This is a genomic window from Polyangium sp. 15x6, from assembly GCF_029960785.1.
Lineage (GTDB): Bacteria > Myxococcota_A > Polyangia > Polyangiales > Polyangiaceae > Polyangium.
Window position 1 is genome coordinate 1 of record NZ_JASBQE010000021.1, and the last position, 115,343, is coordinate 115,343.

Sequence of the window (115,343 nt, forward strand, 5' to 3'; positions counted from 1 at the left end):
GAACTGCGCGAAGCGCAGTTCTTCCACAAAAGGTCCAGGGCTTGCCCTGGTCCGGGTCGAGGGGCGGATAGCCCCCGCGGGGCCCGGGGCAGCGCCCCGGCGCAACGCCGTGGAGCACCCACTCAGGCGTGCGCCCGTACGGATTTCCCGTTTCTGGCCTTCGCTTTGACCTGCTCGCGCTCGAAGATCTCCGCCAAAAACCGCCCCGTATGGGACTCCGGCACGCGCGCCACCGCTTCCGGCGCGCCTTCCGCGATCACGCGCCCGCCGCGCGCGCCGCCTTCGGGGCCGAGATCGAGCACCCAATCGGCGAATTTGATCACGTCGAGGTTGTGCTCGATCACCACGACCGTGTTCCCCGCGTCGACGAGCCTCGACAGCACGATGAGCAGGCGCCGGATGTCCTCGAAATGCAGGCCCGTCGTGGGCTCGTCGAGCACGTAGAGCGTGCGGCCGGTCTGGGTCTTTCCGAGCTCGCGGCTCAGCTTCACGCGTTGCGCTTCTCCGCCGGAGAGCGTCGTCGCGCGCTGACCGATCTTCATGTAACCGAGGCCCACGTCCACGAGCGTCGTCAGGATCCGCTTCAGCGCCACGTGGTGCTCGAACATCCCGAGGCATTCCTCCACGCTCGACTCGAGCACGTCGGTGATGTTTTTCCCTTTGAAACGCACGGAGAGCGTTTGCGCATTGTAGCGTTTTCCGCCGCAGACCTCGCAGGGCACGTACACGTCGGCGAGGAAATGCATCTCGACCTTCACGACGCCGTCGCCGTGGCAGCTCTCGCAGCGCCCGCCTTTCACGTTGAAGCTGAATCGCCCCGAATCCCAGCCGCGCGCCCGCGCCTCGGGCAAGAGCGCGAACACCTCGCGGATGTGGTCGAACGCTTTTGTATAGGTGCCCGGGTTCGAGCGCGGCGTGCGGCCGATCGGCTGCTGATCGATCGCGATCACCTTGTCGAGCGCGTCGAGCCCTTCGATCGAATCGTGCGCGCCCACCGGGCCCGTCGCGTCGTGCAGCGCGCGGCTCAGCGCCGGGAGCAGGATGCCATTGACGAGCGAGCTCTTGCCCGCGCCGGACACGCCCGTCACGGCCGAGAGGACGCCGAGCGGGAGGCGCGCGTCGACGTTCTTCAGGTTGTGCTCGCGTGCGCCCTTGATCTTGATCCAGCCATTCGGCTTCCGGCGCTCGCCGGGGATCTCGATGCGACGGCGGCCGGAGAGGTAATCGCCGGTCACGTTGCCTTTCGCCTCGGAGAGCGCCTCGGGCGTGCCGGCGAAGAGTACGCGCCCGCCCTCGTGGCCGGCGCCGGGGCCGAAGTCCACGACGTGATCGGCCGCGCGGATCGTCTCCTCGTCGTGCTCGACCACGACCACCGTATTGCCGAGGTCGCGCAGGCGCCGCAGCGTAGCGATCAGCCTTTCGTTGTCGCGCTGATGCAGGCCGATGCTCGGCTCGTCGAGCACGTACATGACGCCCGAAAGCTCGCTGCCGAGCTGGCTCGCGAGCCTGATGCGTTGCGCTTCGCCGCCGGAGAGCGTGGTCGCCGAGCGATTGAGCGTCAGGTAATCGAGCCCCACGTTCATCAAGAAGCCGAGCCGCGCCTCGATCTCGCGCTTCACGCCCTCCGTGATCCGGGCCTTCCCGCCGGGCAGCGTGAGTTTTTCCACGAAATCGATCGCGCCGCCCACCGTCATCGACGTCACGTCGGCGATGTTCTTTTCGGTCACGAGGACGGCGAGCGTCTCCGGGCGGAGGCGTTTTCCTTCGCAGGCATCGCAGGGCATTTCCCGGAAAAACTTCCGGTAGAGATCCCGCGCCATGTCGCTCGCCGTGTCGCGGAAGCGCCGCTCCAGGTTCGGGATCACGCCCTCGAACTTCATGCCGAAGGTCCCGTGGCTCTCCGAGCCCTCCTTGCCCCATTGCACCGCGATCTTCTTGCCTTCGAGCCCGTACAGAATCAGCTCGCGTTTTTTCGCCGGGAGCTTTCCGAACGGCATGTCGAGATCCACGCCCGTCGCTTTGGCCACGGCGTCCGCGATGCGGAACGTCCAGCCTTCGCCGCGCGACATCGCCGAGGCCCACGGCGCGATCGCGCCTTCCCGGAGCGAGAGCGCCGGGTTTGGCACGATGAGGTCCGGATCCGCTTCGAGCCGCGTGCCGAGGCCGCTGCATTTCGGGCACATGCCGAGAGGGCTATTGAACGAGAAGCTCTGCGGGCTGAGCTCGGGATAACTCTTGCCGCAGCACATGCGCGCCTGGCTGAAGGGTCGGGGTTTTTCGCCCTCGACGTCGACGATCATCTCGCCTTTGCCCTCGCGCAGCGCGAGCTCGATGCTCTCGGCGATGCGCGGCCGATCCTCGGCGCGCACCGTGATGCGATCCGCGACGAGCGAGATGTCGTGCCAGAGCTTCTTGTCGAGCTTCGGCAGCGGATCGAGCTTCTCCATTTTGCCGTCGACGATCACGCGGGAAAAGCCGCGCGTCGCGAGGTCCTCGAAGATCTCCTTGTGCTCGCCTTTCCTGTGCACGACGAGCGGCGCGAGCAGGGTGGCGCGGCTGCCCTCGGGCAGCTCGAGCAGCGTCTCGACGATCTCGTCGACGCTTTGCGAGGCCACGGCCTTGCCGCACGTCGTGCAGCGCTGCTCGCCGGCGCGGGCGTAGAGCACGCGCAGGTAATCGTAAATCTCGGTGATCGTTCCGACGGTGGAGCGCGGGTTCGAGGAGGCGCTCTTTTGCTCGATGGCGATCGTGGGCGAGAGGCCGGAGACGTGCTCGACCGACGGGCGATCGAGCTGGCCGAGGAATTGCCGGGCGTAGGCCGAGAGTGTCTCGACGTACCGGCGCTGGCCCTCGGCATACAGCGTATCGAACGCGAGGCTCGACTTGCCCGAGCCGCTCGGCCCGGTGAACACCACGAGCTTGCGTTTGGGGACCTCGAGCTGCTCGATACGGAGGTTGTGCTCGCGGGCGCCCTTCACGACGATGAAATCGGGTTCGCGGGCGGCGGGGATCTCGTTCTTCGTCCTGGTCTTGGGCATGGGCGGTGGTTTGTCCTCGGTGGATCGCGCGCGCGTTGCCCATAGCACGTTCGTCCGTCCGTGTCTTCCCGAAACGCCATGTCCGTTCCCATTCGAATATACGTTCGTGTATACCGCGTTACGAGAAACACGGTAGAATGGCACTTTCGTGACCACCCCGGAGACTTTGGGGACCAGGAAGCGCGGTGCGTCCTGACCCAGGGGGGGCTCTGAGGGACTTGGGGGTGTGGCATTGGGCGCGCTCGTTTGGCTCCTGCGTATCCTCGATCTGGTGATCGTCGGGTACGTAACCGTGTTTTTCCTGCTCAACCTTCGGTTTGTCTTGGTCAGTTATCGAAGGATACGACGCGAGCTCACGGCCGAGCTCGTCCGGCCCGCGGCGCTCTCCGAGCGCGACGCATTCTTGCCCGTCGTTTCCTTGCTCGTGCCCGCCTACAATGAGGAGGTCACGATCGTCGAGAGCCTCAAGTCGCAGCTCCGCCTGCGATATCCGGCCTACGAGATCGTGATCTGCAACGACGGATCGAAGGACCGGACGGTCGAGGTTCTGCTCGCGGCGTTCCCGTTCGTCCCGGCCGTGCTCGAGCGGGCGAGCGGGCTCGATACGGCCGAGGTGCGTGGAATGTGGGAGTGCCGGACGGGCCTGCCCGAGAACGTCAAGCGGATGGTCTTGATCGACAAGGAGAACGGCGGCAAGGCGGACGCCCTCAATGCGGCGACGAGCGTCGCCGCGGGCGAATTCGTGACCAGCATGGACGCCGATAGCCTGCTCGTCCCGGACGCGCTCCTGCTCGCCGTGCGCAAGGTGATGGAGTCGCCCGACGATACCGTCGCCGTCGGCGTGCAGGTCGGGCTCTCGAATGGATCGATCATCCGTGATGGCGAGGTGAAGGAGCTCGCGCTGCCCACGAACCTCATAGGAAAGCTGCAAATCGTGGAATACATGCGCTCCTTCGCGAAGGGGCGGACGGCCCTGTCCGAGGACAACGCGGTGCTCATCCTCTCCGGGGTTTTCGCGCTCATCCGGCGCGACGTGCTTTTCGAGGTCGGTGGCTTTCTCACGCGCCACGTTCGCTCCAGGATCTGCATCGAATACTGCACGGAAGGGGCGCACACGGTCTGCGAGGACATGGAAATCGTGGTGCGGCTCCACCGGTATCTGCTCGACAAGGGCAGGCCGGGGAGAATCGTCTGTTTGCCCTTCGCGGTCACGTGGACGGAGGCGCCCGAGAATTATCGGGACCTCGGAAAGCAACGAGCAAGGTGGTACCGAGGGCTCTGGGAGGTCATGAGTTATCACCGGGCGATGCTGTTCCGCCCGCAGTTCCGGCAGATCGGCATGTTCGCGATGCCGTATCAGCTCGTGTTCGAGGCCCTCGCGCCGCCGATCGAGTGCGTGGGATATTTGCTGCTCGTCTTGACGACGATCTTCGGCGCGCTCTCCGGAAAGGCATTGCTCGCGTTCCTGGGGCTCGCGATGGCCATGAATTTCTGTCTGTCGACGCTGTCGGTCGTGCTGTGCACGTTCTCGGCGCGGCCCGGGCGGGGGCTTCACGGCGCGGCGTCGCTCGTTCCGTATCCACGGGCCTGGGACGCGGTGGTGCTGGTTTTCGTGGGGTTCTTGTCGAACCTCGGATATCGCCAGTACCTCGTGTTCTGGCAGCTCCGGGGGCTCTACGATTTCTTGAAGGGGAAGAAGGGCTGGGACAAGTTCGGGCGCAAAGGGTTTGCGCCCGCGGCCCCCGCCGCGCAGCGTGCCTGACGTCGGTAATCGAAAGGGATCGAGGGAGACGGTGAGTGTCCTTGTCTTGGTCCTGTACGTGGGGCTCGGGATCGCGGTCCTCGCGCTCGTGCCAGGGATCTCGGTGATCGGGCGCGAGGCGCTGCGGAGGCGGCGCGAGCGGCGCGCGGTCGAGCGGCTCGCGGCCGCGCGGAAGGTGCTCTCGAGGCTACGCGCGGAGCCGGCCGCGCGTGTGGCGAGATCCCTCGCGCAAGGCTTCGATCGGAGCACGATTCAGGCCGTCCTGGAGCAGGCGCTCGACGAAGAGGCGCGGTGCGCGCTGGTATGCGAGGAGCTCGGGCTGCGCGCGGCCTGGGAGCGCACGCTGCGCGCGTCGAAATCGTGGAACGAGCGGGCTCACGCGGCGCGAATGCTCGGCAAGCTCGGCGTCGCGTCGGCGAGCCCCGTGCTCGCGTCGGCGCTCGCGGACCCGCACGAGGATACGACGGTGCGGCTCGCGGCGGCCGAGGCCATTGGATCCATCCCGGACATCGCGGTCCTGCCGCACCTCTGCGAGGCGCTCGCGTCGCAGGGCGAGGGGGGCGCGAAGGTCGTGGCCGAGGCGCTCATTTCGTTCGGATCGGACGCGGTGCGGCCGCTCGTGGGGATGCTCGACGACGAGCGCGCGCAGGCGCGGACCTGGGCCGCGCGGGTGCTCGGGAAAATCGGGGATCCAGGGGCGACATTGCCGCTCGTGGCGCAGCTCGGCGACGGCAATGCGGCGGCGAGGACGGCCGCGGCGGAGGCGCTCGGCCATATCGGAGATCTGCGGGCGACGCGGCCGCTCGTGAGCGCGGTCCTCGGCGATCCGTCGAGCGCGGTGCGCGCGCGGGCCGCGGCGGCGCTCGCGCGTGTGGGCGACGAGGAGGTCGTCGGGACGCTCGTGGCCACGCTCGGCGATCCGGATCCGGAGGTGCGATCGCGGGCGGTCGACGCGCTCGCGGCATTGTCGCCGAAGGATCGGTCGGCCATCGAGCGGGCGCTCTTCGATCCGTGCGACGACGTGCGGCGGAGCGCGGCGCTCGCGATGGATCGGCTCGGCACGGTATCGGCCTGGGCCGCGGCGCTCGGCGAGGGGACGGCCGAGGGGCGCGCGGCGGCGCGCGCGGCGCTCGTGGCGGTGGGGCGCGCGGGTTTGTCGGAGGCGATCGTTGCGGCGGCGCGGCACGAGTCGGGGGCGGTGCGCGCGGGCGTGTTCCGGATCCTCGGGGAGATCGGCTCGGCGCGGCACGCGGCGTCGCTCGGGCGAGCGCTCGACGACGCGGCCGTGGAGGCGCGCGCGTGCGCGGCGCTCGCGCTCGGGCGGATCGGCGGCGAGCAGGCGATCACGATGCTCGGAAGGGAAAAACCCGAGGGCATCACGCCGGCGGCGTGGATCGTGGCGCGCGCGCTCGCCGGCGTGGAGACGTGGGTCGCCGAGGCGAGGGCATTCATGGCGGATTCGACCTCCGCGGCGGCGGCGCGGGCCGTCTGCGAGGCGGAGGGCGAGGCGATCGCGCGGGCGTTCGAGGCGAAGGTGGGCGCGGTGTGTCCGGCCGAGAGTGGCCCGAGGACGGTGACGCTGTCGCGCTTCGCCATTGCGGCGCGGCGCGCGGCGCGGCTCGAGGATCGGCTGCGGGCCATTCTGGAGCTCTCGGAGCGGCGAGGGCCCGAGGCGACGGCGGCGCTCGCGGAGGTCGTGGTGAGCGATCCATCCGCGGAAGCGCGTGGGCTCGCGGCGCGGAGCCTCGCGCAGGCGGAGGAGCGGTGGCTCGCGGTGCCGGCGCTCGTGCGGGCGCTGTCGGATCCGTCGCCGGAGGTGGTCTTCGAGGCGTCCCAGGCGCTCGGGCTCGGGGGCGCGAGCGAGGACAAGAAGGGGCGGCGATCCTCGGAGGCGGCGCCGTCCGAGCGGAATGGTGCGTCCCGACGAACAACCGGAAAGCTGTTCCTGGAAGAGGCCGGCGAGACCGCTGCTTGACGGCGCCGTCCCGGCGCCGTCGGGACGTTCCTCCGCCGTTTTCCACCCGAGCTCCGGCGCGGCCGCTCTCGCGCGACGAAGAGCGTCCTTCCCATTCCGCGCATCGTCCGGCCGCGGCGGGCGCGCGCGAGCCGCGGACGAACCGTGATGGGGCCTCGTCCATGCCATCCGTGAGATCCTGGCTGAGGCAATTCCCGTCGTAATCGGGATCATCCTACCTTTACAGAACCCATTTTGCGGGCAATCCTCCCGCTGCGCTTTTTCTTCCTGTATCGATGGCGGCGTGTGCATGGCCGTCGCCACTGCCCTGGGAGGTCTCATGCGATCCGTGCTCCGTGGATTGAAAGGCTTGGTTTTCTTGGGGACCGCGCTCGGCGCGACGTTCTCGCAGAACGCGGAGGCGGCCGTGGCGGCGCCTGCCGCGTCACCTTATACGTTGTTCGAAAGCGGCCAGGTCCGTCCGGTCGCGATGTCCCCGAGCGGGCACCTCTTGTTCGTGGTCAATACACCCGACAATCGCCTCGAGATCTTCCGGCTCACATATAGCGGCATCCTCGAGCATACCGGCTCCGTGCCCGTCGGACTCGAGCCCGTCGCGGTCGCGGCGCGCAGCAACAGCGAGGTCTGGGTGGTCAACCACCTGTCCGACAGCGTGAGCATCGTCAACGTACACGGCGCGGGCAGGGGCTCCGTGGTGCGCACGCTCCACGTCGGCGACGAGCCGCGCGACATCGTCTTCGCCGGGCCGAGCAAGAGCCGCGCGTTCATCACGACGGCCCACCGCGGCCAGAATGCGCCCTTCGACCCTCAACTCACGACGCCCGGCGTGGGCCGCGCGGACGTCTGGGTCTTCGACGCCTACAACCTCGGCACGACGATGGGCGGCACGCCGCTCAAGATCCTGAACCTCTTCGGCGACACGCCCCGCGCCCTCGCGGCCACGCCCGACGGCTCGCGCGTCTATGCGGCCGTCTTTCATTCGGGCAATCGCACGACCATCGTCGACGAATCCCTGGTGCCGAACGGCGGCGAGGACGCAGGCGGCGTGCCCGGGCCGAACACCAATTTCCAGGGGATCCCCGCGCCCGAGGTCGGCGTCCTCGTGAAGCACGACGGCACGTCCTGGCGGGACGTGCTCGGCCGCCCCTGGGACGACGCGGTGAATTTCTCGCTGCCCGACAAGGACGTCTTCGTCATCGACGCCAACGCGAACCCGCCCAAGCAGCTCGCGGGCGCCGCGGGATCCTTCGCGGGCGTGGGGACGATCCTCTTCAACATGGCCGTCAATCCCGTCAATGGGAGGGTGTACGTCAGCAATACCGAGGCCCGCAACGACCTGCGCTTCGAGGGGGATGGGCTCTTCGCCGGCGAGACGCTGCAAGGCCACCTTCACGAGAGCCGGATCACGGTGCTCGGCCCCGGGGGCGTCGCCCCGCGGCACCTCAACAAGCACATCGATTACGATGTCCGGCCGGCGCCCCTTTCCGTGAACCAGAAGAGCCTCGCCCAGCCGCTCGGTATGGCCGTGTCGAACTCCGGCACGACCCTGTACGTGGCCGCGTTCGGGTCCTCGAAGATCGGCGTGTTCAATACGGCCGCGCTGGAGAACAACAGCTTCGTTCCCAGCGCGGCGAGCCACATCACGCTGAGCGGCGGCGGACCGACGGGCATGGTCCTCGACGAGGGCCGGGGGCGCATGTACGTCCTCACGCGCTTCGACAATGGGCTCTCCGTCGTGAATCTGTCGACGCAAAAGGAAATCGCCCACATCGAGATGTACAGCCCCGAGCCGGAGAGCATCGTGGAGGGGCGGGCTCTCCTTTACGACGCGCGGCTCTCCTCCAGCAATGGCGAGGCGGCCTGCGGGAGCTGCCACGTCTTCGGCGACATGGACGACCTCTCCTGGGATCTCGGCAATCCCGACGGAACGGTGCTGAACAACCCCGGCCCGTTCAAGGGGCCCTTGTTCGTCGATCCCGATTTCCATCCGATGAAGGGTCCGATGGCGACCCAGAGCCTGCGCGGAATGGCAAACCACGGCCCGATGCACTGGCGCGCCGACCGTACGGGCGGCAATGACGAGCCGAGCGCGCAGCCGGGCGAGGGAGCGTTCGACGAGGAGGCCGCCTTCAAGAACTTCAACCCCGCGTTCGTGGGTTTGCTCGGCCGGACGGCGCAGCTCAGCAACGAGGACATGCAGAAGTTCACGGACTTCATCCTCCAGGTCGCCTATCCGCCGAACCCGATCCGGAACCTCGACAATTCGCTGACGCCCGCGCAGCAGGCAGGTCGCGATTTCTTCTTCAACACGCCGGTCATCGGCCCGGCTGCCTGCGCGACGTGCCATCCGAGCAATCCCAATGCGAACCCGGATGATCGCTTCCCGGGGTTCTTCGGGGGCGATGGATTCTCGGGGTTCGGCGGCGCGACGCAGATCTTCAAGAACGTGCACCTGCGCAACGAGTACCAGAAGGTCGGCATGTTCGGCTCCGCCGTCGCTTTCGGCTCCGAGCAGCCCGATCCCTTCATGGGCGACCAGATCCGCGGCTTCGGCTTCACCCACGACGGGAGCACCCCGACGTTGTTCCACCGGAGCGGCGTCTTCGACGCGGGCACCCCCGTCCTCCCCGAGATCCTTCCCGACTTGATCACGGTCCAGCCTGGGATCCCCGTCGGCGCCGCGGGGGACCAGATCAAGCGCAACATGGAAGCGTATCAGCTCGCGTTCGACACGAACTTCGCGCCCATCGTCGGGCAACAGGTGACGCTCACCGTGGCGAACCAGGCGTCGGCCGCGGCGCGTATCGAGCTTCTGCTGCAGCGCGCGGACGCCCTCGAATGTGATCTCGTGGCGAAGGGGGCCTCGGGCGCCTATTCGGACGTGGAGGTCGGCTACCTCTACCTCCCGGAGATCCAGCGCTTCGCCGTCGATCGGCAGGCGATCGCGCCGGTCCCCGACGCGATCTTGCGTTCGGTCTACCTCGGGACCAACAAGTCGCTCACGTATACCTGCGTGCCGCCCGGCTCCGGCGTGCGCATCGGTATCGATCGGGATCTCGACGGATACCTCGACGGCGACGAGACAGCCGCGGGCAGCAATCCCGCCAATCCCCTGAGCACGCCCTGAAGCGCCGTTTTCGCCCGAGGGGGACGCCTCGCGTCCCCCTCTCGTCCGGGCACTGAGCATTGGTTTCATCTGGGGGCCGTTGCGCTGGGGCGTTGCCCCAGGCCCCAGCAGGGGCTGTCCGCCCCTGCACCCGGACCAGCGCAAGCGCTGGACTCGGGGTCGATGAACTGCGCGATGCGCAGTTCATCGAACGGGCCGGGTTGTACACGTGTCAGGTGGTGGTGCTGTGCCGGCGAGGGGTCTGACACGTGTGTCGATCGCGAGAGCCGTTCGGGTCGGGCGGATGACACGTGTGGCAGCGAGCGGATCCGTGCTCGTCGCTGCATGGGCACACGTGGCAGGCCGTCCCGGCGCTCGGAAAGGGCGGGGGACACACGTGGAGAGGTCCCGCGCGGGTGTGGCTCGGCGAGGTGACACGTGTGGAACATGGCGATCCCGGTCCGCAAGAGCGGGTGACACGCAGGACAGGTGCGCGGGGAGGCCAGGGAGACCGAGTGACCGGTCGGTCTCATGGCAAAGGCGCAGCGCTAGCCTTTCAACCGAGAAGTCCCGTTGGAAGAACTGCGCTCCGCGCAGTTCTTCCACCCTCGGTCCAGGCCGTGCCTGGTCCGGGTCGAGGGGCGGACAGCCCCCGCGGGGCCCGGGGCAGAGCCCCGGCGCGGCGGTCCGGCCCCCCGCGCCCGCATTCACCAGCGCACGAGCGCGCCGATCTCGAAGGTGTGCAGCGCGGCGCGCTCGGCGCCGGGAGGCCCACGGAACGTGAGGCTGTAGAGCGGCATCACGCGCAAAAAATCGTACGGCCAGAGGTCCGCGCCGACGTGCACGGTATCCGTGACGAGGTCGAGGATCTGGAACGCAGCCGGGAATCGCTCGGCCTCGGCGCCATGCGCATATCCGGCCCGGAGCGCGAACCACGGCAGAAACGTGCGGCCCGCCGAGAACGAGAATGCATGCACGAGCCGGCTTTCGCTCGCGCCCTGCGGATCCTCGACGCGGACGTGCGTGAGCCAGTACGTGGCGTCGAGCCGGAGTTGGTCGCCGATCGTGACGCCGAGCGTGGGGCTCGCCCCGTGCGTGGCGATGCCGCCCGTGTATCGACGGTACGTGTACGAAAGACCGCTCGTGAGCCACGGGCGGATCGGCGCCGTGCCGTGCGCGCGGAGGCGGAGCATCGGGACACTCTCGGCCGGCGCGCCGAACGCCGCTTCGCCGCCCAGGGAAAAACCATGCCCGAAGAGCCACGTGGCCCGGCCGCCCCAGGTCGCGCCGTAGGCCCAGCCGCCCGATGCGGTCGAGGGGCGGCCGCCATGCTCGGTCTCGACGCCGAGGATGAGCCTGCGCCACGCCTGCGAGACCTCGACCTCGACCTGCCCGAGCGTCGGCATGGGCGCGGGAAAAACGAGGACCCGTGTGGTGACCCGCGCATACCCCGTGGACAGACGCCGCGCGAGCGCGCGGAGTTCGGTGTTCCCCCCGGACGCGGCATACGCTCGCTCCGCGAGCCCGTGCGCCGTCGTGAGGTCGCCCCGCGCGTATTCGAGCCGCGCTCGGCAAGCGAGCAGGGTAGGGGAGTCCTTGCGTTTCGCCGCGTCGAGGACTGCCTCGGCCTCGTCCCAGAGGCCTTGCCAGGTGAGCACGTCGAAGAGGGCGGCGCGGACGTCGTCGTCGTCGGGGTGGCGCGAGAGGACGTCACGATAAGCGGCCGCCGCGCGCGCGTGATGCCCGTCCCACGCGTCGAGCCGCGCGAGCCCGGTTCGCGCCTCGTCGTCCTGCGGATCCCGCGCGAGGAGCACCTCGTAGCGTCGCCGCGCCGCGGGCCTATCCCCGCCCCACGCCGCGCGCCTTGCCTCGTCGAGCAGCGCGTCGCGATCGTCGCCGAACACCTCGCCGCCGTGGCGCGGAGGCGCTGCCGTGCAGGACGCAAGCACGAGCAGGAGGGTCGCCCAGAGAGGGCCCGCGAGCGCGCGGCGGCCCAGGCACAAAGCCCGTGCACGGTGGCTGCGCACGGACCGAGCCTCGCACATCCACATGCGACGCGCACGCCGCGGTCGTGCGCCTGCCGCGCGGGATCACGCGCACACGTGTCCAGGACGCGAACGACGCGCGAGACGGTATCACCCGCTCCCTTTGCATCGACCGCATCGCGGTCGATGCACCAAAGGTCCAGGGCTGCGCCCTGGTTCGGGTCCAGGGGCGAAGAGCCCCTGGTCGGGTCCGGGGTGAAACCCCGGCGAGACGCTGCTCAGTGGAAGCGATAACCCACGCCGATCGGCAGCGCGATGGCATACCCATCCCACGTCTTGAGGAACGTGGGCCACGCGCTCGCGACGAGCGATCCCGTGGTGATGCTCTTGCCCTTGCCGAACTCGGCGAGCGTGTACGAGACCTCGACCGCTGCGCCGAACGAGAAGCCGAAGCCGGTCTCGTTCTCCTCGGGGATCGTGCGGCTCAGCAGCAGCTCGACCTCGTCCCCTCCGTTGAGCTCGGCCCACTCGCTCGGCACCTCGCCGCGCGCTCCGTTGATGGTCGCGTTCTGCCCGCCGAACCCGACGGCGAGCGTGCCGCCGATCCAGAGCCGATCGTTCACGCGCACGGAGAGCGCTGGGCCGACGAGCAGCGAGTAGCCGCCCGTGACGAGGTAGCTGCCGAAGAAACGACCGCCGACGTGCAGCTTCTCGCTCAGCGCGTACCCGACGAACACCTGGCCGCCGACGGGCACGCCGATGGCCGGATCGACCGTGGCGTAACAAGCGCTCGCGTCGCAGGCCTTGTACTCGGCCGCCTCGCCGCCGAGGGGGTAGGTGATGCGATACTCGTACGTCAGGGCCGAGAGCGCGTCCACGCTGCCGCCGCCGAGGAAGAGCTGACCGCCGCCGAACGCGCCCACGTCGACGACGAGGCGTTTGGCCCGGTGGATCGGCCCCTTGCCGTCGTCGGGCTCCTCGGGTTTGTCCTTCGGCTTCGTATCAACCGCGGCGCCGCCGCCCGTGGTCGTGTCTGTCTTGGTCGTCCCGCCCGCTTGCGCCGTCGCCCCGCTCTCCCCGCCGGCGGGTTTGTCCGAGCTGGACGCTGCGTTCGCGTCCTCGGCGAGGGCCGGCACGACGACGGTCTTGCGCTCGGCCTGCTTGAGGCTGAGCGTGGTCTCCCAGGGTTTGCGGCCGGGCGCGGTGGCCACGATCTTGTGCTCGCCGGGATCCACGGGACGACCCTTGCCGAGCGCGCCGAGATCGATCTTCTGCCCGTCGATCGCGATCTCGATGCCGGGCGTGTTCGCCGCGACGGTGACGGTCACGCGCGGCAGCTTCGGCTCGAGCGCCTTGCTGTTCGCCCGCGCGCGCGTCTCGATGTCGGCGCGCGCGGCCTTGCGGGCTTCCGCCTCGGCATCGAGCATCTCGCCCCACGCGGTCGCGAGCTTGCCTTGCTTCTCGTGGCAGAGCGCGAGCTCGAGCAGCGTCGCGGGGCTCGGGGAGAGCTTGTACGCCTCGGCGATCTTGGGGCACGCCTCGTCGTACTTCTTGTCCGAGACGAGCTGTTTGCCCTCTTTGAGCAGCGCCTCGGCGTCGGCCGCGTGGGCGATCGCGAGGGGCGCGAGGCTCGCCGTGGCCAGGGCCGAAAGGAAGAGGCAGAGGCGCGCGCGCCGCGAAGCGCCGCGGCCGTCGTGGGGGGGCACGTGGTTCGGCTTGTCTGTCTGGGTCATCGCGTGGTCCAAGGCGGGGGCCCGGAAAAGGAAAGCTACGAGTGTGGGAGGCTGGAAATCAATTTTTTCCTTCGTCCGTGACGCAGTCGCCGGGGCCCCGGACGCGAACGTGCCGCCGGACGCCGGCCCCGGCGCCCGTCAGCTTCCTCATGTTCGCGGGAGATGGCCCCGTCTCAGCGGGAAATGAGGCCTCGCCACCAGGCGGTCGGCGCGCGGCCCTTGTCCTGCGTGCTGTTGTCCGGATCGGGACCCTCGAGCTCGTCGCTGAGGCCGGAGAATGTCTCGTCGAGATCCCCCGAATCGAGGGAGGAGGGGGAGACGGAGGGGTTCGCGCCCGTGAGCTTGAAAAGATCGGGCTGCAGGCTATTCGGCGCGCCCGCGTTGTCCTGCTGCGTGAGCGATTTGAACTCGAGCAGCATGAGGTCGAGCATTTCGCCGATCATCGCGAGCCCGTCCTTCCGGACAGCCGGCGCGCCCGCGGCGCCGAGGACGAGCTCGGCGACCTCGTACTCGCTGACGGGCCGGCCGAAGCGATAGAGGAAACGCGTGAGATCGCGGCCGAAATCACGCGCCGTCTGGTAGCGGACGTCGCGATCGCGCGCGAGCGCGGTGCGGATGATCTCCTCGAGCTCCGGGGGGACGTCGGGGTTGATGGGCTTGAGCGACGGGATGTGCGAGTCGCGCACGAGCTTGACGGTGCCGAGGTCGGTCTCGCCGAGGAAGAGGCGGCGGCCGGCGAGCATCTCCCAGAGAATGATGCCGGCGGCGAAGACATCGACGCGTTTGTCCACGCCGAGCTCCATGACCGTCTCGGGCGCGAGGTAGCCGAATTTGCCCTTGATCATGCCGGCGTCGCTGTTCGCGAGCTGGCTCGACGCCTTGGCGAGGCCGAAGTCCACGATCTTGCACTCGCCGTGGCGCGTGATGAGCACGTTCGCCGGCGTGACGTCGCGGTGGACGATGTTGAGGTGCTCGCCCTCGGGCGTGTGGAGATCATGGGCGTAAGCGAGGCCCTGGCAGATCTTCGTGGCGATGAAGCACGCGCTCTCGACCGGCATCGGCCTGCCGACCTTCTTCTGGTGCTCGATGACCTGCTTCAAGTCGGCGCCGTCGACGTACTCCATGACGATGAAGTACGTGCTGTCACCGACGCCGATGTCGAAGACGCTCACGACGTTGGAATGCGCGAGGCGGCCGGAGAGGCGGGCCTCGTCGAGGAACATGTCGATGAACTGCTCGTTCTTGCTGAGGTGCGGGAGGACGCGCTTGATAGCGACCTGCTTGCGGAAGCCCTCGATTCCTGCGCTCTCCGCAACGAACACCTCGGCCATACCGCCCGAGGCGAGCCGCTTGATGACCCGGTAACGCTGGTTCTCCGACATCGATGGTTCCTCGTACCCCCGCGCCTCCCAGAGTGTACCCGCTCGTCACGAGGATGTGATGTTTTTGTCCCTCGAAGCTCAGGGCACGACGTCCACCGCGAGGACGTAGGCCTCGAGCCCACCAGGCTGCACCCGCGGCGCCTCGGTGATCCAAGGGTCTCGCACGAGCCTCAGGCGCACGCAGCGCAGCGTGCCCTCTTCGTACGCGATCGCGGGGCCCGTCCAGGGAGAGCGCGAATCTTCCTGCGAGAACGCACCGTCGCCCGCGGTGTGCACGCGGACCCTCGTCTCGAGCTCCCGGCCTCGCATCGTCGTGACCTCCAGCACCGACCCCGCGTCCCGCACGACGTCGCGCGCCGTCCAGCGGATCGCCTTGCCATTCGCGCCCGCGCCCACGCAGTACGTGTCCTGATCCTCGATCCAACCGAGCGCGCCCGTCCGTGTCTCGCCGGGCTCGATCGGCGTGGCCGAGGGGAGCTCGTCGTTCGGCTCGATCTCGTGCGTGGAGCCCTCCTCGGCGAGCGCGACCGTGATGGCGTAGGTATCGGAGACGTTCTCGTGCACGAACGGGATCCTTCGATCGCCGCGCGGATCCAGGTCCTGCAGCACGGAGGCGTAGTACCGGCCGGGCTCGATGCTGAGCCGCGGGATCGAGAGATTCCGGCCGGATCGACCCACGCAATACTGCGCGATCGGCGCCTGGAACCCTTGCCGGTAGAGCAGCGTGCAGGTCTCCATGTTCGGGAGCGCCGTCACCACGAAGCGCGCGATCCGCGGCGCATCCGCCGCGCCCTTCGGGATCTCGAACGAATAGAAATCACGATCGCTGTGCTGCGCGTCGATGCGCTTGCCGACGAGCCCCGACACCGACTCGCCGAGCGGCAATGGCGTCGCGTTCGCCGCGGTGTCGTTCGGCTCGATCTCCGCGCCTGCGAAGCTCGGTGTCCAGCGTCGCCACATCACGAAGAGCCCCGCGCCCGCGCCGAGGACGAGCACGAGGATCGAGGCAAACCAGGCGAGGTGCCGGCGGCTGCGCAGCTTGCGCTCGTAGGCCTCGACCTCGTCGCGACTCGCGATCTCGCCGGGGCTCTGGGCCGTCCCCGCCAGCGCCGCGCGCGTGAGGTTTCGGAGGACGCTCGCGTCGAGCAGCGCCTCGACGTCCTCCGTCCCGAGCTTGCGTAGCTCCGCCGCGATCGCCGCCTGCAGCTCGCCCGCGCTTTGCCATCGCGCCGCCGGCTCCTTTTCGAGCGCGCGCAGCACGACGGCGTCGACCCCGGGCGGGATGCCGCGCGACGGCGCGCGGATCGACGGCGCGATCGCCTGCTCCGTGACGTGTTTGACCAGGATGCTCGCCGAGGTCTTCGCGTGGAACGGGTAATGGCCGGTGAGCGCGTGGTAGAGCAGCACGCCGACGGCGTAGAGATCGGCGCGGTGATCGACGGGATCGCCGCGGATGAGCTCGGGCGCGAGGAAGTACGGCGTGCCGATGAGCTGATCGCGGCGCGTCACCTCGCCGCCCGCGCTCGCGTCGGCCTCTTCACGCAGCTTCGCGATGCCGAAGTCGAGCACCTTGGCGATGTCGGTGCCGCTCTCCGTGGTCGTGATCATCACGTTCTGCGGCTTGACGTCGCGGTGCACGATGCCCTTGCCGTGCGCCTCGCCGAGCGAGCTCAGGATCTGGAGGACGATCTTGCCGAGCCGCGCGAACGGCATCGGGCCGGCGTCGGCGAGCATCGCGGCGAGATCGCGGCCCGTCACGAGCTCCATCACGATGTACGTGAGGCCCGCGTCCACGCCGTAATCGAAGACGTGCACGGTGCTCGGGCTCGACAGGCGCGAGACGGTGAGCGCCTCGCGCTTGAAGCGGCGCACGACCTCCGGGCTCATGCTGAGCTCGCCCGCGAGCAGCTTCATCGCGAGGAGTTTTCCCAGGTGGACGTGCTCGACCTTGTAGACGACGCCCATGCCGCCGCGGCCGATCGGCGTGAGGATGCGATAACGGCCCGCGACGACGAGGCCGATGAGCGGATCGGCGCGGTGCGTGATCGCCTCGTCGTCCAGGTCGAGTGAGAGCGCGAGGGCCGCGATGCGCGACGTCGGCTGCGGGGTCTCCGCGGACGTGGACGTGTCGACCTCCGGGGCGGGCGCCATGACCAGCGCCGTCGTTTCGGCATCGCTCGGAGCCGTGTCGCCTGGAACGTCCTCGCCGATCGACATGGAATCGCGCCGATTGTGCCCGAGCTGAACTCCCGCGGGAAGCAGACACGCTCAGATCCACGCGCCTCGCAGCCGCTCGGCGGCGGCGATCACGTGCGCGGCGGTGATCGGCTGCCGGAGCGGAGGACGTAGCTTCTCCACGATCTCGCGCGCGAGGACGTTCACGACCCACGGGTGCCCGCCCGAGATCGCGGCGATCTGCGCCACGGCCTCGTCCCGGAACGGCTGCCCCGTCTCCTCGGTGTGCTCCGCGCAGAGCGCGGCCACCTGCGAGGCCGTGAAATCGGGCAGGCGGAGCGACGTCGCCGCGGGGCCGAGCAGCTCCACGGCCGAGGCCTGCACCTCGTCCGAGCCCGAGAGCACGACCGACCACGGCGCCGCGCGGGGCCGGGCGTCGTAGGTCGCCCGGAGCTGCGCGAGCAGGCTCGCTCGCATCTCGCGTGGCAGGAGCTCCACGTCGTCGAGCAAGAGCACGAGCGGCCGCGGGCACGCCCGCGCCCACGCCGAGAGCACGACGCCCGCGAACCGCACGTCGTACGAAGGGGGCCAAGGCGGTGGCCGCAGCGGCGCCGGAAGCTGCTCCCCGGCCGCCTGCGCGATGGCTTCGAGCAGCGCACGCTCGCCCGACGCCTCCGCGCCGCGCCTCGGCCGGCACGACGCCCGCACCACGGCCCACGCGCCGCTCTCCGCGAGCCCCATCGAGAGCCCCCGCAGCCACGTCGTCCGCCCATGCATCCGCGGCGCGTGCACCACCACGTACGACCCGCGCGCCAGGAGGTCCGGCACCTCCGCGAGCCGCGTGCTCGCGGCCAGCATGTAATGCAGTTCGTCGTGGCAGGGCCCCACCACGTTGAACCGGCGGCGATGCCGGTGCGTGCCCAGGAACCATGCCCCGGAGGCCTTGTCGCGCCCCAGGCGCTCGCTGGAATCTCGGCCATGTTCGATGGCTGGCTCACCGAGCCAGCCTTGCCCATGTTGTTCCGTCGTCGTGCTCACGACGAGGAATGTCCGCAGGCCCCGCGGATTCGAAGTTTTTCTCGACCGGTCAGGCGACGCCGAGGGATCGGGCGATCGGCAGGAGCACCTCGTCGGTGAACTGCCGCGTCGAGCGCGGGACCCAGGCCACGCCGATGCGCTCGAGGAGACTTTTTCGCGCGCGCTCGATCTGCGGTGTGACCAGGAGGGAGCGCGGCCTTGGCCGCTGCGGCTCCTCGCCGCCCGTGCGCTCGACGCGCTCGAGCTCTTGCCAGAGGGGAGACTCGTCGAGCCGGGTCCCCACGAAGACGAACGGCAGGTCGCAGAAGTCGCGGACGAGCGCGGCGTAGTGGGGATCCTCGTCCGACGCGAGGCGCGCGCCGTACTGCGTCGTCGAGAACGTCACGCCGCGCGGGCCGTTCGTCACGTGCCCGTTCAGGTGGACGACCTCGAGCCGCGAGCCGTCGGGGGTCTCGTCCGGCGGCGGATCGTCGGCGAGCGCCGCGCGGATCACGACGGGCCGGGGCAGGTCGAACCGGGCCTCGGCGGCCGTCGCGAGATCGTCCACGTTCAGCGTGTAGATGCGGCGCCAGGGGAGGGCGAACCAGACCCGGTAAAACGCCGGCAGCCGCGCCGCGTCGACCGTGAGCCGACGCCGGAGCAGAACGTCGAGTTTGTCCGGGGCCTCGGACAGGGCGTGCTGGAAGAGGTCCTGGAGCGCGCTCTCGTCCCGGGTTTCGCCGGGGAAGCAGAGGTCCCAGAGCTCCTCGGAAAGCTCGGGCCCGCTCGGGATCGGGCTCCCGTCCTTGGCGCGCGCGTCGACGGAGAACCCCGCGCCCGTGAACAAGACCGCCCGCCCTGCGGCGAGCTCGCGGCCGAGATCGCTCGCGATGTCCGCGTCTGCCATGCGTCGATCCCTCGGGCCGCGCCGCGCGGCGTCGAGCCTGCCGCTCCTTCGCGTCCTGGCAGACGAGCTCGGCAGCGGGTTTGTCAGCGCGAACCTGGGAGCCGACCGAGGTGCATCCCGACGAACCCGGCGCAGAGGCAACCGACGAGCGTCGCCGTGCCGTACAGCGCGGCGAGGCGGGGCTGTCCGTTCTGTACGTACTGGACGATCTCCAGGTTGAACGTGGAGTACGTCGTGAAGCCGCCCAGAAAACCTGCGCCGAGCGCGACCTGGAGCGTCGGGCCGAGCCACGTGGCGTTCCGGGAGAGCTGGAAGAGGAGCGCGAGCAGGAAGGAGCCGACGACGTTGACGGCGAGGGTCCCGTAGGGAAACGCGGTGCCGTACCGCGAAAGGGACCAGGTCGTCACGAGAAACCGTGCTCCCGAGCCGATCGCCCCGCCGACGCAGACCCACAGGAGCTTCATCCCCATCCGCGCGTGCTCCGTGCCGGCATCCCTCTACACAAGTCCACACCGTCCTCGTGGTCAAGCCTCCCGGGGCGTCGGGCCTCGCCTCGCGTCTCTCTTCGGATGGGGTACCATCGGCGCTCCATGACGGAAGACCAAGCGGGCACGCTCGCCTCCACCGACGCATCCGCGGCGGACGAAAGCAGCGTGGTCCCAGACCCAAGGGCGGCCGAAGAGGCGCCACGACCCATCGCGCCGCCGCATGCCGCCGCGCCGCACTGCGAGACGGCGCACGGCGCGCGCTGGGCCTTGCTCCTCGGCGCCCTCGGCGTCGTCTTCGGCGACATCGGCACGAGCCCGCTCTACGCGATCAAGGAGTGCTTCAGCCCGGAGAGCCCGCATCACGTCGCGCCCACGCCGGCGAACATCCTCGGCATCCTCTCGCTCGTCTTCTGGTCGCTCTTGATGGTCGTGACGGTCAAGTACCTCACGTTCGTCCTCAAGGCCGACAACCAGGGCTCCGGCGGCATCATGGCCCTGCTCGCGCTCGTGCCCACACGCAAGGGCCCGGGCACGGGTCCGCTCGTCTTGCTCGTGCTCCTCGGCGCGTCGCTCCTTTATGGCGAGGGCGTCATCACGCCCGCCATCTCGGTGCTCTCGGCCATGGAGGGCCTCGAAGTCGCGTACGAGCCGCTCAAGCACGTCGTCGTGCCGCTCACGGTGGCCATCCTGCTCGCGCTCTTCCTCGTGCAAAAGCGCGGCACCGGGGGCATTGGCAATGTCTTCGGGACCGTCACGCTCGTCTGGTTCGTCACGATCGCCATCCTCGGGGGCCGGTGGATCCTGGCCAATCCGAGCGTGCTCGCCGCCGTCGATCCCCGGCACGGCGTGCGGTTTTTCCTCGCGCAGCGCGGCCACGGCTTTTTGCTCCTCGGCGCCGTGGTCCTCTGCATCACGGGTTGCGAGGCGCTTTATGCGGACATGGGCCATTTCGGGCGCGGCCCGATCCGTCGGGTCTGGTTCGCCGTCGTCTGGCCCGCGCTCCTGCTCAATTACTTCGGCCAGGGCGCGTATCTGCTCCAGAACCCCGGCGGCGCGACGAATCCATTTTATGGCCTCGTCCCCTCCTGGGCCCTCTACCCGACGGTCGCCATCGCCACGGGGGCCACGATCGTCGCCTCGCAGGCGCTCATCTCCGGGGCGTTCTCGCTGACGCAGCAGGCGGTGCAGCTCGGCTACTTCCCGCGCGTCACGATCGTCCACACCTCGAAGGACACCGAGGGGCAGATCTACATCCCCGAGATCAACCGCGCGCTGCTCGTCGCCTGCATCCTGCTCGTCTTCACGTTCCGCACCTCGACCTCGCTCGCGGCGGCCTACGGCATCGCGGTCACGGCCACGATGACGATCACCACGACGGTGTATTTCGTGGTCGTCACGAAGCGCTGGGGCTGGCCGCTCTGGAAGGCGCTGCCGCCCGTCGCGATCTTCCTCGCCATCGACCTCTCGTTTCTTTCGGCGAACGCCGCCAAGTTCCTCCAGGGCGGCTGGTTCCCCGTGGCCATGGCGCTCGTGATCTTCACGGTCATGACGACCTGGAAATCGGGCCGCCGGATCCTCTCCGAGTCCTTCAAGGATGGCATCCTGCCGCTCGAGCTGTTCCTCGAGGACGTCGAGCGCACGAGGCCCCACCGCGTCCGCGGCACGGCCGTCTTCATGGCCTCGAACCCGAACGGCACGCCGCCCGTCCTGCTCCACCATTTCAAGCACAACCAGGTCCTGCACGAGCAGGTCGTCCTGCTCTCCATCTCGAACGAGCGCGTCCCCGAGATCCCGCCCGATCAGCGCTTGACCGTCGAGCACAAGGGCCACGGGTTTTTCCGGGTCAATGCCCGCTACGGCTTCATGCAGACCCCGCACGTGCCGAGCGCGCTCGCCGCCTGCAAGGAGTACGGCCTCTCGATCGAGCTCCAGCGCACGAGTTATTACCTCGGCCGCGAGACGCTCCTGCCGACCGGCCGCTCGAAGATGTGGAAATGGCGCAAGGACCTCTTCGCCTTCATTTCCCGCAACGCGCGTCCCGCCACGGCGTATTTCGGCCTGCCTCCGGGTCGCGTCGTGGAGCTCGGCATGCAGATCGACCTCTGACGAGCCTGCGAACCGCTACCGCCTTTGGCCTCTCTGCCCGATGCCCGAGGGAGCACGGGGAGGGCGCAGATCATGGTGAACGAGCGAGCGGAGACCTCGCCGGTCTGCATGCCGGCGGACGGCGTGATGCTGAACGGCGATCTCGGGATGCCGGCAGGAGCGCGGGGCGTCGTGCTGTTCGCCCACGGCAGCGGTTCGAGCCGGTTCAGCCAGCGCAATCGTCACGTCGCGGCGAGCTTGCGGGCGCGCGGGTTCGCGACGTTGCTCGTGGATCTCTTGACGGCCGAGGAAGAGGCCGTGGACCTCAGGACGGCCGAGATCCGGTTCGACATCGACCTGCTCGCGCGGCGGGTCACGGGCGTCGTCGATTGGCTCGGCCGGGCGTCGTCGACGGCGGGCCTCGGGATCGGGCTCTTCGGAGCGAGCACGGGGGCCGCGGCGGCGCTCGTGGCCGCGGCGGAGCGGCCCGACACGGTGCTGGCGGTCGTCTCGCGCGGCGGGCGGCCCGATCTCGCGGGCCCAGCGCTGCCGCGGGTCCAGGCGCCGACGCTGCTCATCGTGGGCGGGGCGGATACGCTGGTGATCGATCTGAACCAGCAGGCGTTCGAGGATCTCCGGTGCGAGCGGGAGATCGTCATCGTCCCGCGGGCGACACACCTCTTCGAAGAGCCGGGGGCGCTCGATCAGGTCGCGGATCTCGCGGGGCACTGGTTCGAGGCGCACATCTCGCCGCAGGGGAGGCGGATGGCCCGCGCCTCATGACGCGATCGAGCGCGGGCGCAGGAGCGCGGGATCTTTGCGCTGTTCGAGGGCGTGGGCGATCCAGCCGGCGAGGCGGCCGATCGCGAAGAGGGTCGTCGCCGCGCCCGGCGGCAGGCCGAGCGCGAGGCAAAGGGCGACGAGGCCGACGTCCACGGACGGGGGCGGATGGCCGGCCTCTTTCGTCGCGTCGAGCAGCGCGAAGAGGGCGGCGACGCTGGTTTTTCGAGGCGCCTCCGCGCGCGCGGCCGCGAGCAGGGGCGGGGTGCGCGGATCTCCGTCGGGGTAGAACGGGTGCCCGAGCTCGAGGACCATGTCGCCGCGGCGGGCGCGGGCGGCGACCACGGCGCGGGCTTTTTCGGGGCGGCCGACCTCGGCGACCACGGCCTCGATGCGGTCGCAGGCGCCGCCGTGCTTCGGGCCGGAGACCGCGGCGAGCCCGGCGCTCACGCAGGCGTAGAGATCGGCCCCGGTCGAGGCGGTGACGCGGACGGCGAACGTCGAGGTGGCGAGCTCGTGATCCGCGAGCAGCACGAGCGCCTGTTCGAGGGCGGCCTCGGCGCGCTCGGACCTGCGGCCGCCGAGGGCGACGAGCAGCGCGCCGGTGATCGTGGGCTCGGCGAGCGCGGCCTTGGCGCGGCGTGCGCCCGAAGGCAGGGCCGAGAGCGCGGCGAGGCGATGGATCAAGGCGCGGGCGCGGGGCAGCTCGGCCTCCTCGGTGGCGGCGAAGCGCAGGGGATCGCGCGCGGCCAGGGCCGGGACGGCGAGGGCGAGCGTGGCGAGGGGCGGGGCGCCTTCGGGGACGAGGTCGGCGAGGCGGACGGCGGGGAGGGCGGGTTCCTGGGGCAAGGTCCAGGTGGGGCGCTCTTCGGGGAGCGTGCCGGTCCAGAGCAGCTCGGCGACGGATTCGAAGGGCACGCCGGCTTTGGCGAGGGCTGTCGCGGCCTGACCGCGGTAGCGCGGGCCTTCTTCGGCGCTGATCGTGGTGATCGTCGAGGTGAGGACGGGCTCGCCCCAGCGCAAGGCGGAAGCGGCGACCGGGCCGTGCCCGCGGCGCGCGTCGCTCCGGGCCTTCAGCCGTTCGAGGTCGTCGCGCATGTAGAGGCGGCTCCGTCCGCCCTCGCTGGGCACGCTGCGGACGAGGCCGCGGCTCGCGTACGCGTAGAGCGTCTCGCGCTTCACCCCGAGCAGCGCGGCGGCTTCGGCGCCGGACACGAGGTTCGAGGGTTGATTGTCGAATCCAGTAGATTGATTGATCAATCCACGTTGATCAACGTTGCTCACGACATCAAGGATACCATCAACGAAGGAGGAAACGATGGACCTTGCAAAGCAGAATGGGGCAAAGCACGCGGCGACGAAGGCGAGCGGGCTCGATGGCGTCGTCGTGGCGGATACGGCATTGAGCGAGGTCGACGGCGAGCGGGGGCGGCTCGTCGTGGGCGGGTACGACATCGAGGCGCTCGCGGGCCGGGTCGGCTTCGAGGAGCTCTGCGCGCTGCTCTGGACGGGCGCGCTGCCGGACGCGGCGACCCGCGGCGCGATCGCGGAGGCGCTCGCCGAGGGGCGGACGCTGGCCTTCGAGCAGATTCCGTCGCTCGGGGAGGCGCTCGTCGCGGAGGACGGAAGCGCGGGGCTCATGGCGTGCGTGGCGCACTTCGGCGCGCGCGCGGGGTGGCGGTCCGAGGGGCGGCCTGCGTGGGTCGAGCTCGCGCGGGTCACGGGCGCGGTCGCGACGTTCGCGGCGGCCTGGGCGCGACGTCGCGCGGGAGGCGCGCCGATCGCCCCGGACGCGAAGCTCGGTCACGCGGCGGATTTCCTGCGGATGGTGCGCGGCGCGGCCGCGCCCGAGGCGGCCGCGCGCGCGCTCGACGCCTACCTGGTGACGGTGGCCGATCACGGCATGAACGCGTCGACGTTCACCGCGCGGGTCGTGGCCTCGACGGGCTCGGATCTGGTGTCGGCGATCGTGGCGGCGATCGGCGCGCTCAAGGGCCCGCTGCACGGCGGCGCGCCGGGGCCCGTGCTCGACATGCTCGACGCGATCGGCGAGCCGTCGCAGGCCGCGGCGTGGATCGCGGCCGAACTCGCGGCGGGGAGGCGGATCATGGGCATGGGGCACCGGATCTACCGGGTGCGGGATCCGCGGGCGGCGGTGCTCGAGCGGGCCATCGGCGAGCTCGAGCGCGACGGGACCGCGGGGGCAGGGGCGCGCCTCGCGCTCGCGCGGGCAACCGAGCGCGCAGCCGAGACCCGGCTCGCCGAGCGCCACCCGGATCGGCCGCTCAAGGCCAACGTCGAGTTCTACACGGCCGTCCTGCTCGACGCCGTGGGCCTGCCGCGCGAGCTGTTCACGCCGACCTTCGCGGTGGGGCGGGCGGCCGGCTGGTGCGCGCACGTCGAGGAGCAGCGGCGAGCGGGGCGGCTCATCCGGCCGGCTTCGCGGTACGTCGGGGCCGTCCCGGCTTGAATGACCCGGCTCGCCATCGATCTGCCACTGTACATCTAGACAGCGGCCACGACCTGGGGTAGCGACCCGCCCGAGCGGATCGCGCAGGGTCCGGGCGCGCGCCCCGGCCCCGCAACGGCAAACGGAGACGACGATGGACGTGGCAGACCCCATTCCTCCCTCGGTCCAGGCCCTGATGGACCTGTTCGCGAACGAGCTCTCGCATGTGAGCTTTCCCGGCGTCGATCGGGCGACCCTCGAGCAGGTGGTGACGGAGGTCCGGACCCACACCGAGGCCGTCGCCAAGGCGGAGGCGGCCCTCGAAGCCGCGCGCGCGTCGCTACGGGACAGCGAGGAGACGCTGTCGAGCAAGACCACGAAGGCGCTCGCCTACGCGCGCGTCTACGCCGAGGATCACCCCGACATCCGGTCGAAGGTCGAGTCGGTCGCGCGGATCGCGGGCACGACGTCCTCGCCGCCCGCGCCCTCCCGGGAGGCGAACGGCGACTCGCCGAAGCGCCGCGGCCGCCCACCGAAGGCAAAGGCAGCGAGCGCCGAGCCGGCCGCCGAGCCGGCCGCCGAGCCGATGGACGCAACGCCGGCCGCGCCGCCGGTGATGGAGCTCGGGCCCTCGACGATGAGCACCGACGAGACCTCCGAGCCGTCCGAGCTCAACGGCGCCGCGCACCCGGCCTGAGCCGCGGGCGATTCACAGCGTAGCGCCGGGGTTTCACCCCGGACCCCGACCAGGGGTTGTCCACCCCTGGACCCGGACCAGCGCAAGCGCTGGACCCGGGGCGACAGCGCGCGATGCGCGCTGTCGACAGGGAAGACATTTCCAGCATGTAGGGCAGCGCTGCTGACTTGGTTGGCAACGCCGCTCGTGGTCTTGCCACGGGCCCGTCCGAGAAACCGCGCATCGCGCGGTTTCTCGGCCCTCGGTCCAGGCCGTGCCTGGTCCGGGTCGAGGGGCGGACAGCCCCTCGTCGGGTCCGGGGTGAAACCCCGGCGCCACGCTGCAGAACACCTTCTCAGCGAACGCGCGGGATGCGCGCTCCTTCGAGCGCCAGCAACCGTGCCTTGGTCTGCACGCCACCTGGCGCGGAAAAGCCCACGGCGGCACCGGCTGCGCCCAGGATCCGGTGGCAGGGCACCACGATCGGGATCGGGTTCTTCGCGAGCGCTTGCCCCACGGCGCGGGCGGCTGCCCGGGACTTGCCGAGGCGCGCGGCGAGCTCGCCGTACGTCACGGTTTGGCCGGGCGGAATGTCCTGCGCGGCCTCGTAGACGGCCCGGTAAAACGGCGATATCCGTTCGAGGTCGAGCGGCACCTGCGAAAAATCTTGCGGCGCGCCGCCGAGGTGCGCTGCGACGAGGCGCATCACGTCCTTGACCCAGCCTGGCGGATCTCCGCGCACGGCGCCGGGCGCGCTCGCTGCGATCCATGCGAGCGTCTCTTCCTCTCGTTCGCTTGGCAGCGCCAGCGCGAAGATGCCTCTCGGACTCCAGGCCACGACCACGCGACCGAGCGGCGTGTCGAAGGGCTCGAACCCCAATCCGTCCATAATGGTGCTTCCTACCAAACCCTGACCGGCTCGTCCACGACGGTTTTACGCTGGCGCCTGGTCACTGGCGAATGCAAGGCGTCGCCCCACCGGCTCGCTGGTTCGTCCCGGTCATGGCCGTGCGTGTGCGTACGGGAGCCGCGCGGCGACCCTCTCGACGACGGCTCGTCTCTGCGCGTCCGTCGCCGCCACATTCCTCGGCGGGGATCTTTTTCTGCCCGGGCTTTTTCGGTGCTCCGTCCTGGATCCACCGGTTCGTCGGTATGGAACGTGCTTATGCATTCCCGTGATGTGGGGTATACCATCGGGCGTAGAGACGTCGGGTATTCCCGGAATTCCCTGATGGCGGGTAGCCACCGAATTCGTCAGCATTCGTGGTCCATGTCGGACTCATTTCGAGAGTCTCACGACGGCGCACGGGGCGCCGATCGAGCTTCCAAAGGAGGGCGCAGATGACGCGAGCCAGGGTTCGACTGGGTGCGAATCGTTTCGGGTCTGCAATCGGCGCGGCTGTGGCGGTCGCCCTGGTCCTCCAGACGCAGGCGCCCTCGGCCGCGCCCTCCCATTGTGATTTCCTCGCGCGTGTCGCGGAGACGCCCGGGTATCCGGACGGTATCACGTTCCGCAAGAGCCGCGTGTACGTCGCCGGTCCGGCGCTGGGCGTCGACGCGGGCGGTGCCCCCTCCGAGATCGCGGTGTTCCACGCGAAGAGCGGGGCGCAGCTCGACACGATCCTCATCCAGGGGGAGGACCTCGCCGCGCCCCACGCGCTGACGGGCCTCACCATCGACTTCCATGGGCGCCTTTATGCCGTGAGCTCGCAGCTCGGCGTCCTCCGGTTCTCGGAGAAGAAGCACGGGACGTGGCATCAATCGGTGTATGCCGGGCCTTTCCCCGACGTACCTCTCTGCGATCCGGTGAATCCCGCGGAGCTCTGCTCGTCCACCACCCTCGAATTGCCGCCGATGCCGAGCGACATCGCGCTCGCCAAGGACGGCTCCGCTTACGTGACCGACGCCGCGCAGGCCACGATTTATCGAATCCCGCCGGGCGGCGGCGCGCCCAAGATCTGGCTTCAGAGCGCGAAGCTCGCCGGGTTTTACGACCTCCAGGGCGCGCGGGGGATCCTCGTCAGCGCCGACGGCAAGAGCGTCTACGTGACCGTCGCATTCTCCGCCGACGCGCCGTGGGAGGGCCGTATTTACAGGATTCCGCGTGTCCCTGCCCCGAGCGAAAACGACATCACGCTCGTGCACGTCTTTCCGAATTTCGAGGCGCCTTGGGGCATGGGCCTCGGCGAGGACGGGGCGCTCTTCGTGGCGCTCTCCATCACGAACGAAATCGCGATCGTGAAGCCCACGGGCGGTGAGCTCGGTCGATTTTCCGCGGCCACGAACGACGAGATTCCCCTCGATGGGCCGGCGCACATGGCATTCGACGGCAGGGGAGGGCTTTACGTGACGAACCAGGCGGTCGCCAGCGGGGTGCTCGAGCATTTCGCGGTGGTCGAGGTCGACGTGAAGGATCGGGGCTCCAAGATCCCCCCGCCGATGCTCCCCTGAAGGCAGGACAAACCTTCCGCGGAAAAACGTTTTTCTTGGTCCGTCGGCGCACGCGTGGTAGGGGCATCGTGTGCCCCTTCCCCTGGGTCTGCGACCGTGCTAACCTCTCTCCATCATGGGCAGCGCGGCGTGGCGGCTCGGGGCGGAGGATCCGGACGATCCGACGTTTTATCCCGCATTCGACGACATGGGTGAAAGCGCTCTCCAGCGCCTCATGACCGAGCTGCTTCGCCCCTTGATCGCGCGGTTCCTCGCCGAACGAGGCATCCAGGCCTTCGTGGGCGCCGACCAGTTCATCTACTGGATCAAGGGCAATCCGAAGGCCGTGGTGGCGCCCGACGTGTACGTGATGTCGGGTCTCCCGCACGACGTGGCCCCCCGGTGCTGGAAGGTCTGGCAGACGGGCGTCGCGCCGAGCTTCGCGCTCGAGATCATGGCCGAGGAAGACGAGAGCAAGGACGCCTCCGAGTCCCCGCAGCGGCACGACGCGCTCGGCACGCGGGAGCTCGTCGTCTTCGACCCCTACGTCGACGTCCGCTCGGGTCGCACGCGTTTCCGCATCCATCGGCGCGACGAGCGCGGCAAACTCGTGATGGTCGAGGCGACGAACGCGGATCGGGTCCGGAGTGAAGTGCTCGACTGCGTGCTGCGCGCGGTCGGCGGCGGTGATGCCATGCGGCTTCGCCTGGCCGTGGACGCCGAGGGCGAGGTGCTGTTCCCGACGGAGGCGGAGGCGGCCGCACGGAAGGCGCAGGAAGCAGAGCGCAAGGCGCAGGAGGCGCGCGAGGCGGAGAGCGCGGCACGGGAGACGCTCGAGGCGGAGCGCGTGGCGCGGCGAAACCTGGAGCTCGAGCTCGCCCGGATGCGCGCAGAACTCGAGCGGCTGCGGCGCTGACGCCCGCGGATCGCTCGACCCAGGCCGCGACCTTTTGGTACCCTCGGCGCGTGATGCGCGCGCCGTTTTCCCCCACGACCCCGAGCGTCCTGCTCGTCGCGACGTCCCTGTTCGTCCTGTCCGCCTGCGCTCCCACGCAGGAGCGTTGCGCGGACGCGGCCACCGCTGCGCCCGCGGAAACGGCCGCCGCCGCGCCCGCGCTCCCGCATGCAGGCAAAGGGGAGTTTTTCCTGGGCAACGCCCGCGAGCTCGTCGAGAAAAACCCGATCGGGCCGGACGAGAAGACGAAGCTCGTCCCACTCTTCGAGAATGCCGATCACACGATCAACGTGATCCAGACCCGTGGAACCGTGCCACTGCATTACCATGCCGAGCACGACGAGTTCGTCGTGATTCTCGAGGGTAGCGGGACGTTCACCGTCGAGGGGCAGACGCGCATGGTGAAGGCGGGCGACGTGCAGGTCATTCCCCGCGGCGCCGTGCATTCTTACGTGCATGAAGGACCAGGCGTGACCGTGGTCGTTTCCACGTTCTCGCCGAAGTTCGATCCGAAGGATCGAATCATGGTCGACGCCAAGAAACCGTGACGAGCGCCGCAATCGGTTCGGCGTGAGTCAGCGCGGCTGTCTTGATTGGCGGGATCGTAGCTGGTCTTGACTCGGCCTGTTCGATGAACTGCGCATCGCGCAGTTCATCGACCCCGAGTCCAGCGCTTGCGCTGGTCCGGGTCCAGGGGCGGATAGCCCCTGGTGGGGCCTGGGGCAACGCCCCAGCGAAGCGCCCCCGAGGAGACCAATGCTCAGGCGCTCGGCGGGGGCATGGTTTCCTGCTGGCCCGAGAGCTCGGCGCGCGCCATGCGGTCGAGTGAGAGCGCGACTGCGGCCTGCGCCATCGCGCGCTCCTCGGGACGCAGCGTCGCTGCGCGTGCGGCGAGCCACGGCTTCACGTGGCGGCGCAGCACGTCTGGCAGGACCACCCGTTGCTGCCGGATGTGCGCCTCGGCGTCCGTGCTCGCGCTCGCGTAGCTGTAGCCGTGGAGCTCGCCGTCGTGCTCGCCCTCCGGTGCTGGCGAGGGCGTGAGGGCGAAGCTCGTCGCGAGCCGCAGCACGGTGACGGTCGCGCTGTAACGCTTCGGCTTCGGAAGGTCTGTCTCGACGTACGTGTTTTGCGTGCACGTCGCCACGAAGAGACGCTCGCCGCGCCGCGCCTGCTCGGCGAGCGCGCGCCATGGCGCGAGTTGCCAGTCGGCTGGCGGCAAATCTCCGTGCGTGCCGTCGATCGCGAGCACGCCCGAGGGATCACGGCCTGCGATGAGCTCGCGGCGCACGGCCTGGCAGCCCGCGGAAAAACCCGCGAGGATGACGTCCCCGACGGGAACGCCCGTCGTGGCTGCGACCCGCGCCACCGTCTGCGGCAATGGCTCGCCCGTGGCCTCGTCGTAGGCCACGATGCTCGGCTCGGGCCCGAGCGCGGCGCGCAGATCGGCGTCGACGTGCGCGCCCACCAGATAAAGAACGACGAGCGGCCGCTGTTCTCCCTCTCCACGCTGCACGAGGCGATAAGCCATTCCGATTCCTCCGCGCTGACCGGCGAGCGCCGGGCGTCCAGATCCTCCAGCATAGCATCGATATCGCCGGATGTGCCATTTCAGGTTCTTCCCGATCCTGGAATCATGGCATGCTCCTCCTCGATGTTCGGCTTCTTCAAGGAACGAAGGCGAAGCGCCGTCCGGGGCCGCCCCTTTCCGCCCGCGTGGGAGGCCATCCTCGCGGAGAATGTGCCTTACTTCTGTAGGCTCTCGTCCGAGGATCAGGACGAGCTCCGCGGCCTCGTGCAGATTTTCCTCGACGAGAAGCGCTTCGAAGGCTGCGGCGGGATCGACGTCGACGACGAGATCCGCGTCACGATCGCGGCCCAGGCCTGCGTCCTCCTCCTCAACCGCGAGAACGACGTTTACCCGGATCTCGAGGTTGTCCTCGTTTATCCGAGCACGTATGTCGACAAGCGCCCGCGCACCGTCGACGGCGGCATCGTCGTCGAGGACGGAGAGACGAGGCTCGGCGAGTCGTGGGGGAGGGGCATGGTCGTGCTGGCCTGGGACGCGGTCTTGCACGGCGCGGCCGACGTCCGCGACGGTCACAACGTGGTCCTGCACGAGTTCGCGCATCAGCTCGACACCGAGGACGGCGCGGCCGACGGCGCGCCCGTGCTCGAGCGACGCGCGGCGTACGGACCGTGGGCGCGGGTGCTCGGCGCGGCCTACGAGGGTCTCTTGCGGGACGTCGCGTCGGGGGACCGCACGCTCATCGATACGTACGGCGCGAAGAACCCGGCCGAGTTCTTCGCCGTCGTGACGGAGGTTTTTTTCGAGCGACCGCGCGCCCTCCGCGCCAAACATCCCGCGCTCTACGAGCAGATGCGCGCCTTCTACCAGCAGGATCCCGCCGAGCTCGGCCATCCTTCGCGCTGAATCGTCCCCGGCAAAGCTACGCGCGCCTGCCCTCGCCGTGCTAGGACGGCGCGAAAGCTCGCTCCTTCGATCGAAATCGTACCCTCTATGTCCAAGAACGGAACCGATCGCCCCGCCGCCGTCCTCGTCGCGGTCCAGCTCGCCACCGTCGCCGACGTCGACCACGCGGCCGACATGGCCGAGCTCGGGCGGCTCGTGAACACGCTCGGCTACGACGTCGTGGCGACGGTGTCGCAGCGACGCTCGCACGTCTCGAAGGGCGCCGTGCTCGGGGAAGGGAAGCTCCGCGTGCTCGCCGAGATCACGGGCGGGCCGGGCCCCGCCGGCATGCGCTTCAAGAAGCCCGGGCAAAAGCGCGACGACGACGACGAGGAGTACGAGGAGGCGCCGGAGAGCGCCCCGGGCGACGACGACGCAGACGACGCGGACGCGGGCGTCGTGCACGCGGCGAAGACGCCGACGCTCGTCGTCGTCGATCACGACCTCTCGCCGAGCCAGCTCCGCAACCTGGAGAAGTGCACGGGCGCCGAGGTGCTCGATCGGAGCGGCGTGATCATCGAGATCTTCCACCGCCACGCGCGGAGCCGCGAGGCGCGGCTCGAAGTGGAGATCGCGCGGCTCAACTACGTGGCGCCGCGGCTGCGCGAGTCGAGCGGCGGCGGCGATCGGCAACGCGGCCGCGGCGCGGGCGAGAGCCAGCTCGAGCTCGATCGGCGCAAGATCCGCGATCGCATCGCCGAGCTGCGCAGGGAGATCGATGGCATCCAGCGCGAGCAGGCCACGCGCCGCGCGCTGCGCCAGAACGCCCGCCGCGTCGCGCTCGTGGGCTACACGAACGCGGGCAAGTCGTCGCTCATGCGCGCGCTCACGGGCAGCGACGTGTACGTGATGGACAAGCTCTTCGCGACGCTCGACACCACGGTGCGCGCGTTGCATCCCGAGGTCAAACCGCGCGTCCTCGTCTCGGACACGGTCGGCTTCATCAAGAAGCTGCCGCACGACCTCGTGGCCTCGTTCCGATCGACGCTCGACGAGGCGCTCGAAGCCTCGCTCCTGCTCTACGTGGCCGACGCCTCGGACCCCACGTTCCGCAGCCAGCTCGAGGTGACGCGCTCGACGCTCGCGGAGATCGGCGCGGAAGGCGTGCCCTACAAGCTCGTGCTGAACAAGGTCGATCGGGTCGCCGAGGAGGATCGGACGATCCTCCTCGGCGAGTTCCCCGAGGCGATCCTGATGTCGGCCAAGGACCCGGCGGACATCACGCGCCTGCGGCAGATCCTCATCGATTTCTTCGACGCGCTCATGGTACCCGGCGAGCTCGTCGTGCCGTACACGAAGCAGGCCCTCGTGAGCGAGGTCTACGAGCACGCGAAGGTCCTGTCCGAGACGTACGACGAAGCCGGCGCGCACCTCGTGCTCCGCGCCGAGCCCGCGGCGCTCGCGCGGCTCCAGAGCCTCGTCCAGAAGTAGGCCTCGTCAGGCGCCGCTCGAATCGCGGGCGACGCCTCTCTGGCGGAGCGCGAGGGCTCCCACGGCGGCGACGAGCTCCATCGGCTCGATCGGCTTTTCGATGTGCGCCTGGTAGCCCGAGGCGAGCGCGCGGCGCCGATCCTCGGGGCGCACGAACGCGGTGAGCGCGACCGCGGGCAAGCGCGAAGGATCGAGCCTGCGGGCGCTCCGGAGCTCGCGGATCAACGCGAATCCATCCATCCCCGGCATGCCGAGGTCGCTCACGAGCACGTCGATGGATCGCGCCTCGACGAGCCCGAGCGCTTCCTCCGCGCTCGCCGCGGCGACGACCTCGGCGCCGTGCTCCTCGAGCAGGCGTTGCACGACGTCGCGCGTGTCCGGCTCGTCGTCGACCACGAGCACACGCGCGCCCGAGAGATCATGCCCGTTCGCGAGAGAGGGCCGCGTGCTCTCGCGGCTCCTCTGCTGCGTGGACGGCGCGTTCGTGAGGCTCTCGTCCGGGATGGGCGCGACGGGCAGCTCCACCACGAAGCGCGCCCCTTTGCCTGACCCTTCGCTCTCGGCGCGTACGCGCCCGCCGTGCAGCTCCGCGAGGTGCCGGACGATGGCGAGCCCGAGGCCGAGGCCCCCGTGCTGGCGCGCTGCCGAGGCGTCGGCCTGGCGGAAGCGCTCGAAGACGTGCGGCAAGAACTCCGGGGTGATCCCTTGCCCCGTGTCCTTCACCGCGATCTCCACGCGCGTGTCGTCGCTCGTGCACGAGACCTCGACGACCCCGCCGCGCGAGGTGAACTTGATCGCGTTCGACAGCAGGTTCCACGCGATCTGCTGGATGCGCCCCGGATCGCCGAGGATCGTCCGTCCGCGCGCGCTTTCGCATCGCGACAGCTCGATGCTCTTCGCGTCCGCCGCGTGGCGCACCGATTCGAGCGCGGCGTCGATCACGGCCTCGACGTCCACGGACGACACGTCGAGCTTGAGCTTGCCGCTCACGATGCGGCCGACGTCGAGCAGATCCGAGATGAGCTGCGTCAGCAGGCGCGCGTTGCGGTCGATCACCCCGAGGCCCCGCGCGATCGTCGCGGGCGCGAGGTCGGGCTTCTGCAGGATCTGGGACCAGCCCGCGATGGCCGTGAGCGGCGTGCGGAGCTCGTGCGAAACCGTGGCCAGGAACTCGTCCTTGAGCCGGCTCGCGCGCTGGGCCTCTTCGCGGGCGGCGCGCTCGCTCGCGAGCAGCGCCTCGCGCTCCTCCGCGGCGCAGAGCTCGCGGGTCACGTCGCGCATCGTCACGACGCCGAACTCCACCTTGCCTTCCGCGTCGCGCACGGCCCGGCCTGCGTAGCGGATGACGACCGCATCGCCTGTCGGGCGACGCATGCGCAGGTCGAGATCGCTGAACACCTCGCCTCGGATCGCCCTGGAGATGGGCCACTCTTCGAGGCGCAGCTCGCGCCCGTCGAGCGTCGACAGGACGAGGTTGCCCGCGAAGTCGCGCAGGTGCATGCCGACGATCGTGGACACGGGTTGGTCATGCTCGCGGATCCCGCCGTCGGAGGCGTCTCGCGCGGACGGGTTGAGCGAGACGAAGTTGCCCTCCGCGTCGCTCACGAGGACCGCCTCGGCCATGCTCCCGAGGATCGCCTCGAGCTTCGACAGGCTCTGCTCGGCGCGCGCGCGGGCGTCGCGGACCGCGAGCTCCATCCGATCGGCGCGCTTGCGCTCGGTGATGTCCACGATGAGGACGCCGACCGAGGCGACGGCACCGTCCGGCGCGAGCACGGGGAACAGGTGGAGACGCCAATCACGCAGCTCCTCGGAGCGATCCTTGCCCCCGGCCGTGATCTCGATGCCTTCCACGGCCTCGCCCGTCTCGAAGACCTTGCGCAGCAGCGGCTCCACGAGGGGGACGAACTCCGGGACGACCTCGTGGATCGTGCGGCCGTGATGATCGTTCGTGGACAAACCATTCATCCGCGCGAGCGCCGCGTTGACGAGGAGGTAACGGCATGCGCGGTCGAAGAAAGCGAAAGCGAACGGCACGTGGGCGAGGAGCGACTCGATCTCGGCCGTGCGCGCGCAGGCGATCCGTTCGAGCTCGCGTGTCCGCTCCGCGACGCGGCGCTCGAGCTCGGCGTTCTGGCTCTCCGCGCGGGCGAGGGCGCGCCGGAATGCCTCGTGGATCGCGACGACGAACGCGAAGGCCACGACGAGCTCGACGAGCCGCGCGCGAGCTCCGAGGCGCTCTTCGAAACCGAGCCGGATGCAAAGGAGGAGGGCCACGCCAACGAGGCCCACGCCGAGCCCGGCGAGCCATCGTCCGTGGCTCCGGACCGGCTGCCGTGCCTCGATCGAACCCATTCGTCCACGCCCCCACTGCGATCTACGCACGAGCCCGAGGGCCAAGGAAAGGCCGATGCGCACGCAAGAGGGATCAAAACGGCGCTACGGAAATGTACGTATCCAGGATTCAGGGCGCGCCCGACGGACCCAACGCGCCCGACCTTCCCAGGCCACGTTCGGCGCCGTAGGATACGCGCCCTTTCGGCCTCCACCTCACCCGCATTCCCGGTCTCCGACATGCGAAACGCCGATCCTGCCCGCCCGCGCCTCCACCTCGTGGACGCGACCTACGAGCTCTTCCGCGCTCACTTCGCGCAGCCGCCCCGCAAAGCGCCCGACGGCCGCGAGGTCGGCGCTGTCCGCGGGCTGCTCTCGACGCTCATGGTCCTCACGCGCGACGCCACGCATATCGCCTGCGCCACGGATCACGTCGTCCGTTCGTTCCGGAACGACCTTTACGCCGGATACAAGACCGGCGACGGCCTGCCCGAGGAGCTCACCTCGCAGTTCTTCCTGGCCGAGGACGCCATGCGCGCGCTCGGGCTCGTCGTCTGGCCCATGGTCGAATTCGAGGCCGACGACGCGATCGCCGCGGGCGCGGCCCGGTTTTCGGAGGACGCGGGGCAGGTCCTGATTGCCTCGGTCGACAAGGACCTCGCGCAGTGCGTCGACGGCACCCGCGTCGTCATGCTCGACCGGAAAAACGACAACGCCGTCCTCGACGCGGACGGGGTCACCCGGAAATTCGGCGTCAAACCCGCCTCCATCCCGGATTTCCTCGCCCTCGTGGGGGATTCGGCGGATGGATATCCCGGACTCCCGGGGTGGGGAGAGAAGTCGGCCGCCGCGGTGCTTTCCGTTTTCGGCACGATCGAGCGCATCCCGCGCGAGGCCTCGGCGTGGGGCATCAAGGTGCGGGGCGCCGAGAAGCTCGCCGCGACCCTCGCCGCGCGGAGCGACGAGGCCCGCCTCTTCAAGCAGCTCGCCACGCTCCGGACCGACGTCCCTCTGACCGAGGGGTTCGAGGACCTCGCGTACCGGGGGGCGAGGCCGGAGCTCCGGGCCCTCTGCGAGGAGCTCGGGATGCCCGATCTCGTCAAGCGCGTGACGCGCTGGCGCTCCTGAGCGCGCGGGGCGGGCGCGAAGCGGCGGTGGCAGTTCGTCGGACACGTGGGGTGCGTGACGCAGGCCGCTCGAATTTTGCGGGCCGTCCCGGCCGAGCCGTCGAGAAGGTGCCCGTCGCCCCGCTGCTGGTGTAGAAACGAGGCCGGTGACGTCCGGACTGGGGGGCACATACGACGGAAAGGCAGGGGGATTCCCCGATGCTGACGAGCCTCTTGCGGACGACGACCGGCAAACGCTGGTCATCGTCGGCAACGGGATGGTGAGCTACCGGCTCTGCCAGAAGCTCGTCGAGAACGGGGTCAACCAGTCGATTCGCATCGTGGTCTTCGGCGAGGAGCGCTTCCCCGCCTACGACCGCGTGCACCTCACGGACATCTTCGGTGGCCGTGACGGCGAGAGCCTGATCCTCGCGGAAGAGGACTGGTACGAGTCGCACGGCATCGACCTCTACCTCGACGATCCGATCATCCGCGTCGATCGCGACCACAGCTTCGTCGAGGCCTACTCGGGCCGCCGCGTCCCGTACAACCGCCTCGTCTTCGCCACGGGCTCCGAGCCGTTCGTGCCGCCCATCGAGGGCGTGCACGTCAAGGCCGAGGACGGCTCGAAGCGGCTGCGCAGGGGCATCTTCGTCTACCGGACCTTCGACGACGTCTACAGCATCGAGGCGCACATCGAGGGCTCGCTCCGCGTCGCCGTGATCGGCGGCGGCTTGCTCGGCCTCGAGGCGGCGAAGGCGATCTACGACCTCGGCCGGAGGCTGCATCCGATCGAGGTCCAGGTCATCGAGGTCGCGCAGGGCCTCATGCCGCGGCAGCTCGACGCGCAGGGCGCCGTGGTGCTCAAGGAGAAGATCGAGGAGCTCGGCGTCAAGGTCCAGGTCGGCAAGAAGATCAAGAGCGTGGTCTCCACGAAGGAGCACCTCGCCGCGAAGAAGAAGGCCGAGAGAGAAGCCGAGCGGCTCGCGAAGGAAGCGGAGAAGCAGGCGAAGAGGCAGGCGCGGCAGACCCTCATGTCGCTCACGCCCGGCGAGCTCGCTCCCGGCAGCGCTGGCCCGTACCGCTTCGCTCCGCCGCGTAGCGACGTCGTCGAAGACGATCCGCTGGAGGACGAGGAGCCGAAGGAAGCGGTCGTCGAGGACGAGGAGCCCGAGGAGACGCTCGAGGACGAGACCGAGCGCCTCGTGATGGAGTTCGACGACGGGAAGATCCTCGCCGTCGACATGATCATCGTCTCCACGGGCATCCGCCCGCGCGGCGAGCTCGCGAAGGCCGCGGGCATCACGTGCGCGCCGAACGGCGGGATCCTCGTCGACGATCGACTGCAGACCTCGGACGAGCAGATCTTCGCGATCGGCGAGTGCGCGAGCCACAGCGGCATCACGTACGGCCTCGTCGCGCCCGGCTACCAGATGGTCGACGTGCTGGTGGCGAACCTGCTCGGCGAGAACGCGGAGTTCAAGGGCGCCGATCAGTCCGCGAAGTTGAAGCTCCTCGGCGTCACCGTCGCCGCGCTCGGCGAGTACGACGGCGACACGAAGCCGCTCTCGTCGGCGCTGCGCTACACGACCGGCGGCGTCTACCGCAAGCTCGTGACGCGCCAGGGCAAGCTCATCGGGGCGGTCACCGTGGGCGACTGGGAGAACCTCGATCGCATCCGCGACGCGCTCACCTCGCCCGTGCCGATGTCGTTCTTCGACATGCGGCGCTTCCGCTCGACGGGCAACCTCTTCGCGAAGGAGGAGTCGAAGAAGGTCACCGAGTGGGCCGACGAGGCCGTCGTCTGCGGCTGCATGCGCGTCACGCGCGGCACGCTCAGCCTGGCGATCGTCGAGGGCTGCGGGAACGTCGAGGCGCTCTGCAGCAAGACGGGCGCGGGCACGGTCTGCGGCTCGTGCAAGCCGCTCATCGCGGAGCTGCTCGGCGTGGACGAGAGCGGCGCGGTCCCCGTCGCCGTGCCCCCGCCTTCCGTGCGGATGGGCGAGCGGCCCGCGCTGCGCAAGGATCGTCCGCCCACGTCGCGCCGCACGATGACGCCCGCGCCGGTCTCGCAGCGCAGGCCGACGTACCCGGGCGCGATGCCGCGCTCGTCGGCCGTCATGAACATCGTCATGCCGGGCAGCCCGCCGCCTTCGAGCAGCGGACGCGCGCGCCGGAAGACCTTGTCGCTCATGGATGTCCCGCCCGGGCTCTCCGACTTCGGCGCCGAGGCGGCGGCCGCGTTCGCGCCCGAGCCCGTGCTGCGCGAGACCTACGACAGCGGCGTGCCGAGCAGCCGGCGCATGCCGTCCTCGCGCCCGCCGAGCCTCAAGCCGCGGGTGTCGTCGCGTCCGCCCACGCCCTCGTACACCGAGGGCCTCGAAGCGGCGATCCGCGCGCTCGCGCCGCCTGCGTTGCCCGAGGACGAGGCCGAGGTCGGCCTCTCATCCGATCGAGCGCCTGCGCTGCTCGAAGAGCCCGCGCGCGCGGTCGAGGACCTGCAGATCACGCCGCTGCCGCCCTTGCCGTCGTTCTTCGAGGATCCCGCGATCAACGACGAGGTCGAGGACGAGGCGGAGGACGAGTACGCCGAGGAGGCGGAGGCCGCGTTCAAGGCGCTCGACGAGGGCGTCTACGACTACGGCTACGTGCAGGCGCGGCGGAGCTGGGTGCCGCCGAAGCGCGTCGGCATGCTCCCGCCCGACCATCCGCAGAAGGGTGCGGCCAGCAAGTCGGTCGCGCCGCGCAAGGAAGCGGTGCCGCCCGAGTCGGGGCTCAGGCCGCTGTTCGTGGCGTCGATCGGCGCGTTCCTCCTGTCGGCCGTGGCGGTCGCGTCGCGACCGATGCCGGTGCCGACGACGATCGCGGGCCGGCTCGGCCCTGCGCGCCTCTTCACGGACGACACGCTGAAGCAGATCTCCGGCTACGTGCTGCTCGGCCTCTGCGTGGTGAGCCTCGTGCTCTCGCTGCGCAAGCGCTGGAAGCGATTCACGTGGCTCGACGTGCCCATGTTCCGGGCGATCCACGGCATCATCGGCGCCTCGACGATCTTCGCGCTCGTGGTGCACACGGGCCTCAGGCTCGGCCACCACCTGAATTTCTGGCTATCGATCGATTTCCTCGCCGTGTGCGTGCTCGGCGCGATCGCGGGCGTCGTGACGGCGATCTCGAATCGATGGGGCGCGATGAAGGCGCGTGATCGGCGGCTCTTCACGTCGCGCGCGCACCTCGTGGTGTTCTGGCCGCTGCCCGTGCTCGTCGCGCTGCACGTGGTGCAGGTCTACTACTACTGACCGAGCGAGCACGAATCGCACGTAGGGACGCGCTGTTCGTGTCCCAACTGGTTTTCCGTTCGTGCGAGGCTCACGAATCCTTACGCAACCCGAGGAGATCGCATGCGTATCTGGTTTCGTGCTTCGCTCTTGCTTCTGCTCCTGGCCCCCGCCTGCTCGCCCGCGGCGCGCGACGAGGGCCCGACCCTGGCCACGCGTTCCGCGCTGACCGTCACCGAGACCCAGAAGCTCACGGAGGTGACGCCCGCGCAGGGGGGCCGCTTCGGGCACTTCGTGGCCGTGAGCGGCAACACGGCGCTCATCACCGCGCCTCATGACGGCGGCATGGGCGCCGCCCACGTCTTCACGGTTGCTGGCGGGGTGGCCACGCTCGAGGCCACGCTCACGCCGAGTGACGGCTGGGTGGGGGACGCGTTTGGTGAGGCCGCGGCGCTCGACGGCGACACGGCGGCGGTGATGGCCCGCGCCGACAACCTCCCGGGCCAGAACGGGGCGGTCTACGTATTCGTTCGGAGCGGCGGCGCCTGGACGCAGCAGGCCAAGCTCCTCGTCCCGAGGGTCTCTGCGGGAGACATCGCGCAGCTCGCCGTGGCGCTCGACGGCGACACGATCCTCGCCTCGAGCGTGAACGAGGCCGGCGGGGTGCTCTCCGGGGAGGCGCAGGTCTTCACGCGTTCGGGCGGGACGTGGTCGTCGCCCGTGAAGCTCTTGCCGGTCACGGCCACCCCTGGATTTGCGCGGTCCGTCACGGTCTCGGGGAACACCGCGCTCCTCGGCTCGCCGGACGCTTCGCTCCTAGCACCGGGCGACGGGGTGGTTCACAGGTTCCTTCGAGGCGAAGGCGGGAACTGGACCGAGGACGTCCATTTCGGCTTTTTCGGGGCGAACGCCCATATGGGCCGCACCGTGGCGCTCGACGGCGACATCATGGCATTCGGGGGCGATGGCGTGTGGAGGCTCTACAACCCCAAGGGCGATGACGCGACGCTCAAAGTGTTCGAGGGGGATAGTTGGCCGGCGCTCCGGGGCAACGTGGTGCTGGCCGGGACGGCCGCGGGCGAGAGTGGACACGCTCGGCTGTACCACGGCGTGGTCGACGTTTCCTGGTCGGCGGTGCGAACGTACCTGCCCTCCGATCCGCAGAGCTACGATCAATTCGGCAGGCGACTCGCGCTCGGGGATGGATTCGCGCTCGTCGGCGCGGAGGAGCACACCGAGGGGATGATGACGAGGGCCGGCGCCGCGTACCTGTACGTCGTGCCCAAGCAAGAGGGCGAGGCCTGCGCCGTGGACGCGGATTGCCTGAGCACCACTTGCATGTCGGGCACGTGCGGGTTGTTCGTCTACAACAGCGGCGAAGGCGGCGGCGGAGGCGCAGGCGCAGGCCCCAACACGGGCGGCTTCGGAGGCGTAGGCAGCGGCGAAGGCGGCTTCGGAGGCGTAGGCGCAGGCCCCAACACGGGCGGTTTCGGAGGGCTAGGCGCGGGCGGCGGCGGCGTTGCCGGCGACGGCGCTGCCGGCGGCGGCGTGGCCGGCGGCGGCGGCGGCGCGGGCGCGAGGAGGGCATGCACGCCCCAGGCGACGAGCGCGGTCCCGGCGCCGAGGCCGGCGCAGAGCGCGGCGGCCGGCAGCCACGAGATCCCTCCCGCCACGGCGGCGGCGGCGGCGTAACGCCCGAGGCGCGCGGTGGTGCGGGCGCGTTCGGCCTTCGTCATCGGGCGTGTCTTCGATCCGGCGCGGAGCAGCGCGCGCACGTCGTCGGGACCGTCGTCGCGAAGGCGGGTCGGCTCGCTCATTCGAGGCTCCCTCCGCGCGCCTTGTGGCGCGCCACGATCTTCTGGAACTGCTTGCGCGCGGCGCTGAGCCGCGACCACACCGTGCCAACGGGGACGCCGAGGATCGCCGCGATCTCCTCCGAAGGCAGCTCGTCCAGCTCGAACATCACGAAGACCGCGCGCTTGTCGAGGTCCATCTCGTCGAGCACGCGGTCGAGCGTCGCCCGCGCGCGGCGCGCCTCCAGCGCGACGTCGGGGGACTCGCCGGTAGGCGCCTCGAACGTCGCCGCGACGTCGTCGGTCGGCACCTCGCGGCGGAACCACGCGCGCCGCCGGTGCGCCGCCGCGACCCGGAGGCACACGCCGAAGAGCCATGTCGTCAGGGCCGAGCTCCCGTCGAAGGTGTGCAGGCGTTTGTGCACGACGACGAACACCTCCTGGAAGACGTCCTCCAGATCGGCCGGCCGGATGCCGAGCCGCTGGAGCGATCGCCACACGAAGTCGGCCTGCGCCTCGTGCACCGCGAGCACGTCGAGCTCGTTCGTGGTGGAGGAGGGCGCGGTGGCGGTGCGGGGGGCGAGGGCGGCGAAGATCACGCGGCTGGCCGTGAATGCGCGGAGGTGCGCCAAACCTTCACGGAAAATTCGCCCCCAACCCCACGAACGGCAGCCCGGTCACCGGGGCTTGCTCGAAGATGGGCGTTGTCCACCCCTTCACCTCGAACGGGCGCCGTGTGATCGGCACGAGCACGTGCACGCCCATCTCGGCGTGCAGGCGCGGCGCGAGACGCACGCGAAGCCGCGGCGTGATCGCCGCAGCCGCCCAGAACCAGTCCCCGGGCTCCGCCGGCTCCAGATCGTAGACGACGGCGTGGAGCGCCCCCGCCCAGAGCGACCCACAAGCGGCCAGATCCGCCGCGCCGGTCCGCGCCACGTCGACGCACGCCCCGAGCGCGAGCGTCGACAGTCCGAAGCCAAACTGCCCGCCTTCCGTCCGCGCCTCCGGCAGCCACAGCGCCTCGCCGGTGATCTGCACCCGCGGCGCGACCGCCACGTGCCCCGAAAGCCCGACGCCCGGCGCCGCCTTCGGCAAGAGCCCGAGGCCGAGCCCGCCCCGCAGCGCGATCCCCGAGGCTCCGAGCACCTCCGGCGGCGTGGGCGCGGCGGCGGGTACGGTCGGCGCGGTGGCGGGCACAGTCGGCGCGGCGGCGGCGGGCACGGCGGGTGTGACAGAGGGCAGCGGCTGCGGAGGCGCCGGTGGCGGTGGCGTGGCTGCGGGCGGCGGAGGAGGGGGCGGAGGAGGCGGGGACATGCCAGCCTCGGGATCGATGGCGAGAGCGACGGCGAGCACGCTCGCGGCCTCGATCGGGCCGCAGTCCGTCGCCTCGCTCGTCAGCTCGCGCACGCCGGCGAGCGCCCCGTCGCGGCCCCGCACGTAGATCTCGGCGCGGAAACCGCGCTCCGGGCGCGAGATGATGGCCTCGATCGAGCGTTCCGCGTCGGCTGCAAACGGGCTCCTCCCGAGCCGCGCCGTCACCAGGTCGGCGATCTGCTGCTGGCTCGAGCATGCGTCCGCGCCCTGCGCCCGCACCCAAGCGAAGCGCACCAGCTCGGGCTCCGCCCCCGCGCGCGGCGCGACGAGCGCGAGGGCAAGGGCGGTCGCGCCCGCGCAGAGGGAAAGGGAGGCGATGGGTCGGGGAGGGGAGCGCACGGCGGGGAGCATCGCTCAGCGCAGGCCGATCGACCAGGTGCCTAGCAGGCTGTTGATAAGCTTGCTGCGCGCCAAACCGGTGTTCCGTGCGTGGGACGGGCGGCCTGGGTCATGGCTCGCCGTCGGCGTCGCCGCAGTGAAGAATCACGCATTGATTGCGTTCGGACTCTCTCATCCGGCTGCACAGCTGGCCGATATCCGAATCCCTGTCGACCACGTCGCCTTCGTGCGGCTCGCTCCTGCCGGGCTTGTACTCGACATTTTCGAGCGCCACCCATCGCCCGCTGAACTCATTCGAGCGGCACAGCTCTGCCCACTTCGTGCGCGTACTGTGTTTGTCTCGCATGGCAAGGACACGGTACCGTCCTTTGCATCCCGAGGTCAATCTCGCTCGCAGTCGAGATAGTGCTGCTCCCAGCAGGATTGTCACGGCCGCATTGTACGGTGCTTCGCGTTCCCGAGGTGGTCAGGGCTCGAAGGCATCGCGAGGAATGGGTGGCGCTCGCGGCATTCAGCTCGGGCAACAACCACATTCCGACGTTCTCGAATCGGTACCGCAATGTCTCCCACAGATTCTGTTGCGCTCCATGGTCACGTGCTATGCCGAGAATCGGTTGTCCGCTGCGGGAGTGCCGTACCGCATACGCGCCCATCGCCGTCCCCGAGCGGGATCCCTGAATGCCGTCCCCCTCCGCTCGCGCTTGCGCTTCCGTTCCCGCCTCCACCCTGCCGAGCGCGCAGGGCGCGTGATGGCAGTTTGAATGTCGTCAAATATACGCACCCTCGTCGGAATCGTTGGTAGGCACGATTCCGGCTCGCGTATCGGGCGCCCATCCTTTACCTTCGGGGCCGAAACGGAGACGCGCGACGGCGGGCGCTTCCGCGCCATCGAGCCAGCCGCGGCTCCACGAATCTCCGCCCAACGAGAGGACGAAGCCATGAGCCGCACGAAACCCCGATACGCATTCGCCAACCGCCTCGCGCTCTCGCTATCCCTTTTGCTCGTCGCGCCCGCGCTCGCCATACCCGCGTGCGGCGGCGAAGGTGGCAACGCCGGCTCGGGCAACCAAGGAGGCAGCGGCAATGGTGGATCCGGCGGGACCGGCGGGACCGGCGGCATCGGCTTCCCTGGCGTCGGCGGGAGCGGGAACGGCGGCAGCTCGAGCTCCGGGATTGATGCGTGCGTCTCCACGAACAAGACCGCCGAACTGCGCCCGCTCGACATGTACGTGATGCTCGATCAGTCGGGATCCATGGTCGGCTACCACGACACGTCCAAGTACGACGATTGCACCTCCGCGGTGGAGGACGGCGGGCTCGTCTCCATCCCGCGGTGGAAGGACGTCACCACGGCGCTGAACGGGTTCATGAAGGACCCGAACTCCACCGGGATCAACGTCGGCCTCGGGTTCTTCCCGCCGTATCAGGCGCCCACGCCTGGCCAGACGAAATGCCAGGACAACATGTGCGACATCAACGAATACGCGACGCCCGAGGTGCCCATCGCCGCGCTGCCAGCCAACGCGACGCCGATTGCCGAAGCGCTCGATTTCACGCCGTGCCCGTGCAACGGCACGCCCATGTCGGCGGGGCTCCAGGGCGCCGTCGAGTACGCGAAGCAGCGGGCGGCGGAGAACCCGGATCACGTGGTCGTCGTCGTGCTCGCGACGGACGGCGAGCCGAAGGGCGATTGCTCGGGCGGGACCGACGACGACGAGGATTACACCCCGCCCACGCAGGTCGCAGAGGACGCGTTCACGGGCTCGCCGAGCATCCCCGTCTACGTCATCGGCGTGGGGGACCTGCTCTCGTCGCTCAACGCCATCGCAGCGGCGGGCGGGACGAATCAGGCGTTCCTGGTGGACGGCAATCAAGGGACGACGGACGCCTTCATCCAGGCCCTCAACGAGATCCGCGGCAAGGCGCTGTCCTGCGAAATCGCGATCCCGGCGCCGCCCCCGGGAGAGACGCTCGACCCGAACCTGGTCAACGTCGTGTACAAGCCGAGCGACGGCTCGCCGGAGGTCACCTTCACGAAGGCGGCCGATGCCGCGGTCTGCGCCGACGTCCCCGGGAGCTGGTATTACGACGACCCGGCCAAACCGACCCAGATCATCCTGTGCCCCGAGGCATGCTCGAAGATCAAGGGGGACAACAGCGCGCAGCTCAACGTGGCCTTCGGCTGCGAGTCGGTGATCGCGATCCCGAAGTGAGGCGTCACCTCGCCGCGATCCGATCCGCCACGCGCGCCGCCGCATACCGCGCGAGCCCTCGCGCCCATGCGCCGAGATCATCCCGCAGCGGCGTTTGTCCCACGACCCACCGCACGCCGAGCGCGGCCTTCGTGCGCGGCACCGGAAACCCACCGACGTCGTAAAACGGCACGAGCGCCGCGCGGCGGAGAAGTCCGGGATCGAAGGCCTGGACGAGCGCGGGATCGACGCTCGCAGCGCCGAGCGCTCGCAGCGTCGAGAGCACCACGAACATCACCGTCCCGAGTCGGAAGTCGCGCGCTCTCTCCACGAGGATCCCCGTGTCGAGCCCGGCTCGCAGCAAAAAAGAAAGGTCGAGCCACGCCATGTCGTGCCGGAACTCGTGCCCCGCCGCGTGCAGCGCCACGAGGAGCGCATGATCTTCCGCCGACGGCACGAAGAGCCCCGGCAGCGCCGGCGCGGGCTTCGCGCGTTCTTCCACCGCCGCGAGGTCGATCGGCCGCGGCACGATCTTGTCGAGTGTCCCGTGCACCTCCACGAGCAGGCGCATCTCCCCGGCGCGCGCGACGAGCTGCGTCTCGCCGAGCATCTCGCGACTCTTCGGGCGAAAGCGATTCTCGTGCAGCTCGAGCCCCGCGGCCGCGAGCGCTTCGATCACCGCGCGCTCGCGCCGCGGCGGCACGAGCAGATCCACGTCGCACATCGGTCGCGCGGCAGGCGAGGGGTACACCGTGAGCGCGAGCGCCGCGCCTTTCACGAGCATCGCGCGCTCCCCTCGCGCCACGAGCGCGCGCGAGATTTGCTCGAGCACGTGCGCCCGCAGCATCGCCTCGGCGTGCGCCTGCGGCGCGGGCGCGGGCATCACGGCGCGCGGATCACGCAAGAGGTCGAGGATGGGCGTCGGGAGCGGCGTCATGCGGAGAGCCGGAGCACGTGGTTTGCGAAGCCGAGCACGGCGGGATCGTGGATCGCGGCGATGACGCGGCGGCGCGCGGCGAGGCGTCGTAGCAGGCCGGCGAGCTCGGTGACGCTCGCCGCATCGAGGTGAGCCTCGGGTTCGTCGAGCACCACGAGATCGGCCTCCCGCACGAGCGCCCGCGCGAGCATCACGCGCCGCGCTTGCCCGCGCGAGAGCGAGCCGAGGCGAAGCGCGAGCGCCGCTGCATCCGAGCCGGCGCGGGCCCGGAGCGTGTCCCAGAGCCCCACCTCGTCGAGCGCGGCGGCGAGGCGAGCGTCGGGCGCGTCCGCGTCGAAGGCGCGCAGCGACGCGGCGATCGTCGCGTCCGGCGGCTCGAACGGCGCTTGCGAGACGAAGGCCACCCGATCCCCGAAGCGCGCATGTCCCGGCCCCGGCGGCTCCTTGCCGTCCACGAGGACACGCCCTTCGTCCGGACGAACCAGCCCGAGCAGGAGATAGAGCAGCGTCGTTTTCCCCGCGCCGTTCGGCCCGAGCACGGCGAGGCTTTCGCCGGCCGGGAGCACGAGCGAGACGTCCCGCAGCGCGGGCGTGTTCGACGCGGAGGCGCCTTGCCGCGGTGGATACGCGTATCCCACGCCGTCGAGCCGGATCTCCGCGCGAGGATCGAGCGCGCGAGCAGGCGCGTCCACGTTCCTCGGACGAACCTCCGCCTCGCCCTTCGCGAGCATGTCCCCGAGCGACGCGAGCTCGCCCCGCGCGTGGACGAAGTTCCCGAGCCCCGCGATCGTCATCTGCAACGTGGGGATCGCGGCGAGCACGAGGAGCAGCGACCGATGCACGTCGCGCCCAACGCCCGCCTCGAACGCCTTCACGCCGAAGAGCTCCGCCGCGCCGAGCGCCGCGGCGATCGTCGCGAGCAGCGCGCCCCAGCCCGCGATCGCGCTCGTGGCGCGGGCGCGTAGCTCCGCAGAGGACCACGCCGACACCTCCGCCCGGAGCTCGTCGGCGAAGGCCCGCGCGCGCCCATGGGCCACGAGTTCCGCCGCGCCGGCAAACCCCGCCGATGCCCGCGCGAAGAGCACGCGTGATCGCTCGAACACCACGTCCCACGCCGCCTCCACGCGCGACGCGCCGAGCATCGTGACGAGCCCGCCCGTCACGCCCGCTGCGAGGAGCGGCGCGAGCGCGGACGCGCCGAGCGCCGAGACGAGCAGCGCGGTCACCGCGGGCACGGCGATCGCGCCGGCGACCAGGATGGCCACGCCCTCCACGGCCCAGCTCACGAGCACGGGCAGCGCCGTCGAGAGCCGCGCGGACGTGACCTCCGGAGGCGGCATCGCCACGACCGCGCCACGTTCGAGCGGCGCAACGAACAAATCGACGAGGCGGAGGCGCACCTCACGCGCGAGGGCATCCGCGGCCCGCGCGCGAACGAAGCTCAGGGCGGCCGCGACCGCGAGCAGGACGAGCGCGTCGCGGGGCCCGCGGTCGCCGAGCCAGAGGGCCGCGAGGGGCAGGGCGACACGCTGCGCGCACGCCGCGGCCGCGACGACCCCGAGGCTCGGCCCGGCCCCGCGGAGCAGCATGCGCGCGGGGGCGAGGGAGGTTCGCGGGGAGGTCGGGGCCAGCTCGGGCACTTGGGTGGGGACGTTTGCGGGCGAGCTCGGCCATGAACTTCACCCGGGGGCGTCACGGCTTGATAGCATCGGCGCGGCCGCCGCGGGGATCCCGCGGGCGAGCCTTCACGCGAGCACCCCGATGTCGACCTTCCACTCCGCTCCCCGCTCGTCTCGGCTCCGCGGCCACGCGCGGGCGCTGTCGTTCTTCTCGGCGCTCGCGTTCGCGGGCCTCTCCTTCGCGGCGTGCAGCCGCACCGGTATCGGCACACCTCCGGAGGAGACCGGCCCGGGCGGCGCGGGCGGGCAAGGCGGCGTGGGAGGCGCGACCTCCACGAGCACGGGCGGCGGCGGGCAAGGCGGCGTGGGCGGCGCGCCTTCGTGCGTCGTGCCCCAGGATTGCGTCGACGCGGACCCTTGCACGACCGACACGTGCATCGACGGCGTCTGTCAGAACGGCCCGCGCGACGACGACGCGGATGGTTTTCCCCCGCTCGCGTGCGGCGGCACGGACTGCAATGATTTGAACCCCAAGGTCTTCCCGGGCAGCCCCGAGATCTGCACCGACGCGGCGGACAACGACTGCAACGGCGTCGCCGACTGCGCGGATCCCGCCTGCCTGCTCGCGCCGACCTGCGGTTGCGTGCCAAAGCCGGGCGGCGAGACGTGCGCGAACGGCGAGGACGACGACTGCGACACCATCGTCGACTGCTTCGACAGCGACTGCGTGGGCACGCCGGCCTGCGGCTGCAAGCCGAGCGAGGCGCTCGATTGCGACAACGGGTTCGACGACGATTGCGACGGCAGCATCGACTGCGACGATCCGGACTGCTTCGGCTCGACCGCGTGCTCCTGCCAGGCGCAGACCGAGTTTTGCAGCTCCGGGGCCGACGAGGATTGCGATCTCCTCGTCGACTGCGCCGATCCCGATTGCTTCGGCATCTTCCCGTGCGCCTGCCAGCCGCCGGGCACGCCCGAGGTGTGCACGGGCGGGGTCGACGAGGATTGCGACAAGCTCGTCGATTGCGCCGATCCGAGCTGCATCGTCTCGCCGGCCTGCCAGAACTGCACGGCCGAGATCTGCGACGACGGCAAGGACAACAACTGCGACAACAAGATCGACTGCGCCGACCCGGCGTGCTTCTTCTCGCCGAACTGCTCGCCCAAGCCCGAGGTCTGCAACAACGGGCTCGACGACGACAACGACACGCTCGTCGACTGCCAGGATCCCGACTGCGCGAACAACCCGATCTGCATCCTCCAGCAGGCGAACTGCCTCTCGCCGAAGCTCATCCCCGGCACGGGCCAGTACACGGGCGACACCACGGGCAACGTGAGCGAGACGAAGGGCGTCTGCGGCGGCGACGCCGGCGAAGCGGTCTTCTATTTCGTGCTGAATCAGCCCTCGCGCGTCCACCTCGACTCCATCGGGACGAGCTTCGACTCCACGCTCTACGTCCGCACCGGCAAATGCAACTCCGGCAAGGAGATCGGCTGCGACGACGACAGCGCGGGCGTCACCTGGTCGGCGAAGCTCGACTTCACGCTGCTCTATCCGGGCACGTATTACGTGTTCCTCGACGGGTACACCGTCGATCCGGAGCTCGGCGCGAACGAGGGGCCCTTCGTGCTCAACGTGGAGATCGAGCCGAACCCGAAGGAGAAGTGCGACGACGGCCTCGACAACGACGGCGACGTCTACGTCGACTGCGCCGATCCCGATTGCGCGAGCGTCGGCATCTGCGCGATCTGTCTCAATGGCGGCCCCGGCAAGCCCGAGTTCGGCGTCGCGGCTTGCAAGAACGGCGTCGACGACGACTGCGACGGCGCCACCGACTGCGCGGACGAGGACTGCAGCGCGAGCGATTATTACGTCACCGAGTGTTGCGACGGCCAGGACGAGAACGGGAACATGATCCCCGACGACTTCAACTGCCGCTGCGCCTCGGACGCCGACTGCTCGGGCGGGCAGATCTGCTACACGCACACCGCCTACGCCTGCGGCATTCCCTGCACGCAATACTTCGGCGACGTCTGCCCGTTCGTCGCCGCAGGATCGTATTGTAATCCTGCGACGAACCAATGCGAGTTCTGAGCCGGCCCGCCCGGGCGTAGGCGCGGCTCGTCTCGTGCCCGCGTGATCCCGAACACCTGCGTTTTCCGTGCCCGCCGCTGCCCGGCGGCGGGGCGCGCGTGATACCTTCACACGCGTAGCTTCAGGGAGGGGACGAGGAGCCCGGGGGCGGATGACCCTTCGTATCGTCTACGTGCCGATCGCTTGCAGCATGCCGCTCCTGTATGCGGCGTCGCGGGGGTTTTTCGAACAGAAGGGGCTCTCCGTCGAGCTCCGCAGGGCCCCGAGCTGGGACGCCGTGCGGCGGTTGCTCACCCACGACAAGGTCGACGCCGCGCACGTCCTCGCGCCCCTCGCCCTCGCCACGGGCCTCGGGATCGACGGCCGCGCCGCCCCCATCCGCGTCCGCGCCCTCCAGAACCAGAACGGCAGCACGCTCGTCATGAGCAAGAACCACGGCCGGATCACCGCGCCATACGAGCTCGTGGGCAAGGTCCTCGGCGTGCCGCACCGCTTCTCGATGCAGTATTACCTGCTCTGCGACTGGCTCGCGCGTGGAGGCGTCAATCCCTTGATCGACCTCACGATCCGCGAGGTCCCGCCGCCGCGCATGCCGCGCTGGCTCGCGCTCGGGCGCATCGACGGCGCGATGTTCCCCGAGCCGTTCGCGCAGCTCGTCGTGGATCGCGGGGGCGGCGTGGCCTGCATGCAGAGCCGCGAGGTTTGGCGCGGCCATCCCTGCTGCTCGCTCTCGTTCGGGGCGAGGTTCTGGCGAGAGACGCCCGAGCGCGCCGCCATGCTCCTCGAAGCCGTCGTCGAGGCCCAGGCCGAGCTCGATCACATGGATCCCGAAGGTCGCCGCGCCGCCGCCGGCCTCGTCGTCGCCCGCGGCTACCTGCCCGTGGAGGCGCGCTCCGCCCTCGAAAAAGCCCTCGCCGGCGAGCCCATGAGCCCGAGCGACGACCTCGGCCCCGATCGCCTCGGCTTCGCCCCCACGCCGTTCGTGGAGTACGGCGTGTGGATCCTCGCGCAGATGCAGCGCTGGGGGCAGCTCGCGGGCGACGTCGAGCACCTCGCCGCCGCGCGCGCGATCTTCGAGGCCGAACCGGTGCGCGGGATCGCAGCGCGCCTCGGCATGGCCGACACGGCCCCGCATCTCGACGGCGTGCGCGAGTTCTCCTTCGACGATCCGCTCGGCGCCGTGCGAGCGGCGCCCTTCTGCGCCCATCGCTCCGAGCGCCCGCCGGCGCCGCCGTACACCCTCTCCGAGCCCGCCCGCGAGCGCATCCACCGCATCCTCGACAGGCTCGCCGACATGGCGTGGGGCGCGCCCGATCTCGGGCTCTCGACCTTCGAGGACGACGAGCTCGGCGAGCTCGAACGCGCGCTCGACGAGTCGATCCGGGCCCGCGCGTTCGCCGAGGAGGCGCTCGTCGAGCACATGGAGCTCGAAGAGGCGCACGCGCGGCAGGACGCGCGGATCGAGGCACAACGCGCGCTCATCCGCGAGCTCGCCGCGCCCCTCGCGCCCGTGCTCCCGGGCGTCTTGCTCCTGCCGCTCGTGGGCCGCATCGATCGGGAGCGCGCGGCCGACATCGAGGAGCGCGCGCTGCGCGCGGCCTGGGAACGCTCGGCGCGCCGCGTGATCGTCGACGTGACCGGCGCGCGCCTGATCGACGAGGAGGCGCTCTCGCTCGTCCTGCGCCTCTCGCGCGCGCTCCGCCTGATCGGCGCCGAGTGCCTGCTCGTCGGGGTTTCCCCGGAGGCCGCGCGGATCCTCGCCGCGAGCCCGGATCCGGCCGGATTGCCGCGCTGCGTGCGGGATCTCTCGGCGGCCATCGGAGCGCCCGAGGCCGCATTTCCCCGGTGATTTCGCGCAGGAACGAGCCCATCCCGCTCCGGAATTCCCCGACGGAGTATCAGGATCTTCACGGGTTTCGCGGCTGGGCCAAGGCGGGGAAGATTTTCGACAAATCATGGATCGTGCTGGACATTGGGAGGGGGATTCTGGGAGCGATCTCTTCTTCACTTCGGACGCTCGATCCTCGGTTCTCCGCGAGGAGAGCAGAGCTCCCGCGCGATCCGACGAAACGCACGCGTGCGGCGCTCGCCGGCGCCTCGCTTGCCTCGAGGAGATCACGATCGCGCTCCTCACCGCGACGAGCGAAGAGGCCGTCGCGAAGGTGATCCTCGAGCTCGGCGCGGCAGCGCTCGGGGCGAGCGCGGCGCTCCTCGCGAGGGTCGAGGGCGATGCGCTCGTGATCCTCGACGGGAGAGGGATGCCCGAGGACACGCTCGCGCAGTGGCGAAGGCATTCACTCGACGTCTCGACCCCGCTCGCGATGGCCGTGCGAACGCGCGCGCCCGTGTTCATCGAGACCGAAGCGGAGTGGGCAGCCGCGCTTCCGGACGCCGTGCGGGCCATGATCGGTCCGCGCGGGCCACGCATCGCGCTTCCGCTCCTCGTGGGGGATCGGGTCCTCGGCGGGCTCGGCTTCATCTTCCCGGCGAGCGTGCGGTTCACCGAGGACGACCGGGCGCTCGCGGTGACGCTCGGTCGCCAGTGCGCGCTCGCCCTCGATCGGGCGCGCCTCGAAGACGCCGAGCGGAAGGCGCGCGCCGAGCTCTCGCTCCTCGCGCGGCGGCACGATCGCCTCCAGCACACGACGGCTGCGCTCGCCGCGGCCACGACGCCGCTCGAGGTCGCGCGCGCCGTGGTGGGGGACGCGCGCGCGGCCCTCGCGGCCGATCGCGCCGTCCTCGCGATCCCCACGCCGGACGGGCAGGGGCTCGTGGTGCTGGAGCACGAGGGCCTGGCGCCGTGGGCGAGCCGGACGCCGCACCCGTCGTTCCCGCTCGACGCGGACATCCCCCTCACGGTCACCTTCCGCACGGGCGAACGCCTGTGTCTCTCGTCGAAGGCCGCGATCGAGGCTCGCTTCGCGCCTGCGAGCTGGGGCGGCGCGGCCACGCCGGGCTCGCTTTTGTGTCATCCGCTCGTGGCGCGGGGCCGCACGATCGGCGTGCTCCTCTTCGGCTGGGGCGCCGAGGGCGCGCCGGACGCGGACGGCGCTGCGATCGCCGAGGAGCTCGTGCACCGGAGCGCGGTCGCGCTCGACCGGGCCATGCTCCACGCCGCCTTCGAGCACGAGAACCGCACGCTCACCGCGTTCATCGCGGCTTGCCCCGTGGCGGCCATGATCCTCGATCGCGACGGCACCGTGCGCGTCTGGAACCCCGCGGCCGAGCGCATGTTCGGCTGGTCCGCGGCCGAGGCCGTCGGGCACTTCTTGCCCATCACGGACAAACCTCACGAGACCGAGGCGTTCATCGCGCGGGTCGCGGGGGGCGAGATCCTCTCGGGCATCGAGGTCGAGCGCCGGCACAAGCTCGGCCACACCATCGACATGTCCCTCTACTCGGCGCCCATCGTGCACGGCGACGGCACGGTCCAGTGCCTGTCGATCTGCATGGACATCCGGGAGCGCAAGCAGGCCGAGGCCGAGCTGCGCCACGCCTACGAGATCGCCCGCGACGCCGATCGGCGCAAGGACGAGTTCCTCGCGCTGCTCGGGCACGAGCTCCGCAACCCGCTCTCCCCGATCCTCACGGCGCTCTACTTGATGCGCCTCAAGGGGCGCACCGCGGGCATCGAGCGCGAGCGCGATGTCATCGAACGCCAGGTCCAGCACCTCGTCTCGCTCGTCGACGACCTGCTCGACGTCTCGCGCATCATGCGCGGCAAGATCCAGCTCAGCACGCGCCCCATGGAGATCGCCCGCGTCTTCTCGCAGGCCATCGAGCTCGCGAGCCCCCTCTTCGAGCAGAAGCGGCACGAACTCCGCGTGGACGTGCCGGCCGAGGGGCTCCTCGTGGACGTGGACGAGACCCGCATGGCGCAGGTCCTCGCGAACCTGCTCACGAACGCGGCCCGGTACACGGACGCGGGCGGGCACATCGCGGTCGCGGCGCGGCGCGAGGGGGGCGAGGTCATCCTCTCGGTGCGGGACGACGGCAGCGGCATCCCCTCCGAGATGCTGTCCGTGATCTTCGACCTCTTCGTGCAGGGCGCGCGGGGCGCCGATCGCGCGGGGGGCGGGCTCGGGCTCGGGCTCGGGCTCGTGCGCAGCCTGGTCAAGCTGCACGGGGGCACGGTGAGCGCGCGCAGCGACGGCCCGGGCAGGGGCAGCGAGTTCGAGGTGCGCCTGCCTGCGCTTTCGCCGAGCCGCGCCTCCTCGCCGGACCTCCGTGAGCCTGTCTCGCCGCGGCTCAGCAAGGTGCGGCGGGTCCTCGTCGTCGACGACAACCGGGACGCGGCGCAGATGCTCGCCGAGGTCCTCGCGAGCTACGGCCACGAGGTCGAGATCGCGCACGACGGCCCGCAGGCGCTCTCCGTCGCCGCGTCGTTCCGGCCCGAGGTCGGCATCCTCGACATCGGCTTGCCGGTCATGGATGGCTACGAGCTCGCGCTCGAGCTACGCGCGGCCTACGGCGATCGCATCATGCTCGTCGCGGTGACCGGCTACGGCCAGGAGCACGACAAACGCCGCGCCTTCGAGGCGGGTTTTGCCCGGCATTACGTGAAGCCCGTCGCGGCCGACGCGCTCCTCCGTGAAGTGTTCCCTTGATGGCTCGTTGAACTGCGCTCGGGGTCGAGCGCGAAGGCGCGGGCGGGGGAGGGGTTTTCCCGCCCGCGCGGGCGATCCTCAGTGGATCTTGATGTGGACCTTCGGGCCGCGGCCCTTCCAGCCCCACTTGCCTTTGCCCTTGCCCTTGCCGTGGACGACGACGACGGGCGGGGTCGGGACGACGACGACCGGGGCCCAGTTCGCCACGACGAACAGACCCACCACGGGCGCGCTCGGGCCCACGATGACCACGGCGCCGGGGTGCCAGCCGCAGAGCACGACGACCGGCGTCGGCACGTCCTCCGGGTAGAGCACGACCGTCAGCTTGTGCGGGTTCGTCTTCACCACGACCTTGCCGGTGAAGAAGAGGCCCTTCGGCTCCGGTTCGAGCTCGACGAACTCGGGCCCGCTCGCCACCACGCCGAGCTTCACCTTCCGCTTGCCGACGGGGATCGGCTTGAGATCGTCGTCGAGCACGTAGACGCGCGACTCGCCCGTCTTCACGTCGGCGACGACCTCGATGAGATCGTCGCCGGCGACCTGCAGAACGCCGCCGTTCGGGCCCTTCTTGCCCTCGGGGATCTTCGCTTCGGCGCTCACCTTCGCGGTCGCGACGAGCTCGTGCGTGCCGCCCTTGGGCACGTACAGCGTGCTCTTCACGGGCTTGCCCTTCACCTGGACGTCGTACGTCACCTCGGTGAGGTCGTCTTCGAGCTTGGGGATGTCGGCCGTGTGGACGCCGGCCTTCGCGTCGAAGACGAGCTTCGCGGTCACGGGCTCGGCGCCCTTGCGCGCGGGCTTCACGATGACATTGCCCGTCACGCCGTCGTCGAGCGGCGCCCCGTCGGGCGACTTGAAGCGGGCCTTCACCTTGCCTTCCGGCGCGACGGCCCACGTCACGGTCGCAGCTTCGTGCTGCTCCGTGATCGCGTCTTCTGCCGCGATGTTCTCGGCCGTCACCTCGGCCTCGGCTTTGTCTTCCGTCTTCGAGCACGCGGGCAGCGCCGCGACCGCGGCGAGCGACAGCGCGACGAGCGTGGAGTGCAGGAGCTTTTCGAGTCGCATCCCGAACATCCTACCCAGAATCGCACCGCTCCGCGATATCCATCTCGCCGAAACCTTGCCTTTTCAGGCCTCCGGAGCGCGCGTGGGGTGGAAATGCCGCCTGGTAACTGGGATTGGCAGCGGCCCTTCGACGTGCGGGCGCGTCATATTTGTCGTTTGCGGACGGACCAAACGAAGCCGTCGTAGAAGAAATGCATCAGGGCCACGGTCTGGACGAGGCTCCAGAGCGCGCGGCTCCCGTCGGAGGTGATTTCAGCGAGGGCGCCGTAGCCGAGGGTCACGCAGGCGAACACGGCGGCGGCGATGGGCGCGCCGAGCCGAAATTGTTGGAGCCGCAACCTTTGGAGCAGCACGCGTCGCTCCGACCACCAGACGAGGCCGAAATATTGCACCGCGTGAAAGAGGTTCATGATGAGAAAGGCTTGCCCGAAGGGGTTCCAGCCCCACGCCCAGATCGAGCAGAGGCCCGTCGTGGCGAGCAGAAACACCTTGGGGAAGCTCACCGCGTGGCCGCGCCGCGCGAGGCGGACGTAGCTCCGCACGTAATACGCGAGGAAGAGGCCACCAAAGGCGATCACGGCCCAGGCGATGTGACGCTGGTGGGACAACATCGCGGTCGGGATCTCCGTGAGGAAGAGGACGTCGACGTCCTCGAAGAGCTCGAACTTCTGGAAATGCGCCAGCATCGTGGCGCCCGAGACGATGGGGCCGGCGTAAAGCAAGAGGTTCAGGCCGAGATCGAGCCGGCGGAGCGCGGTGGGATCGTTGCCCTGGTTTCGCTCGTAAATGCGCCCGAGGCCGAAGGTCTGGAGCGACGAATGGTAGACGTCCCAGAACGTGACGAGCACCGTGGCGATCACCACGGCCCACATCGAGGTCATCATCGCGGCGAACGCGGCGATCGGGACGACGAGGAAGCGGAACTTGTGGCGCGGGAACACGTCCGGGTTGAGGTGGCTGCGGACGAACACCGCGACGAGGTGGGCGTTCACCACGATCCCGAGCAGCAGCGTGCTCCAGGTGACGCGCTTGCCGGCGAGCCAGAATCGGTCCGTCGCGAGCCACGTGCCCGAGACGAGCGCGCCGACGATCACCGAGGCGATCGGCGGCAGCAGGAAAAACACCCAATCGTAGACGGGGCCTGCGATGTAGGCGGACCGGGCCTTCGTGGCGCGCTCGGCGGGCCTCGTCGCATCAAGCGTCGTCATGGCGCGTCCGCGGGCTCGGCTTCGGGCGCGGGCGTGGGCTCGGGCGCGGGGTTCGTGAAGCGCAGGGTGACGCCTTTCTCCGCGAGGTGATCGACGAGCCAGAGCACGAACAGGTTGAGCCCGAGCATTTCGAGCGACTCTTCCACCGCGTCGATGAGCCCGTATCCGAGGTTGTGCGTGCCATTCTGCTCGGTCCAGTACCCGAGCGGCAGCTCCATCCCCACCGCGCCGCCGACGTAAATGGCGCCCGCGACCAGGAATCGGATCCGCGTCTTCCGCGGGAGATGCCGCAGGAACGGGATGTACGCGAGGCCCACGAGCAGCACCACGACCGCGGCCGGAAGGACCCAGCTGAAGTAGAGGACGCCCGAGAGCTCCACGAACGTACCGGCCATTTCGTGGAACTCGAAGAGCTCGTCCACGGCGATGTACGCGAAGCCCGCGGAGAGCCCCCACCAGTGCGCGACGAACCGCTCGCCCGGTCGTTTCGTGGCCGCGGCGGCGAGCGCGAGCAGGAGCGACGTGAACCCGAGCAGCGCCGCCGTGTAGAACGTCGGCACGTTGCCCTCGTAACTCATCGAGAGGAAAGGCACGATCCCGGTGCGGCTCGGCAGCTTGTAGAGGGGCTTCAGCACCTCCACGAGCACGCCGCCGAGGACGACCAGGCCCATGGGCACGAAAAGCAGCGGCCGGAGCCTCGATTTCGACAGGACGACGTCCATCCCAGTGCCTCTACGCTCGCCCTTCGATCGGGCTCATCATGCACCCGCGCGGAGGCCACGCGCAAGCCTAACGTTCGTGGTATCAAGGGTCCGTGCACGACGGTCGTCCGAGCTTCACATCCATGGCCGTGGCCACGATCCGGGCGCTTTACACCGATCTTCCGGCGCCCTTCGCCGGCGCGCGTGATCCCATCGCGGCCGCGCTCGTCCCGCGGCCCCTCTCGCTCGCGGCGCGCCTCGCCTCGCGCGCGGCGGTCTCGGAGCGCGCGACGGAGCTCGTTCATCGCGGGCTCGGGCTCGCCTCGCTCGGCATGACGTACCACGTCGCGCTGCGCACACAGGCGATCGACGACGCGGTCCGCGAGAGCCTCGCGCGAGGCGTGCGGCAGATCGTCGTGCTCGGCGCCGGGCTCGACGGGCGGGCGTATCGCATGGACGAGCTCGCGGACGCGGCCGTCTTCGAGGTGGATCACCCGAGCACGCAGCGCGACAAACGGGAGCGCCTGCGGGCGGCGCGGATCGAGCCGAGGGCGCGCGAGGTGCGGCTCGTGCCCGTCGATTTCGAGCGTGACGACCTCGGCGCCTCGCTCGCGCGGGAGGGTTTTTCCGCGGACGATCCCTCGTTCTGGATATGGGAGGGCGTCACCATCTATCTGACGCGCGCGGCCATTGCGGGCACGCTCGGCTCCATCGGCGCGGCGAGCGCGCCGGGCAGCCGGGTCGCGCTCACGTACGTGCCTCCGCGCAAGCCCCGGATCGAGCGGGTGCTGCTCGCCGGCGGGCACGTGATCGCGCGCGCGCTCGGCGAGCCCATTCGTGGGTTCGTCGAGCCCGAGGATCTCGCGGCGCTCGGCCGGGATGCGGGGCTCGACGTGGTCCGCGACGAGGGCGCGGACGCGTGGGCGGAGCGGTACTGGTCGACCGATTACGAAGGCATTTTCGAGTGGGAGCGGCTCGCGATCCTGGAGCGACGCGCGGCGTAAACGAACGGTCCCGAGGCGGACGAGGGGCGCTTCGAATCGGCGCACGATTCGTGCTCGGCGCGGGAGGGGCGTGACGGCGCGCAGCGGTCATGGAATCGTGCCTGCGCTGACTTTCTTTTCGACCCTTCCAGGAGGCCTCGATGCGAAGGACGTTGTTCATCACGCCGCTTTTCCTGCTCGCGATCGCCTGTGGAGACGACGTCTCCCCGAAGCCCCCCGGCTGCGGCGACGGCGAGGTGAGCGAGGACGAGATCTGCGACGACGGGAACACCGAGGACGGCGACGGATGCAGCGCCGACTGCGTACCCGAGCAGGTGTCCGAAACATGCGGCAACGGCGTCGTGGATCCGCTCGAAAATTGCGATGACGGCAATACGACGAACGGCGACGGGTGCAGCGCGACCTGCGACCTGGAGAGCTGTGGCAATGGCGTGGTCGATCCGGGGGAGGATTGCGACGACGGGAACGACATCAACCTCGACGGGTGTCCGAACGACTGCAAGAAGGCGAAATGCGGCAACGGCGTGATCGAAGCGCCGTACGAGACCTGCGATCCGCCGAACACGGCCGTCTGCGACAGCCAGTGCCAGGGGCTCCCGTTCTGCGGCGACGGCGAGGTCGAAGGCGACGAGCAGTGCGACGACGGCAATTTCTTCGGCGGCGACGGCTGCATGGGCTGCCAGCTCGAGTTCTGCGGGGACGGCTTCAACAACAACAACAACCAGGAGCAGTGCGACGACGGCAACCAGACCAACGGTGACGGCTGCAGCGCCCTCTGCGTGTACGAAGGGTGCGGCGACGGGACCTTGCAAGCCGGGCTCGGCGAGGCCTGCGACGACGGCAATACTCTCGGCGGGGACGGATGCCGGTCGAATTGCACCCTGGAGGTCTGCGGCGACGGCATCCTGGATCCGGACGAGGCGTGCGACGACGGCAATGCGGTCGACGACGACGGCTGCGGGAGCGATTGCAAGACGGATGGCTGCCACGACGGCATGACGACCCCCGAGGAGCGCTGCTACACGGGTTTTGCCGCATTCACGGGGTCGGACGGCATGACGATCGTGGGCAAGGGGGATCTCGACGGCGATGGGCGGGTCGACGTCGTCGTGGACAACAGCGAGAAACTCGTGTGGATGCGGAACCGCGGCGACGGGAGCCTCACGCCGACGACGCTCTTCACGGGAGCCCCGCTCCGCGCGACGGCGCTCGGGGACGTGGACGCTGACGGAGACACGGACGTCGTGATGGCGTACGGTCAGGACCTCGGGCGTGAGCTGATCGTCCTGACGAACGACGGCGCCGGCACGTTCACCAAGAACTCGACACCCGACCAGCCGATCGGGGGCCTCACGCTTGCCGATTTCGACGGCGATGGGGACGCGGATCTCGCCGTCGTGCTCGACAGCCTCGACGGCCTCGCGGTGCGCGAGAACATGGGAGGCGGCGCGTTCGGCCCGCCGAAGACGCTCTCCATGGACCCGGAGGGGTATGGCATCGTGGCCGGCGATCTCGACGGGGATCTCGACCTCGACCTCGCCTCGTTTTCCCCGGCGACGAATTCGCTGCGATTCTACCCGAACCAGGGCAATTTCACGTTCGGCGCGCTCGTCGACGTCCCGATTCCGACGGGGAATGGCTCGTTCACCGCGAGCGTGCTTCTCGACGACGTCGACGGCGATGGCCTGCTCGACGCCATCACGAGGGATGGACTGCAGAAGGAGATCGTGATCGCGCGGAACCAGGGCGGGTTTTCATTTGCACTGCAACAAGTGCCGATCGGCGATAGTGCCTCCCCGGCTCTCGTCTTCGACGCCGATGGTGACGGTGACAAGGACATTTTCCTTTCGGCGGACGTCCAGGCAGCAGATCCGAAGGGGCTCAGCGTGCTCACGAACGATGGCACGGGCACGTTCTCGGTCGGCTTGGATCTCTGGGTCCCCGAGGGCGTATGGAGCGGGCCCATGGTCGCGCTCGATCTGGAGCAGGATGGCGACGAGGACATCGTCATCAACACGTCGTACGGCCTGAATGCGCTCGTGTACGACGCGTCGCAAGGGTTCTTCCCGCGCCAGGTCTTGCTGGCGAAGGGTACGTCGAGCTCGATTCTGATGGGGGACGTGGACGGAGACGGCGACAGCGACGCCGTGCTCCATTCAGGGGGCATCTTCGTCGCGCGGAACGATGGAACGGGGCATCTCCTTCCGCCCGTGCAGGTGCCGAATACCCAGTCGGCTTCGCGGTTCGCGCTCGGGGACATCAACGGCGACGGCGCGCCCGACCTCGTCTTCTGGTCCTCGGTCGGCACGCAGGCGGTGCACGTTCTTTCCAATGACGGCGCAGGCAACTTCGGCGCGCCCGTGCCCGTATCGAACGTCCTCGACGCGACGGTCGAGCTTTTCGTCGCGGATCTCGACGTCGACGGCGACGAGGACGTCCTCAGCGTCAGTTCTTACGGCGCCCAGGCAATCCTCAATGACGGAATGGGGGGCTTGTCGCCGAAGACCGCGTTCACGACCGCCGTCGGGTTCGCCGTCGATTCCGCCGCGCTCGCCGATTGCACGGGGGATGGTTTGCCCGAGCTCGTCCTCGGGATCAACTCGCGGATCGATACGTTCGAGAACAAGGGCAACGGAGCCTTCACGCAGCTCGCCACGACGCAGATCGATTTCAAGCTGGGCGCGCTCGCGGCCGGCGACGTGGATATGGATGGGCAGCCCGATGTCGTGGTCGCGCCGAATATCTCCGGGCAGCTGGTGAACGACCTCCGCCTCTACAAGGGAATGCCCGGCGGCGCGTTCTCCGGGCCCACGATCGTGCCTGCGGGCCCGCAGATCCGCGAGGTGTTCCTCGTCGACCTGAACCTCGACGGCAAGCTCGACATCGCCAGCCTGGATTCGTACGACGGGAAGATTCTGCTGCACTTCCAGAATGCGGCCGGGCAATTCGTCGCGGACGTCGAGTTCCCGGCCATCTACTCGGGGTATTCCCTCGCCGTCGGGCCGCTGAACGGCGACACGCTGCCGGATCTCCTGGTGTCGAGCTTCACGACCAAGTTCGTGAGCGCCATCCTGTCGAGTCCTTGACGGGTACGTCCGCGCCTCGCGGATCGGCTGGGCTCCTGGTACCATGAGCCCATGAGGTACCCTCTTTCCTTTCTTGTATTCTCGGCGTGGCTCGCGGGTTGTGGGCCCGTGGTGGATACGAATGACACCTCCACGTCCGGGAGCGGCGGCGCCGGCGGCTCGTCCGGCGTGGGCGGTTTCGGCCCGGGTCCGTCCGCGCGGTGCGTGCCGCTCACGAAGCCTTCGGTCGACATGCTGCCGCTTTGTGGCTCGGGAGACGCGCCTTGCCAGATCCTCGAAGAGGAGCTGCTCATGGTCCCGCCCGCATACCGGAACGACGCCCCGGCGCTCTCGCTCGACGCGTCTTGCCGGCCCCGGATGCTCTTTTCGTCGGCCGTCGGCGAATACAAAGGGTTTTACGCCGTGCGCAAGGCAGCGGGCGACTGGGAGGTGAATCCGACGCCGTTCGATTCGGCCACGGCGGGGCTCGTGTCGATCGCGCCCGATGTGCCGGTCGCGCTCGTGAACGACGGGGCCTTCGGGGCTTCGTTGTGGTCGTTCACCGCGGCGGGGTGGAGCCTCGTCGACGATGTCCCGGCGGAGGGCACGAACCTGGCCCGGGGATTCGCGATCGGACAAACCGGTGAGCTCTTCGCTGGATTTCGTGGTCCCGGGGACGAGCTGCTTTTCGGGAGGTATGGTTCGTCCTGGTCCGTCGAAAAGCTCGGCGGGACCCCCTTTCCGTTCCCGGTCGCGGTCTCGCCCGAGGGCGTGCCGCACCTGATCGCGTGGGAAGCCGTGAATGGCGCGTGGGAGCTCCACTGGCATGCGCCGCCGTTCGCGCACGAGGTCGTCATGCCGCTCGGCTCGGGGACGCTGCAAGCGGATTCGTATCGCCTCGTGCTGGCCGCCACCGCGGCGGACGCGGCGAACACCCAGGGCAAACCTCACGTCCTCGCGTTACGCCAGCTCTCGGATTTCACGTTCGAGCTCGTGTACGCGACGCGCGAGGGGGCGAATGCGTGGACCGTCACGCCCATCGAACAAGTGCCGCAAGGGGTCACGGTGTATCCGCTGGGAATCGTGACGGACGAGGCGGGCTCCGTGCGACTCTTTTATTCGCGGCTCGAGATCGGCTCGCCGACGGCGGGGCAGCTCGTCGTGGCCTCGCCGCATCCCGGCGGTATCGCTCAGGCCGTCGTGACAGAGGGTTTTTCCCCGTTCGGCGCCACGTTCGACCGCGACGGGGCCGGCCGGCTCCACGTCGCGCTCTACGAGCTCGGAATCACGAGTGACGTCGGGATCCGATATCTCCTGCTGAGCCCGTGATGGCTAGAATCCCCCCTCGACTCCGATGCTCGGGATCACGAGGGGTCCGATCTCCTCGGGCGCGCATCCGTCCTGGAACGAGCATTCGTATTGCGTCACCTCCTTGCCGGCGGTCGCGTTCAGCACCTCCACGGTGAACGAGAGCCATTTGCCATTCGGGAACGTCCACCGTTTTTCCAGACGCACGTCGAGCCGGAAGAACGCGGGCAGGCGGTCGGGCAAATTCAGGCTCGCCACGTAGTTCGCGAGCAGCTTCTGCAGCTCCTCGCGCTGCGCGTGTTCTTCGGGAGTGTCCGGGAGATCCGGGCCATCGTCGGGGTCGTCCGGCAGGCCGAGATCGCGGCGGCGGACCCGGTAATCGAGGATCATCGGGGAGCCCGTATAAAAGACGATGCGGCCGCCGATCTTCCAGTTCCTTCCGAGGTCGTAGGAGGCCGCGAGGTTCACGACGTGCCTCCGATCGTAGGCCGATTCGAACGTCGAGTTGCCGATGTGGCGGAGCGAGCGCGAGAGCGTATACGACAGAAACCCCCCGAGGCGCTTCGAAAGGCTGCGGCGCAGATGAAGCTCCATGCCGTACGTGCTGCCGATCCCCCGGAGCTCCGCTTGCCGAGCATACCCGAGCTCGGTCCCGGGCGGGCGATTGCCGATCGGATCACTCAGGTTGAAGAACGCGCCACGAAAGCCCGTCACGGTCGCGCTGATGTCGAAGGGCAGGCTCATCTCGACGCCCGCGCTCGACAGGAGCCCCGTCTGCACGCCGCCCTGCAATCCGCCGATCTGGAGGCCCGGGGCCGCGCCGAGGAAGCTCGGGGGCTGGTGCGTCACGCCAAACGCGCTGACGACCGTGAAGCGTTTTCCAAGCTCGAGGCGGCTCGAGAGCCTCGGATCGAAGGTCGCCTTGGCGACGCCGTCGGACGTGAAGATGTCGGAGCGCACGCCGGGGATGAGCTCGAGCGCGGGGTGGGGGCGGATCACGGCGTCGGCCCAGACGGCCGCGGTGAAATCGTCGCGGCTCGTGAGCTGGCGCATGAGCGCGAGGTCGTTCGGGCTCGGCGCGTCGTCGTCGTTTTCCTCGATGTCGATCTCGAAGCGCTCGACGTACGCGTCGGCGCCCGCGCGCACGGTCACGATCTCCGAGGGGCGCAAGGTGAGCTCGGTGCGCGAGCCGAGCAGCCACGTTGTGCCGGCGTTCTGGCCGTCGCGGGCCTGGCTCTCGTCGTAGCCGAGCGTGATCGCGTGGCGCAATTTGCCGTGCTCGCCGAGCTTTCGATCATAGCGGAAATCGACGCGATGAAACTGCCCGGCCACGACGGTCTCCTTCTCGCCGTCGTCGTCGTCGATTTGCGCGAGGTAGTCGTGCGAGCCGAAGGCGAATACGCCGATGCGGTCGGAGGGCGTGAGGTCGTAATGAAGCCGCGCCTGGTAATCCCAGTAGCCGAGCTCGACGCCCGGGGAGGCCAGCTTCAGGACGAGCTCGGGATACGCATACCGGCCGGCGACGAGCGCGGCGCCGCGGCCATTCGCGAATGGCGCCTCGACCATGGCGCCGGCGTCGAACAGGCGGATGTTGCCCTCGCCGTGCAGACGGTTTTCGGGCTCGCGGATGGTGCCGGTGACGATGCCGCCCGTGAAACGGCCATAACGTGAAGGGAAGCCGCCGGGATAGAGGTCCACGCGATCGACGAGCCCGGGATGAATGACGCTCGGCCCCGCGGCCACGTGGAAGAGGAGCGGGACGCGGATGCCATCGATGAAATACCCCACGTTCCCGGGAGGCGCACCGCGCACGAAGAAATAAGGGACGCCCGAGGCGATGGGCGTGACGCCGGGCATGGCCTCGATTGCGCGGAAGGGGTCGCCGAATGCGCCGGGGAGCTGGCGCACCTCGACGCGGGACATCGTGCGCGTCGTGGGGGCCTGGTGTTCGCCCTGGACGCGGACCTCGATGGCCTCCGGCGCCGGGGGTTTTGCCGGCGGCACGGCGGGGGCGGGCGCGCTCGGGTTTTGCGTGGGCGCGGGGGATGCTGCGGCGGGCGGCGCGGGCTCTTCGGGGGCGGGGGCGGGCGCGCGGAACGTGACGAGGAAGCGGATGCGGGCGCTGATGGGTTTTCCATTGCGGCGCGCGGGCTCGAACTCCCACGTCGAGGCGGCGGCGGCCGCGGCGCTGGCGAAGGGCTCGGGGCCTTCGATCACGCGGGCCTCGGTGACCTTGCCGTCCGAGCGCACCAGAATGGCGAGCATGACGTCGGCGTCGCCCGTCGCGCCCTCGGGATAAGGCGGGATCGTGGGCCCGCGCGGCGAGGGCATGGTCGTCTCGGGCGGCGGCTCGCTCGCGGGCTGTGCGTGAGAGGGGGCCGTCACGAGGCCGAGGGCGAGGGCCGCCGCGCCGGTCACGAAGCCGCGGGCGAGGAGCGATCCCGGGTTCGGCATGGTTTGACCACCAACATACCACGAAACCCCGGGAATGCAGGGCCTAGCCGCAGAGCATTTGCTGGAGAACGGCCGGGTCGAGGGCGAGGAGCAGCTCTTCGAGTTCCTTGGGCCGGACGGCGTCGCCGATCACCTCCACGCCGTCGGCCGTGGGCCGGATGCGGAGTTTTACCTTTCGGCCTTCGGGATCGGCCGCGTACTCCTCGGGCGTGATGAGATCCGGGAGAGACTCGACGAATTCGCGTTTCGTCATGCTGGCACCTCGTCCCATCGCCCGGGGATGGCTTGTGAGCAATGGGGGCATTTCCCATGGACGAGGGCGTTCTCCGCGAGCACCCACACGTCCCTTCGAATCACGGCCTGGCCACAGCCCGCGCAATGTGTATTGTGCCCCTCCTCGCCGAGCGCGCGCTCGACGTACACGTGCGCGAGGCCGACGTCTCTAGCGATACGGACGGCGCGGCGGAGGAGGTCGGGGTGCGTCGGGGGCGCATCCTGGAGGCGGTAATCGGGGTGGAAACGGACGAGGTGCCACGGGGTCTCGGCGCCGAAGGAAAAGACGAGCGCGGCGAGGGCACGGAGCGAGGCGTCGTCCGTGTTCAGGCCCGGGATGAGCGGGGTCGAGATTTCGAGCCAGACGCCGCATTCTTTCCAGATCGAGAGGGCCTCGAGCACGGGCGCGAGGGGCGCGGCCGTGAGCTTGCGGTGCGAGGCGTCGGCGGGCGTCTTGAGGTCGACGTTGGCCGCGAGAAGGGCCGGGGCGACGAGGCGGGCGGCGGTTGTCGTGACGAAACCGTTGGTCTTCCAAAGGATCGAGGGGCGAGGGTCGCCCCGGAGATCGGCGACGTCGAGCGTGAGCTCGGCGGCGAGGATGGGCTCGGTGTACGAAAAGGCGAGGAGCGCGTCTTTCTCCGCGCATGCCGCGACGAGCTCGCGCGCCGTCACGGGGCGCGCGGACCATGATGCCTCGTTCGTGCGGCCATATTGCGACACGGAAAAGTTCTGGCAATAGGTGCAGGCGAACGTGCAGCCCGGCGCGGCCACGGTGAGGACGGTTTTTCCGGGATGAACATGATAAAGCGGTTTCCGTTCGATGGGCTGGGCGTGGAGGACGGACGTCGCGTAGGTCGCCGTTTCCATCGTGTCGCCGCGCCTCTGTCGCACATGGCAGCGGCCGCGATCGCCGTCCGCGAGCGCGCACGCGAATGGGCAGAGGGTGCAGGTGAGGCGGACGCCGTCGGTCCGGTAAAACCGCGCGGGGCGCCATTCCGGAGAAGACGTCAAGCGAGCACCTGCCCGAGTGCGGCCCCGAGCAGGCCTTCGTCGTCGGGGCCGAGGCAGACGGCGCGCTTGCAGCGCCTTTGCCACGCGGGCTCCCGGGGGTGGCCGGGGTAATGGACGAAGAAGCCGGCCAGATCCTTCGGCGCGGGGACGTCGAGGTCCTCCTCGCCGAAGGAGGGATGCGAGAGGACGATGATCGTGGGCTCGAGCGGTCCGTGCATGGGCAAAGAAGCGCAGAGCTCGGCGGCGAGGGTGAGGGTTTTTCCGGTATGCACGGGCTCTCGCGCGCGGGCCGTGAGCAATTCGAAGAGGTCGGCGCGGTGCACGATCGCCCGCGCCTCGTTTTTCCCGCCCGCGGCGATGAAATAAGCGGGCAGGCCGACGTCGAGCAGGGACGCGGCGAGGGCGTGCGCGGCTTGCCGGAGCATGACCTCGACGGGGCCGAACGAGGTGGGCGAGACGTCGAGGACGAGCACGAGGGGGCGCAGGCGCGGCGGCTCGCGGCCGAAGCGGGCGCGGTAGAGCAGGCCGCCGTCGAGGGCGCGGTAATGCCGGAGATCGTCGGGCAAGGCCCATTGCGAGGGGACGAGGTGGAGGAGGTGGCCCGACGAGGAAAAACCCGAAGGTTCGAGCCACGGGCCCCGGGCCTCCGCGGCGCCGACGCTCTGCGCGGGGACACGCAAAGCGAGGAGCCGGCGATCGAGGGCAATCCGAGGCGTGAGCTGGGACAGCCGCCCGAGCATGACGAGCGGGAGCGTGGGATCGTCGGCGCACGCCTCGGGGCCGAGGGAGTCGAGCAAGGCGAGGAGGCGATCGTCGACGGTATCGAGGGCGCGCTCGAGGTACGCGAGGGGCAAGGGCGGCGCGTCGGGCTCGGAGGCGCTGCCGGCGAGCGCGTCGATGAGGGAAAAACGGATCTCGGCGGCGGAGGTGTCGTTTGGCGGGGCGAACGAGGTGTCCTCGTAGTCGCGGAGCAGGAGCAAGACGAGCGCAATGCGGGCCCGGGGCGGCCAGCGGAGCGCGGCGAGGGCGCTCGCGCCGGGGTGGCGCGAGAGGCGCAGCGTGTCGGGCGACGAGGCCTGCCCCGCGGTGAGGGCGAGCAAATCGCGGAGGAGCGAGAGCGGCGCCGATCGATTCACGCGGAGCAGGGCGACGAGCGCGCCGGGGAGCGGATCGAGATCGGCGGCGAGCGGGCCTGCGCTGAGGAGGCGCGGCGCGGGCGCCACGGCTTTCACGGTGGTGCGCGTGTTCCAGAGGCGCGCCGTGCAAGGGTGCGTCGACGCGAGCAGGACGCCGTCGGGCGAAAAGGCGAGGCGATAAGCGAATTCTTCGGGGAATTCGTAGCGGGCGAGCGGGAGGCCGGTGTTCGCGTCCCAGATACGAATGGTGCGATCGGCCGATCCGGAGGCGACGCGGCGGCCCTCGGGGGACCAGGCGACGCAAAAGACGAGGCTCGTGTGGCCGGTGAGGCGGAGGATGGGATCTTTTGGGTGGAGGCCGCAGATGACGACGTCCTTGTCCTCGGAGCCAGTGACGAGGCGTTTTCCGTCGGGCGACCAGGCGACGCCGTGAATGTCACCCCGATGATGTTCGTGGGTGGCGAAGAGGCCGCCCGGCACGTTCCAGAGGCGGAGTTTGCCGCCCGATGCACCCTCGGCGAGAAGCGGCGCCTCGGGGGCGAACGAGACGGAATAGGTCATCGACCAATGGCCCGGGGCGAGCTCGGTCTCGGCCGTCGTGCCGAGGTGCACGACCCGCGCCCCGCGCTGGCCGCCCATGGCGAGATACTGGCCGTCCTTCGAGAACGAGAGCTCGAAGACGGCATTGCTGCCCTTGATTTCGCGGAGCGTCCTGCCGGTCTCGGTCTCGGCGACGAGAACGGAGCCGGTCTTGCGCGCGTAGGCGATCTGCTTTCCGTCGCGGGACACGGCGACGCATAAAATGCCGCGCCCGTATTCGGATTCGCTCTGCTCCCAGACCAGCGTGCCCGTGGGCAGCGCGAGGCGCCGGAGCTTGCCGTCGTCGCGGCCGAAGTAGAGCGCGCGGCCGTCGGGGGCGAAGGTGACGGCGCCCGGGCCCTTGCCGAGGTAGCTCTCGGAGAAATCGTCGATGATGCCGAGCGAGGCCGCGCCCGTGGCGCCCTTGAAGGGGCCGACGGGGCCGATCGTCGTGATGTCCTCGGCCACGGGCGCGCGCCCCACCGTGGCGGCCTGGCGCGCCACGTACGCGTCGAGCGCGGCCTTGGGTGCGTGCTGCGCCTCGCTCATGCCCCGGAGCTCCCGACCTCCGGGTGTATCCGAATCCGCGGGGATTTGCTAAGGTTCTTTGCGGATGGCGAAGCGGGACACCGGGGAAGCGGCCCTCCACGAGGCGTTCGACCGAGGCCTCGGGAAGGGGCGGGATCCGTCACGCAAGGATCCCGAAGCGGACGGGGGCAGGACCACGATCCGCTCGCCGTGGCTGGGAAAACCCTGCGCGCGCTGCGGGCACACGTTCCGGCGCGGTGATGTCGTGGAGCAGGCGACGGCGATGACGGACGAGGTTCGTCACGGCGGGGTTTGTCCAGACGAGGAGACGGCGTTCACGGCGGCGTCGTCGCGGGAGCGCGAGGCGTTTTACGCGGGGGTCGCGTCCGCGCATCCGCCACCGCCGGGGCTTTCGCTCGTGCGGCTCTTGCCGGGGGATCCGCGGCTCGCGGCGCCGGGGTCGGCGGGGCGGCGGCCGTCGTGCGTGATCTGCGGGCACACGCTCAGGCCGTTCGACGAGGTCGTGGTTTGTCCGTGTAGCCCCGAGGCGCCGCTCTGCCGCGGGGCCGTGCATCGTGACGCGATCCGGACGATGTATTGCTTCGACGAGTGGCAGAAGAGCAAGATCGGGCAGCATTGCCCCGTGACCTCGCGGAAGCTCACGTGAGCGGTTTGCCCGAGCGGTTCGCGCGGCACGCGCTCGTGCCGGGATTCCGGCAGGATCGGCTCGCCGCGGCGACGGTGGTGATCGCGGGCGTGGGCGCGCTCGGGAACGTGGTCGCGGAGGCGCTCGCGCTCGCGGGCGTGGGGAAGCTCGTGCTCTGTGATCCGGACGTGGTCGCGACCTCGAATTTGAGCCGCGCGCCGCTGTTTCGCCCGGCGGACGTGGGGCGGCCGAAGGTGCTCGCGGCGAAGGAGACGCTCGCCGCGCTCGCGCCGGAGACGGTCGTTTCGGCGCGACGAGCTTCGCTCGTCTCGGGCGTGGGGCTCGCGGAGATGCGGGATGCGTCGCTCGTCGTGGGTTGTCTCGACAGCCGCGCGGCGCGGATGTCGCTCGCGGGGCGCGCGGGACTCGTGCGAGCGCGGTGGATCGACGCGGCGACGTCGGCGTGGGGCGGAGAGGTGCGGCCATTCGTGGATCCGGATGGGCCGTGTTACGCGTGCGCGCTCTCGCCCGAGGAGCGCGCGAAGAGCGACGTGCCGTGGAGCTGCATGGATCCACGCAGGCCCGCGGAGCTCGGGGCGAGCGCGCCCGTCGCGGGCCTCGTGGGCGCGTGGGCGAGCGCGCTCGCGATGCGGGTGATCATGGGCGAGCCCGCGGCGACGCACGCAGTGGTGATCGACGTGCTGCGTGGCGCGGCCGAGCCGCTCGTGATCGAGCGCGCGCCCGATTGCCCGCTGCACGCGCCGATCGGGGGAGCGACGCGGATTCCGCTCGGGAGCGATGCGACGGTGGGGGCGCTTCGCGCGGCGCTCGGACCCGAGGCGCGGCCGCTCGCGTGGAGCCCGCTTTTGCAGAGGCTCGAATGTCCACGCGGGGATCACGCCGAGGATGCGTGGGGCACACGGGGAACCCGGGACTGCCCGCGCTGTGGTACGTTGATGCGCGCGCGGACGACGCTCCTCTTCGAGGGCGCGCCCGAGGGGGCGGTGTTGTCGGATCTGGGGGTGGCGCCGCGCGAGATCCTCGCGGTGCTCGGTCGATTCGGAATCACGTACGTGGAGCTTTCCTGATGTCGAACGCGGGACTTCTTCTGGACAGGGCGGAGGCCGTAGACGAGCTCGGGCGCGTGGCAGAGACACGCGAAGACGCGCTCACGCTGCTCGGAGGCGCGATCCTCGCAGGCGTTCCGGGCCTCGAAGGCGCGCGCCTGCCGCGATTCGAAGGGCCGCCGCGCGATTACTTTCAGAAGGTCGCCGAGATCGTGGAGCAAGGCGGCGGGCGCGCCGGCGTCGCGGCGCTGCTCTCCGAGGCGTCGCGGCTCTTTCCCGGCAAGAGCGGCAAGGGCCGCGAGGCGGCGGCGCGTGATTCGGCGGCGCCCGCGCTGCCCATTTCGATCGCGCTCCAGGAGGACCTCGGCGACGAGCAGATCCTCGCGATCGTGAAGGCGTCGCGCGGCGTCGCGGCGTCGCTCGGGCTCCGGGCGGCGCTCGATCTCGTGAGCCGCGAGGAAGGGGGCCTGTGCGTGTCGTTCGAAGGCGCGAGCGAGGACGAAGCAGAGGCGATCGTGCGGTCGCTGCGCGCGTCGATCGCGCCCTCGATGCGCGTTTCGGTCGCGCGCGAGGGCCACGCGTTCCGCGATTATTTCCTCGATCCGCTCCAGGCCGAGGGGCCGGATGGGCAGCGGTTCGTGCTCGATCACGTGCGAGCCTCGACGCGGCTCGTGGACGTGGCGCAGGCGATCCTCGAGGCGTACGAGGAGGCGTTCTGGCCCATGGGCAAGGGCGAAAAGGCGCTGCCCGTCGTGGATTTGCGTCGGCCCGGCGAGCGCGGGGCGCGGCGGCTCTTCTCGCAGCAGACGTTGCACGACGCGGGCGTGCGGCCGTTCGATCTGCTCGAAGTGCACCCGGAGCGGCGCGCGGGCAGCGTGAATCCGTTTCTCTTGACCGAGAGCCTCGCGATGGTGAAGAACCAGATCCTCGAGTTTGCCGGGACGCACGCAGGCTTCGAGGTGCAGGCGAACGCGCTCGACGTGCCGACGGAGTACCTCGTGCGGTTTCGCGCGCCGGGGTTCGCCCCGGGATCGCCACCGCGGCGGATCGAGGAGCACGAGGTCTTGCTCGTGATGCCGCCCGATTTTCCGGTGAAGGCGCCGGAGGCGTATTTCCAGCGCGAGGTGTTCCACCCGAACGTGGACGCGAAGACGGGGCTCGTTTGTCTGGGCGTGCTCGCGGAGAGCTACCGGCCCGGGCTGCATTTCGGTACGGTTTGTCAGATGCTCGTCGACATGGCGTCGTACCGGAACTACGAGCTGCGCGAGTTCTACAACGCCGAGGCCCACGCCTGGGCGTCCTCGCCCGAAGGGCAGGCGGCGATCGTGGCGATCGGCGGGCGCTCGCGCGGCGAGCTCGAAGGCGGAGCGGCGCGGCGCGCGCGCAGCGTGAGGATCGAGCGGCTCTCGGCATGATCCGAGCGAAGAAGGCGTTCGGCGTGTCCCCGATCGAGGAGCCGCCGCCGCCCCTCGTGAAGAAAAGCGCGCTCGGTCCGCGCGCCCGCGCGTGGCCGGGAGCGGCGCGCGCGGAGGGGCCCGTGGGCGTGTTCGTCCGGGAAAACGTGCGCGAGGCGCTGGGGATTTCGTGGGCATTTTCGCGTGAGGTGGAGGAGGGCGGGTTCCTGTTCGGACAGGTGCATCGGGACGCGGATGAGCCTTCGCGGTGGCTCGTGGTGGTGACGGAGGTGATCCGGGCCGAGCACGCGGAGGAGGCGCGCGACGCGCTCGTGTTTTCGCCGGAGTCGTTCGCGTCGATGCGGCGTCACGCCGAGGCGACGCGGGACGAGGCCTCGATCCTCGGGTGGTTTCACACGCACATCGTCACGGGCCCGGAGGATCGGGGTTTGTCCGTCGTGGACCGGGATCTGCATTTCTCCACGTTCCGAAGGCCCTGGCAGGTGGCGGCGCTCGTCTGCGTGGAGCCGGCGCGGGATCCCGAGGGGCGCGAGGTCTCGTTTTTCGCGCGGCAGGGCGATTTCCTCGCGCCTTGCGCCGTGGAGGTGCTCGCGTGACCGAGCTCGAACGGGGTGCGTCGGGACGAACCGCGGGGCGGATCGCGCCGGCCACGGCGATCGCGGCGGAGGTGATCGCGTGGGCGAGCGCGCGTGGCGGAGCACGGCCGCGCGGGAAGGCGCCGCTCGGCGAGATGGGGTTTCCGTCGCTGCTCACGCCGCCCGAGGTCGTGCGATCCGCGGCGGCGGCGCTCGCCTCGATCCACGCGGCGAAGCTCGGCCTGCGCGCGCCGCCGCTCGGGGATGCGCGGCCGCTCGGGCCCGGGGGCGTCGTGCTCGCGGCGGCCGTGGGGCTCGCAGAGTCGCCCAGCGTGGCGGAGGCGCTCGCGGAGGCCTGTCCGGAGCTCTCGGGGGCTTGGGATCTCGTGCTGCGGGACGCGATCACGTCGCGCGCGCTCGCGACGTCGATCGACGCGGATCTCGCGGACATGCTGCGCGCGCGTTCGCCGCTCTCGGCCGCGCTCGGCAGGCCCGCGCCCGGAGGCGAGGACGAGACGATCGCCACGATCGCGGCGCTCGTTCGGCATCCGGACGGGAGAAGGTTGGTGGTCCAAACATTCGCGCGGCCGGGCGCTCCGCGGGATGTGCGGCGTTTTCGCGCGGCGGCGATGGAGCGGCTCCGCACGGGGGACGCGGGCTTGCTCGATCTGGTGATCGAGGTGTACGAGGCGGCGCTCGTGTTTCACCGGGAGCGCGTGATCGAGGAGATCGCGGCGGCGCGCGGGGTGATCACCGGGCGAGGGGATCCGGAGGCGAAGCTCGAGGACGCGCTCGCGGTGGCCGCTTTTTACGGCCCGCTCGGGCGGATCCGGAGGGCGCACGGCGAGCTCGTGCGAAAGCGCCACGGGCTCGATCTCGAAGGGATGCTCGAAGGGACGCGCCTGTTCCAGCTCGGCGCGCGCTTCTCCGGAGAGGAAACATGAGCCGGCCGCTCGTCTCGCTCGCGCCGCTCGGGGATGCCGAGGCGTTTCAGGATGCGCTGTTCAATGCGCAGGATCAGACGCTGCGGGTTTTGCTCGAAGCGTGGCCCGCGCTGTCCTTGGAGCCGCTCGCCGAGGTGCTCGATCGGCGCGTGTCGGATCTGCGGATCAAGGTGGTGGTGATCTCCGAGCGCACGCCGGTCTTCTGGCCGCCGGGGCTCCACCTGAAGGCAGCGCCCGCGCACCCGGAGCCGAAGGCGCCTGCGCCGGTCGCCGCAGCGCCGAAGCCGCCGCCCGTGCCCGCGCGAGCGCCCGCGGTCGAGGGGCATCCGCAGGCGATCTCGGAGGCGCAGGCCGTGGAGATCGCGTGTGGCGACGAGATCGAGCAGGTCGCGTCGTTCCTGCGCGCGGGCCTCTCGGCAATGGTCATTTGCGACAAACTCGTCGTGCGGCACCTCTGGCCGCGGATCGTGTCGGCCGCGCGGCTCGATCGGGTGGTGCTGGAGCTGCCGCCCGAGGACGCGGAAGCGGGGATCGTGCCGCGGGGGCTCCGGCAGATGCAGATCGCGCGGCTGCGGGAGCTGATCTTCGGGCTGAAGGAAGGGCAGGTGCTGGTGCTGCCGCACCTCGATCTGCTCGTGGCGGCGACCGAGCGCGGGATGTCGAGCGAGGCGCGGGAGATCACGGAGCTCTTGTACGAGGCGCCGGATCGGCCGCTGCTCGCGTTCGTCGATCGATCGCTCGTGGTGCCGGAGGTCGTGGCGGCGCGTTTTTCCGTGCGGATCTCGCTCTCGGGTTTGCCGCGGGAGGTCTCGGTGGACGGGCGGCGGGCGCCGGTGGGCGTGGCGCTCGTGACCCAGAAAGAAAGGGCGATGTTCGCCGATTACAGCCCGGCGGAGCTGTTCAAGCAGGTGGCGGGGCTCAATCCGATCCGCCTGCGGGACGCGATTGCGTACGCGGTGCAGATCGAGGCGCGGCGGGGGCATGGCGAGGCAAACCCCTCGCGCGTCGCGCGGCTCTACGAGTCGATCCGCGTGTTCAAGGCGCAGACATCCGAGGATTTCGTCATTCCCGACGTCACGATGGACGACATCGGGGGGTACGAGGACGTCAAAGCCTTGCTCTCGCGGGCGATCAAGCTGCTCGCCGGGGTTTTTCAGCTCCCGGATGACAAGCTGCGACGCGAGCTCATTCCGCGGGGTTTTCTGTTCCACGGGCCGCCGGGGACGGGCAAGACGCTGTTCGCGAAGGCGATCGCGAACCAGATGAACGCGACGATCCGCGTCGTGTCCGGGCCGGAGGTGACGGACATGTACGTGGGCGAGAGCGAGCGGAAGCTCCGCGCGATCTTCGCCGAGGCGCGGCGGAACGCGCCGAGCGTGGTGGTGTTCGACGAGTTCGATTCGATCGCGGCCAGGCGCAGCGGGCGGGACGACGGCGGGAGCCGCGCGGGCAACGCGCTCGTCGCGCAGATCCTGACGGAGATGGACGGGTTCCGGCCCGATGTGCCGATGCTGGTGATTGGCACGACGAACCGGCTGAACCTCATCGACGAGGCGCTGCTGCGGCCGAGCCGGTTTCAGCCGATCGCCATCGGTTTGCCGGACGAGGCGGCGAGGCGGCGCATCGCCGAGGTGCACGCGAAGCATTTCCGGATCGAGGTGAGCCCGGCGCTGCTCGACGTGATCGCAGAGGCGACGCACGGGATGAACGGCGATCAGATCCGGTCGATCTTCCGGGATGCGTGCGTGGGGCTGTTTTGCGAGACGCCGCCCGTCCCGGCGACGCCCGAGCGGATCGGGTTTCTGGTCGGCAGGATCCGCGCGGCGGCCGACGAGCAAAGGCTCGAAGGGGCCGCGCCGATCGTGGCGGTGGCCGCGCGCGCGCCGTCGGGGCCCGGGCCGCGGCGGCCGTCGGGCGCATTGTTCACGCTTTCGTCGGGGAATGGCCCCGGCGGCAATGGGATGTCCGGAGGAGGATCGACGTGAGTTATCCGGAGGCGACCCTTCGGACGGTGGACCGGTTGTCGCGGCTCGCGAAGGAGCTCAAGCGGCAGTTTTTCCTGCGGGACGAGGCCGTCGACATCCTCGTGCTCGGCGCGGTTTGTCAGGAGCACGTGCTCTTGCTCGGGCCGCCGGGGACGGCGAAGAGTGATTTGCTGACGCGGTTCGCCGAGCAGATCGACGCGCCGAGGTTCCATTACCTGCTCACGCGGTTCACGGAGCCGGCCGAGATCTTCGGGCCGCTGGATCTGCCGGCATTTCAGGAGGGGCGATACCACGTGCGCACGGAGGGGATGTTGCCTTCGGCGACGATCGCGTTCCTCGACGAGGTGTTCCAGGGCGGGAGCGCGATCTTGAACACGCTGCTCACGCTGGTGAACGAGCGCGTATTTCATAATGGTCCCGTCCGGCAGCGGGTGCCGCTCATGTCGCTCGTCGGCGCCTCGAACGAGCTGCCGGACGATCCGACGCTGAAGGCGTTCGCCGATCGATTCGCCCTCCGCGTGCTGGCCCCGCCGGCGCCGGACGAGGGGCTCGGCGAATTGCTCGATCGAGGCTGGGACCTGGAAGTCGAGCGGCTCGATGCGGCGAAGAGGAATGAGCGCGGGGAAGGGACGGCCGTTTTGCCGATGCTGAAGGAGTCGGCGGTGCGGGCGCTGCAATATCACCTCGCCGAGGTGAAGCTCTCCGAGGTGCGGCCGCTGTACGAGCAGATCCTGCGCGATACACGGGCCGAGGGGCTGGAGCTCTCGGATCGGCGGATCGTGAAGGGGCTCAGGCTCATGGCGGGCGCGGCGCTCCTCGCGGGGCGGGAGCAGGCGGCGGTCGAGGATCTGTGGCCGATCAAGCACGTGTGGTCGCGGCCGTCGGACGCGCCGATCCTGCGGCGCGTGGTGGAGACGCGGATGGCCGAGGCCGGAGGCGCGAAGGCGCCGCGGGCGCGCGGGCAAAGGCACATTCTCGCGGATCTCGAGACGCTGGAGGAGCGCGAGGGGAGCCTGCGCGGGGAGACGGCGATCTCCGCGCATTTGATGGCGCTGAATCGGCTGCGGCGCGAGGTCATTCTGGATCATCCGGACGGGCGGGAGCTCCGGGAGCGAATCGAGGGCGTCGTGCGCCGCGTGCTCGCGCGGCTCGAGGAGGCGTGATGTGCAATCCGCGTCGAGTGGAGGTGACGGCGACACGCGCGATCGTGGAGGCCTGGGAGCGTGAGGTGCGGCGCGCGGCGTCGCGGACGGGGACGGTGCGTGGCGAGGTGAGGATCCGGCAATCGCTGGCAGGAACGCTCGGTGCGCCGGCGCTGGCCGCGCTGGAGCGCGCGCTCGACGCGGGAGATCTCGCGTGGCGGGAGGTCCCGGAAGGGTATCGATACGAGATCCACGGGGGATGGGCGCTTTATTCGCCCGACGATCGGAGCTTGACGATCGTGGCCACGCAAAGCGAAGAGGTGGTCGGTCGGGGCGAGGCGGAGAGGTGTTTGTCGGGGCGCGTGGAGGAGCGGATCTCGGCGCGCGGGATGGGGGCGTATTACGACGACGGATACAACGGCCGGACGCGGGCGGCGGCAGACGCGGAGGCGCGGGCCTCGGCAGAGGTCGCGCTCGATGCGGAGGCGCGGGCGCGCGTCGCGCAGGTGGCGAGCGACGCGGAGGCGGTGGTGCGCGTGGAGCTGGAAGCGGAGGCGGCACGCGCGGCGGAGGCCGATTTCGAGGCGCGCGCGGCGACGCGGCAAGCGGAGCTCCAGCGGCAAGTGGAGGCGCGCGCGGATCGGGTGTTCGCAGAGGCGCGGCGGGCGTTTCATGCGCTGCTCGCGCGAGCCTATCGAGACGCGCTGCTCGCCATGGCGCGGCACCGGGGGGCGCAAGGGATTTCAGTGCACGAGGACGGCGATGTCCTCGAAATCGAGTTCGAGCTGCCGAGGTAGGAGGCGCGTCATGCCGACGCTCGTGCGATTTCGATTCAACAAGGTGACGGGGGAGGTCGAGGAGTTCCTGGTCGACGATCAGGATCACCACCTGCCCGAGGCCGAGCACGACCGGATCGCCGCCGAGGTCGGGCGGTTTGTCGCGGCATTTCCGCGGTTGCGCGAGGTGGGCCCGGGGGGCACCGTTTTGCGTGAGGTCGAGGGCGCGCGCGAGGAGCCGGCCGAGGAGGCGGAAGGCGGGCCGCTCGTGCCGGAGGTCGAATGACGTCGCCGCGGGAGCACTGGGCGTCGGCCGGGCGGTGCTGGCTGTCGATCGGGGACGAGGACGAGGCGCTCCGGTGCTTCGAGGCGGCCGCGGCGTGGGGGAGCCTCGGGGTGCTGCACGAGAGAAAAGGACGTTTTCTCGAAGCGGCCCGAGCTTACGAGCGCTCCCAACAATGGGTGGACGCGGCGCGCTGTTTTCACGCGGCGGGGAGATGGGAGCCGGCGGGGCGATGCCTCGCAAGGGCGGAGCTTCCGATGCGGCGGGCCTGGACGCTGGTGCACGAGATGGGGCTCGTGGCCGAGGCGGAGAAGGTGATCGACGCGGCGCCGATGCGCGACGTGGCGGAGACGGTGTCGATGACGCTCGTGCGCGCGCGGTGCGACGTGGCGCGCGGGGATCACGCGGCGGCGGCGAAGAAGCTTCGAGACGTGTTTCCGGATCTCGCGCGGGTATCGCCGGCGTCGGGATATCGGTGCGTGACGGAATGGGCAGTGCTGATCGGGGAATCGATGCGGCGGCCGGATCTGTCGGCGCTGGCGCTGGCCGCGGGGCCGCGGGGCGTCGAGGCGGACGAATTGTGGGAGCGCTGGTCTTCGCGGGTGTTCGGGGAGGTGGTGCCGCCGCCATTCTCGCTGCACGCGCGGGAGGACGAGGAGGCGAACGCCGGATGAGCGAGGGCAAACCCGCGACGTTCTGGCAGCGGCTTCTCGGGCGCGCAGGCGATGTGGCGCGCTCGGACGAGGCGCCGGCGAAGGAAGACCCGCCGCCGCCTCCGCCACCACCGCCGCCGCCTCCCCGGAGAAAAAAGGCGCCCGCGGATGTGACGCGGGTGGTGGCGCCGGCGACGCCGCCGCCGGCCGAATCGCCGCCGCCTGCCATTGCGCCTCCTGCTGCGGCTCCGCCTCCGCAATCCCCGGCCGTGGCGGAGTTTTCCCAGGCGCCCGCAGGGCAGGCGATGGCGCTCCTGGAGGCGAATCTCTGCGGCGCGATGTTCTCCGGCGCGGGCGAGGCCCTCGCATTTCTCGGGGCGCTCGGCGGGGCGCGGCTCGCGGCGCGGGCGGTTTGTCGGAGAGGTCCAAAAGGAAAGGTCTGGGTCGAGGCGGCCGCGCCGCCCGAGAAGGCGGCGATGCTCGCGCGGCTCGCCGGAGGGCGCGCATTCACGGGCCTCGTCGCAGGCGCTGGGGAGGAGCCGATCCTGGGCGAGCCGCGGGCGTGGGTCGCCCTGTTGCCGGATGGCAAACCGATGCCGCCGCGGATTCTGTTGCCGCAGGGGCAATCGCGTACGGTGCTGGTCACGGGGCGCGAGGTGGAGCGGCTCGAGTGGACGCTCTGGAGCAAGGCGCCGCTGCCCACGCTGCTCGAATCGACGTCGCTGCGCGCCGAGCGCGCGCGGGCGCGGAGTGAAATCGCAGCCGTGGTGCCGCCGGAGCTCGCGCGCTGGGTCGTGGGGCGGTGTCTCGCGCTCGGGCTCGTGGTATCGCTCGCGCCGGCCGCGCGGCGCGAGATCGCCGAGGAAGGGGAGGGCGCGGGCGTGGTGTGGATGCGCGTGCACGCGCCGAAAGGCGTGGTGCCGGCGTCGTGGATCTCGCGGCTCGCGGATCTGCCGGGCGTGATGGTCGCGTATGCGGCGGGCGGGGATGCGCGGCTCTTCGTGGATGCGCGGTGCGACGCCCCGGCGTGGGCGCCGTTTTTCGCGTCGTTCCTCGGTAGGGACGAGGTGTGGGTGCTCGGCGCGGTGGACGTGGGGCACGCGCGCCTGCGTCTGCTCGGCGAAATGGTCCCCGGCGGATCCCTCGTGACCCTGCCGGATCGAGCGGCGGCGCCGATCGAAATGGGGAGAGCGGCAGCGCGTTTGCCGGAGCCTATCCAGGTGGAGCTCGTGCACGACGGGCGCGCGACGCGGATCGACGGCGTCTTGCTGGACGGAGACGAGCTCGCCTGGGCGCGGCAATGGCTCGTGCGGCTGCCGGCGGGGGACGCGGTGTATCTCGCGTTCGGCGAAGATCGGCACCTCTTGCTCGCGGCGGACGAGACCGCTTCGCGCATGCCATTTGGCATCGCGCTGTCGCGGATCGGCCCGGGGGCGATTTACGTCGAGCAGGGGCTCGGTTTTTTCCCGGCCATGCCCCCCGAGGCGCGGCGCCGGGTCTTCGGGCCGAAGGAGGGCGAGCTCGTGGTCGTCACGCGCGGCGGGTCGTTCGTCTTTCGGATCGATTCGCTTTCGCCGGCCTGGTCGGCCTGGATCGCAGAGCCGCCGCCCATGCACGCCGAGCCGTTCGGTCAGGCGAAGAAGAAGCTCGCGGAGATCGAGCGGCAAGCGCGCGCGGACGGGGAGCGCGCGGCGGCCCGGAAGCTGCCCGTCGAATTCGATGTGCAGGACGGAGACATCGACGAGGCCAAGATTCGGGAGCAAGCCGCGCGCGCGCTCGCCGGCGGGAGCCTCGTCCGCGCCGCGCAGCTCTACGAGCGAATCGGCGATCTCCGCGCGGCCGCGCAGCTCTACGAGCGCGCCGCGCGTGGCGAATGAGCGGCGGAATCGACGCCACCCCCGACAAGACAGGTTTTGCGCCCCGGGCATTCTCGTGTTTCGAGCGCCGTTCCCGCGTGCTCCTCACCCTCGGTCGTTGTAGTCTGGGTTACTTTGCTGGGGGCCGAAGGCGTGAAGCATGCGCGTTCGGCGAATGAAATAGGGAGGATGCATGCAACGACGACGGATGGCGGGCGTGGCGCTCGGCGTGGGGCTTCTTCTCGGTCTCGGGGCTTGTAGCAAGAACGATGAAACCCGTACCGAGACCTCGACGGGGCCTGCGGCCTCGGGTCCTGCGATGTGGTCGAACGCGCTCGGCGCCGACGGCAGGCAGGCAGGATGGTTCATCGGCGCGTCCAAGACGGGTGAGCTCGTCCTGGTCGGGACGATGGAAGGCTCCGTGAGATTCGGCGACGCCGGGACGCTGCAAGCGAGGACGAAGAGCGACCTCTTCGTGGCGTGGCTCGGGCAGGACGGGAAGATCAAGCGCGCGCGGCGATTCGGCGAGTCGGGCCGCCACGTGCCCGTGGGAATGGCTGTCGATCCGCAAGGCGGCGTGGTGATCTCGGGCCTCGCCGACGGGAACATCGATTTCGGCGGCGGGCCGCTCGCGGACCTCGGCGGCGGCGACGCCTTCGTGGCCTCGCTCGGTCCGAACGGCGAGCTGCGTTTCGCGCTGCGCGTCGGCGACGCGATGATGCAGAACGGCGGCGAGGTGGTGCTCGCTGCCGACGGGAGCGTCTACTGGTCCGGTTCGTTCGACGGGAAGATCGATATCGGCGGACAAACCCTGACGAGCGCCGGAAACTCGGACGTGTTCGTCGCGCGGATCGAGCCGACGGGCAAGGTGAGCTGGGCGAAATCGCTCGGCGGGGCGGGGACCGAATCGGATGGCTCGCTCGTGGTCGACGCGAAGGGCCAGATCCTCGTGTCCGGTTATTACGAGGGCGCGCCGAACCTGGGCGCGGGCGCGCTGCCGGACACCGGACAGGCGGACGGCGAAATGATCGTCGCCCTCGATTCCACAGGCAAGGTGCTGTGGTCGAAGGGCGCGCCGAACAAGACCGGGTTCTTCGGGTTCGGTATGCATGCCGGCGAGAACGGGACGTTCCTCGTCGGCAGCGTGGCGGGGTCGATCGATTTCCTCGGCAAGACGCTCACCGGGCAGGGCGGCTCGGGCGAGGGGCTCGGGGTCGTGCTGATCGACAGCACGGGCAAGGTGCTGCGCGCGGACGTCTTCCCGGTCGAGCGGCTCGGGCAGGTCTACGCGGCGCCGGTGAAGGGCGGCGGTCTCGTCCTGGGTGGCCATTTCCAGGGCTCGATCGATCTCGGCGGGCAGAAGCTCACGAGCGCCGGTGAAGAGGACCTGTTCGTGGCCTGGATGAACCCGCAAGGGCGCATCGAGCGTCGCGAGCGGCTCGGCGGCAAGGAACACGAGCGTCTCGGCGACCTCGCCGTGACGCCGGACGGGCACGTGGCGCTGACCGGCATGTTCGAGGGGACGATGAACCTCGGCGCCGGTGATCTGATGAGCGGCAAGGGGCCGGACGCGTTCGTCGCGATCCTGCGGTAATGCAATAAGGACCAACGGAGCGCGTCGGGCTCGCTTTGGGCAGGGCGGGCCCGGCGCGCTCGCTTTTCTTCGCTTCGTTATCGCGTGGGCTTGAGGTGGAACGCGCCGCAGCCCGGGAACGTGATCTTGCCGGCGAAGAGCGAGCCGTCGGTGGCGATTTCGCCTTCCATGCTGACCATGACGTAATCCTCGGGCTGCACGATCCAGCGGCTCGGATCGAAGCGCACGCGGCGGGTCTCGGGCTCGTAGGTGCCCGAGATGAGGTAGGAGCCGGCCGCGCCCGAGGGGACGTGCTGGAAGTCGAAGACCGCGCGCACGACGCGGCCGCGGACATCGACGATGCGGAGCGCGAGGCCGGTGTTCCCCTGGACGCAGTCGTAGTCGCCGACCCAGGTGCGCGAGCGCTGGAAGGGGTTTTCCGCGGGGAACTCGCGCGGGATCCAGTCGCTCTCGTCCTGGGTGACGATCTCGGGCGCCGCGGTGCCCTCGGGCTGGTTGACGATGATGTAGATGGCCGTGGGCTCGGGCGCGGGTGCGACGACCTCCACCGGATCAGGAGGCAGCGGCGCCGGGGCGCGGACATAGTGCGGGCCGCCCCCACACCCGAGAGCGGACAAGGCCCCGACGAGGAGCGCCCCCCAGGCAGAGACGGCCCCCAACCACTCCGCGACCCTTCCCTCGGACGAGCTCAAGAACATCGTCTCCTCCCCGGCTCGCGTGCCTTCGTGACCCGCGGCGGCCGGCCGCATGGGGGGAGAATAGCGCGTTTTCCCAGAAAGCACGTGCATTTCGCGCGCTCCGCGAGAGGCACGTCACCCTGGACATGATCCCGCGCATCGCCCCGGAGGTCCTGACGGCATTTCCCGAGCCCCCCTCGGTCAACAGCGAAGGTGCAGGACCTCGCAGTACGGAGTAGAGATCACATGTCATGGATCTCCTACTATTCCGACACGGCGAGGCCGTGGAGAACGCTCCCGGGCTCGGTGACGCAGGCAGGTGGCTGACGGCGAAAGGCCGGCGCGTGACGCGAAAGGTCGCGCGCTGGCTCGATGAACGATCGTCGCGCAGGCCCACGGCGATCTGGACCTCGAGCCTGGTGCGCTCGGTGCAGTCGGCGGAGATCCTCGCGGCCGAGATCGGGCTGGCAGAGGAGATCCTCGTGCGGCCGGAGCTCGCGCCGAGCGGGGATCTCGCGGATCTGGTGCGTCTGATCGAGGCGCATCGCGGACGCGGGCCGCTCGCGCTCGTGGGCCACGAGCCGAGTTTGTCGATGCTCGCGCGGAACCTGCTCGGCGACGTGACCTGGCCCGGGATCAAGAAGAGCGGGGTCGCGGCGATCCGGTTCACGCCCGCCGAGGGCGGGGACGGCCGGCGCGCGGCGAGCTTCCGGTTCTTGCTCCAGCCGAAGGGGCTCGAGGTCGTGCGCTCGCTCGACGTGATCTCGCTGGAAGAAGCGGCGCCGCAGCAGCCGTCGGCCTGAGCGACGCCTTCACCCCCGGCCCCTCTCGCTCGCGGGAGAGGGGGGAACTCAGCGCAAGCTCTTCGCTGCCGCTTCGAGGACGTCGACGTCACGTACGCCGTCGGCCTCGGCGCGGTAGGAGAGGACGATGCGGTGGCGGAGCGCGGGCACGAGCATGGCGCGCACGTCGTCGACGTCGGCGGCAGCCTCGCCGCGCAGGGCGGCGCGCGCCTTGGCGGCGAGGACGAGGGCCTGGCTGCCACGCGGGCCGGCGCCGTAACGCACGTACTCCTTGACCTCGCGCGCGACCTTGCCCGTCGTGGGACGCGTGGCCCGGCAGAGCGAGACGGCCAGGGAGACGGCCTCGTCCGTGACCGGGATGCGCGGGACGAGCTTGCCGATCGCGCGCACGTCGGCGGCGTGGAGGACGGGCTCGATCTGCGGAGCCTTGCCGCTCGTGGTGCGGCGTGCGACCTCGCGCTCCTCTTCCTCGCTCGGGTAGTCGACGTGGATTTCGAGGAGGAAGCGGTCGAGCTGGGCCTCGGGCAGGGGGTACGTGCCCTCCTGCTCGATCGGATTGCGGGTCGCAAACACCTGGAAGGGATCCGGGAGCGGGTGCGTCGCGGCGCCGACCGTGACCTTGCGCTCCTGCATCGCTTCGAGGAGCGCGGCCTGGGTCTTCGGGGGCGTGCGGTTGATCTCGTCGGCCAGGATCAGGTTGTGGAAGATCGGGCCGGGCATGAAGCGCAGCGTGCGGCTTCCGTGCTGCTCGTGGAGGACGTCGGTGCCGGTGATGTCGGCCGGCAAGAGGTCGGGCGTGAACTGGACGCGGCCGAACGAGAGGTCGAGGGCGCGGGCCAGGGAGGCCACGAGCAGGGTCTTGGCGAGGCCCGGGACGCCGACGAGCAGGGCGTGGCCGCGCGCGGCCAGGGTCACGAGCATGGATTCGACGACCGCGTCCTGGCCGACCACGGCCTGGGCCACGGCGGTGCGGAGGCGCTTGGCGGCGGCCTCGGTCTTTTCGAGCAGCTCGGCGTCGGAGAGTTCGGCCTCTCCCGTGTCGGTCGTCGTGTCGGTGGACATGGGGGTTCGGGGGCCGAGCTCCGCTCGCGGAGCGGAGCCCCTGAGCGTCGTACGGCGCTGGCCTCGTACCGCGAGCGTCGTGCCCGAGCAAGGCTTCCGGAACTTCCCATGATCCGTCCGGGCCCAACTGTGTGACAATCATCGCGATGCCCCCCAAGCAGGAGCCTCGCGAAAAAGAGCCGCGGGAGGTCGCCGCGTTCGCCGTGCCGCCGCCGCCCCTCGTCCCCGCCGAGGCGGAAGAGGGCCGGGAGGCCAAGGACGTGGCCGAGGAGCCCTCGAAAGAGCGAGAGCGGCCGCCGGAGCGGCCGTCGAGCCCGGGAAAACGGAACGGAAACGGGAACGGCTCGACGAAAGGGCAGGTCGCCGAGCACGCCGCGACGGCGCCACTCGAGTCGCTCAGCCTGCGCGACGAGCCGATCCCGTCGGTGCCGCCGCCGCCCGCGGCAGGTCCGTGGCGCTCGTACAAGGAGATCCTGGCGAAGCTCTCGCAGCGCGTGCTGGAGGCGCAGCGGCCGATCCGGATCCTGCAGGCGCTGCGCTGGGAGTCGGCGGTGGAGGAGCAATTTCTCCGGGGCAAGCAGCGTGATCTGCCGAAGGTGACGTACGCCTCCGACCTCGGCTTCGACGCGGACGCGAAGACCGCCGAGCTCGAGGAGATCCTGCGCGACGCGGAGCGCGAGCTCGGGAAGAACGACAGGCTCGGGCACATCCTGCGGCAAACCGCGGCGGAGTACCGCGACGTCGTGCGTATGCTGAAGGCGCGCGGGAAGAAGGATTTTTACAAGCTGTCGCGGGTCCTCTACGGGTCGCCGAAGGACAAGCTGCCCGACGGTCAGACGAGCGTGCGTGACATGGGGATCGTGCTCTACGACGTGCTCACGGCGATCGGGGGCGAGAAGCTCGGGCCCCCGGAGCGGCGCGAGATCACGGCCGAGATGGCGGCGATGGAGCTGAACGCGCGCTTCGATCGGTTCTTCGGGAGCGCGGCGATCCGCGTGCAGGTGGACGACTCGATCCTCGCGGACGCGGCGGCCGGCAGCGACTACGTGAAGATCCGGAGCGGCGCGACGTTCTCGACGCGGGACATCGACATCCTCGAGGCGCACGAGGGCTGGGTGCACGTGGCGACGAACCTGAACGGGCAGGCGCAGCCCGTGGCGCGCTGGCTCGGCAAGGGTCCGCCGCGCACGACGGCGGTGCAGGAGGGGCTCGCGGCGCTGGTCGAGATCTTCACGTTCCGGTCCTCGCCGCGGCGCGCGAAGAAGCTGAACGATCGGATCCTCGCGGTGGACAAGGCCGAGGACGGCGCGAGCTTCCTCGACGTGTTCGAGTGGTACCGGACCGAGGGCTACGAGGAAGACGAGTGCTTCCAGAACGCGCGTCGCGTCTTCCGCGGCGGGCTGCTCGAAGGCGGCGGGCCGTTCACGAAGGACGCCTGTTACTGCAAGGGGATCGTGCTCAACTACGCGTTCATGCGGGCCGCGATCCAGCAGGACAAGGCCGCCCTGATCCCGTTCTTGTTCGTGGGGAAGGTGGCGCACGAGGACGTGCCGGTGCTCTATGCCCACGTCACCGACGGGATCGTGAAGCCTCCGCCGTACCTGCCGCCGCTCTTCGACGACATGAACGGGCTCGCGATCTGGATGTGTTACTCGTCCTTCTTCTCACGGCTCGGGGCCACGGCGATCGCCGAGCACTACAGCAAGGTGATGGCGCTGTAGCGCAAGTCGTACGGCATGAAGCCGCGGCCCTGTCAAGGAAAAAGGACAGGACATGAGATCGCGGATGATGACGTACGGGGTGAGCGTGGTGCTTCTTTGCGTCGCGCTCGTCGGGTGTGGAGAAGGCGGCGGGACGGGCGGCACGGCCGGCGCGGGCGCGTCGAGCACGGGCACGGGCACGGGCGGCGCCGGCGGCAGCGGGGGCGACGGCGGCGGCGGGACGGGCGGCGCCGGCGGCGACGGCGGCGGGACCGTGGACAAGGCGAAAGATTGCGCCGACACGTTCGGCGACGCGCTCACGAGCGCGTTCGGGCGCGTGGACGGAACGGTGCTCGCCATCGTGAAGCCGACCGATACGCAATGCGCGATGCCGAATGACGATCACGTGGTCGTGCAGGTCATGATGGACGGCAAGGCGTATCGGATGGTGGTGAACGTGGAATCGAGCTTCGGGGATCCGAACGTCGGATACCTCGAGACCACGCACGGGATGCCCGGCCCCGCGTGGCAGGAAGGCTGGCATACCGGAGTTTCCCTCGATTATGCGACCGACCTCGGGGTCCAGGCGGAGGAATTCACGGCGTACGACATGCCCACGCTGTCGGACATGATTGCCGACGTGATCCCGCTCGGCGAGAAGATCAGCGTATTTGCCCACAGCTCGGGCGGGGCGAGCGCGCACAAGGTGCACCGGAACAGCGCGGCCCAGGACGGGGTCATCGTGCTCGACCCGGAGAGCGCCGCGCCGAAGATGCTGCTCTTCCGGTTCTCGAATCAGGTATTCTGAGTCTTAGCGCCTACACCCCCTCCGGTGTAGGCCTCTCGGGTCCACCGGTACACGTACCCGTCGCGAGTCTTCTTCGCGGAGACGAGTCCCGATTTCACAATTTGGGTGAGCGCATCGCGGCACGTGTCCACGTGATACCCAGTAATTGTGTGCATCAGCGGCCCGGTCATGTGGCACACCCCGTCCCTCTGCGTGTGCCTTGCGAGCTGAAACGCCACGAGCTGCACCGTGCCCTTGAACCGGGCTTGAATCAGCCTCGCCACCGGCCCCCACGGTCGGAAGGGTCCCGGGGGGGACATATCCTGTCCGGCCTCCACGTCGCCCGCGCTGGGTGCGCTTGACGAACCGCTCGCCGGTGCGGTAGACTCTTCGTTACAGGTCGAATCCGACACAAAGACCTCCTAGACCCCCGGGGCCCTGACTTTGCGGGCCTGGCCTCGGGGGTTTAGCTTTTTGTCTGTCTGCCCACCGAGGCCTGGACGGGCTCAGCGGGGATGCTCGGAGGGTGCACGCCTCCCCTCCGGAAATCAAGTCCTGAGACCCGCGCGCTGCGCTGCGTTTCGAAAATCCTCCGGATCCCTAAGAAGAACGCGCGCGCGAGGACACGGAACTAGACCTGTTCCAACAACGGGCTGATGCCTGCACGTAGCAGGAATGGTTCCTGGACCTGACTACGCCTTGACATGCTGCAACGCGTATGTATGCGGCAACCAACGTGTTAGCGGCATTGCTGCTTGGCGGATTGACAAGCAAGTGGTGTCCTCGTGTGGTGATGACGGACACGCTGTGGGCTTGCGTAGGTCTACGCGGCGTGGTTGGGCGTTGACAAGTGGTGAGTCTTGTGTAGTCAAGCGGCGCGTCCGTGGGCAAACGCGCATACGGACCAACGTGTCCAGGTGGCATGAGGGTAAGGTGCGTGCTGACGATGACGCTCGTACCGCCGAGGCCTGGAGAGCTCGCAAGCACCAGGCAGGACCCACCGAATCCCGCGCTTACGTACATGAGCCGGCTCAGCAAAGAGTCGGCGGCCACCGTCCGCGGCCGGCTCAACCGCGTGGCGCACTTCTTCCGACCAGGGGCGACCGCCGCGACGTTCCCGTGGCACGAGCTGCGCTACGAGGACATCCAGCGGCTACGCGGGCATCTGGCCGACGCGGGCGCGCCGACGACGGCAAACACGACCCTTTCCTTTGTGCGCGAGACGCTCCGCACAGCGTGGCGCCTCGGCCTGCTCGACGCCGAGGAGCTCGAGCGCGTGCTCGACGTCGAGCGCGTCCGTGGCGAGAGCCTGCCGGCCGGGCGGGCGCTCGCACTCCACGAGGTGCGCGCGCTCATCAACGCGGCGGGCAAGGACGTTCGGCGCTGGCGTGCGCGGCGCGATGCGGCGCTCGTCGTGATCCTGTACTGCGCGGGCATCCGCCGGTTCGAGGCGGCGCAGCTCCAGGTCGAGGAGGTCGAAGACGACAACGGGCGCTTGTGGCTCATCGTGCGGGGCAAGGGCAACAAGAAGCGCCGCGTGCCGCTGCCTCGGGACGCCCGGGCGGTCGTCGATGCGTGGCTCAAGACCCTTGGACGAGCGACCGGGCCGCTCTTCCCCGCCGGGGCGCGGCGAGGAAGGCGACTCGCGGGGAAGTCGATGCGGAAGGAGAACGTGGGGAAGATCATCAAGCGGCTCGTCGAGCGCGCGGCCCTCGACCACGCGAGCCCGCACGACTTCCGGCGGACGTTCATCTCGAACCTGCTCGACGAGAGCGGGGACGTCGGGGCGATTCAGAAGCTCGCTGGCCATGCCGACGTGACGACGACGCTTCGGTACGACCGGCGAGGGGAGAGGGCGAAGGTGGCGGCGGTGGACAAACTTCCGTTGCCGTTCGGTGGGCCCTGAGGTTGCGCGGACCAGGCCCGTGGTGGTGCCCTCGGCCAGCGCACCCGCTCAAGTCTTGTCACTGGGTGGCGTTAGGTTGCCCATAAGGAGGTTGAGCAGTCGCGTGAGCGCGATGCTCACCGGAGTCGCGACCGCTGCACCAGCCACGACGACCACGGCGATGGCGAGCGCCGAGTCGAGGCCAATAAGCTTCGTCATGACGGTGATCGCCAGCATGAAGCCGAGCATGCCGCCGATGATGCCCGCCAGGTACCTCATCGCCGTTCGTACCGGCGCAACGTATCGCTCGCGTGCCAAAGCCACCTGAGCCTGCGCGATTTTGATCTGTGCCTCAGCAGCATGAGCCGTCATGTCAAACACCTGACGTTGGTTGATGTTGACGTCCGAGCGCGAGTATGTCGCCTTCACGAATGTGAGCCCGGGTATGGGCTGCTCTGCCTCCTCAAGGGGATCCGCTACGTCTAGGTGGTCGCGCTCCGACGTTTGTAGCCGTTTATCGGGCATTTGCAGCACCCTCGACGATGAGGTTCCACGCATATTGCGCGACGAAGCAGCACTGACCGCACGTCATCACCGCCAGAGGCATCACGCGCGAGGGGAACGGCTTTAGAGTACCGTTGCTGTCCTTCTCCAAGGCCGGACACATGTACAAGCCGTGGAAATGCCAATTTTGGGCGCGGCACATGGGACATGCAGGCAGCCGCGACCGCATGTGCTCGGCGAAGACTGAGTTTTCCTGAGAAGAGGCAGGCATGACGGTCGTTGCGCAGGCTAGCACGTCCGCTTGCGACATCACGACACCCGTCCTTCAGGCCCGATGCGCGGCAGGCCGCGCGAGGCCTGCCGCGCGCGCATGAGAGCGACGTGGGGCGCGATAGCTTGCTCGCGGCGAATCATCTTGACCAAGAGGACGCGCCGCGCCCTGGCCACGCCCCAGGCGAGTAGGAACCACACGGACGAGACGAGGCCTACGACGGCGAGCGCGACGTGCACGGCGAAGCGCGTGGGCGATGCCGACACGGGAAGGAACGCCTGCGCGAGGGCAAACCCGAGGCTGCCCGTGCAGAACGCCACGGCGTGCCGCTCCCGCGCCATGACGTCCTCCAGGGCGTCGAGTTCGTCGGCGCCGAGCTGCCCCGTCTCGTCCGTGTGGTGAGGGCTCACGGGTTCACCGGCGCGCGATCGTCGTCCAGCAGAGTGGCCACGACGCCAGCTTCCCTCGGCCGCGGCCAAACCGGAACGGGCATGTGCATCGAGCGAAGCGACTCGTTGAGCATGCCGTCGAGGCCGCGCGCCGTGGCCTCGTTGATGATGTCCGACGTGGCCTGCTTTTTCAGAGCCGCGCCGCTGCAAGTCGCACTCTCCTCGGCGAGCGCGAGCAGCAGCTTGACCTTGGCATCGGCGACGGGGTTCAACGCGATGGTGTGCTTCGACATGGGTCTCCTTCGGGGCCAACGGGCCCGGGGTTGGTGTCCTCGGCTGGCAGAGGCCAGAAAAGCGAAATGAAGTGGCAACAAGATCACGACGGCGGCCCCTTCGTCCGTTGCTGACCGCAAAGCGCGCGGATGGCGCGCACGGCGTCGTCAAAGTCTGCATCCGTCAGGCCCGACGCGTGGAACGCGCCGATGGTGACTGCAAGAAGGAGCATGCACGACGAGGTGCCGAACTTGTCGGCGTACCGCTGAAGAACCGGGCGAAGCTCTGCCACGAATTCTTCCACGTCGCGGAACGTACGCTCCCCCAGCACAGCGAGCAGTTCGGCAGTAATCGCCGTCATCGCCCACTCACCCCCGGCCGTTTGCCAGCGCCTGTACGCACGGCATCGAGCATCACGTCGAGCTCGACGCCGGCCATCGTCGCCGCGGCCGCAACGGCCTTCAGGAGGTCGACGGCGATAGCCGTGGGCTCCCGCTTGTACTTGACGAACAGCTTGCCGAGAAAAGCGACCGTCTCGATTGTTTCCCACGTGTCCACAGCTCACCTCCCAAGCTCTGCAAGTCGCGTGATGCCCGCCCTGAGCGCCTCATGCCGAGCGGACAGATCTGCCATCTCGCGGCGGAGCCGTTCGCACTCGGCAGAACGTTCCTCAAATGCCGCCTCCAGGTCCGCGACGCGCTGGCGCAGCTCGCGCACGGTTCGCACCGTGGGCTCGTGCGTGGGCGCGTCTCCGAGCTCGACGCCCAGAAGCGTGGCGACCGTTGCCGCTGCAGAAGGGTCGAGCGTCCGCTCTCCTGTAAGCCACCTATTGACCGTGGAACGGTTGACCCCAAGTCGGCGAGCCAGACGAGCCTGCGAGAACCCTCGCTCGCTCATCGCCTTGCGAATCGCCTCGACATTCACCCTTTTCTCCGCGACCACATCCAGGTGAGGAACCCCCCGGCGAGAGCGATACCGAGCGCGAGCCCGCCCCCGCCGCCCGACGACGAGCTCGGGACCGGCGCAGGCGCAGGGGCCGGCATTGGGCCGGGGGATGGGGTCGGCGCGATGTTCGCGCGGGCGCTGCTCGCCGAAATCGGCAAGCTCGTCGCCTGGAGGAACGGCCCGCCTCGAAGAGCCGGCCGGGCGAGCTTGTGCGCATGGTCGCCATGTTTGAGGCGATTCCCGTAGTCGAGCCAGAGGACGGAACCTCGGCTATGCGCGGCGACGGGCGCGGGCACACCCTCGACGTCACGCAGGGCCGGCGGCGCCTCGGGGCCGACATTCTCCAGGCCGAGGGCCGAGGCTAGGGGGCGGATAGACTCCGTCGCGCTCGGGTGCTCGGCCCGCGTGCTCCCAAATTTCCGGTAGCCCTCGTGCGTCGACGTCGTGAGCCAGGCTGGTAGGCCGCGCTCGAGCGCAAGCCGAAGCCAGGCCAGATAGCCTGGCTTCGGCGTACTCACGCCCCAAGCGCTGTAATACGCATCGAGCGCAAGGAGCCCGATTACCCGCGGGTCACGCGCCCACGCGGCCTGGCCGAGCAGGATTTCGATGGCACCGTGGGCCGCCGAGAAGCCCCCGATGACGATGCGGGGAGCGTCTGGCGCGAGTCTCGCCAAGGCGTTCGGCCCGAGTCCGACCGCCCACGCGCGGAACGCGTCGGAGTTCGTGCCATCGTTCGCTCCACGGTTGTACGTCCGGACGACCCATCCCGCGGGCATCGCAGGAGCGACGATGTCCGTGCTCACGGGCCCGAGCCAAAGAAAGACGTTATCGCTCACGATCAGCCGACCTTTTCGCGTTCGATGAGTTGTTGCAGAAGGCTCAGGCCTATCTCGCCGATGAGTCGGCGACGTCGGGCGGCGGGCAGGCCCGAGAGCACCTCGCGCAGCGCGTTTGTCACACGAGAATAATCGTCGTCGAACACCTCGACGGGCTTCGTCATGCGCGAGAGCGCGACGTGCAGTTCAAGGACAGGGTCGTTCGTGAGCCGCGTGGGCTCTCCTGCCTTCATTGTCTGCGCTCCCAACGGGTCCAGCACAAAGCGCCGCGTCCGTGTAGCCCACGGTGGGCCCAAGGCTCCGCGCACCGTACGCCAGCAGGACCGCGCCGGCCGCATCGCATACGAGCCGAGCGAAACACGACTCCTCGAATTCGACGCACGCACTCGTTACAGCACAGGGCTCGTGGTTCGCCAATGGTTGACTACATAATTCGTCTTGCGCCTACATCCGCACGCGGGCGCGCAATCGCAGTACGCTCGATGGTGGAGGTGCCTCATGGCCCAGCAGGTCTTTACGGAGCAAGAGAAGCAGCATGCCGCGCACGCCTATAACCTCATGATGCGACAGGTTGCGATGGGCCTGCCGCCCGCGCTCGCGGTGTCCGTTCTGGCCATGGCCGCGGGGTCGGTTGCGCATGACGCGGGCGTTCCGCGGGAAGACCTGCCGAACCTCATTCCCATCATGCAACAAGCGTTCGACGGGCAAGCGGCAGGAGCGAGCCACGCGAAGGCGGGCGGGAGATGAGCGCGGAGCAAGACGCACCGCTCCCCCCCCGCGTGGCGGAGATTCTGGAGGAGCGGGACGACTCGTCGAAGACGCCGCCCCCACCGCCGGAGCCGGCCGCGTCCGAGGCCGCGCCTCCGCTCAAGGCTGCGCCGCCGGATGAGACGAGGCAGGAGGCGGTGAGCAACGCAGACGAGCAGAGCTCGACGAGCGCCGCCGCTGCCGACCTGCTCGCCGTCCTTGGCGAGGCCGACCCGCTCCGGCAGCTCGTCGCCGAGGGCTACTCCCACGAGGAGCTGCTCGAGCACGAGGCGAACGACCCGAACCTTTGCCTGACGCCCGAGCAAGACGAGCTCCTCGCCCATCAAGCCCACCTCTTCGTCGCGGAGCCGTTCGCAGGGTTCGACGTCGACGAGCTCCTCGCCGAACACGACTACGCGCCCTTTGGCAATTAGCCGACAGCCGAGCCTGACACCGTGGCGCACTGACTACGCCGCGCGGGCGAATGACTACGAATATGGGCGCTTGACAATTGCGCGTTGATACTCATCCAACCCGCGCGCTCAGGCGAAAGCCCGCGCGCGCGGCCGCCATGAGCCTATCTACGGCGGCGACAAACGTGCCCTCGTCCGTCACATCGAACCCGAGCTCGCGCATCTTCTCCGCGCACGCGAGTGGCAGAAGCACGCCGCCACGCGCACGCCTCCAGGCCTCGTGCAGCTCTTCCGCGCGCTCGGGCGGAAGACGAAGCGCGATGACGACATCGACAACGGACTTGCCCTTCTCGAACATCTCGAACGCGGCGCCCGCAAGCTGACCGTTCGACATGCGCTTGACGAGCTCGGCATCTTTCATGCGCGCGACGTCCTCGGCGCGGATGACGACAAGCGGTTGTTTGCCCCCGCCGGGGCGGCCTTTGAAGCCGCGAGCCTGCGAGACCGGCACAGGCGTGACGAGGCCCCTCCGTTCGAGCGTGAGCCACGCCGTGAGGCCGATGCCGAGCGCCTTCGCCGCTTGCGAACGGGTGAACCAACGTTTGACGTTCAGAGCCCCTAACTCGTTGATATTGCGCACGGTTGAAAGGGTACCAGAGCGATTCGTTTGGAGCCGAGCGAATGAATCACGGTCGGTGGGGTCTCGACGCCGCCCGGCCAGCCCGTACCGTTACACCCATGGCAGCGCAGATCGACAAGGGACGAATGGAGAGGTTCTATGAATCGGTGAAGGCGAAGACCAAGGACCAGGTCAACCGGCTCAAGAACCGAATTGCCGCTGCCGATGCGACGAGCAAGCAGGTTGGCCTGGAGGTGCTTGCGGCCCTGGAAATCGCTGGCGTCGCCTACACGTTCGGCTTCATCAGGGGCTATTACGGCGAGAAAAAGCTCCTCAAGGTGCCCGTCGAGCTCTGGGCCACCGTCGCTTTTCACGGGGTCGGGCTCTACCTCGACTTCAAGGCTTCGCCGACGAAGGAAGGAGATTTCGACCGCATCCTCGCGAGGCAGCTCCACAACCTCGGCAACGGCGCCGCGGCGGCCTACGCCCACACGCTCGGCGCGTCGATGGGTGCAGAGATGCGGCAGGAGAAGTCCCAGTCCCAGTCCCAACAGCTCGTGTCGCAACCCGTCGCGGCCGGGATGCTGCCGAGCGTCGGCGGTCCTGCCCTGCCCGCGGGCAGGGCGCATGAGCCGTACATCAACGAACCCGTTACCCAAGCCGAACTGATGGGCATGGCGGGCCAGGTCTGAACCCCCGGCGCGCGGGTCTGCGCGTTTCTACAGGAGAACGTCGATGTTTTACCCGGATGAGAACTACCCTTACGTTTCGGCGGGCGGTGACATCGTGATGGGCGGCGACCCGTTCCTCGATCAGGTGCTCCAGCCTGTGAGCACGGCGGGTCCGGAGATTTTCGTCGGTGCGCCCGTCGTCGACCCCGACATTGCCGCGCTGACAAACCTCGTTCAAACGTCCGGCTGGGGCAACGTGGCCGTCGGCGGCCCGGACATCCTCGTCGGAGCTCCGTACGGAGCTCCGTATTTCGACGAATCCGTCATCTTCACGGGCGCGCCCGTGCCCCGGCAGCTGCGCTTTCCCATGCGCGCGAACCCGCAGCAGCAGCTCGCGGCGCAGCAGGCACAGCAGCAGCAGCTCGCGGCGCAGCAGGCGCAAACCCGCGCGCTGCAGCAGCAGAACGCCGCGTTGAAGGCCCAGCTAGCGCGCGCGCAGCAGGCGCCCGCGACGCGCCCCGTTGGCACGCCTGCGAGGGTCGAGGAGGTCGGGCGCGAGAAGTACCGCAAAATCCCGCTGCCGATCAGCTCGAACGGCGACGTTCTCGCCAACCAAACGATGCTCGTCACCGCACGGCCGCAGATGATGGCGAAGCCCTACCGACTCGTCATCGAAAACTCGCAGTGGTGGCGTATTCGCGACGTGAAGGTGGGGAACAAGAGCCAGTTCATCGCCGCTGGAACCCTCCCGGGCGTTCTGTTCTCGCCCGACGCGATGGACGTGACGCTCGTGGGCGACACCGCGCAGGTGTCGCAGGACATCATCATCGAAGTCGAGAACAAGACCGGCGCGGACCACAAGTTCGAAGGCGCCCTCATCTGCCACGTCGTCGACTGACCAGGGCTACCAGCGGGAGCACGAGAAAGGCGCGCCATGAGTGGTTATCGTGTCACGTTCGAGTCGTCTCTGTTTTCGCCGCAAGGCGCGGACAGGGAGGAGTCGCATGAGACCTTGCAGCTCTATCTGGACACGCTTGTCCGGGCAAACTGCATCATCATGGCGCGCCGGCAGCTCCCCTTGCTGTACGCGTCCGGCGCGCGCTACGAGGCGGAGCCGCGCGGCCAGGAAAACTGGCAGGACGCACTCCGCGTCCTCGCTCGGAAGCGCGCCGACTGCGAGGACCTCGCGAGCTACCGCGCGGCCGAGCTGCGGACGCGGTTCGGCGTGTCGCAGGCCCGGGCCATCTTCACGTTCTGGCAGAGCCCGCAGACGCTCGAACAGCGCTACCACTGCCTCGTGCGCTACCCCATGCCCCCCACGGGGTCGCGTCCCTACGTTCACCCGTCGGCGCGTGTCGTCGACGGCAACCTGCTCGAGGAGGACCCCTCCAAGGTTCTCGGCATGCGAGGAGCTTTCTGATGCTCGCCGCCCTGATTCCGCTGCTCGCGCTCGTCGGCGTGGGCATTGCCGTCGCTTCGCGTGGTGCGGCAGAGCCTGCGAAACCGCCGCCCGCGCCGACGCCGACGGGCCCGGCGACGATTCCCGGGCAGCCCACCGCGGCAGAACTCACGTTCTTCGACATTCGCGCCGACGGCACGCGCGTGTGGAAGCCGCAGATGCGCGATGCGATTTTGCAGTACCTCGCGCAGTGGGGGTTCGTCCTCCTGCAGCCGAACGACCCGACGTACATTCAGCTCGTGCCGCGCAAGACGACGGCCGACGCGACGGCGAAGGACTGGGCCGAGCTCTACGCCGCGACGAAAGTCGTCCTGACCACGCGCTTTCTCATGGGCGACCAGAGCGTTCCGAAGGTTCTCCGAGCGGTCGCGCCCGGCGAAGAGGCCTTATGGGCTGGCGCGAGCTCGCAGGCAACCTTCGCGGTGCTCCTGGAGCGGGGCGCCGTGCCTCAGCAGCCGAGCCCGCAGCTCCCGAACCTGCCGGCCCCGCCCCCAGCGCCCGCAACGCCCGATGCGTTCACGCCGCTCGGCCCCGAGCTCGCCGACCAGGTGCGCGCCCTCATGCGGGACGCGACCGACCCAACGAAGCTCGTGCTCATGGCCGACAGCCTGGAGGGCAAAGAGCCGGTGAAGTACGGGCCCGCGGCCGAAGCGCTCCGGAAGCGCGCGAAGGAGCTCGAAACGCAGGCCGAGCTCGCGGCCATCAACTCGGGGCGCATTTACATCGTGCGGCCTGACGACCTGCAATCCGAGCTTGCGCAATGGTACACCGGTGACGCGAACCGGTGGCGCGAGCTCGGGAAGACGAACCCGAAGCTCCGCCTCATGCAGGGCGACGATGGGAACGGCCGCAAGTTCCAGTATTTCGCGCCGTGGGTTGCGGGCGACAAAATCGTCCTGCCCCCGGGCTGGGACGTGTCCAAAGGTTTGCCGCCGCGGCGCCCTCGGGGCGAACCGAAGGCGGCCGCGTGAAGAAAGGGAGCCCGGTCGTGTACAAGTCAACCGTCACCCTCACGTTGGGCTCAGGGAGAACGCTTCCCGTCGAGCTCATGACCGCTCGCCGAGACGGCGATTGGTTCGTCGGCGCCACGTTCACCATCAATGGGAGCCCTATCCGGCTCGCGGCGACGGCGAGCGAAGCGACGGTCCGCGCAGCGCTCGCAAAGCTCGGCCACATCGCCGAGCCGAGCACGGGCGGCTTTTTCGACACCATCGCGAATGCGATTTCGAAGTTCGCCCGCTCGAAGGCCGTCCAGTCGGTATTGCAAGGCGTGGCCACGGTCGCGAAAAACCCCATGGTGCGTGACCTCGCGAAGGCGTGGCCGGCCATGGGAACCGCGCTCGACTACATCGGCAAGGGCGCGGAGGCGGCCGCGAGCGCGCAAAGCCTCATCATGCGGTCGCAGAATGGCGACGCCAAGGCGAAGGCGGCCATCGCCAGCGTGTCGACCGCAGCGCGCCAGGGCAACCCGAACGCGCAGGTCATGCACCGTGTCCTTGGCTCGGTCTACGGGCGGCACAAGCAAGAGCAGGCCGCGCAAGCGCAAAGGCCGCCGCCGCCGCGGCCTGCTGCCCCGCCGCCAAGCGCGCCGCGGCTGCGGTTCCCCATGTACCCCCAGCCCGCGCCGCCGAACCCCTACGGCCCGCAGACGCAGCCGGTCTACCCCTACGGCCCGCCGGTGTCCGCCGGTGCGGCGCTGGACGCGGACCCGGACCTCATCGCCCTCGCACGTACCGTGCGTGCGACGGGCTAACGCAGGCTCACGACGAGAGAAACGAACATGTACCAAGCTGCAGCAGCAACGGTTCTGGGGTCGACCACCCCCACCTTCCGACGGAACCAGGGGTTCGCAGCCGCCATCGTGCGCAACGGCGCGGGCGACTACACGCTTACCCTCGACGAGGCGTTCGCGGCCGACGAACTCAATATCCAGTGCACTGGCGCGGAGGTGGGCGCCAGCGCCGTGTGTAGCGGCACGGCCCACGGCGGGACGGCGACACTGACGACGATTCGGGTGAACACCATTGGCGACGGTGGCACGCCCGCGGACGTCGACTTCTTCATCTCCGTATCCGCCTACGACCCGGATTGATGAGGTAGCGCGTGGAAGGCCGTCAAGACGTTCTCTCCGTTGCAGACGGCCGCCATAGCGGCGGATGGGCCGAGCTGAAGCCCGGCGGCGCTGACGTCAGCGTCATGAAGGCGGACGGCAAAGACCAGAGCCCGCAGGTGCTCACGATTGCGTGGAGCACGCAGATTTTTGCCGGCCGCCCCGAGCCGCTCGCAAGCCCCAAGCCATTCAAGGTGTTCGGCGTTCTCGACTGGGGGCAGGTCGGCGTCCAGCACCGAGCGACCTTCGATTGGGGGCGAGGCGGCGCCCTCACCATCACGGCCACGGCGTTCCACCTCCAGGCCCGAAACCTCGCGGCCGACGGGCCCACCATCACGGTGCGCGCCACGGCGAGCTACGCGCCTCGGCCTGGTCACGAGGCAAACCGCGTGACCCTGACCGACCGGTTCGAGGCGCTCGCTCCAGGCGCGCCGTTCGTCACGCCCGTGCCCCCGTTCGCACGCATGGCGACGGCGCTTCTCGAAGATTGGAGCGTGCTCGACCGCGGGGAGGTGACCGTGCAGTTCCTCGGGCTCGACAACGTGACGCTGTACGAATACACGCCGAAAAACTGCCGCATCGCCGACTCGGTCGAGATCCCGAACGACGTCGTCTTTGTCCAGGTTACGAAAACCGCGCCGGGTCCCGTCAATGGCGCGCTCTGCTTTCACCTGTCGCTATGAAGGCCAGCGAGTTCCTTGCTACAATTCGAGGGCAATCAGCGAGCGCCGCGCGGGACGCGAAGGTCGTGGAGGCGGCGCGTGCTGGCGGCCTCGTCGAGTGGCCCTGGGTCGAGGTGCCGCTCAAGAACGGTCGCGGCGCGTTTCGTGTGGCGAGCGACTACGTCAGCATCGGTGAGCACTACCCGACCCGAAAGTCGAACCGGGGCGATGATTGGGTCCGCGTCCCGATGGGAGGAGCCGCGGCGCAGTCCATCGCCGACTTGGTAGGCGCGGTTTTGCCGTCGGGCTACATGGTGGACCTGATTTGGGATGCTGCAGAGCTGAAACTGCGCCCCATCACGTTTCCCACCGCTGGGATGATGACGACGGAGAAGTTTGTCGAGCATCACCGCCGCATCGAAGAGCAGCGCGGCGGACGCGATGGGCTCGTCGCGGGCATCAAAAAAGACACCGTCGTCACGAACAAGCTCCTGAAGAAGCCCCAGGCCACGGCCATTTACGGCTGGCATCACCCGGACGGCAAACCCATTCAGCCGGTTTCGACGGCGCACGGCGAGCCGTGGTATTCCGACTACAGCCACGGCGTGCGGCTCGTCGCGCCGGAGATGGTGCTCGACGGCCGCACGGTGCTCGTGCAGGACGTGCTCCGGGACCCGAGCCTCGCCGCAGTGCTCACCGGTGGCGCCGCCTGGGGCGCGCGCCACGACGCGCCGAACGACGGCGTGCTCCAGGTCGTGCGCTACGGCAGCCAGCCGCGTGCGCCCGAGGTCGCACAGGTGATGCCCGTGGCGAGCTCGACCCCGAGCTCGGGGCGAGACCTCGGGGTCGCGGCGGTCGAGTGGTGTCTCGCAGAACTCGCGGCCGGCGTGCGAGAAGAGCCGCCGGGCTCGAACACAAGCCCACGCATTCGAGAGTACCTCGCGCCTGCCCGCCGTCGAGAGACCGGCAAGCTCGTCGGCCTCACCGCGGGCGAGTGGTGTGCCGCTGGGCAGTCGGCCGCGCTCGCGGCCGTTGCCCGTCCTGGCGAGTACGTGCCCCACGGCTACCGCATCGCGGTGTGGGAGCTGCGGGAGGATGCGAAGGCGACGGGCGCGTGGGTGCCCATCGCGGATGTCCGGGCGGGCCGGTACCGCATCCAGCGCGGCGACCTCCTCGTCTCGACGCGCGGCGCGCCCGGCCTCGGTCACGTCGCACGCGTCGACGTTCCCCCGAACGACCACGGCGAGGTCGTCACCATCGGCGCGAACGAAAACAACGCGTGGACGCGCCGCACGCGGAACCTAAGCGAGCCCGAGCTCGAGGGCGTCATCAAGTATCGCGACTATCGGCCCGTGATGACGCTCGATGCTCCTGCGCCCGCGAATGTCGCCGCTCGCCCCGCGCCCGCGCCTTCGACGCCCTCCCCCGCACCGGGGCAGTCGATTGACGCGTGGGCGCGGGGCGTCTTTCTCCAGGCCTGGGAGAAGGAGTTTCCCGGGACGCAGCCGACGGCGCAGGAGTTCCAGGGCATCATGGCCATCGCGCGTTACGAGCGCATGTACGGCCACGCTGCGAAGCCCGAGGCCGGGCGCGGGGCGAACAACTGGGGCGGCGTCCAATGCCCGAGCCGCGCTCCATGCAAAGAGGGATGCTACCCCGGCGGCGACAAGGACAAGGCCGGACAGGGGTATGCCGCGTGCTTCAAGAAGTACGACACGCCGCTCGACGGCGCGCGCCACCTCATCCAGCTCGTGACGCGACGCCGGCCACACGTACACGCAGCGCTTCGGTCTGGCGACCTTCTACGCGTCGGGACGGAGATGGGAACGAAGCGGACCATCGACGGGAAGGATTACCTCGCCTACCACGAGACCGACCCGCCGGTGTACGGCCGCAACATCTTCCACCATGCAAAGGAGCTCGCGAAAGCTCTTGGACAGCCGCTTGCCGTTCGCCTCGGCGAAACCACGGCAAGTTCAAGCGCTTCCGTGACGGACCCGCCGGCGGCGGTGCGCCCCGTCGCGCCCACGACGACACCCGCGAGCTCGAGCTCGTCGAACGCGTCCAGCATGCAGGCGGGCATTCGCGCCATTGTGGCGTCGCGTGCGCCGACCCTCGCGCGGGTCGTCGTGGGCGCGCCCATTGCGCCGTGCGAACTCGCTCCGGCGGTCACGACGGGCGTCGCGTCGTCGCTTTCGGTTCGTGACTACGCCGAGCGCGTCAATGACTACATTCGCGCTCTCCACGCCATCATCGAAGAGGAGCGGAAGATTCGTCAGCAGCCCGACGGGTTTCCGTGGAATGAGTGGGCGGCTTTTCGAGTCTCGTGGTCCGAGGCCTATTTTCAGGTGTCCCACGCCCTCATTCCGTGGTTTGATGACAGCGTGGTGAAGACCTACGACGGGCTCAGCCGGAAGTGGGCTGACGTCGTGCAAAAGCACTACGGCCGCCGCCCGGCAACCCCACTCCTGGACCCGCCGTCGCCGATTCCCAAGGCGGTCTGGTATGCGCTTGGCGGGTCGCTCGCCGTCGGTCTGCTCACCCGTTTCGTCATGAGGTGAAACCGTGGACGCTGCAACGGTTGCGCAATGGCTCGACGAGGTGCGGGGCAGACACAAGGCGTCGGGGACGCTCACTCTCACCCTCAACAACTATCGCGACGACGGGCGCGGGGTGCAGCTCGACGCATGGGACCTTCCCCAGGACCTCGACGTCGCCGAGCTCTGGCGAAGCATGTCGGAGCTCGCGCGCCTCGAGGCCGATTGCCTGAAGGGCGTGCAGACCTACGCCATCTGCGTCCACGCAGGCGGCGCGCTCGTCGCGCGCAGGCTGTTCCAGCTTGAGGGCGGTAGGGCAGACGTGCCCCTGCGACGCGAGGGAGACGGCGCGCACGAGGCCTTGCAGCTCCTCCTCAAGCATATTGAGGGGAAGGAAGCGGCCATCGCCCGAAAAGATGATCTCATCATGAAAATGGCGACCGGCTACGTTGGTGGCTTCGCGAAGGAGCTCGAACGCCTGCAGACCCGGAACGAGGCGCTCGAGCTCCGCGACATGACCCGTGCCGAGGGGTACGAAAAGCTGCTCTCAAAGCAGCACGAGCGCGAGCTCGCGGCGAAGAAGACCGAGCACGGCATGCAAATGACGCAGGAGCTCGTGCACGGCGTGCGCATGCTCGCGCCGTTCATCGGGAACAAAATCATTGGCGAGAAGGCCCTGCCGACGGGCACGCTCTCGCCCAAAGAGCAGGCATTGCAGGCGTTACTGGAGTCAGTCACGCCCCAGCAAATGCAGCAACTTCAAACCGTCCTGAACCCCTACCAGGCCATCGCCATCATGGAGTTCTGGCAGGACTACGTCGGCAAAAAGGACGAAACGCCTGCGGACAAGGCGCAGGAGAAGCGGTGACGCAATGGCGACGGACAAAGAGCTGCAGCAAATGGCGAAGCAACTCGACGCGGCAGCGCGTCGCAAGCGTCGCACGGGCCCGAAGAAGAAGCCGGCCGCGAAGAAGAGGGCCGCGAGCGCGCCGACGAAACGCCGCAGTCCACGCGCCAGCGCCCCGAAGCGAGCCAAGCGCGCCACGAAGAAGCGCGCCCCGAAAGGGTGCTCGACGAACGCGCTCACGGTCATGCTTCCCAAGGGCTCGCACCTCTCCGTCGTCGGCCAGACGTTCGAAGTCGTCGGAAAGGGCGGCGCTCCGTCGAAGGGCTCCGCTCCGAGCAAACCCAAAGCGTCGCCTCGGAAGGGGCGAAGGAAGGCCAAGCGGTCGTGAACAACAAGCCCAAGTTTTACCTGGACCCCCAGCAGTTCGGCGCGGGAACCGAGGACCTCGCGCAGAAGCTGCAGGCGCGTTTCGCTGACGTCCGCATCGCCGTCGGACCGAAGCAGTACAACGCGAACGCCCCGTCCGAGCACCGGGGCCGCATCGAGCAGCTCCAGGACTACGCCGAGCACGTCGGCGGCGCAGCCACGACGGGCCGCTCGCCGAGCTCGCCCGCGCCGAGCGGCGGAGGCTGACCCGTGGACCGGGGCCTCGACGCCATCGTCGCAAGCCGTCGCGGTGGGCAACCGGCGCCGAGGCCTGCCAGCGTCGTCCACGTCGGTGGCGACGCCGGGACGGTTGCAATCATCGCGAGTCGCCGTCCGGACGTCGCGACCGGCTTCGTGTCGCTGGGGCAGGCGACGGACCCGCTCATCGTTGCGGTGCACGAATCCCTTTCGAGGTCGCGCGACCGCATCTACACCACCACCACGCCCCTTCCCGCGGAGCAGGTCGCGCAGTTCGAGCAGCTCTGGGGGGAATGGGTGCCGTTCTTTACGGTGCCGTTCGTCCGCGGGCCGAACGCCCGGGAGCGCGCGGAGAAGTTCGCGGCATCGGCGAACTATTGGGAGAAGGTGCTCGATGCGCGGGAGGTACAGCCGGAGGCGCCGCCGTCACGGTGGCCGCTCGTCGTGGCCGCGGTGCTCGGCATCGGGGTGGTCGCCGCGGCTGCCTACAAGCCCAGATAGACCGCGGCCCGTCTACTCGTCCGCTTCGTCGTCCTGCTCTTCGTACCATTCATCGTGACACGTGCATTCGCACGGGTCGTCTTCTGGCGCCTCGAACGTGGGTTCGAGAGCCTCTTTGATGTCGACACGGTACCGAACGCGAATGCACTCATGCGGGCTCGTTCTCGGGCACGCGCAACGGTCGGTCACGGTGCACCTCCTTCGACGCACTCACCGACCATGCAAATCCCTGCGTCCCCCAAGCACGGGGCGTTGTCTGCGGTCCACACGACGACGCACGCGCCCAATACGCAGGTCGGGGCGAAGCATGGGCCGGGCGGGCAGCAGTCGGCCGTGACGTCGCAGTGGGCCCCGTCGTCCGGCGGAACGAGCGTCGGGCACGTCTCCGCGCCAGGCTCGACGTACACGTCGGCGCTGCAACCCGCGACCAGCGTGCCCAGCACGAGGCCGAGCACAAGCCCCCCCAACGCGCACCAGCGCAAGGGTTCTTGGTGGGTCATCTTCGCGGCGCGGGTCATGACGTGAACGCCTTTCGCACGGCCTCTTCGTCGCGCCGCTGTTTCGCGGCCTCGTCCAGCACAGCGAAACACAGCGAGCGCAGGCTCGACGATGGCATCGGGATGCACCTCGTCGGGTCCACCTGAATCGCCTCGCAAATGCGGCGGACGTCGAGCATCCAGTCGGCGGGATCCTGCACGCGTTTCGCGATGGCCCGTGCCATCTCGTCGCTGAGTGCTCCAATTGCGCTTCCCATCAACGTCGCCATATTCCCTCCTCGTTTGGTCAATCAATATCCACGCGAACATCACAGCGACGGACGCGCGCGTGGCCGCACCCGTCGAGAAACAGCACGTAGAGAAACCCCGGCGTTACCCACGCCGTGAGGGGCGGTGCGAGCGTCACTGCCGCTCGTCCCGCGTGCGGCCCGCCGACGATGCGGACGGGCGTCAAGTGCGGCAGGTCCGGCAGAGCTGCCCACCAAAGCCAACCGGGATAAAAGCCCAGCGACGCCACTGCCCCGAGCAACCCGAGGAAGAGCACGATGACGAGCACCTCAGCCATGCGTGCCCCTCCTTCAATGCGTCACCTGGGCTCGTGCCCCCCGGACCATGTCCCGCAGCCTCATGAGGAGCGGCGCGCGGTCGTTGAGGAACGTGGTTCCCGGCCCGTATTCGCGCCAAAGGCGCCCGAGCTCGTCGCGCTGCTTGATGGTGCTCTCGATGTGGCGTACGGCGGCGTGGTAGCTGCCGGCGTGCGCCGCGGCGAGCGTCACGCAATATTCGAAACCAAACGGGTTCGGGTGGCTCGTCGGGCGTTCCTCGCTGTAGATGCCGACGCGCGTGATGATGCAAAGCGGCCCGATGCGGAGCACGTGAGCCACAAGAAACGCGTGCGTAGTCATTCTGTCCGCCCTCCGACTACAGAACTCGAAACAGTCGTAGCTGCTCGCGAGGAGCGCCAGGCCTTCGCCACGGAATGCGCGCCTGCGCGAGCTGCCGCCTCACTTCGGCCAACCAAACACGGTAGGCCCATCCGCAGCGCTCCCCGAACGGGTAGGCCGCGCGAATGGCGCGCCGAACCTCCAGGGGCTCGGCGCGCCGGTGTTGAGCGAGGACCTCGGCGACAATAGGCGCCGCCTTCGTCCTCCAGGTCTCACGCTCCGGCGAAGGCATAGCCGCCGCCGGCTTTCTCGTAGCCGTCGCACGAGCAATGCGCGATGACGCAGCGGCCCGAGGTCGGCCTGTGCTCGTGCAGCGGGTGCCCACATTTGCACGGCGCGTCCAGGCCGGCGAGGAGCTCGCGCATGGCCGTCCACGGCTTCGGTGGGTGGTACGGCCGCCCCTCCGCGTACGCCTCGACGAGCTCGACGAGTTCGGCGTTCGAGAGAGCGAAGAGCCTGCGCGTCGCGCCACCGCTCGGCCACGCCGAGCAGGCCGCGTTGCCGACGAACTGCCCGAACCGCTGCGCGCTAACTCGGGGCCGTGCGTGCGCCGCCTGAATGCGTGCCCATTGCTCGGCGGTGAGCACGTTGTAGGCGGGGTCGTCCGGCTCGGGAGTCGGACGCCACGACGGCGGGAGCGCGGCGACGAGCCGGACGAGCTCCTCGTTCCAGACCTGCAAAAGCACGCGCACAGGGCGCTCGGAACGAAGCTGCATTGCCTGCATCAGCAGGCTGCCAAAGTTCTGCCGCGCCCGTCGGGTGTGCGCAGCGCGGAGCTCGTCGACCTGGTGCTCGTCGAGCGACTTCGGGTCGGGGGCGCTGGTGAAGAGGTTCATGCCGCCGCCCCCTCTGCGCGCTCGGCGCCCCGCGTCTCCTTCCCCTCACGCGAGGCCGCGCAGGTCGCACAGTCTGGCGTCGTGTCGGGCGCTGGTCTCCACGTTGTTGTGTCCCAGTCGCCCAGGTGGACGTTGCAGACCGCGAAATCCGCGCTCCCGCGCTCCTTACGGCGCGTGTGCGCCACGTCGTGGTGCCTATCCCACACGCGGTCCCATCGCGCCTCGACCTTCGGCAGGTCCGCAACCCTGGCCCCCCGCGAGGACTCCGATTCGCGCATGCGGACGCAGGACTTGCACTCGATTGCACGCCGCCCCGGAATGGTGGGGGCTTGCAGTTTCACGCCGCAAACGGCCACCCACGGGCGCGCTTTGAGGCTATGAAGCTCGACCGTGTGCGCTACAGCCGAGTTGACGCCCTGGTGTTTGCAGCGGAGCACCCATTCCGACGGGCTCGGCGCGTCCGAGGCCAGCCCGGACGCCCGCTTCTTCTTCGCTGCCAGTCGGGCCGCCTTCGTCGCGGTGGTCACCGGCGTCGAGCCAGTGGTCTCCGCTGCGCCGTCGTCAGCAACGGGACGCAGATGTTCGCGCGCGATGCGCTGTAGCTGCTTTTCCCCCCGCACTTTCACGCAGGGCCGATTGGGGTCCTCCGAGATGCCAATCTTGCCCCTCTTCCCTGCGAAGGAGCCGCCCACAATCTCGACCCTCGTGCCCGTTGCCAGTGGTTCGAGGTCAATGTCTCGGTACCCGGAAAGCCAGGCCTCGACCAGGTGCGGCTCCATGTCGGCAATCCGCACGCGCCAACCTTCGCGCCCCTGATTGCTTCGAACGGCGGGGTGGTCGCCTGGGACCCGGTGAAACTCGCCGTCCGGCGTGTCGACGTCGTACACGACACGGCTCGCGAGCTCGAGCTCGTCGGTCGCGAACACCAGCTCGTCCTCCCCGCACTTGAGGCGCACCCAGGGCGGGCCGCCCTTGGCGGGGCCCGCGTACTCCAGCACGCTGCCACGCTCCAGACCGGCTCTGACGCACCTCGGAGTTACGACAGCGACGAGCGTGCCCTCCGGCCAGTCAAACCCGCGAGGGGCGGCGCAATCGGTCTCCTCGTGCTCGCGAAGGCAAGGCTTCAAGTCACAGGTCCACGCGCCGCACACGCATTTGCGCCGCGGCGCGTGCTTGCAGCTAGACCTGGCCGGGCGTTCGCTCTCGGGCGCGCGCGCGGCCGGCTTGGCGGCAAATTGGTCGGTGTACCACCCGAGGACGTCGCCCGTTTCGAGGTTGACGAGTCGCGCTTTATCGTGTGCCCATCCGGCACGAATCGCCGTTCCTGGGATGTCCACTTCGTGGACGGCATCCAACCCCACGTGCGGCGCGTGCGCGTTTCGGTCGCAGACGAGGCCCGACGCGTGCCGTGTCCCGCACGGCGAGCCGGCCGATGCATGCACGCGCTCGCTCTTGGCGCGTGCGTTCCGCGGTCCGACTTTCCACCGGTCGCCGCCAGCGTCGAGGTGTAGAAGTCCCCGCCGTTCGCCCTCGAGGAGCGCAGCGAGCACGAACCCCCGCGCCGACTCGCCGAGCGGAAGCTCGACCTCTTCGTCCAGCGCCACCTCGGCGATGAGCGTTTCCTCCGTGGCGCCCTTGTCGCCCGCGAGGTCGAGCGCCATCACGCACCGCTGCAAGACAGCTTCCGAGGCCTGCGACCGTGCCACAATGGCGCGCGCCTCCGCAGCGGTGTGCTCGTTGGCGAGGTTGTCCTGTACCTCGCGGTACCCCCGGCCGAGCCGCAGACGCGTGTGCCGCAGCTCGGGTACCGTCTCTTCGCGTAGGGCCGCCCGTTCGTGGGCGCGCGCCGCGGCCTCGTACTCTCGGGCGAGCGGCCCATTGCCTGCCGCCTGCGAGGCGCGGGCCCGCCACCGGCAGATTTGCGCCGCGGCGGCCGGCGCGAGCTCGGCCTCGCAGGTGTCGCAGAAAATCAGGAACCCCGCGTTGCTCGCTCTCGGGTTTTTGCAGCATACCCCGGGTGGCGCCTCCCGCGTGCTCGTCCCTTCGTCGACGAGCTGCTCGCCACGTGCGTCGAGGTCAGCCGCCCAGCTCGGAACCTCGTCGCCGGCCGCGCGAGCTGCGCGCACGTACTGCCCGACGAGCTGCGCGAGCGCTGGCCAGCTCCGAAGGCGCGGCGTGAACGCGAACGTCGCCTGCGGGCTTTTCCAACACTTCACATCGAAAACCACCTCAGGCCCGAGGAGTAGCGACGCGTCCAGGAGCACGAGCTCGCGCACGTAGGCGCTTTCGCTCTTCGCTTGCCGGATTTCGACCAGCTTGTGAAGGATTTCTTCCTCCGCGGGTCGGAGGCGGAAGGAATGCGGAACAACGCGCGAATCGACCATGTCGTCCTCCCTTCACGCCGCCGCCGATTTGTTGAGCTTGGCCAAGACGCCCTTGGAACCGGCCAGGAATTCTTTCTGCTCCTCACGCGACCGCTCTCGCAGCGTCGCCACGAACGCGGGCTTTGGCAGAGCCGCCGCCGCCTTCGCCTTATCGCGGACGATGAGCGCCGTTGCTACGTCTGCAAAGTCCTGGCAGAGGCGCGCAAGCGGATGCTTTTGGTTCCGCAGAAAGTTGTCGTTGCCGGGGCGGTCGAACCACGCCGCCATCACCTCGGCTGCGTTGCGCTGGAGAGCATCGCCCGGGCCCTCGCCTTCCGCTTGCCGCGTCTCGGCCAGCCATTGGATGTTTTCCCGGAGTTCAACCTGCTGCTCAGACGTCAAATGCGCCCGACGTCGAGCGGACGGAAGATTGGACGGCGTCTTATATTGCACCTCATGCTGTGCTTGCCATGCAGCAAAAATTACCGCGTCGACGTCGGCAGCCGCAAGGTCACCCCAAGAGGGGGTGAAACAGGTATTCTGAGCTTCTCGCCACGTTGTGCCGCGCGGCCCTGAAAACGGGACCCGCGCGGCGCGGGACGGGCCTCGGCACGGCCCGTAGGGGCGCGCCCATAAGATTTTTCCTGCGTCGGGCGAACGCCCGCGACACGTATTTCATTGACGGACCGCTCGACGTTCCGGCGCCCGGGCTGAATGAATTCGCTTGGGGTCGAACCCCTGCGCAAGCGAGCACATCGTTGCTTTTTTCTTCGCGCTGGGGAAAGGCCTCACCGAACAGAAAACAGGGGGAGGTTTTGTATGAAGAACGTGTCGAGGATCGTTGCGCTGATCCTGTCCGCGTCCGCCGGCGTGTGGCTGACCGGTTGCGCTGCCGAGCTCGATGATCCGAGCGAGGATACGGATTCCGCGCTCGCCAACGTGCACGAGGGCAAGGGCATCACGAAGGGGCGTCTGGGCGGACAGGCGGACATCCCGGTGATCTCGAAGGGCAGGGGCATGGGCGGCGGCCAATTCGAGGGCAGCGGCCATCTCGGCAAGGGCGCGCGGGTCTCGGGCGCCGATACGCAGGTCGACAATCCGGCGATCGGCGGCCAGCTCGGTGGTCAGCTCGGTGGTCAGCTCGGTGGTCAGCTCGGCGGCCGGCTCGGCGGTCAGCTCGGCGGTCAGCTCGGCGGTCAGGCCGGGGCCGAGGAGAAGTTCGAAGACACCCAGCGGGCCGGGGCCGGGGCCGGGGCCGGGGCCGGGGCCGGGGCCGAGGGGCAGATCGAGGATCAGGGCCTCCGCCACGACGAGAGCGCGGGCCAGGTCGAGGAAGAGGGCGATACGGCGTCGTCGCAAGAGGCGCTGTCCTCTTGGTGGGGGGCTTATTACCCCCGCGGGTACCGGTACGGCTGGCGTGGTTATGGGTACTATCCCGGGCGGTTCTTCTATGGCGGCTACCCGTACTACGGCTGCGGCGGCTACGGCTACGGCGGCTACGGCGGCTACTACGGCGGTTGCGATCTCGGGTTGCCCGGCGGCTACTGGTGATCCCTCGGGACATCGCCGCAATGGCCTCCTGACATGAGCTTACGGGCCCGCTAGGACTTCTCGGAGTTCGAGCGGGCTCGTTTCATTTCCATGCTCCACCATTTTCCAAGCAAACGAACCTGCTCCGGACATGGGCTTTTTCGAGGCAGCGGGCGATCCGCGTCCCGCACGTTCCCGCGCCGAGACCGCTCGACGTCGGGCCGCCCCGGCCAAAGGAATTCGCTTGTGGTCGGAGCCTCTCGCCGAATGCGAACGAATTGCTGTTCGCGGCGAGGGAGGAAGGCCGCTGCGAAGTGGAAACAGGGGGAGGTTCGTATGAAGAACGTGTCGAAAATCGTGGCGCTGATCCTTTCGGCGTCCGCGGGCGTCTGGATCACGGGTTGCGCGGCCGAGGTCGGGGATCTCGAGGAGACCGACAACGCGCTCGCCAACGTGGAAAAGGGCGCGGGGATCACCAAGGGGCACATCGGCGGAACGACGGGCATCTCGGCGGGTCAGGACAGCCAGCTCGGCGAGGACCTGTCCCTGGGCGGCCAGATCGCGGGCGAGATCCAGGGCGGTCAGCTCGGCAAGGGCCTCGGCAAGGGTATGGGGAAGGAGCTCGGCAAGGGCTTCGCGCAGGGCGGCCTCGGCAAGGGCATCGTGAAGAGGCGGCTCAGCAAGGGTATCGAGCAGGACCTCGGCAAGGGCTTCAGCAAGACCGCCCCGATCCCGGCGCAGGAGAAGGCTGCGGAGCAGCCGGCGCTCGGGCAGGAAGAGGAGAGCGGGCAGGTCGCGGGTGTGGAGAGCATCGAAGAGACCCAGGTGCCGGGCCACGAGGAGATCGCGGGCCAGGCGGCCGGCAGCGAGGAGATCGCGGGCCAGGCGGCCGCGGGTGAGGAAGAGCTCGCCCTGGCCGAGGAAGAGACCGGCGAGTCCCAGGAAGCGCTTTCGTCGCAGTATTGGCGCGGCCGGCATCGCGGCTGGTACGGCGGGTATTACGGCGGGTACGGACGGCATGGATACCGCTATCCGTACTACGGTTACTACCCGCGCTACGGCCACTACCCGTACTACGGCTACTACCCGCGCTACGGCCACTACCCGTACTACGGCGGCTACCCTTACTACCGGCATCATCGCCGTTACTGGTGGTGAGCGGTCGAATGACTTCGGCGCGATGACTTGATGGCGTGAGCATACGGGCCCGGTCGGTCTCTTCGGAGGTCGATCGGGCCCGGTTCCTTTGGGCCATCGCCTCGCCGTCACCGCTTCCGTCCCCGGTCCGCGTCCGCCGCCCTCTCCACCTGCGCCCGCCCTTCCTTCCTTTCCCCTTCCGCTCCCGTCCGCCCCGGTGGCATCATCCTCCGCGTGAGGATCTGCCCCGCGTGCTCGCGCGAGTACCCCGATGCGCGCTCGCATTGTCAGGATGACGGGATCAAGCTCGTCATCCTGGACAAGACGGCGGCGATCCGGGCCGGAGAGCTCGTGGGGCAGCTCGTCGACGGGCGCTATCGGATCGAGCGCGTCCTCGGCCACGGCGGCATGGGCACCATCTACGCCTGCCGGCACGTGGTCGTCGGCAAGGCGTTCGCGATGAAGGTGCTGCGTCCGCCGCGCAGCGGGCACAACGAGGGTGTGCTCGCGCGCTTCATCCGCGAGGCGCAGACGGCGAACGCGCTGAAGAGCCGGCACATCATCGAGACGACGGACTTCGGGCAGCTCGCCGACGGCCCGTTCTACGTGGTGATGGAGCTGCTCGAGGGCTTCGATCTCGCGCGGGCGATGCGCGAGTCGAGGCTCGGTCCCGCGCAGCTCCTGCACGTGTTCATCCAGATCGCCGACACGCTCGAGCTCGTGCACGCGCACGGGATCGTCCACCGCGATCTGAAGCCGGACAACGTGTTCCTCGTGCAGGAGAACGGCGATCCGCTGTTCGTGAAGCTCCTGGATTTCGGGATCGCGAAGGTGCTGCACAGCGGTTCGTCGGAGCTGACCGAGGAGGGGATGATCCTCGGCACACCGCACTACATGGCGCCCGAGCAAGCGCGCAGCGAGGGCGTGGATCACCGCGCCGACGTGTACTCGCTCGGCGTGATGATGTACCGCGCCTTCACGGGGAGGCTGCCGTTCACCGCGGAGTCGACGATCGGTGTGATCACGCGGCACGCGATGGAAGCGCCGGAGCCGCCGAGCCGGTTCTGCGCGATGGACGGGCAGCTCGAAGCGGTGATCCTGCGCTGCATGGCGAAGCGGCCCGAGGAGCGGCCGCAACGCATGGCCGAGGTGTCGCGCGATCTGCGCGCGCTCGCGATGAAGTCGTCGGGCCAGGGCTGGCCCGTGCCGAATCCCACGAGCCCCCCAGGACACGCGCCGGGGCCGTACGCGACGGGGAACTTCGCGCGGATCTCGACAGGCAACGCGGCCGTGCCGATGCCCGCGGCGACGCCGAGCCAGGCGCCGCCGCCGATGGGGGAGAGCGGCGCGACGCAGCGCGGGTTCGTCACGTCCGCCACGGGAGCGCACAAGGCGCCGCCGAAGCGCAGCGCGGCCGTGCTCGTGTCCCTCGTCGTAGCGGCGCTCGCGATGAGCGGGATCGGCGCGGTGCTCGCGTTCGCCGTGATGCGCGGAGGCCGAAGCCCGCAAGAGAACGCGAGCGCGTCGAGCGCAGAGGCGCCCGACCCGAGCGCGAGCCCGACGTCGCCGTCGCGAGCGCTCGCCGCGACGGCGCCGCCCGAGCCGACGTCGCCGCCGCCCGCGACCTCGGCCGCGTCGTCGCCGACGTCCGCGCCGACGACGACGCCCGCGTCCACGCAGTCGCAAGCTCGCACGACGTCGCCCGGGCCCGTTCGTACGGCAGCGCCGCCGCCCACGACCACCAGCAAAACGGGCCGCAGGTCGGAGATCCGGAGTCCTTTCGAATGATCCGTCGCTCCATGCCGCTCGTCGCGGCGTCGCTCCTCGGTTTGTCCTTCCTCGTCGCGAGCCCCGTCGTCTCGGCCCAGGCGAAGAAGCCCGCGCCGGCCGCCCCGGCGACGAAGAAGAAGCCGCCGAACAAGAACGATCCGAAGCTCGTCGAGGCCAAGCGTCTGTTCCAGCAGGGCGAGGATCTCTACACGAAGGGCGACTACGAGAAGGCGATCGAGGTGTGGGAGATGTCCTACGAGCTCTCGCAGCGAGAGCTGATCCTCGAGAGCATCGCGAACGCCTACGAGCGGCTCGGGAAGGCCGAGAAGGCGCGCGAGTACCTCGGCCGCTGGCGTGAAGCCGCGCCGCCGGAGGAGCACGCCGATCTCGACGCGCGGCTCGCGAAGCTCGACGAGCGCATCGCGAAGGAGAAGGCAGACAAGGACGCGAAGGACAAGGCCGACCAGGACGCGAAGGACAAACGCGAAGCCGACGAACGAGCGAAGCGCGAGGGCGGCAAGCTCTTCATGCCAGGCGTGATCATCGCGGCCGCGGGCGGAGCCATGGCGCTCGGCGGCGGCGTGCTCGACATCCTGGCCGCGACGCGCAGGCCCGACGAGTCGGTCGTGTGCGGAAAGACGGCAGATGGAAGGCAGCTCTGCCGCTCGTCAGCGCAAGACGACATCGAGACGTCGAACACCTTCGCGACCGTCGGCGACATCATGCTGATCGGCGGAGGCGTGGCCGCAGTGGTAGGCGTGGTCCTCGTGGTGACGCAGAGCGGCGGGAAGAAGAGCGCAGAGAAGACCGCCGTCGCGCCGTGGTTCCTGCCCGGCGGCGGCGGCATCGTGGCAGGCGGGTCGTTCTAGTTCGCGAGACGATTGTCAAGCGTCTCGTCTTGGGGACGCCGCGCCGGGGCGCTGCCCCGGGCCCCGCGGGGGCTGTCCGCCCCTCGACCCGGACCAGGGCAAGCCCTGGACTCGGGTTGGAAGAACTGCGCAATGCGCAGTTCTTCCCCGAGCGCCAACGCTTGTCGCCCGAGGGCCGCGCGTGCTACGCGGCCCTCCATGTCGACTCGTGCACTCGTGGGGCACTACACGGAAGAACGCGCTTGGCGCGCAGTTTGGGTTCATTACGACGGCGCGCCAGAAGAGCTTGGTGCGCGCCTGTGTCGCGCGGTGCAGTTGAGTGGCGGCGATTCTGCTCTCGTGCTCGAGCATGTGTTCTCCACCAACGGCTGGTCCTCCTGGCCCGACCGTCCTCACCACCCCTTGGACCCGGATGACCAGGTCCTCACATCGGCCAAAGGGGACGCCGACTTTGACTGGTACTACCTATTCAGCCGAGTCGACCGAAGGCTGGACGTCATCCCCGCCGGGAAAAAGGGCCTCGAGCCAAAGTGGCAGGTTCGATTCGGGGTCGATGGGAGGCCGAGTCACGCGCTCGGTGTCTCCGATCTCCAGCTCGCGGACCTGAGATCGGTCCGAGATGCCTGGGAACGACGCTGTCGAGAACCGCTCTCCGGCGTGCTGTCCGGGCTGCTGGACGATCTCGGATTGCCTCTAGGTCATATCGGTCTCGGGACCGAGCCGGCGGGTGGGCCCTCGATGCGTGAGCTCCATGTGGGTGCTCGCATCATTCACCTGGAGACGATGGGTTCGGAAGGCCGACAGGAGTTTTGCGCCGGCGGGCGTCGTATTCCCTTCCCATCCCCGTCGGCCTGGTTCGAGAAGCACGGTGGCCACTTGCAAGGCATCGGAGAGGCGCTCGGAGCGGAGCTCGAGCTCTACGGCGAAGACGAGCTCTTCTGCTTTCGGCGGGTCGTGGAGTCCGTAGAGGACGAAAAGCGCGAAATGGGACTCGAAGAGGCCCATCAGCTCGATCCCGAGGCCGTCGTCGGAAACTCCATCGGCGAGCTCGTGGCACGTCGGCACGTGGTCTGGCGCTGGCTCTTCGATGAAGCCTGGAAGAATGCCACCGGGCTGGCGACGCGGCCGTAGCATCGCTCGACGGAGTTGCGTCATCGTCGAGAGCGGGAGCGGAGCGTGATAAGCTCGGCCCGTGCGGCAAGAAACCCAGATCGAGCTGATCTGCCGGGCGCTCGACAACATCGATCGACGTCGGAGCGACGCGGATGGCGAGCCGTTCGAGCTCCCGGTCGAGCGTTATCTCGATCCTTCGATATTTGAACGAGAGCGCGCGCTCCTCCGCTCGCGCCCTGTCGTTGTCGGCTTTGCCTCGCAGGTCGCTTCGCCTGGCGATTTCATCACGCATGACCACGCTGGCGTTCCTCTCGTCGTGACGCACGATCATGACGGCGTGCTTCGCGCGTTCGTCAACGTCTGCCGCCATCGCGGGGCGCGTATTGCCGACGCGTGTGGCCATGCCCAGCGCCTGGTCTGCCCGTATCACGGGTGGTCTTACAACTTGTCGGGCCGCCTCGAAGGCGTGCCGCATCGACAGGAGTTTGCCGGCGTCGATCTCGAGCAGCGCGGCTTGATCGAGCTCCCGGTATGGCGGCGCTTCGGCCTCGTCTTCGCGTGCCTCACGCCGGGGCCGGCGACGCGCGCGTTTCCCTTTGCCGAGGACCTGGAGGAGCTCGACAGCCACGTGCTTCATGCTCCCAGCGAGCGCACCCGCCGCATGAACTGGAAGCTGATGATGGACGGCTCGTGGGAGACGTACCATTTCCGGGTCACGCACGCGAAGACGATTGCATCGCATTTCTTCGACAATACGGGCGTCTTCGATTTCGTGGAGCCGGACATCCGGATGGTGCTTCCCAAGCGGAGCATCGTCGATCTGCGCCACGAGGATCCCGCGACCTACCGGATCCGCCAGCATGCGAACCTGCTCTACGGCCTGTTCCCCAACACGATCGTGCTGGTGCAGCCCGATCACGCCATGGTGGTGACGATGTGGCCGACTTCGATCGATCGCACCACCATCGTCGCCGGGATGCTGATCCCGGAACCCCCGCAGACCGAGAAGGCGCGCGCTCACTGGCAAAAGAACGAGGCGATCTTCTGGAACGCGATCGAGGAAGACATCGCGATGGGGGAGCGGATCCAGAGCACGCTCTCGTCCGGCGTGAATCGATCCTTTCTGTTCGGCCGCTGCGAGCACCTGATCGGCAAGTTTCACCGGGTCCTGGAGGAGGCCAT

General features: G+C 69.4%; 99 protein-coding genes (1 of these 99 running past the window's edge). 58 read left to right on the forward strand and 41 right to left on the reverse strand.

The annotated features are described in order from the left end of the window. Positions 1-122 precede the first annotated feature (122 nt). A complete protein-coding gene (gene uvrA / locus QHF83_RS17410; RefSeq protein WP_282418972.1) occupies positions 123-3,038 on the reverse strand; it encodes an excinuclease ABC subunit UvrA in 2,916 nt (971 codons plus the stop codon). Between the two features lie 226 nt (positions 3,039-3,264). On the opposite strand from uvrA, the gene QHF83_RS17415 reads away from it, so the two are divergent. The 3 genes from QHF83_RS17415 (at position 3,265) to QHF83_RS17425 (ending at position 9,902) form a co-directional block, all read left to right on the forward strand. Further along, positions 3,265-4,800, forward strand: coding sequence for a glycosyltransferase (locus tag QHF83_RS17415; protein WP_282418973.1), 1,536 nt, complete (start codon positions 3,265-3,267; stop codon positions 4,798-4,800). Positions 4,801-4,831: 31 nt separating this feature from the next. Further along, positions 4,832-6,775, forward strand: coding sequence for a HEAT repeat domain-containing protein (locus QHF83_RS17420; RefSeq protein ID WP_282418974.1), 1,944 nt, complete (start codon positions 4,832-4,834; stop codon positions 6,773-6,775). Positions 6,776-7,094: 319 nt separating this feature from the next. Then, positions 7,095-9,902: a hypothetical protein gene (locus QHF83_RS17425; protein WP_282418975.1), complete on the forward strand. Its 2,808-nt coding sequence runs from the start codon at positions 7,095-7,097 to the stop codon at positions 9,900-9,902. Positions 9,903-10,588: 686 nt separating this feature from the next. Here the strand turns inward: QHF83_RS17425 and QHF83_RS17430 are convergent. The 7 genes from QHF83_RS17430 to crcB form a co-directional block, all read right to left on the reverse strand. Then, complete coding sequence (locus QHF83_RS17430; RefSeq protein ID WP_282418976.1) at positions 10,589-11,908, reverse strand: tetratricopeptide repeat protein; 1,320 nt, start codon at positions 11,906-11,908, stop codon at positions 10,589-10,591. 236 nt (positions 11,909-12,144) lie between these two features. After that, positions 12,145-13,599, reverse strand: a complete 1,455-nt coding sequence (locus QHF83_RS17435; RefSeq protein ID WP_282418977.1) for a hypothetical protein — start codon at positions 13,597-13,599, stop codon at positions 12,145-12,147. A gap of 173 nt (positions 13,600-13,772) precedes the next feature. After that, a complete protein-coding gene (locus QHF83_RS17440) occupies positions 13,773-14,981 on the reverse strand; it encodes a serine/threonine-protein kinase (RefSeq protein ID WP_282418978.1) in 1,209 nt (402 codons plus the stop codon). 78 nt (positions 14,982-15,059) lie between these two features. Continuing rightward, positions 15,060-17,198, reverse strand: a complete 2,139-nt coding sequence (locus tag QHF83_RS17445) for a serine/threonine-protein kinase (RefSeq protein WP_282418979.1) — start codon at positions 17,196-17,198, stop codon at positions 15,060-15,062. 51 nt (positions 17,199-17,249) lie between these two features. Next, positions 17,250-18,194 carry an AAA-like domain-containing protein gene (locus QHF83_RS17450; RefSeq protein ID WP_282418980.1) on the reverse strand — a complete coding sequence of 315 codons (945 nt, stop codon included), beginning with the start codon at positions 18,192-18,194 and terminating at the stop codon, positions 17,250-17,252. Between the two features lie 49 nt (positions 18,195-18,243). Further along, positions 18,244-19,080, reverse strand: a complete 837-nt coding sequence (locus QHF83_RS17455; RefSeq protein WP_282418981.1) for an SIR2 family protein — start codon at positions 19,078-19,080, stop codon at positions 18,244-18,246. An 83-nt stretch (positions 19,081-19,163) separates the two neighbouring features. Further along, positions 19,164-19,544, reverse strand: coding sequence for a fluoride efflux transporter CrcB (crcB, locus tag QHF83_RS17460; RefSeq protein ID WP_282418982.1), 381 nt, complete (start codon positions 19,542-19,544; stop codon positions 19,164-19,166). Positions 19,545-19,670: 126 nt separating this feature from the next. Here crcB and QHF83_RS17465 point away from each other — a divergent pair, with 126 nt between their 5' ends. Together QHF83_RS17465 and QHF83_RS17470 are read left to right on the forward strand one after the other, a co-directional pair. Beyond that, the gene (locus tag QHF83_RS17465; RefSeq protein WP_282418983.1) at positions 19,671-21,674 is read left to right on the forward strand and encodes a potassium transporter Kup; all 2,004 of its coding nucleotides are present in this window, start codon (positions 19,671-19,673) and stop codon (positions 21,672-21,674) included. Between the two features lie 72 nt (positions 21,675-21,746). Next, the gene (locus QHF83_RS17470) at positions 21,747-22,436 is read left to right on the forward strand and encodes a dienelactone hydrolase family protein (RefSeq protein WP_282418984.1); all 690 of its coding nucleotides are present in this window, start codon (positions 21,747-21,749) and stop codon (positions 22,434-22,436) included. Here QHF83_RS17470 and QHF83_RS17475 read toward each other — a convergent pair. Next, on the reverse strand, positions 22,431-23,717 hold the full coding sequence (locus tag QHF83_RS17475) for a citrate/2-methylcitrate synthase (RefSeq protein ID WP_282418985.1): 1,287 nt from the start codon (positions 23,715-23,717) through the stop codon (positions 22,431-22,433). The two genes, QHF83_RS17470 and QHF83_RS17475, sit on opposite strands and share 6 nt — an antisense overlap. A 34-nt stretch (positions 23,718-23,751) precedes the next feature. On the opposite strand from QHF83_RS17475, the gene QHF83_RS17480 reads away from it, so the two are divergent. After that, the gene (locus QHF83_RS17480) at positions 23,752-24,903 is read left to right on the forward strand and encodes a citrate synthase (protein ID WP_282418986.1); all 1,152 of its coding nucleotides are present in this window, start codon (positions 23,752-23,754) and stop codon (positions 24,901-24,903) included. A 133-nt stretch (positions 24,904-25,036) separates the two neighbouring features. Then, positions 25,037-25,579 carry a hypothetical protein gene (locus QHF83_RS17485; protein ID WP_282418987.1) on the forward strand — a complete coding sequence of 181 codons (543 nt, stop codon included), beginning with the start codon at positions 25,037-25,039 and terminating at the stop codon, positions 25,577-25,579. 334 nt (positions 25,580-25,913) lie between these two features. Here the strand turns inward: QHF83_RS17485 and QHF83_RS17490 are convergent, their stop codons facing one another. Next, positions 25,914-26,447 carry a methylated-DNA--[protein]-cysteine S-methyltransferase gene (locus QHF83_RS17490; RefSeq protein ID WP_282418988.1) on the reverse strand — a complete coding sequence of 178 codons (534 nt, stop codon included), beginning with the start codon at positions 26,445-26,447 and terminating at the stop codon, positions 25,914-25,916. A gap of 512 nt (positions 26,448-26,959) precedes the next feature. On the opposite strand from QHF83_RS17490, the gene QHF83_RS17495 reads away from it, so the two are divergent. The 3 genes from QHF83_RS17495 to QHF83_RS17505 all read left to right on the forward strand — a co-directional run bounded on the left by QHF83_RS17495 (position 26,960) and on the right by QHF83_RS17505 (position 29,491). Further along, complete coding sequence (locus QHF83_RS17495; protein ID WP_282418989.1) at positions 26,960-28,009, forward strand: hypothetical protein; 1,050 nt, start codon at positions 26,960-26,962, stop codon at positions 28,007-28,009. Positions 28,010-28,124: 115 nt separating this feature from the next. Next, complete coding sequence (locus QHF83_RS17500) at positions 28,125-28,904, forward strand: Uma2 family endonuclease (RefSeq protein ID WP_282418990.1); 780 nt, start codon at positions 28,125-28,127, stop codon at positions 28,902-28,904. Between the two features lie 53 nt (positions 28,905-28,957). Continuing rightward, positions 28,958-29,491 carry a cupin domain-containing protein gene (locus QHF83_RS17505; RefSeq protein WP_282419100.1) on the forward strand — a complete coding sequence of 178 codons (534 nt, stop codon included), beginning with the start codon at positions 28,958-28,960 and terminating at the stop codon, positions 29,489-29,491. A 212-nt stretch (positions 29,492-29,703) separates the two neighbouring features. Here QHF83_RS17505 and QHF83_RS17510 read toward each other — a convergent pair whose 3' ends face one another. Beyond that, entirely contained in the window at positions 29,704-30,471 is a 768-nt protein-coding gene (locus QHF83_RS17510) for a hypothetical protein (RefSeq protein ID WP_282418991.1), read from the reverse strand. Positions 30,472-30,576: 105 nt separating this feature from the next. Here QHF83_RS17510 and QHF83_RS17515 point away from each other — a divergent pair, with 105 nt between their 5' ends. After that, positions 30,577-31,374 carry a M90 family metallopeptidase gene (locus tag QHF83_RS17515; RefSeq protein WP_282418992.1) on the forward strand — a complete coding sequence of 266 codons (798 nt, stop codon included), beginning with the start codon at positions 30,577-30,579 and terminating at the stop codon, positions 31,372-31,374. An 87-nt stretch (positions 31,375-31,461) separates the two neighbouring features. Further along, positions 31,462-32,844, forward strand: a complete 1,383-nt coding sequence (hflX, locus tag QHF83_RS17520) for a GTPase HflX (protein ID WP_282418993.1) — start codon at positions 31,462-31,464, stop codon at positions 32,842-32,844. Between the two features lie 6 nt (positions 32,845-32,850). Here hflX and QHF83_RS17525 read toward each other — a convergent pair whose 3' ends face one another. After that, the gene (locus QHF83_RS17525) at positions 32,851-35,199 is read right to left on the reverse strand and encodes an ATP-binding protein (RefSeq protein WP_282418994.1); all 2,349 of its coding nucleotides are present in this window, start codon (positions 35,197-35,199) and stop codon (positions 32,851-32,853) included. Positions 35,200-35,418: 219 nt separating this feature from the next. On the opposite strand from QHF83_RS17525, the gene QHF83_RS17530 reads away from it, so the two are divergent. From QHF83_RS17530 to QHF83_RS17540, 3 genes are all read left to right on the forward strand, one after another. Next, the gene (locus tag QHF83_RS17530; RefSeq protein ID WP_282418995.1) at positions 35,419-36,306 is read left to right on the forward strand and encodes a 5'-3' exonuclease H3TH domain-containing protein; all 888 of its coding nucleotides are present in this window, start codon (positions 35,419-35,421) and stop codon (positions 36,304-36,306) included. 145 nt (positions 36,307-36,451) lie between these two features. Next, on the forward strand, positions 36,452-39,577 hold the full coding sequence (locus QHF83_RS17535) for an FAD-dependent oxidoreductase (RefSeq protein ID WP_282418996.1): 3,126 nt from the start codon (positions 36,452-36,454) through the stop codon (positions 39,575-39,577). Between the two features lie 102 nt (positions 39,578-39,679). Continuing rightward, positions 39,680-41,248 carry a hypothetical protein gene (locus QHF83_RS17540; RefSeq protein WP_282418997.1) on the forward strand — a complete coding sequence of 523 codons (1,569 nt, stop codon included), beginning with the start codon at positions 39,680-39,682 and terminating at the stop codon, positions 41,246-41,248. Positions 41,249-41,369: 121 nt separating this feature from the next. Here QHF83_RS17540 and QHF83_RS17545 read toward each other — a convergent pair whose 3' ends face one another. From QHF83_RS17545 to QHF83_RS17555, 3 genes are all read right to left on the reverse strand, one after another. Beyond that, a complete protein-coding gene (locus QHF83_RS17545; RefSeq protein ID WP_282418998.1) occupies positions 41,370-41,981 on the reverse strand; it encodes a sigma-70 family RNA polymerase sigma factor in 612 nt (203 codons plus the stop codon). 4 nt (positions 41,982-41,985) lie between these two features. After that, positions 41,986-43,062, reverse strand: a complete 1,077-nt coding sequence (locus QHF83_RS17550; protein ID WP_282418999.1) for a hypothetical protein — start codon at positions 43,060-43,062, stop codon at positions 41,986-41,988. Positions 43,063-43,171: 109 nt separating this feature from the next. Further along, on the reverse strand, positions 43,172-43,408 hold the full coding sequence (locus tag QHF83_RS17555) for a hypothetical protein (RefSeq protein WP_282419000.1): 237 nt from the start codon (positions 43,406-43,408) through the stop codon (positions 43,172-43,174). Positions 43,409-44,000: 592 nt separating this feature from the next. Between QHF83_RS17555 and QHF83_RS17560 the strand changes: the two genes are divergently transcribed. Continuing rightward, entirely contained in the window at positions 44,001-45,275 is a 1,275-nt protein-coding gene (locus tag QHF83_RS17560) for a vWA domain-containing protein (protein WP_282419001.1), read from the forward strand. 4 nt (positions 45,276-45,279) lie between these two features. Here the strand turns inward: QHF83_RS17560 and QHF83_RS17565 are convergent, their stop codons facing one another. Together QHF83_RS17565 and QHF83_RS17570 are read right to left on the reverse strand one after the other, a co-directional pair. Beyond that, a complete protein-coding gene (locus QHF83_RS17565; protein WP_282419002.1) occupies positions 45,280-46,191 on the reverse strand; it encodes a nucleotidyltransferase family protein in 912 nt (303 codons plus the stop codon). Further along, positions 46,188-47,780, reverse strand: coding sequence for an ATP-binding cassette domain-containing protein (locus QHF83_RS17570; RefSeq protein ID WP_282419003.1), 1,593 nt, complete (start codon positions 47,778-47,780; stop codon positions 46,188-46,190). The genes QHF83_RS17565 and QHF83_RS17570 overlap by 4 nt, the downstream gene beginning before the upstream one ends. Positions 47,781-47,952: 172 nt before the next feature. On the opposite strand from QHF83_RS17570, the gene QHF83_RS17575 reads away from it, so the two are divergent. The 3 genes from QHF83_RS17575 to QHF83_RS17585 all read left to right on the forward strand — a co-directional run bounded on the left by QHF83_RS17575 (position 47,953) and on the right by QHF83_RS17585 (position 54,512). Beyond that, positions 47,953-49,905 (forward strand): MopE-related protein, encoded by a 1,953-nt coding sequence (locus QHF83_RS17575; protein ID WP_282419004.1) that lies wholly within the window; start codon positions 47,953-47,955, stop codon positions 49,903-49,905. A 151-nt stretch (positions 49,906-50,056) separates the two neighbouring features. Continuing rightward, complete coding sequence (locus QHF83_RS17580) at positions 50,057-51,754, forward strand: ABC transporter substrate-binding protein (protein ID WP_282419005.1); 1,698 nt, start codon at positions 50,057-50,059, stop codon at positions 51,752-51,754. 106 nt (positions 51,755-51,860) lie between these two features. Further along, on the forward strand, positions 51,861-54,512 hold the full coding sequence (locus QHF83_RS17585) for an ATP-binding protein (protein ID WP_282419006.1): 2,652 nt from the start codon (positions 51,861-51,863) through the stop codon (positions 54,510-54,512). Between the two features lie 78 nt (positions 54,513-54,590). Here QHF83_RS17585 and QHF83_RS17590 read toward each other — a convergent pair whose 3' ends face one another. The 3 genes from QHF83_RS17590 to QHF83_RS17600 form a co-directional block, all read right to left on the reverse strand. Further along, positions 54,591-55,577, reverse strand: a complete 987-nt coding sequence (locus QHF83_RS17590; RefSeq protein WP_282419007.1) for a hypothetical protein — start codon at positions 55,575-55,577, stop codon at positions 54,591-54,593. A 143-nt stretch (positions 55,578-55,720) separates the two neighbouring features. Continuing rightward, complete coding sequence (locus tag QHF83_RS17595) at positions 55,721-56,785, reverse strand: hypothetical protein (protein ID WP_282419008.1); 1,065 nt, start codon at positions 56,783-56,785, stop codon at positions 55,721-55,723. Then, positions 56,782-57,507 (reverse strand): hypothetical protein, encoded by a 726-nt coding sequence (locus QHF83_RS17600; RefSeq protein ID WP_282419009.1) that lies wholly within the window; start codon positions 57,505-57,507, stop codon positions 56,782-56,784. The genes QHF83_RS17595 and QHF83_RS17600 overlap by 4 nt, the downstream gene beginning before the upstream one ends. A 92-nt stretch (positions 57,508-57,599) precedes the next feature. Between QHF83_RS17600 and QHF83_RS17605 the strand changes: the two genes are divergently transcribed. The 3 genes from QHF83_RS17605 (at position 57,600) to QHF83_RS17615 (ending at position 62,884) form a co-directional block, all read left to right on the forward strand. After that, complete coding sequence (locus tag QHF83_RS17605) at positions 57,600-58,490, forward strand: SAM-dependent methyltransferase (protein ID WP_282419010.1); 891 nt, start codon at positions 57,600-57,602, stop codon at positions 58,488-58,490. A gap of 140 nt (positions 58,491-58,630) precedes the next feature. After that, on the forward strand, positions 58,631-61,576 hold the full coding sequence (locus tag QHF83_RS17610; RefSeq protein ID WP_282419011.1) for an FG-GAP-like repeat-containing protein: 2,946 nt from the start codon (positions 58,631-58,633) through the stop codon (positions 61,574-61,576). A 51-nt stretch (positions 61,577-61,627) separates the two neighbouring features. Further along, the gene (locus QHF83_RS17615; protein WP_282419012.1) at positions 61,628-62,884 is read left to right on the forward strand and encodes a hypothetical protein; all 1,257 of its coding nucleotides are present in this window, start codon (positions 61,628-61,630) and stop codon (positions 62,882-62,884) included. A gap of 3 nt (positions 62,885-62,887) precedes the next feature. On the opposite strand, the gene QHF83_RS17620 is transcribed toward QHF83_RS17615, so the two are convergent. From QHF83_RS17620 to QHF83_RS17635, 4 genes are read right to left on the reverse strand one after another with little or no spacing between them, the layout of a single operon-like run. Beyond that, entirely contained in the window at positions 62,888-65,317 is a 2,430-nt protein-coding gene (locus tag QHF83_RS17620) for a TonB-dependent receptor (protein ID WP_282419013.1), read from the reverse strand. Between the two features lie 43 nt (positions 65,318-65,360). After that, positions 65,361-65,570, reverse strand: coding sequence for a radical SAM-modified peptide, FtsH ternary system-associated (locus QHF83_RS17625; protein ID WP_281318956.1), 210 nt, complete (start codon positions 65,568-65,570; stop codon positions 65,361-65,363). Continuing rightward, positions 65,567-66,601: an AmmeMemoRadiSam system radical SAM enzyme gene (gene amrS, locus QHF83_RS17630; protein ID WP_282419014.1), complete on the reverse strand. Its 1,035-nt coding sequence runs from the start codon at positions 66,599-66,601 to the stop codon at positions 65,567-65,569. Before amrS ends, QHF83_RS17625 begins: the two co-directional genes overlap by 4 nt. Then, complete coding sequence (locus QHF83_RS17635; RefSeq protein WP_282419015.1) at positions 66,598-68,865, reverse strand: WD40 repeat domain-containing protein; 2,268 nt, start codon at positions 68,863-68,865, stop codon at positions 66,598-66,600. Before QHF83_RS17635 ends, amrS begins: the two co-directional genes overlap by 4 nt. 64 nt (positions 68,866-68,929) lie before the next feature. Between QHF83_RS17635 and QHF83_RS17640 the strand changes: the two genes are divergently transcribed. From QHF83_RS17640 to QHF83_RS17695, 12 genes are all read left to right on the forward strand, one after another. Further along, the gene (locus QHF83_RS17640) at positions 68,930-69,511 is read left to right on the forward strand and encodes a hypothetical protein (protein ID WP_282419016.1); all 582 of its coding nucleotides are present in this window, start codon (positions 68,930-68,932) and stop codon (positions 69,509-69,511) included. Then, the gene (locus QHF83_RS17645) at positions 69,508-70,578 is read left to right on the forward strand and encodes a ThiF family adenylyltransferase (protein WP_282419017.1); all 1,071 of its coding nucleotides are present in this window, start codon (positions 69,508-69,510) and stop codon (positions 70,576-70,578) included. Before QHF83_RS17640 ends, QHF83_RS17645 begins: the two co-directional genes overlap by 4 nt. 56 nt (positions 70,579-70,634) lie before the next feature. After that, positions 70,635-71,972, forward strand: coding sequence for a ubiquitin-conjugating enzyme E2 (locus tag QHF83_RS17650; RefSeq protein ID WP_282419018.1), 1,338 nt, complete (start codon positions 70,635-70,637; stop codon positions 71,970-71,972). Then, positions 71,969-72,568 carry a hypothetical protein gene (locus QHF83_RS17655; protein ID WP_282419019.1) on the forward strand — a complete coding sequence of 200 codons (600 nt, stop codon included), beginning with the start codon at positions 71,969-71,971 and terminating at the stop codon, positions 72,566-72,568. The genes QHF83_RS17650 and QHF83_RS17655 overlap by 4 nt, the downstream gene beginning before the upstream one ends. After that, positions 72,565-73,491 (forward strand): hypothetical protein, encoded by a 927-nt coding sequence (locus tag QHF83_RS17660; RefSeq protein WP_282419020.1) that lies wholly within the window; start codon positions 72,565-72,567, stop codon positions 73,489-73,491. Before QHF83_RS17655 ends, QHF83_RS17660 begins: the two co-directional genes overlap by 4 nt. Beyond that, entirely contained in the window at positions 73,488-75,476 is a 1,989-nt protein-coding gene (locus QHF83_RS17665; protein ID WP_282419021.1) for an ATP-binding protein, read from the forward strand. Before QHF83_RS17660 ends, QHF83_RS17665 begins: the two co-directional genes overlap by 4 nt. Further along, entirely contained in the window at positions 75,473-76,639 is a 1,167-nt protein-coding gene (locus tag QHF83_RS17670) for an AAA family ATPase (RefSeq protein WP_282419022.1), read from the forward strand. The genes QHF83_RS17665 and QHF83_RS17670 overlap by 4 nt, the downstream gene beginning before the upstream one ends. Next, positions 76,639-77,415, forward strand: a complete 777-nt coding sequence (locus QHF83_RS17675; protein WP_282419023.1) for a hypothetical protein — start codon at positions 76,639-76,641, stop codon at positions 77,413-77,415. The genes QHF83_RS17670 and QHF83_RS17675 overlap by 1 nt, the downstream gene beginning before the upstream one ends. A gap of 10 nt (positions 77,416-77,425) precedes the next feature. Then, the gene (locus tag QHF83_RS17680; RefSeq protein WP_282419024.1) at positions 77,426-77,680 is read left to right on the forward strand and encodes a hypothetical protein; all 255 of its coding nucleotides are present in this window, start codon (positions 77,426-77,428) and stop codon (positions 77,678-77,680) included. Between the two features lie 254 nt (positions 77,681-77,934). Beyond that, positions 77,935-78,351, forward strand: coding sequence for a hypothetical protein (locus QHF83_RS17685; RefSeq protein ID WP_282419025.1), 417 nt, complete (start codon positions 77,935-77,937; stop codon positions 78,349-78,351). After that, positions 78,348-80,207, forward strand: coding sequence for a hypothetical protein (locus QHF83_RS17690; protein ID WP_282419026.1), 1,860 nt, complete (start codon positions 78,348-78,350; stop codon positions 80,205-80,207). The genes QHF83_RS17685 and QHF83_RS17690 overlap by 4 nt, the downstream gene beginning before the upstream one ends. Positions 80,208-80,379: 172 nt before the next feature. Then, positions 80,380-81,780: a hypothetical protein gene (locus QHF83_RS17695; protein ID WP_282419027.1), complete on the forward strand. Its 1,401-nt coding sequence runs from the start codon at positions 80,380-80,382 to the stop codon at positions 81,778-81,780. A gap of 77 nt (positions 81,781-81,857) precedes the next feature. Here the strand turns inward: QHF83_RS17695 and QHF83_RS17700 are convergent, their stop codons facing one another. Continuing rightward, complete coding sequence (locus tag QHF83_RS17700) at positions 81,858-82,478, reverse strand: hypothetical protein (protein WP_282419028.1); 621 nt, start codon at positions 82,476-82,478, stop codon at positions 81,858-81,860. Positions 82,479-82,708: 230 nt separating this feature from the next. Between QHF83_RS17700 and QHF83_RS17705 the strand changes: the two genes are divergently transcribed. Beyond that, entirely contained in the window at positions 82,709-83,260 is a 552-nt protein-coding gene (locus QHF83_RS17705) for a histidine phosphatase family protein (protein WP_282419029.1), read from the forward strand. Between the two features lie 48 nt (positions 83,261-83,308). Here QHF83_RS17705 and QHF83_RS17710 read toward each other — a convergent pair whose 3' ends face one another. After that, a complete protein-coding gene (locus tag QHF83_RS17710; RefSeq protein WP_282419030.1) occupies positions 83,309-84,322 on the reverse strand; it encodes an AAA family ATPase in 1,014 nt (337 codons plus the stop codon). Between the two features lie 146 nt (positions 84,323-84,468). Between QHF83_RS17710 and QHF83_RS17715 the strand changes: the two genes are divergently transcribed. The 3 genes from QHF83_RS17715 (at position 84,469) to QHF83_RS17725 (ending at position 88,715) form a co-directional block, all read left to right on the forward strand. Further along, entirely contained in the window at positions 84,469-86,043 is a 1,575-nt protein-coding gene (locus QHF83_RS17715) for a flavohemoglobin expression-modulating QEGLA motif protein (RefSeq protein WP_282419031.1), read from the forward strand. A gap of 64 nt (positions 86,044-86,107) precedes the next feature. Next, a complete protein-coding gene (locus QHF83_RS17720; RefSeq protein WP_282419032.1) occupies positions 86,108-86,830 on the forward strand; it encodes a hypothetical protein in 723 nt (240 codons plus the stop codon). Between the two features lie 1,000 nt (positions 86,831-87,830). Further along, a complete protein-coding gene (locus tag QHF83_RS17725; protein WP_282419033.1) occupies positions 87,831-88,715 on the forward strand; it encodes a site-specific integrase in 885 nt (294 codons plus the stop codon). A 48-nt stretch (positions 88,716-88,763) separates the two neighbouring features. Here QHF83_RS17725 and QHF83_RS17730 read toward each other — a convergent pair whose 3' ends face one another. The 8 genes from QHF83_RS17730 to QHF83_RS17765 all read right to left on the reverse strand — a co-directional run bounded on the left by QHF83_RS17730 (position 88,764) and on the right by QHF83_RS17765 (position 92,076). Continuing rightward, a complete protein-coding gene (locus QHF83_RS17730) occupies positions 88,764-89,123 on the reverse strand; it encodes a hypothetical protein (protein WP_282419034.1) in 360 nt (119 codons plus the stop codon). Positions 89,124-89,507: 384 nt separating this feature from the next. Continuing rightward, positions 89,508-89,879 (reverse strand): hypothetical protein, encoded by a 372-nt coding sequence (locus QHF83_RS17735; RefSeq protein WP_282419035.1) that lies wholly within the window; start codon positions 89,877-89,879, stop codon positions 89,508-89,510. Beyond that, positions 89,876-90,151, reverse strand: coding sequence for a hypothetical protein (locus QHF83_RS17740; RefSeq protein ID WP_282419036.1), 276 nt, complete (start codon positions 90,149-90,151; stop codon positions 89,876-89,878). The genes QHF83_RS17735 and QHF83_RS17740 overlap by 4 nt, the downstream gene beginning before the upstream one ends. 83 nt (positions 90,152-90,234) lie before the next feature. Next, complete coding sequence (locus QHF83_RS17745) at positions 90,235-90,492, reverse strand: hypothetical protein (RefSeq protein WP_282419037.1); 258 nt, start codon at positions 90,490-90,492, stop codon at positions 90,235-90,237. After that, positions 90,489-90,689, reverse strand: a complete 201-nt coding sequence (locus QHF83_RS17750) for a hypothetical protein (protein ID WP_282419038.1) — start codon at positions 90,687-90,689, stop codon at positions 90,489-90,491. The genes QHF83_RS17745 and QHF83_RS17750 overlap by 4 nt, the downstream gene beginning before the upstream one ends. Positions 90,690-90,692: 3 nt before the next feature. After that, the gene (locus tag QHF83_RS17755) at positions 90,693-91,055 is read right to left on the reverse strand and encodes a helix-turn-helix transcriptional regulator (RefSeq protein ID WP_282419039.1); all 363 of its coding nucleotides are present in this window, start codon (positions 91,053-91,055) and stop codon (positions 90,693-90,695) included. Then, entirely contained in the window at positions 91,052-91,912 is an 861-nt protein-coding gene (locus QHF83_RS17760) for a hypothetical protein (RefSeq protein WP_282419040.1), read from the reverse strand. The genes QHF83_RS17755 and QHF83_RS17760 overlap by 4 nt, the downstream gene beginning before the upstream one ends. A gap of 2 nt (positions 91,913-91,914) precedes the next feature. Next, a complete protein-coding gene (locus QHF83_RS17765; protein ID WP_282419041.1) occupies positions 91,915-92,076 on the reverse strand; it encodes a hypothetical protein in 162 nt (53 codons plus the stop codon). A 334-nt stretch (positions 92,077-92,410) separates the two neighbouring features. Between QHF83_RS17765 and QHF83_RS17770 the strand changes: the two genes are divergently transcribed. Both QHF83_RS17770 and QHF83_RS17775 read left to right on the forward strand, forming a co-directional pair. Next, positions 92,411-92,659, forward strand: a complete 249-nt coding sequence (locus tag QHF83_RS17770; RefSeq protein ID WP_282419042.1) for a hypothetical protein — start codon at positions 92,411-92,413, stop codon at positions 92,657-92,659. A 32-nt stretch (positions 92,660-92,691) separates the two neighbouring features. Beyond that, positions 92,692-93,093 (forward strand): hypothetical protein, encoded by a 402-nt coding sequence (locus QHF83_RS17775; protein WP_282419043.1) that lies wholly within the window; start codon positions 92,692-92,694, stop codon positions 93,091-93,093. A 91-nt stretch (positions 93,094-93,184) separates the two neighbouring features. Here QHF83_RS17775 and QHF83_RS17780 read toward each other — a convergent pair whose 3' ends face one another. Then, positions 93,185-93,712: a hypothetical protein gene (locus tag QHF83_RS17780; RefSeq protein ID WP_282419044.1), complete on the reverse strand. Its 528-nt coding sequence runs from the start codon at positions 93,710-93,712 to the stop codon at positions 93,185-93,187. 98 nt (positions 93,713-93,810) lie between these two features. On the opposite strand from QHF83_RS17780, the gene QHF83_RS17785 reads away from it, so the two are divergent. The 12 genes from QHF83_RS17785 to QHF83_RS17840 all read left to right on the forward strand — a co-directional run bounded on the left by QHF83_RS17785 (position 93,811) and on the right by QHF83_RS17840 (position 103,102). Further along, the gene (locus tag QHF83_RS17785; protein ID WP_282419045.1) at positions 93,811-94,383 is read left to right on the forward strand and encodes a hypothetical protein; all 573 of its coding nucleotides are present in this window, start codon (positions 93,811-93,813) and stop codon (positions 94,381-94,383) included. A 43-nt stretch (positions 94,384-94,426) separates the two neighbouring features. Then, entirely contained in the window at positions 94,427-95,260 is an 834-nt protein-coding gene (locus QHF83_RS17790; protein WP_282419046.1) for a hypothetical protein, read from the forward strand. 36 nt (positions 95,261-95,296) lie between these two features. Further along, positions 95,297-95,782 (forward strand): hypothetical protein, encoded by a 486-nt coding sequence (locus tag QHF83_RS17795; RefSeq protein ID WP_282419047.1) that lies wholly within the window; start codon positions 95,297-95,299, stop codon positions 95,780-95,782. Further along, positions 95,782-96,792 (forward strand): hypothetical protein, encoded by a 1,011-nt coding sequence (locus QHF83_RS17800; RefSeq protein ID WP_282419048.1) that lies wholly within the window; start codon positions 95,782-95,784, stop codon positions 96,790-96,792. The genes QHF83_RS17795 and QHF83_RS17800 overlap by 1 nt, the downstream gene beginning before the upstream one ends. 77 nt (positions 96,793-96,869) lie before the next feature. Then, positions 96,870-97,574 carry a hypothetical protein gene (locus tag QHF83_RS17805; protein WP_282419049.1) on the forward strand — a complete coding sequence of 235 codons (705 nt, stop codon included), beginning with the start codon at positions 96,870-96,872 and terminating at the stop codon, positions 97,572-97,574. Positions 97,575-97,601: 27 nt separating this feature from the next. Further along, on the forward strand, positions 97,602-97,913 hold the full coding sequence (locus tag QHF83_RS17810) for a hypothetical protein (RefSeq protein WP_282419050.1): 312 nt from the start codon (positions 97,602-97,604) through the stop codon (positions 97,911-97,913). Positions 97,914-97,924: 11 nt separating this feature from the next. Then, positions 97,925-98,614 carry a hypothetical protein gene (locus QHF83_RS17815; RefSeq protein ID WP_282419051.1) on the forward strand — a complete coding sequence of 230 codons (690 nt, stop codon included), beginning with the start codon at positions 97,925-97,927 and terminating at the stop codon, positions 98,612-98,614. Continuing rightward, positions 98,611-101,154 (forward strand): hypothetical protein, encoded by a 2,544-nt coding sequence (locus QHF83_RS17820; protein WP_282419052.1) that lies wholly within the window; start codon positions 98,611-98,613, stop codon positions 101,152-101,154. The genes QHF83_RS17815 and QHF83_RS17820 overlap by 4 nt, the downstream gene beginning before the upstream one ends. Before the next feature lie 4 nt (positions 101,155-101,158). Beyond that, positions 101,159-101,998, forward strand: coding sequence for a hypothetical protein (locus tag QHF83_RS17825; RefSeq protein WP_282419053.1), 840 nt, complete (start codon positions 101,159-101,161; stop codon positions 101,996-101,998). Positions 101,999-102,002: 4 nt separating this feature from the next. Continuing rightward, positions 102,003-102,365, forward strand: a complete 363-nt coding sequence (locus tag QHF83_RS17830) for a hypothetical protein (protein ID WP_282419054.1) — start codon at positions 102,003-102,005, stop codon at positions 102,363-102,365. After that, entirely contained in the window at positions 102,362-102,610 is a 249-nt protein-coding gene (locus QHF83_RS17835) for a hypothetical protein (protein ID WP_282419055.1), read from the forward strand. The genes QHF83_RS17830 and QHF83_RS17835 overlap by 4 nt, the downstream gene beginning before the upstream one ends. Positions 102,611-102,613: 3 nt before the next feature. Further along, complete coding sequence (locus QHF83_RS17840; RefSeq protein ID WP_282419056.1) at positions 102,614-103,102, forward strand: hypothetical protein; 489 nt, start codon at positions 102,614-102,616, stop codon at positions 103,100-103,102. A gap of 514 nt (positions 103,103-103,616) precedes the next feature. Here QHF83_RS17840 and QHF83_RS17845 read toward each other — a convergent pair. The 6 genes from QHF83_RS17845 to QHF83_RS17870 all read right to left on the reverse strand — a co-directional run bounded on the left by QHF83_RS17845 (position 103,617) and on the right by QHF83_RS17870 (position 108,195). Further along, the gene (locus tag QHF83_RS17845) at positions 103,617-103,868 is read right to left on the reverse strand and encodes a hypothetical protein (protein WP_282419057.1); all 252 of its coding nucleotides are present in this window, start codon (positions 103,866-103,868) and stop codon (positions 103,617-103,619) included. 17 nt (positions 103,869-103,885) lie between these two features. Then, a complete protein-coding gene (locus QHF83_RS17850) occupies positions 103,886-104,164 on the reverse strand; it encodes a hypothetical protein (RefSeq protein ID WP_282419058.1) in 279 nt (92 codons plus the stop codon). Positions 104,165-104,177: 13 nt separating this feature from the next. Then, positions 104,178-104,483, reverse strand: a complete 306-nt coding sequence (locus tag QHF83_RS17855; RefSeq protein ID WP_282419059.1) for a hypothetical protein — start codon at positions 104,481-104,483, stop codon at positions 104,178-104,180. Positions 104,484-104,755: 272 nt separating this feature from the next. Further along, on the reverse strand, positions 104,756-105,379 hold the full coding sequence (locus QHF83_RS17860; RefSeq protein WP_282419060.1) for a hypothetical protein: 624 nt from the start codon (positions 105,377-105,379) through the stop codon (positions 104,756-104,758). Beyond that, positions 105,376-107,763, reverse strand: a complete 2,388-nt coding sequence (locus QHF83_RS17865) for a hypothetical protein (RefSeq protein ID WP_282419061.1) — start codon at positions 107,761-107,763, stop codon at positions 105,376-105,378. The genes QHF83_RS17860 and QHF83_RS17865 overlap by 4 nt, the downstream gene beginning before the upstream one ends. A 12-nt stretch (positions 107,764-107,775) precedes the next feature. Next, positions 107,776-108,195, reverse strand: coding sequence for a hypothetical protein (locus QHF83_RS17870; protein WP_282419062.1), 420 nt, complete (start codon positions 108,193-108,195; stop codon positions 107,776-107,778). Between the two features lie 366 nt (positions 108,196-108,561). Here QHF83_RS17870 and QHF83_RS17875 point away from each other — a divergent pair, with 366 nt between their 5' ends. From QHF83_RS17875 to QHF83_RS17900, 6 genes are all read left to right on the forward strand, one after another. After that, entirely contained in the window at positions 108,562-109,293 is a 732-nt protein-coding gene (locus QHF83_RS17875) for a hypothetical protein (protein WP_282419063.1), read from the forward strand. Positions 109,294-109,608: 315 nt separating this feature from the next. After that, complete coding sequence (locus QHF83_RS17880; RefSeq protein WP_282419064.1) at positions 109,609-110,430, forward strand: hypothetical protein; 822 nt, start codon at positions 109,609-109,611, stop codon at positions 110,428-110,430. A gap of 213 nt (positions 110,431-110,643) precedes the next feature. Further along, the gene (locus QHF83_RS17885; RefSeq protein ID WP_282419065.1) at positions 110,644-112,197 is read left to right on the forward strand and encodes a serine/threonine-protein kinase; all 1,554 of its coding nucleotides are present in this window, start codon (positions 110,644-110,646) and stop codon (positions 112,195-112,197) included. After that, positions 112,194-113,048 (forward strand): hypothetical protein, encoded by an 855-nt coding sequence (locus tag QHF83_RS17890; protein ID WP_282419066.1) that lies wholly within the window; start codon positions 112,194-112,196, stop codon positions 113,046-113,048. Before QHF83_RS17885 ends, QHF83_RS17890 begins: the two co-directional genes overlap by 4 nt. A 198-nt stretch (positions 113,049-113,246) precedes the next feature. Next, positions 113,247-114,179, forward strand: a complete 933-nt coding sequence (locus QHF83_RS17895; protein WP_282419067.1) for a hypothetical protein — start codon at positions 113,247-113,249, stop codon at positions 114,177-114,179. A gap of 61 nt (positions 114,180-114,240) precedes the next feature. After that, positions 114,241-115,343 carry the 5' portion of an aromatic ring-hydroxylating dioxygenase subunit alpha gene (locus tag QHF83_RS17900; protein ID WP_282419068.1) on the forward strand. 40 nt of this gene lie beyond the right edge of the window, so only the first 1,103 of its 1,143 coding nucleotides appear in the window; its start codon is at positions 114,241-114,243; its stop codon lies beyond the right edge, outside the window.

Coding starts and splice junctions, on each gene's coding strand:
- QHF83_RS17890 (WP_282419066.1), top strand. CDS start 112,194: ATGATCCGTCGCTCCATGCCGCTCGTCGCGGCGTCGCTCCTCGGTTTG.
- QHF83_RS17625 (WP_281318956.1), bottom strand. CDS start 65,570: ATGACGAAACGCGAATTCGTCGAGTCTCTCCCGGATCTCATCACGCCC.
- QHF83_RS17565 (WP_282419002.1), bottom strand. CDS start 46,191: ATGACGCCGCTCCCGACGCCCATCCTCGACCTCTTGCGTGATCCGCGC.
- QHF83_RS17805 (WP_282419049.1), top strand. CDS start 96,870: ATGACCGCTCGCCGAGACGGCGATTGGTTCGTCGGCGCCACGTTCACC.
- QHF83_RS17595 (WP_282419008.1), bottom strand. CDS start 56,785: ATGACGACGCTTGATGCGACGAGGCCCGCCGAGCGCGCCACGAAGGCC.
- QHF83_RS17485 (WP_282418987.1), top strand. CDS start 25,037: ATGGACGTGGCAGACCCCATTCCTCCCTCGGTCCAGGCCCTGATGGAC.
- QHF83_RS17820 (WP_282419052.1), top strand. CDS start 98,611: ATGAAGGCCAGCGAGTTCCTTGCTACAATTCGAGGGCAATCAGCGAGC.
- QHF83_RS17810 (WP_282419050.1), top strand. CDS start 97,602: ATGTACCAAGCTGCAGCAGCAACGGTTCTGGGGTCGACCACCCCCACC.
- QHF83_RS17445 (WP_282418979.1), bottom strand. CDS start 17,198: ATGTCGATCGGCGAGGACGTTCCAGGCGACACGGCTCCGAGCGATGCC.
- QHF83_RS17685 (WP_282419025.1), top strand. CDS start 77,935: ATGCGGCGGGCCTGGACGCTGGTGCACGAGATGGGGCTCGTGGCCGAG.
- QHF83_RS17610 (WP_282419011.1), top strand. CDS start 58,631: ATGCGAAGGACGTTGTTCATCACGCCGCTTTTCCTGCTCGCGATCGCC.
- QHF83_RS17675 (WP_282419023.1), top strand. CDS start 76,639: ATGTGCAATCCGCGTCGAGTGGAGGTGACGGCGACACGCGCGATCGTG.
- QHF83_RS17695 (WP_282419027.1), top strand. CDS start 80,380: ATGCAACGACGACGGATGGCGGGCGTGGCGCTCGGCGTGGGGCTTCTT.
- QHF83_RS17580 (WP_282419005.1), top strand. CDS start 50,057: ATGACCCTTCGTATCGTCTACGTGCCGATCGCTTGCAGCATGCCGCTC.
- QHF83_RS17745 (WP_282419037.1), bottom strand. CDS start 90,492: ATGACGGCGATTACTGCCGAACTGCTCGCTGTGCTGGGGGAGCGTACG.
- QHF83_RS17895 (WP_282419067.1), top strand. CDS start 113,247: ATGTCGACTCGTGCACTCGTGGGGCACTACACGGAAGAACGCGCTTGG.
- QHF83_RS17795 (WP_282419047.1), top strand. CDS start 95,297: ATGAGTGGTTATCGTGTCACGTTCGAGTCGTCTCTGTTTTCGCCGCAA.
- QHF83_RS17785 (WP_282419045.1), top strand. CDS start 93,811: ATGGCAGCGCAGATCGACAAGGGACGAATGGAGAGGTTCTATGAATCG.
- QHF83_RS17620 (WP_282419013.1), bottom strand. CDS start 65,317: ATGCCGAACCCGGGATCGCTCCTCGCCCGCGGCTTCGTGACCGGCGCG.
- QHF83_RS17765 (WP_282419041.1), bottom strand. CDS start 92,076: ATGACGAAGCCCGTCGAGGTGTTCGACGACGATTATTCTCGTGTGACA.
- QHF83_RS17710 (WP_282419030.1), bottom strand. CDS start 84,322: ATGTCCACCGACACGACGACCGACACGGGAGAGGCCGAACTCTCCGAC.
- QHF83_RS17505 (WP_282419100.1), top strand. CDS start 28,958: ATGCGCGCGCCGTTTTCCCCCACGACCCCGAGCGTCCTGCTCGTCGCG.
- QHF83_RS17510 (WP_282418991.1), bottom strand. CDS start 30,471: ATGGCTTATCGCCTCGTGCAGCGTGGAGAGGGAGAACAGCGGCCGCTC.
- QHF83_RS17455 (WP_282418981.1), bottom strand. CDS start 19,080: ATGGCAGACGCGGACATCGCGAGCGATCTCGGCCGCGAGCTCGCCGCA.
- QHF83_RS17845 (WP_282419057.1), bottom strand. CDS start 103,868: ATGGCGACGTTGATGGGAAGCGCAATTGGAGCACTCAGCGACGAGATG.
- QHF83_RS17635 (WP_282419015.1), bottom strand. CDS start 68,865: ATGAGCGAGGCGCAGCACGCACCCAAGGCCGCGCTCGACGCGTACGTG.
- QHF83_RS17490 (WP_282418988.1), bottom strand. CDS start 26,447: ATGGACGGATTGGGGTTCGAGCCCTTCGACACGCCGCTCGGTCGCGTG.
- QHF83_RS17640 (WP_282419016.1), top strand. CDS start 68,930: ATGGCGAAGCGGGACACCGGGGAAGCGGCCCTCCACGAGGCGTTCGAC.
- QHF83_RS17570 (WP_282419003.1), bottom strand. CDS start 47,780: ATGCTGCTCCGCGGGGCCGGGCCGAGCCTCGGGGTCGTCGCGGCCGCG.
- QHF83_RS17665 (WP_282419021.1), top strand. CDS start 73,488: ATGAGCCGGCCGCTCGTCTCGCTCGCGCCGCTCGGGGATGCCGAGGCG.
- QHF83_RS17525 (WP_282418994.1), bottom strand. CDS start 35,199: ATGGGTTCGATCGAGGCACGGCAGCCGGTCCGGAGCCACGGACGATGG.
- QHF83_RS17470 (WP_282418984.1), top strand. CDS start 21,747: ATGGTGAACGAGCGAGCGGAGACCTCGCCGGTCTGCATGCCGGCGGAC.
- QHF83_RS17850 (WP_282419058.1), bottom strand. CDS start 104,164: ATGGCTGAGGTGCTCGTCATCGTGCTCTTCCTCGGGTTGCTCGGGGCA.
- QHF83_RS17590 (WP_282419007.1), bottom strand. CDS start 55,577: ATGCGACTCGAAAAGCTCCTGCACTCCACGCTCGTCGCGCTGTCGCTC.
- QHF83_RS17585 (WP_282419006.1), top strand. CDS start 51,861: ATGGATCGTGCTGGACATTGGGAGGGGGATTCTGGGAGCGATCTCTTC.
- QHF83_RS17435 (WP_282418977.1), bottom strand. CDS start 13,599: ATGACCCAGACAGACAAGCCGAACCACGTGCCCCCCCACGACGGCCGC.
- QHF83_RS17480 (WP_282418986.1), top strand. CDS start 23,752: ATGGACCTTGCAAAGCAGAATGGGGCAAAGCACGCGGCGACGAAGGCG.
- QHF83_RS17440 (WP_282418978.1), bottom strand. CDS start 14,981: ATGTCGGAGAACCAGCGTTACCGGGTCATCAAGCGGCTCGCCTCGGGC.
- QHF83_RS17615 (WP_282419012.1), top strand. CDS start 61,628: ATGAGGTACCCTCTTTCCTTTCTTGTATTCTCGGCGTGGCTCGCGGGT.
- QHF83_RS17800 (WP_282419048.1), top strand. CDS start 95,782: ATGCTCGCCGCCCTGATTCCGCTGCTCGCGCTCGTCGGCGTGGGCATT.
- QHF83_RS17770 (WP_282419042.1), top strand. CDS start 92,411: ATGGCCCAGCAGGTCTTTACGGAGCAAGAGAAGCAGCATGCCGCGCAC.
- QHF83_RS17705 (WP_282419029.1), top strand. CDS start 82,709: ATGGATCTCCTACTATTCCGACACGGCGAGGCCGTGGAGAACGCTCCC.
- QHF83_RS17425 (WP_282418975.1), top strand. CDS start 7,095: ATGCGATCCGTGCTCCGTGGATTGAAAGGCTTGGTTTTCTTGGGGACC.
- QHF83_RS17500 (WP_282418990.1), top strand. CDS start 28,125: ATGGGCAGCGCGGCGTGGCGGCTCGGGGCGGAGGATCCGGACGATCCG.
- QHF83_RS17600 (WP_282419009.1), bottom strand. CDS start 57,507: ATGGACGTCGTCCTGTCGAAATCGAGGCTCCGGCCGCTGCTTTTCGTG.
- QHF83_RS17655 (WP_282419019.1), top strand. CDS start 71,969: ATGATCCGAGCGAAGAAGGCGTTCGGCGTGTCCCCGATCGAGGAGCCG.
- crcB (WP_282418982.1), bottom strand. CDS start 19,544: ATGAAGCTCCTGTGGGTCTGCGTCGGCGGGGCGATCGGCTCGGGAGCA.
- QHF83_RS17690 (WP_282419026.1), top strand. CDS start 78,348: ATGAGCGAGGGCAAACCCGCGACGTTCTGGCAGCGGCTTCTCGGGCGC.
- QHF83_RS17725 (WP_282419033.1), top strand. CDS start 87,831: ATGAGCCGGCTCAGCAAAGAGTCGGCGGCCACCGTCCGCGGCCGGCTC.
- QHF83_RS17575 (WP_282419004.1), top strand. CDS start 47,953: ATGTCGACCTTCCACTCCGCTCCCCGCTCGTCTCGGCTCCGCGGCCAC.
- QHF83_RS17860 (WP_282419060.1), bottom strand. CDS start 105,379: ATGAACCTCTTCACCAGCGCCCCCGACCCGAAGTCGCTCGACGAGCAC.
- QHF83_RS17680 (WP_282419024.1), top strand. CDS start 77,426: ATGCCGACGCTCGTGCGATTTCGATTCAACAAGGTGACGGGGGAGGTC.
- QHF83_RS17560 (WP_282419001.1), top strand. CDS start 44,001: ATGAGCCGCACGAAACCCCGATACGCATTCGCCAACCGCCTCGCGCTC.
- QHF83_RS17540 (WP_282418997.1), top strand. CDS start 39,680: ATGCGTATCTGGTTTCGTGCTTCGCTCTTGCTTCTGCTCCTGGCCCCC.
- uvrA (WP_282418972.1), bottom strand. CDS start 3,038: ATGCCCAAGACCAGGACGAAGAACGAGATCCCCGCCGCCCGCGAACCC.
- QHF83_RS17530 (WP_282418995.1), top strand. CDS start 35,419: ATGCGAAACGCCGATCCTGCCCGCCCGCGCCTCCACCTCGTGGACGCG.
- QHF83_RS17865 (WP_282419061.1), bottom strand. CDS start 107,763: ATGGTCGATTCGCGCGTTGTTCCGCATTCCTTCCGCCTCCGACCCGCG.
- QHF83_RS17720 (WP_282419032.1), top strand. CDS start 86,108: ATGATGACGTACGGGGTGAGCGTGGTGCTTCTTTGCGTCGCGCTCGTC.
- QHF83_RS17700 (WP_282419028.1), bottom strand. CDS start 82,478: ATGTTCTTGAGCTCGTCCGAGGGAAGGGTCGCGGAGTGGTTGGGGGCC.
- QHF83_RS17740 (WP_282419036.1), bottom strand. CDS start 90,151: ATGTCGAAGCACACCATCGCGTTGAACCCCGTCGCCGATGCCAAGGTC.
- QHF83_RS17715 (WP_282419031.1), top strand. CDS start 84,469: ATGCCCCCCAAGCAGGAGCCTCGCGAAAAAGAGCCGCGGGAGGTCGCC.
- QHF83_RS17875 (WP_282419063.1), top strand. CDS start 108,562: ATGAAGAACGTGTCGAGGATCGTTGCGCTGATCCTGTCCGCGTCCGCC.
- QHF83_RS17830 (WP_282419054.1), top strand. CDS start 102,003: ATGGCGACGGACAAAGAGCTGCAGCAAATGGCGAAGCAACTCGACGCG.
- QHF83_RS17790 (WP_282419046.1), top strand. CDS start 94,427: ATGTTTTACCCGGATGAGAACTACCCTTACGTTTCGGCGGGCGGTGAC.
- QHF83_RS17880 (WP_282419064.1), top strand. CDS start 109,609: ATGAAGAACGTGTCGAAAATCGTGGCGCTGATCCTTTCGGCGTCCGCG.
- QHF83_RS17555 (WP_282419000.1), bottom strand. CDS start 43,408: ATGCGAGACAAACACAGTACGCGCACGAAGTGGGCAGAGCTGTGCCGC.
- QHF83_RS17515 (WP_282418992.1), top strand. CDS start 30,577: ATGGCATGCTCCTCCTCGATGTTCGGCTTCTTCAAGGAACGAAGGCGA.
- QHF83_RS17465 (WP_282418983.1), top strand. CDS start 19,671: ATGACGGAAGACCAAGCGGGCACGCTCGCCTCCACCGACGCATCCGCG.
- hflX (WP_282418993.1), top strand. CDS start 31,462: ATGTCCAAGAACGGAACCGATCGCCCCGCCGCCGTCCTCGTCGCGGTC.